Origin of the sequence: Paenibacillus solani, assembly GCF_001277345.1 — a bacterium.
GTDB lineage: Bacteria > Bacillota > Bacilli > Paenibacillales > Paenibacillaceae > Paenibacillus_AQ > Paenibacillus_AQ solani.
In genome coordinates this window covers 1,087,895-1,203,237 of sequence record NZ_LIUT01000001.1, presented here as the reverse complement: position 1 = coordinate 1,203,237, position 115,343 = coordinate 1,087,895, and the positions used below count along the sequence as shown (strand labels likewise).

Genomic DNA, 115,343 nt, shown 5'->3' with positions numbered 1-115,343 from the left:
TTATCTCTTCCTCGGATATACCTATAATTTCTTACATTTTAATCAAACGGACAGCGGTGTGTCAAGCTGTGCGCTGGCCCATCTGCTTCATTCTAATTCCTCAGTCAGCGAAGTGTGCGTTTCTCCCTTTCGCGGCGGAACCATATCAATGCCTCCCGGATGAAATGGATGGCATCTTGCGATACGTTTGGCCGCTAACCACGACCCCTTCCATGCACCATGTACCTCAATGGCTTCCAGCGCGTAGGCTGAGCAGGTTGGGTAGAATCTGCAGGTCGCCGGCTTTAAGGGGGAAATGAACTTTCGATAAAAGTGTATGGGTGCCTTGACGATCCTGCGTGGCGAGCTCATACCCGGCCGTCCCTCTTCCCTCCTATGGATGGTGAGGATTCCTTCTCGCCTTGATCTTTGCCGCACTCCCCGCAATAACCGAACACTTCGAATTTATGTTGAACCACCTGAAAATCCTCAGGCGCGTCGGTCAGCTGCATAGGGCAAAACATAATGGGATAGGTCTTCTGGCATTGCAGACAAATCATGTGATGATGATGATGATCTTCGCTGCAGCGTCCGCGAAATTTGATTCCTTCCTCAAACACAACCTGCTCCAATACACCAAGCTCATACATTACCCGAAGATTACGATACACCGTATCGAAGCTCAAACCGCTGTATTTCTGGCCCATATATTCGTATACATCCTTAGCTGTCAAATATCCAGGATGTTCTCCAAACAATTTGGCAAGCGTCTTGCGCTGATCGGTAATGCGCAGCCCGTGTTCCGACATCGTATTAATAATCTGTTCCGTCGTAAGCATACGCAATAACCCCCTCTTCATGAAGATACTCTTCTCCTATAATGCCTGAAAAATAAGGCAGCGTCAATGAAGGCGATCACGCACACGTGTCAAGCAAGCCATGTTCCTTCAAATAAAAAGAAACACTTCATTACAGGGGCACCGCCACTTCAGAAGTATCAAAAAAGGCAGTCCCAACCATGAAAATGGCGATCAGGACTGCCTCTTTGCCTATAATATAATCAATTATTAGTGCTTAACCTGCGGAAGCGGCTGCAGCAGCAGATTGATCGGTAAACTGCTTCCAGGCGCGGCCGTAAACAGAATCTCCACGGTTTGTTCATAATCTCCTGTGCGATACAGCACAGCGGCTTCATTCGGAGCGGAAACAGCGCCTCCGCTGGTGTTCGGCGTCTGAATGATGTTTCCGTTCACCATCATCACGCCCATATATTTGCCACCGCGCGGATTCAATGTAATCAGCGTCCGCGGTGCTACACGGTGCAGCTTGATTTTGTACAGCACACCAAAATTCCCGGCATTCGATTGATAAGAACCGTTAATGCCGTCATACCCTTCCAAGTTTGGATCATTCGTTTTGTCGCCAATCGGAAGTCGGGTAGGTGTGTTGCCTACGAGATCGTACGATTCAATGATCCTGGTCGAATCCGGATAAGTTCCGCGGTTATGCACACCGTCTCTAGCGAGCAGTTTCAGATAAGGAAGCTTCTGAATCGGATCCTTCACTTCATCAATCATGATGACATCATAACGGATCGGGGAATCTGAATACAGATCAGCAAACATCGAAAGAACCTGTTGATTTTTCAAGGTTTGTGAACTCAGATCCTGCAAAATGATCCGGCTTTCGCCAGGTGCAAGAGAGATCGTCTTGAAAGAGTCCGCTGATTGCATAGATTCCAGATATCGCTCGACAGCTGCTTTACCCGTAGCGGTTGGAATATTGATCGGTCCACCTACGCCGGTATACTCGGTTGTCAATCTTGCCGTCATCGAGTTGATGTTCGTTGCAACAACGTACATTTTCATATTTCTGCCGGTCGCGTTCAAGTGGTGGATCATAAACCGTGTGCTGGCATTACCTACTTCACGGTACAGGATTCCCTCTTGATAAACAGTTTCCGGTGAGTTACTGCGAATAAGCAGGGATGGTTCAGAACTTCGAGTCATCGGGATGACATTCCATGTCGGCACCTCTGTCCCGTTAAACGTATATTTATCCCCGATATTCGTAAATAAATGGTTAAATTGATCACGCGTGTACAATACTTCAGTGGTTACATTAATGATCTTCTCATAAGAGCTTGTAGCGCCATGCTTATCCGTAACAATTAATAATACTTTATGAGGTCCTGGCGTAAAAAACGCCTGATCATTATTTTCCCACTTCGATGTAATCGTATCGCCGGGATCATTGTCATAGCTTTGGTTGATGTACGTGATTTTCTCACCGATTTTGTACTCCTGTTTGTCCGTATCAAACATGGCAACTGGAGGAGTATTCGGCGCGGAAACATGAATGCTCAGGCTGTATGGGTCGCTCCACTCCCCGCTCGAATCTTGTACGGAATAGGTAACTGTATGAATACCAGGCTCGTCAAAAATTTCTTCGCGACCTTCCCAATACTCATCTACAATATCCAGTCCCGTCGGCGAATAAGCATTCGTTTTATACGTAACGGTTGTTTGTCCAGCCAATATTTCACCAGGCTGAACCGTAAAGGAGGCCACCGGCTTGGAGCTTAGGCTAAGGATAACCCGCTTATTAGGCTGGTCCACACGATAATTAATATCAAGCGCCTGCGTAATGCTGGTCAGCGGCACCATAAACGTATTGTTGGATTGGTATGCAGGCCCCTTCATTGTTTTCTTGACGCCATTCACCGTGTAAACGCTGCTGTTCGTTTTAAAACGAAGCTCATCATTACCCCGAATGATAATTGTTTCCTTCGTTTTTCCGTCATAGGTCAGCTTTAACCCGACACGATTGACGAGGGAGCGGATCGCAACATAGGATACGCCATTTTTCACGGCCATTGGCTGCCCTGCCGTATACTCTTTCCCGTTCTGATACATTTTGTTGCTGTTCATCATCAGGATAAGGTCATTCGGACCAAGATTCGGTATGTTAGGAACCCCACTGCCGGATCCCCCGCCGGTATTGCCACCTGGCTGCTGAGAGCCGCTGCCCATACCGGATAAATCGAGGATAACCTTCTTCTCGGATTGGTTAACCTTATATGGAATGTCAAGCGCTTGCGTGATCGAGGTTAATGGCACCATAAATACGTTATTATTCTGGTAGGCAGGACCTTTCATCTGGCGCACTTGTCCATTGACTTTATATTGACTGCTTCCTGTCGTAAACCGAAGCTCGTTACCATCCTTGAAGATGATCGTTTCCTTCGTCTTGTTATCGTAAGAAAGCTTCAATCCTGCGCGCTCCACCATGGCACGAATAGCCACATAAGAAACCCCTTGCTTTACAGCCATCGGCTGTCCCGCCTTGTACTGTTTACCGTTATGGTACATGACATTGCTGTTCATCAGGAGCACAAGCTCATTAGTAGAGGCATTGGAAGCGCTGGCCTTGGGTTCATCCGTGGTCTGGCTGCCTGTCTCGTTCTCTGGTGCCGTATTACCGGAAGGCACGCTGTCTAATTCTTCCTTCTCCTCGTGTGATACAGAAGAATCGATTTGGGAATCAGTTACCGTTCCCTCCACTACATCGGATGATATTTTTGTGGAGTCTGCCGGTGGCGTTTCCGCTTTGTCAACCGATGGTGTTGTCGCCGGTTCTTTCGATGGTGTTTCCACCGGGTCTATCGACGTCTCCTCTGCTTGCTGCAAGTCCGTTTGCTGTTCTATTCTTTGCTGGCTTTGTCCTTCCACCGGGGACTGCAGCGCTGATGGACTAGATAGCGCCGGAGCTGTAATATCCGGTGATTCAGCTGCCACGGGAAAGGCCATTGATACCTGTGCCGCAGCAAGGACTGTAATCATCGAGATTCTTTTGAAATTCATTCTCTACTCCTTTAAAACTCTCAGTATAGTCTGTCTACTCTATAGGTTACAGTAATTAGACGCGCACTTTGCCGAAAAGTTGCTCAAGCATGGCCGGAAAATAGGAAAACCGGAGTTTTCCTGTTCAGGAAGACTCCGGTTCCAATAAGCATTATTTAATTATTAACATAATCCTGGTTAGCACTCCAGCCCATCGGATAAGCTTCACTGATACTTACCGGGAGCTGTCCTCCCGGTGTAACTCTACCTATCAAAGCACCAGCTACCGCATTCATATAATAAGGCGTGTTCTCGTAGCTGCACAGATACGTAGGGATGGAAGGAAGATCATTCAAGTCATATGGATTTCGAGTAGCAACAACTACAAGCGATACGTCCTGAAGCTCTGCCAACTTGCTTACAAGCTTCTGTTGGCCAGCCGGAAGACGACTCTCGGAGGTATAGGTTGCTACCACAATCTGTTTGTACCCTTCCGCCGCCTTCACGGCTTGCTCCACTTCTTCATCAGACATGTCTGTACCGACACGCAAATCATCTGCTTGAACACCATAAGATTTCAATGCATCGCCTAGGGTGTAGCTTTTGCTCCAAGCTTCGTCTACCTGTGTGGCTTGAAGAAGCTCTGGCCAGATCACCGCAATCGCCTTCTCCGGTTGAAGAGGCAGCTGCTGCCCTTCGTCCTTCACCAGCGTGATGCCTCTGCCAGCGAGATCAGCCAGATATTGTTGGGTTTCATCTGTAACCTCGCCAATCGGATAGACCGGAAGGTCTTCCACGAGCTTTGCATTGCGCTCCTTGAGCGCCAATATCCGCTCAACAGCCGCATCGATCAAGTCCATGGACAGTCTTCCACTCTTCACAGCCTCGATAACTGCCGTAATTGCCGCCGTCTGTTCCGATAGCCTGTGGCTGACCAATACGCAGTCTGCCCCCGCTTCTATGGCACGAATAGCTCCCTCAGGAATGCCATATTCTTTGGAAATCGCATGCATCTCGAGACAGTCCGTTACGATCAGTCCTTCGAATCCCATTTCTTCTCTCAACAGACCTGTCAATACGGAACGAGACAAGGTGGCAGGTAAATCACTAGGTTCAATCGCTGGAAAACTGACATGCGCTGTCATAATCGCATCTACGCCATCCTTGATCGCTTGTGTGAACGGATACAGCTCCACGCTGCGAAGCCGCTCGATATCATGCGGGACAGAAGCTCGTCCCAGATGGGAGTCAACGCTGGTGTCTCCATGTCCAGGGAAGTGCTTAGCGGTAGCGGATACGCCTTCTTCCTGATATCCCTTAATGGCAGCTGTTCCAAGCGCTGCCACAACCTTTGGATCTTCAGCGAAGGACCGCACGCCGATTACCGGGTTACGCGAATTGTTATTCACATCGAGACAAGGGGCAAAGTTCATATTGACGCCAAGCGAGCGTAATTCACGTGCCCCAATTTGAGCTACCTTGTAGGAATCCTCTTCGCTGCTTGCGGCTCCTAGCGCCATATTGCCCGGGATCCGGCTGATGCCTTCATGGTCGATCCGGGCAACCATGCCACCCTCTTGGTCAATCGAGATGAGAAGCGGAATCTTCTGGCTGCCGGATGCAAGCTCTTGCAGCGACTCTGAAAGCTCGGCAAGCTGAGGCAGTGTCTTCACGTTACGACGAAAGTAACAAACGCCTCCTACCTGATATTGCTCGATCAGTATTTTGGCATGTTCATCCGGCGTAAGTGCATTAAAACCGCATATAAACATTTGCCCAACCTTTTGTTCTAATGTTAAATCTGCTGCTGTCCATTTCATGGATTTACTTACCTCTTTCCATCAATTTGTGGACTCTGCATAGTCAGATGAAATTACTCTAATGATGACTGAACAGCCTAGCATACATCCCATACCTAATCTATACCGTTGCTTCCCCGGATAATTCCCTAAATTCAGACGGGGTCATACCCGTAGCCTTCTGAAATACCTTGGTAAAATATCGTCGTTCATGATACCCCACAAACGATCCGATCTGGGCAATATTTTTATCGCTGTTCACCAGCAGGAATTTGGCTGCTTCCATTCGCTGTCTCGTCAAGTACTCTACAAATGTAAGGCCGACATGGTTCTTGAATAATAGACAGAAGTAGCTTGAGCTGATTCCCAGATGCTCGGAGAGTTCTTCAATCCCCAGATCCTGCCCCATATGTGTATTGATATACTCCAAGGCAGACTGCACCAATTGTTCAGGCGTTTTCTTAACGGCCTCAGGATTCGGAGCCTCATCCATTAGCGAAACGGTATTATAATACTTCTCTTTCGCCCTCTTCTTGCGGATCTCCTCCCCAATCTCCCGAATCTTTTCCTCCAATTCACCATAATGGATCGGTTTGCTGATATAATCCTTTACGCCTAGCTTAATCGCTTCCCGCGCATACTCAAACTCCTGATAACCAGTCAACAGGAAAATCTCCGCCTGGCTTCCTCTTTCGCGCATCTTCGCGATGAAGGTCAGTCCGTCCATGACCGGCATCCGGATATCACACAGGATCAGATCCGGAGGATACTCATCGGCTACTTCGAGCGCTTCCATTCCGCTGCGGGCTAATCCAACGACCTTCATGCCCATATCCTCCCAAGGCAGAACCTTGCTGAGATTATTCAAAATAGGCGCCTCATCATCAACTAATAATACTTTCAACATGCTGCCCTTCCCCCCTGTCATAATTGGGTATGACACATTGTATTACAGTGCCGCCGGGGCGACTGGAGCATATGAACAGACCGTAATAACTTCCGTATTGAATTCGAATCCGGTCAGCCACGCTCCGCAGTCCAAGTCCACGACGTTCCTGATTCAGTTTTAGATTCAGCTTAGTCGACCGCTCAGCTGGATTATCCTCGGACATCATATATTCAAACATGGAGAGCTGCTCGGAAGTCATGCCGAGTCCATTATCCTCCACCCGAATGATAACATTACCAAGATCTTTCCAGGCGGAAATGCGAATCCATCCCGTGTAGGAAATCCCTTCAAATCCATGTTGAATACTGTTCTCAACCAGCGGCTGCAGTGTCAGCTTAAGAATACGACTATGCATGAGCTCTTTAGGAATATCAATTTCATACTCAAATACATCCTCAAACCGGAATTTCTGTATTTCAAGATAACTCTGCAAATGCCTGATTTCTTCTTCAAGCGTTATTTCTTCCTTGTCCTGTATACTGATTCTCAATATGCTCGCAAGCCGATATACCATCTCGCTAACCTTGCGGCCTTCATTCTGGACGGCGAGTACATTGATAGATTCAAGGGTATTAAATAGAAAATGCGGTTTAATCTGCGCCTGCAGCACGCGCATCTCTGCATCGGTCTTCTGCCTCTGCTCCTTCTTGATCTGGGCAAACAAATCATTGATGCGATTCATCAGATTGTTAAATCCTTTTGACAGCAGCAATAACTCGTCCTCCCCCTTCTCCTCGACCCTTGCATTCAAATCCCCATCTTCGACGCGGCGCATGAACCGCACAATGACAGCAATGGTGCCAGTAATCCGGTTCATGAACAGCCGATTGAACACGATGGCTGTGACGATGCATAATCCCATGATGACAAAAAACCATTTAGCAAAAGATGTAACCTCTTGGGATAATGAGTTCCAATCCGTCACCGAGACGAGATTCCAGCCGTATTCGTTCAGATGATAGATGGACACAATGTTCTCTTTGCCGTTAAACTTGGCCTTAAAACTTTGATACCCTTGTTTGTACTCAACCTCTTGCTTCATGTACTGATTGATGTTTTGGCCGTCCATATCATTCTTCGGGTCAAACAGAATCAAGCCCTCATTGTTGACCACCATGAATGAAGTGTTTTGCAGATTGTTGGGGAGTGTAAGATTACGGAATATCTCCTCAAACTCCCATTTCTTGATCTGGACGACAAGAAAACCAAGCTTACGCAAGGTTGTGACATCTTTAATTAATCGGATCTGCGTAAACAACGGTTCCTCTCCCGTCAATTCGGGAAATTCATGCGGAGCCAGCCATTTAGCCATCCCGTTAAGCTGTATAACTTCCTCATAGAGAGGACTGTTCTTGAACTGCTCGTATGGCAAGGTTCTAAAATTCTCTTTGCTGAAAATCGATATTGGTCGGGACTCCTTGTCAAAATGATACAAAAATGCATAACTGATAGCAGGATGATTATATAGAAGATTTCGAAAGCTGCGCTGTCTATCATTCAATTTCAATTGGTCGGCATTGGATTCCTTGATCAGATTCTGCGAATTAGGATCTTTGGCATTCAGCGCCATGGCGAAGACGGAGGTGGCAATACCATTATCGGTAACGTACTCCATCTCCTTAAATACATTGAGAATGCTGTAGCTGATCGCTTTAAGCGAGTATTCGGCCTGCTGGCTGTACTTTTTTTCAATCGAATTATAGGTAATAAAGAATGTAAACAGGCCTAGTACAAATAACGGAATAATAATGAGTCCCAAAAAGGCGGTGAAAAGCTTGTTACGCAAATTCATTAGCATGCTCCTGCTCCTCGTATTACCCCTTGACACTTCCTGCGGTCACACCTTCAATGATCTTCTCTTGTAAAATGGCGTATATGATAAGGACTGGCAGCACGCTGAATATGATACCCGCTGACATCTGTGCGTAGTTCGTATTGTAAGCGTCTCTGAAACCAACCATACCCACTGGCAGCGTTCTCAGTTCATCATTGGAGAGGAAATAGTTAGCAAGCAGGAACTCGTTCCAGTTACCCAGGAAGTTGATAATGAATACAGTAACGATAGCCGGAACAGTTAGAGGTAAGATAATTCTAGCAAACAACCCGCCAGACCTCAATCCATCAATTACCGCGGCTTCCTCAATTTCACTAGGCAGCGAACGCATAAATGCGGCCAGAATGATCACCGAGAATGGTATCGCGTTAGCAACATATGGCAGAATAAGTGCAATATGCGTATTTAAGATATCCAATTTTCTCATGATTCCGTATATCGGCAGCAAAAGAGAGTTGTTCGGTATCAGCATGCCTATCAGAATCAGTTGAAAAACAATCGCGCTTATGCGGTTATAACGCATACGAGTGACGGCGAATGCCAGCATAGCCGCAAACAGGATGGACAAGCACGCGGACAATACGCCGATATACAAGCTGTTCCAGAAATAGGTGCTGATCTTGGCGTTCACCCAAGCATTTACGTAGTTATCTAATATAATGGTGCTTGGCATACCGAATGGGTTCGTGGCGATCGACTGGTTATCCGTCTTCACTGAAGAGAACAGAACGAACAGAAAGGGGTATAAAATAACGAGCAAATAAGCCATCAGGAATATGTGCGGGACTAGCTTCTTTATCGCTCTCATCAGTATTCAATCCTTTCGTTCCGTCTTGCAATCAGCACCTGGTAAAGTACAGTTACGACTAATGTAAAGAGGAATATGAGCACGGCAATCGAATTCCCGAAGCCATGTTTGAAGCTTGTAATCGCATATCGAATCATATATGTCGCCATGACATCGGTGGAGCCGGCCGGCCCGCCTTTGGTCATAACCAGAATAATATCCGCTGCCTTCATGGCTCCCGCGATCGAGAGCATGATTACAACAGAGATAATTGGCATAATTAACGGAAGCGTGATTTTGGTTGCTCTCTGAATCCCCGTAGCACCATCAATCGCCGCAGCCTCATCAAGCTCCTTGGGAATGGACAGTATCGCTGCAAGCACCATCACGATGTAAAAGCCGGTCCATTGCCAAGCGTTCGTAATTAAAATCGAAATCATGGCCCACTTTCTATCGGATAACCAATAGATGGACTCAACGCCAAACAGCCCCAGCACCTTGTTAAACAGTCCAAAGTCCGGATTGTATATAAATCCCCATAGAATACCGATTACAGCCGTTGACATAATGGAGGGTGCGAAAACAGCCGTTTTATAAAGTCCCTTTAAACGCTTAACATTTGCTATTAGCAGAGAAAACAAGATAATAATCGGAACCTGAATGAAACAGGAGAAGAGAATAAAATAGAGGTTATTTCGAACTGACTTCCAAAATGCAGCGTCATGTAGTGCGGTTGCATAATTATCAAATCCGATATAATTCACATCTTTGGAAATGCCGTTCCAGCTTGTAAAGCTGTTATCGATTGCCGTAAAGATGGGATAAATGAAGAATGCCAGAAACAGCAGGAATGCCGGCAGTACAAAAACAATGTAAATCAGAGGATTTCTCAGCGCTTTGTTCATGGTAACCTCCGTGGTTATATCTGTCATAATCGAGGCAAAAGGGCACCCCCATGCGTTACAGCGGGTAGCGCCCTTTCGTCTACGATTTTATTTATTTCTCTGCAGCATTCGCTGCTTCTTGCACGGCTTGAATATTCTCCAGCATCTTCGCCGCATCGAGCTCGCCGCCGATGACCTGTTGAATCCCCAGGCTCACTGCGGTGTTTACGTCTGCTTGAACAAGTGCATCAAAGGCAGGGTAGGATTTGTCGATCTCACTAACCCCTTTGAATATGTCTTGCATAAGCGGATCATCTGATGTAGAGTTCATCTTTGCCAAATCTATGGTCATGGCCGGCAATACACCGTCTTCCTTCAAGCCACGAAGCTGCATTTCATCTGTCCACATATTTTTGATAAATTCTTTAACAGCTTGTAGTTTTCGAGGATCTTCTGCTACCGCTGCGGAGAAACCATAACCGTTGTTAGCATCCGACATGACGATGACCGGGTCGCCTTCCTTAACTGGAGGCAGATTAAAATATCCGACCTTGCCTACCATATCACCCGCTTGCTCAGGATCTCTAAATACGGAGTTTGCCCATGATCCGTCCATCATCATCATGGCTTCGCCCGAAATAATCTGGTTTCTCATATCTGCATATTCGAAACCGAGTTCGCCTTTTTTGAAGTAACCCTTCTCGACCCACTCCTGATGCTTCTTCACACCTTCAACAACTTTGGGATCGGTCCATTTGCTTTCGCCGGTCTTGAAGCCGTAAGTGACCTCAGGTCCTGCGTAATAGCTCCACAAGTTGTTTGTAGTCATGAGCGGAATCCAGGCATCCTTGGAGGATTGGGCGAACGGAATCTTGCCGTCAGCTTTGATGGTTTCCGCAATTTGCTCCAGTTCCGTTAATGATTTAGGAACGCTCAGGCCTTTTTGGGAGAAATACTCCTTGTTATAGAAAATACCCTCGATGGAAATTCCAATCGGCAATCCGTAGATCTTACCATCATACGTAAACGGGTCCAGTGTTGAAAACTTGTCTTTGATGCCTAGCTCTTCTAAAATTGGGGTCAGATCGAGCATTAAGCCTTCTTTGGAAAATACGCCTGCATCCGGGCTACCGAACACGTCGAACACTTCAGGCGGCTTACCTGCTGCCATCTCACCTCTCAGTTTCTCTTTCCGGTTTACTTCGGAGTCTACAGCGTCCAGCTTAATTTTCAGCCCTGGTACTGCTGCTTCGGTTTTGCTGACTACGTCGTTTAACAATGCTAATCGAAACTTCTTGGCCTCGCCTACCTGCGTATGACGAATCGTGATTTCGAACGGTTCATTACCCCCCGCACCATCTGAACCGCCAGACGGTTTGTCAGCTGTCTTCCCGCCGCATGCAGACAAAAGTGTAGATGAGACGAACAGAAGCGTCATTAATAACGCTAGACCCTTTTTCTTCATTGATTTGACCTCCCGAAGAATTATAATTTGATAGGCATAACCCTTACATCTTCATTATAGAAAGCGATTGCATTTTACGATAGGTCGTTATTAATCTTGACAAGGGATAAAATCCTCCAAAGAAAATAGAAGCTCTTCCATTATTAGGAAAATTCGCTGTTATGTATATTAACTTTAGGTGTTAATTAAATTCTAAAGGATGGGTTGTCGAACTTGAATTAAATCAAGCACTTTTCGACAAAACTGCTCCATAAAAAACAACAACCCCTCCCGTCTTAGAGAAAGGTTGCTGTTCTTATAGGATCTTATTTATTATGGCTGTAATGATGTAGTATCCCTTGTTTCGCCAATCAAGCGGTACGCGCGAGCCACTTCTTCCTCGGACGGTGACGGAACGCCTTCCAGCGGATAGGCCATGCCGAGTTCCTTCCATTTGTACACGCCCATCTGATGATAGGGCAATATCTCGAATTTCTCCACGCCATCCAATGTGCGAATATATTGACCGAGCGCGACTAAATCCTCTTCGCTGTCATGAATACCCGGAACATACACGTGCCGGATCCACATTTTTCGATGATGATCAGACAGCCAGCGGGCCATCTTCAGTGTTCTTTCATTGGATTTACCCGTCAGTTTGATATGCTTCTCGTCATTAATATGCTTCAGGTCGAGCAGCACCAAGTCGGTATATTCCAGCAATTCCGCTATTTTCTCCGGTTCATTATAACCGTTGCTGTCCAGTGTCGTATGCAGATTCCAGCGGCGTTTCACTTCCTTAAACAATTCCGTCACAAAAGGATACTGCAATGTGGGTTCGCCGCCGGAGACAGTCAATCCCCCACCAGAGGAACGATAGTAATTTAAATAAGGTTCAATTTCTGCCAGCACGTCCTCCACGGTCATTTCGCGTCCTTCATGGAGTCCCCAGGTATCCGGATTATGGCAGTACTGGCACTTCAGCAGACAGCCCTGCATGAAGAGCACAAAGCGGATACCTGGACCGTCCACCGTTCCAAACGTTTCTATGGAGTGTATATGACCTTTTAACATGGAGCGTCATCCTTTCTGTATCCGCGATTGCCCGGCTTGTATCAATTACATCGATCCGTGGAAGGTACGATTGATGACATCCAACTGTTGTTCGCGTGTCAGCTTGACGAAGTTAACCGCATAGCCGGATACCCGCACCGTCAATTGTGGATAATCTTCCGGATGTTCCATTGCATCGATCAGCTGTTCCCGATTGAATACGTTCACGTTCAAGTGATGAGCTTTGCTGCCAAAATAACCGTCCAGCATGGCCACCAGGTTGTTCTCGCGGATATCACTTTCTTTTCCAAGCGCTTTAGGCACGATCGAGAACGTATTCGAGATGCCATCCAGACTATCCTCGTACGGCAGCTTGGCGACGGAAGCCAGCGAAGCAAGAGCTCCCTTCTTATCGCGTCCGTGCATAGGGTTAGCCCCCGGTGCGAACGGCTCACCTGCTTTACGTCCATCCGGCGTAGTGCCCGTCTTCTTACCATATACCACGTTTGAAGTGATCGTTAACACCGACTGAGTCGGCATGGCATCCCGATAAGCCTTGTGCTTGCGAATCATCGACATGAAGGTTTCTACCAACTCAATGGCGATACCGTCAACGCGGTCGTCGTTATTGCCATAGCATGGGAAGTCGCCTTCGATTTCAAAGTCCACAGCAATCCCTTGTTCATTGCGCACTGGCTTAACCTTGGCGAATTTGATCGCGCTCAGTGAATCAGCTGCAACCGACAGGCCGGCAATCCCGCATGCCATTGTACGCAGGATATCCCTGTCGTGAAGAGCCATTTCAATCCGCTCATAACTGTACTTATCATGCATATAGTGAATAACATTGAGCGTATTCATGTAGAGCTTCGCAAGCCATTCCATCATTGGTTTGAAACGCTTCATAACTTCATCATAACTCAGCACTTCAGCGGTGATGGCTGGATATTCCGGTCCAACCTGGTCGCCGGATTTCTCATCCTTACCGCCATTGATCGCATACAGAAGCGCTTTGGCAAGATTCGCTCTAGCTCCGAAGAACTGCATTTGTTTACCGATACGCATAGCCGATACGCAGCAGGCAATGCCATAATCGTCTCCATAAATCGGACGCATGAGATCATCGTTCTCATATTGAATGGAGCTGGTTTCGATCGAAACCTTCGAACAGTATTTCTTGAAGCCTTCCGGAAGCTTCTCCGACCAGAGAACCGTCAAGTTCGGTTCCGGAGCCGGTCCCAAATTGTACAGGGTATGCAGGAATCGGAAGCTGTTCTTAGTCACTCTTGTCTCACCGTTTACCGACATGCCTCCGATGGATTCCGTCACCCACGTTGGATCACCGCTGAACAGCTCATTGTAATCTGGTGTACGCAGGAATTTCACGATCCGAAGTTTCATCACAAAATGGTCAACTAGCTCTTGAGCTGCCTCTTCAGTCAGTGCACCTTCAGCCAGATCCCGCTGGATATATATATCAAGGAACGAGGATACGCGACCAAGCGACATCGCAGCGCCGTTCTGTTCTTTGATCGCTGCCAAATAACCGAAGTACAACCATTGAAATGCTTCCTTCGCCGTATTCGCAGGCTTGGAAATATCAAAGCCGTGCATGGCTGCCATTTCTTTCAGTTCCTGGAGCGCGCGAATTTGTTCAGACAATTCTTCACGCAGTCTAATCACAGACTCTACCATTGCGTCTACTTCGAGCTCGCTAAGTTCTCTCAATTTATCCTGGATCAACGCATCCACACCATAGAGCGATACGCGGCGGTAGTCACCAATAATCCGTCCGCGGCCATACGCATCAGGAAGTCCCGTGATTATCCCGGCCTTACGCACGGCTCTCATCTCTGGTGTATAGGCATCAAATACGCCTTGGTTATGCGTTTTACGAATGCCGCTAAAGATGTCCACAACTGCCTGCGGCATTTCAAAGCCATATGCGTTACATGCATCAATCATCATGCGGATCCCGCCAAAAGGCTGTATGGAACGCTTGAACGGCTCATCGGTCTGAACACCGACAATCTGCTCTTTTTCCTTATCCAAATAGCCAGGCTTATGAGAAGTGATCGTGGAAGGCGTATTAACATCCACATCCAGCACGCCGCCATTATTCCGTTCTTTCTTTGTTAAATCCGAAACAATATCCCACAGTGCCTTCGTATTATCCGTGGCTCCTGCCAAAAATTCATCAGAGCCATAATAAGGTGTAATATTCTCTGCAATAAAATCATTAACATCAACGTGCTTTGTCCATTTGCCTGAAGTAAAACCTCTCCAGCCTTTTTCTTTTTCAATCACCGACATGTTGAATCCCTCCTAGATTATGCTACAGCCTGCAAAGAACAAGGGGGAGCATCTGGATCTATCTCAGATCTTCTTGTGATCATTTTCACGATCCAAGATGCTTTCACCCCACCCTGTACCTCCAACTTCTATATACAAAGATCTGAGATTCGGTTTCTCTCTACAATTTAATTGTATGCCTGATGTCATTTCACATCTGTGATAATAATCACAAAGTTGTATATTTTCGTGATTTTTATCACTCCATAATTGGGATCGCATGGTTTATTCCATAATATCACAAAATTTCATAGCCTGCATTCGATTTAAAAGCGTCCGTAAAATGCATTGCGGTACACTTCTGCAAGTTCTGTTACCAGCGGCAGCTTCGGATTGCTCGTGGTACACTGGTCTTCGAAAGCCCGGTCAGCAAGGCGTTCCACGTTCTGCTCAAAATCCTGAGGATTAATACCAAGCTGCTGAAACGACTCTTCGATGCCAAGCTTAGCATTCAGCTCCCGAATAGCGTTAATGAGACTGTCCACTCCCTCTTCTGTCGTTCTGGCCGGAAGCCCCAAGATCCGGGCAATTTCAGCATATCTTTCATGAGCTACGAAGTGGGTGTATTTGGGCCATGCTGCGAACTTCGTTGGCTTCTTGGCGTTGTATCTGATAACGTGAGGCATCAGAATCGCATTGGTGCGGCCATGTGCTGTATGGTACTGTCCGCCCCACTTATGCGCAAGGCTGTGGTTGATGCCCAGGAATGCATTGGCAAAAGCCATGCCTGCCAGCGTCGAAGCATTATGCATTTTTTCACGGGCGATTTTATCTCCTGTGAGCGCCGATTGTTCCAGATACTGGAACACCAGCTGTATAGCCTTGATCGCAAGCCCATCCGTATAATCGCTAGCTAATACCGATACATAAGCTTCAATAGCATGGGTAAGGACGTCCATTCCTGTGTCAGCTACCGCTGTTTTAGGCAATGTGTATACATATTCAGGATCAATAATCGCCACATCCGGTGTCAACTCATAATCCGCCAGCGGATACTTGGTATTACCCTGTACTTTATCCGTTATAACAGCAAACGACGTCACTTCCGAGCCTGTTCCCGATGTTGTTGGAATGGCAACAAATTTTGCCTTTCTTCCAAGCTTCGGATATTTATAGACCCGTTTACGAATATCCATGAATTTCTGCTTTAAGCTGTGGAAGTCTGTATCCGGATATTCGTAGAACAGCCACATAGCTTTGGCAGCATCCATCGGCGACCCCCCACCAAGCGCAATGATGCAGTCCGGCTGGAATCGCTCCAGCATCTCCGTTCCTCGTTCTACGGTCGTTGTCGATGGATCCGGCTCAACCTCCGAGAACACCTCGATGGCTACCGGCAGTCTGCGCTGACGCAAATAATGTTCTACCCGTTCCACATAACCCAGCTTCACCATCATCGGGTCGGTAACGATAGCCACTCGCGTTATATCCGGCATTTTGGCGAGGTACTGCGTAGCTCCTTTTTCAAAATAGATTTTGTCAGGTACTTTAAACCATTGCATATTCACGGTTCTTCGATTCACCCTCTTCACGTTAATGAGATTGACGCCCGACACGTTCGACGACGTAGCATTGCGTCCATACGAACCGCAGCCGAGTGTCAACGATGGCAGGTTTGTATTGTAAATGTCCCCGATACCGCCTTGCGAAGAAGGCTGATTCACCAGAATGCGGCAAGTCTTCATCCGATCCGAGAATTTCATAATGATATCTTCATTGTACGAGTGAATCACGGACGAGTGACCCATGCCACCAAAAGCAACCATCTCTTCAGCCCGTGTAATACCTTCTTCCGCATCTTTCACCTTGTAGCAAGCCAACACCGGACTCAGCTTCTCAGCCGACAACGGATACGCAGGACCGACTCCCTCCAGCTCGGCGATCAGGATCTTCGTGCTTTCCGGTACTTCAAAGCCGCACGCTTCGGCAATCTTGGCGGCCGGCTGTCCTACGATGGAAGGATTCACCGCGCATTTCTCCGATACCATCGCATGTGCAGTCAGCTTAGTCAGCTCTTCTTTGTTGACGAAATAACATCCGCTGGCGATCAATTTTTTCTTCACTATATTATAAATCGGCTCTTCAATGATGACGGCCTGCTCCGAAGCGCAGATCATTCCGTTATCAAAGGTCTTGGATAAGATCAGGTCGTTCACCGCTTGGTCCAGATCCGCACTCTGTTCGATAAAGCACGGTACGTTGCCCGGTCCAACACCAAGAGCTGGCTTGCCGCAGCTGTAGGCTGCCTTGACCATGGCCGAACCGCCTGTAGCTAGTATGCAGGCAACATCCGGATGGTTCATAAGTGTATTGGTTTTCTCCATGGAAGGAGCCTCGATCCATTGGATGCAATCGGCTGGAGCTCCTTGTTTCACAGCGGCATCCCGCAGAACCCGAGCGGCTTCCCTGCTACATGCCTGCGCGGATGGATGGAATCCGAAGATGATCGGATTTCTTGTTTTTATGGAGATGAGCGCCTTGAAGATTGTCGTGGAGGTCGGATTGGTTACAGGGGTAATCCCCATGATGATCCCGATCGGCTCTGCTATTTTTTGAAAGCTGTCATATTCGTTATCTTCTATGATGCCGACAGTCTTGTCATATTTAATGCTGTTGTGGATATACTCGGTTGCAAACATATTCTTGATGATCTTATCTTCATACACACCACGTCCAGTCTCCTCGACGGCCATCTTAGCCAGCTGCATGTGCTTCTCCAGACCGGCCAGAGCCATCGCCTGTACAATTCCATCAACTTGCTCCTGATTGAGATCCATGAATTGCTGTTGTGCTCGATTCGCCCTGTCAATCAACGCTTGAATGTACTCAGCAGCCGTTTGTCCCTTCACTTCTACCTTTTCTTTACTCACAGCCATAACTCTCATCCTCCCATGATTTATGTTTCTGTCTTTATCTACGATTTGATCGTACCATAGTCGTTTCTTATTTTATGTGAATTATTTCACAATGTATATTATTTTCCTTTTCTGTGTTATTTTTATACACTGGCCAGGGGCTTTAAGTGAAAAAAATCACACTGTTTGAAAATTCGCCATATATTCCCTCCCTAACCTCCCCAAAAGTGAATGTTTTCACGTTATAATGTATTTAAAGATTGAACAGATCAAATTTGAGGATGTTAGGGGATATCACCATGACCATGAAAACTGTAGACCACGTATTGGAACTTGAAAATTTGGGAAACACTCAGTGCTTCTCGGAACAAAACCGCAACCGTCTGCTGATCACCATGAAAGAAAGGGTACTCCCTGAAGGATCCCATTTGTTCTGGGAGGGCGACTTCGCCGACAAGCTTTACTTCGTTAAACAAGGAAGAATTAAATTAACCAAATCGACTGATGAAGGCAAAGAGCTTATTCTATATATGTATCATCCTGGGGATATGGTCGGTCAAGCTGATCCTTTCTTCAGCACCAACCACAGTTATTCGGCAGAAGTGCTGGAAGACAGCGTGGTGGGGGTGATTGAGCATAAAGACCTGGAAATGCTGATCTGTCAGCATTGCGAATTTGCCATTGATTTTATGAAATGGATGGGCATTCATCACCGCATCACCCAGACAAAATTCCGTGACCTTATGATGTACGGCAAACCGGGTGCTTTAACGTCGACACTGATCCGTCTGAGCAATACTTACGGACAGCACCAAGCAGATGGAACCATTCTAATCAACAAGAAGATTACTCACACTGACCTCTCGAACATGATTGGAGCTACCCGTGAAAGTGTGAACCGGATGCTGAGCGATCTTCGCAAAAAAGATGCCATCGAATATGCCGGCGGAATGATTGTCATTAAGGATCTTCCGATGCTGCAGGAAGTATGCCATTGTGAGATGTGTCCGGTTGAAATCTGCCGCATCTGACCTATCACGAATCCTATCGCATAATATATAGCGATTTGTTTACAATAACCTTGTCTACCAAATCCAAACTTAAGGGAGTGTTCAGCATGCGTGAAGGTTTGATTCCTGCTGTTCTTGGAACTGTGGTTTCTGCTTCTGGTGCCGCTCTGCTTGGCAGCAAGTATAAGCTTGCCGCAACCGGTATTCTCGGCTTTGGAATAGCTCATATTGTCCTGGGCGCCATTGACCTGGTGGAACACCGGTAAACGATTTGGAAGACAAGCCAAACAGCTGTCCTGTTCAGTCTATCGACTGTAGGGACAGCTTATTTTTCTGTTAATTTCCATATAAAAAAAGCGGACTTTGCAGTTATAAACCACGTAAAGTCCGCTCGTTCCTCCATCCTTTTAAGAGGATTTTTGCTGTTTGCTCCTTTTTTCCGAAGAGATGAACCAATAAGCCATTCCCACAAATACGGCTCCGCCAATGATATTCCCCAGCGTGACAGGCACCATATTGCTGATCCAACCACTTATGGAAATAGTCTCGGGGTGCCCCGGGATAATCGTGGCGAGCGTCAAGAGCGTCATATTCGCTACGCTATGTTCATAACCTGTCGCAATGAAGGCAAACAGACACCACCATATTAAGATCAGCTTTGTGGTTTCACTTTTGGCACGACTACCCATCCACAAGGCCAAACATACAAGCCAGTTACACAATATACCTCTGAAAAATAGCTCCATGAACGGATCGTTCATTTTTTTGGCAGCAGCCGTAAAGATGAGATGATCGGGCGGCAGGCCTTTGAACAAACCTGTGGCATACACCAGATAACTAAGCAATATCGCTCCTGCCAGGTTGCCGATGAACACCAGCACCCAATTTTTCAGCGTATCGCCTACCGTCGTACGGCCGGATAATGTTCCAATCGTAAAAAACATATGATTGCCCGTAAACAGCTCAGAACCTGCAAACACGACCAAGGTCAGGGCGATGCCAAATGCAGCTCCCATCACCAGCGTTTGAAAAGGCGAACCCGCAGCTGCGAGCGGTGCGCCCAGCTTAAAGATCAACACAATTCCAATGCCGACATACGCCCCGGCGAGCATGGTAGATACCATATACCGTAGCAAGTTCCCATTCATCTGTTCTTTTTTCGCAACAGCAGCATTGGCGACGGCTTCTACATCAACCTTGAACATGGGACACCACCTCTTGAATTCGTTATATTTGGCTGTTGTGTATATTCCGTTACCTTGCCTTAGGCACCTACCTCAACCTCTCCGTTTACGACGCGAATTGGATAGACCTGAACCTGCCCCTCATCCGGAGCTTGAACAAGCCCAGTCGAAAGTTCAATTTTCCAGTCATATAATGGATCGTAAATATAATGTCCGGATACGATGGCCTCTGATAAAGGCCCCCCTTTAGGATGCGGGCTTTTATTATCCAGGGCAAACCACAGATCATCCGAGGTCCGGAATATGGCAAGCTCCCGCTCCCCCAGTCGAATCACTTTCCCAAGCTGCAGCATGAAATCATTCTCGGATCCCACGGGAATATAATGTTTGGTTTCCATAGCATGTTACCTCCACTTCTCTTCTCTATCCATTCAATCCCAAGCGGTGTTTATTATTACTCATTGGAGACAAGAGGGAAGGATGTCCTTCCCCGCTCCTATTTGCTGCTGACTGGTCTTGCATCCTGATATAATGTACCACGAAGCTTCTCATCGTTCAGCACTTTTTTCCAAGGATCTTCCACCTGCTGCAGAGCCACTTCAATTCTCTCCACCAATTCTTTACGCTGCTTGGGATCATCAAGGATGGCCGTACGGATGGTATCCAATCCCATACGCTCTACCCATTCCGAGGTTCTCTCCAGATACTTACCCGTTTCTCGGTAATACTGCATTACAGCCCCGCAAATCTCGACCAGCTCTTCATCGGTTTTCACTTTGCAGAATGAATCGGCCAGGCGGGCTTTTGTTCCACCGTTGCCCCCGATAAAGATCTCCCAGCCACCGTCATTACCGACGATACCGATATCCTTCGTACAAGATTCGGCACAATTACGCGGACAGCCATTTACCGCCATTTTGAATTTTGCCGGAAAATCCAGTCTCTCGAATTTCTCTTCCAGGAATGCGCCCATCCCCATCGAATCCTGCGTTCCGAAACGGCAGAACTGGGAACCAACACAGGTTTTGACGGTCCGCAGCGACTTCGCATATGCATATCCCGAAGGCATATCCAGCTCTTCCCATACCTTAGGTAAATCCTCTTTCTTGACTCCAATCAGGTCCAAACGCTGTCCCCCGGTCACCTTTACCACTTTTACATCGTATTTAAGCGATACATCCGCAATTTTCTTCAAATCCTCCGGTGTCGTTACGCCACCATACATTCTCGGAACTACTGTATACGTACCGTCCTTCTGAATATTCGCGTTCATCCGTTCGTTAACAAAACGGGACTCCATCTCTTCCTGATGGGTTACCGGATTCAGCATGGCCAAGTAATAATGGATGGCTGGACGGCATTTCGAGCAGCCTTCAGGATGGCTCCAACCCAGGACGTGCATGACTTCTTTTGTCGTTGTCAGGCCCTTAGCCCGGATTTCGGCTATAATTTCATCCCGGTCAAGCGTAGTACATGCGCATATCCCTTGTTTACCAGCCGTCTTGAAGCCATCGCCCAATACGCTTTGCAGAATCTGTTCCACAACCGGCTTGCAGCCACCGCATGACCGTGTGGCTCCTGTGCATGCCTTGATCTCATCCACAGTGGTGAGACCTTGAAGCGTTACGGCGTCCACGATGGCTTTTTTGGTTACACCATTACAGCCGCAGACAATCTCATCGTCAGGCATCTGTTCCAGCGAAAATGCCTTGCCCTTTCCTTTCCCCGCACACTCGGTACCCATAATGGAATGGTAAATCTCTTCCGTCATGGCAGTTTGCTTGCGGATCATGGATTGAAGACTTGCCGAATCGCTGACGTCTCCAAATAATATCGCGCCTACAATGATATTGTCTCGCATCAAGATTTTCTTATAGGTTTTGCGCCAATCATCCTTGGCCGTAATCACGGAATGCTCAGCTTGCTCCATAAACTCGCCAGCAGAGAATACATCCACTCCGCTAATCTTCAGTTTTGTCGAAACAATGCTGCCCTCATAAGGCTGGCCTTCTACGCCGCATAAATGCTTGGCGAGCACCTGGCCTTGCTCAAATAACGGAGCAACCAATCCATAACATGCGCCGCGATGCTCGCTACATTCTCCAACTGCATAAACGCCTGGCACAGAAGTCTGAAGATAATCATTGACCACAATTCCCCGGTTCACTTCGATACCGCTTAGCTTGGCTGCTGCAACATTAGGCCGGATACCTACAGCCATAACCACCAGATCAGCCTCGAGTTCCTCTCCATCCTTAAATCTTAGGCCCGTAACCCTGGCGTCTCCCAGTATCTCCGTTGTTTGCTTACCCAATAAGAAACGAATACCTTGCCCTTCAAGCTCCCTTTGCAGCATTTCCGATGCGGTATGGTCGAGCTGACTTTCCATAATATCCTGCATGAGATGGACGACCGTTACGTCCATACCGAGGCTAACCAAGCCCTTGGCGGCTTCCAAACCCAGCAATCCTCCGCCGATAACAGCCGCTTTCTTGTAGGTTTGTGCGGCCTGCAGCATCTGTGTGCAGTCTGCAATATTGCGGAAACCGATAACCCCTTTTTTATCACTTCCAGGCACAGGCAAAATAAATGGGCTGGAACCTGTAGCCATAATAACTTTATCGTAAGGTACCGTTATTCCCTTATCCGTTTCAACGATCTTACGCTCTGCATCTATCCCCGTTACAGTAACATCCGTATGCAGGGTGATCCGATTATCTTCGTACCATTTCCAATCATTTAGCACGATATCATCTAATGTTTTGCTTCCTTCCAACACATAGGACAGCATAATCCGGTTATAGTTTGGGTGTGGTTCCTGTCCAATGACGGTTATGTCAAAACTTCCACCCAGTTTAATGATTTGTTCGACTGTACTTATTCCAGCAATACCGTTACCAATGACCACTAACTGTTCTCTCTTTATATTAGACATAACTTGATTCCTCCCCAAACACATGATCTAATGATGATTGTGTACTCCAATCCTTATATATAAATTATATAGGGTGAATGCTGATTTTATTGTGATATATTTCACATTGATAGTTAAAATTTAAATAAAATTTGAATTATCCCAGTCTTCCAAGAGCCACAAGCACCTAAACTGAAGGATACTGACTTATCCTCCGCTATCTTGCATCACGAGAAAAAAACCCTGAGATGAGAATGGTCTCATATCAGGGTTTAATCATCGACGTGCGTCATGGGATCCATCATTAATCGACCCATTGTTCAGCCCAGGAAGCAATTTGTTCCATGACCGGACGAAGCGCCTTGCCTTTTTCAGTTAATTCATACTCAATGCGTACCGGTGTTTCCGGATATACATGCCGGATCAAAATGCCTTCACATTCCAAATCTTTCATCCGTTCGGAGAGCATCTTATCACTCATGGATGGAATCAAATTCGAAATATCCTTAAAGCGCTTCGGTCCGCTCATCAAAGTTTGAATAATCAATCCGTTCCAGCGTTTCCCCAGAAACGAAAAAGCCGTTTCAAATCGGGGACACATCGTAACATTAGTAACTTCCATATCCCTTCACCTCTTTACGAAGTCACGTTGTTTATAGGTACTCCTAAATCTCAGCTTGTTTATAAAACTTACAAATTGTAAGTATGTTTCATTTTAACATATTATCGTGGAACTGAAAACCTTATAGCTCTTATTTCCCATAAAATCAAGGCTTATTTGATAGGATCCCGGCCAAAGTATCCAGATCAGACTCAATCAAACGGGATAATTTCCTATTATACATTACTGCCGCTGGATGGAACAGAGGGAATATCTTATAAATTTCCTCTGAAAACCTATACCCCGCCTCCGGATGATCCATTTGAGCCGCTTGCTGAATGGGCCCCTCCATCAGTTTACCATGCATCGACGTCACCGTTTCATGATTTCCAATTAAGCGATGCAGCGCCGTATTTCCCATCGGTGCAATGATCTGCGGTTTTACCCACCGAATCTCCTCATCGAGCAGCGGTGCATGTGCTAAAACTTCAGCCTTAGTAGGGCTGCGATTGGAACGACTGAAAATCTTCTTGCCCGAAGAACGAACGATTTCCTTGTCCTTATAGGGTCTGCTTCTCACCGCACTAGTAATATATACCTGTTCACGGGTCAAATTCAAACGTTCCAGATAAGTATTCATTACTTGCCCGGCTTGTCCTGCAAAAGGTTTGCCTTCCTCAATCTCATGAGCGCCCGGCGCTTCCCCAACAAACATGATTTTGGCCGCTTTGGCTCCTCTCCCCAGGAGAAAGCCCTCCACAGGCTGATGGGCAAGCCTGGCCCGGCATAGGGCAATGATTGCGGGATCTACGAGTGCGCTTTGTACCTCATCCATGTGTAAAGCCCCCTTTCATGTATATCATACAATACCCCATACCTACCTATATTCTATCCCTGGCTGACAAAAACATTTCCGTTCGCTTCATTCTTATGGCATAACAAAAAACGAGCCGACCAAGGTTATACCTTGGACGACTCGCCTCCCCTACTTAGGGTCTAGTATATTCTCCCTCGAAGACTAGACTAAAACGGGAAGCGCACGAACCGGCTGACTGTTGCCGAATGTTTGCTTGCCTGCTGTAGAATGAGCCCAATGTATCGCATTGGAGATCACTTTGAGCACTTCAGGGTTATAGTAGGTTGGATACGTTTCATGCCCAGGACGGAAATAGAAGATGTTCCCGTGTCCACGCTTGAATGTGCACCCGCTGCGGAATACCTCGCCACCTTCAAAATTGCTGACAAAAACCAATTCATCCGGAGCTGGAATATCAAAGAACTCCCCATACATTTCCTCATGTTCAAGGATAATTGGACCCGTAATTCCTGCCGTGATCGGATGCGTCGGATTCACGCTCCAGATCACTTCCTGTTCTCCGGCTTCACGCCATTTCAAATCGCAGCTCGTGCCCATCAAAGCTTTGAACGGCTTTGAAAAATGCCCGGAATGAAGAACGATCAATCCCATTCCATCCTGTACTCGTTTCACGACCTTGCTTACGATCTCATCACTAACCTGGTCGTGGGCCATATGTCCCCACCACAGCAGCACATCCGTCGAATCCAGCACATCTTCCGTCAAGCCGTGTTCCGGTTGTTCAAGCGTAGCCGTTCTGATGATAAAATCCGGATGCTGCAGACCCTCAGCTAAAGCAGTATGAATCCCTGTCGGGTATACACTTCGAACCTCATCATGGATTTTCTCGTGTACGAATTCATTCCATATGGTTACGTTAAGCATGTTGCTGTTCCCCCTAAATTGCTTATTCGGCTAAATTCTAAGCTGTTTAGACCCACCACATTTCTCCGAGCGGCTCTTCGATCAGCACTTGCTGAAGGTTTTGCACCGCTTTGGAGAAGCCTTCTTCAATCGACATCAATCCATCTTCATGTTCGATGCTGACGACATAATCATATCCAACCAGACGAAGGGCACTCATGATATCCGCCCATTCTTTCACATCATGCCCGTAACCTACGCTGCGGAACTGCCATGCGCGATCCAGCATGTTGGTATAAGACTGCATATCCGTAACGCCATGCTTGTTCACATTAACCGGATCAATCGTTGTATCCTTCGCGTGGAAGTGGTGAATGGCCCCTTCACGACCCAGAATATGAATCGCCTGAACCGGATCAATCCCTTGCCACCACAAGTGGCTTGGATCCAGATTGGCACCGATCACTTCGCCTGCAGCCTCACGTAAACGAAGCAGTGTGCCTGGCGTATGAACAGAGAAGCCTCCGTGCAGTTCAAGACCGATTTTGACATTGTGATCTGCGGCATATTTGCCCCATTCCGTCCAATAAGGAATAATCTTGTTGTCCCACTGCCAAGTCAGGATTTCTTGATAATCATTAGGCCAAGGCGCTACCGGCCAGTTCGGGTATTTGGCATTCTCATGATCGCCCGGGCAGCCGGAGAAGGTATTAACAACTGGGACTTCAAGTTTCTCGGCCAGCTGTACCGTTTGTACGTATATGTCATGAAACTCTTTTGCGATCGCTTTTTGCGGATGAAGCGGATTGCCGTGGCAGCTCAATGCGCTAATCATCAATCCACGGGATTCCACTGCATTTTTAAAGTTTTTCAATGCCATTTCATTTTCAAGCAGCTCTGCCGGATTACAGTGTGCATTTCCTGGATAACCGCCTGTTCCAATCTCAACTGCCTTCAGACCCTTGGATGCTACATAGTCCAAAGCATCCTCCAATTTACGACCGCTCAGCAATACCATAAATACGCCTAATTTCATTGTGTAACCTCCTGGTTTGTCTTAGTTTAGTATATTACAAGATTAGTTATCGAAATAAACCGCTTTTCCTGTCTTCGCCGATTCATAGATCGCTTCCAAGATTTGCGTTACAACAAACGCCTGCTCAGGCTTAACAACTGGATCTTTATCCTCCACAATCGCTTCAAGCCACATTCTTGCTTCACGGTCCGTATCATTTTCTTTGGAACCGGAATAGAATGCAACCCCGCCGGCATTCAGATCTACCTTGGTTTCATATAATCTGCTCATTTTCTCACCGTTAATACGCAGCCCGTCCTTCATGTCAGCACCACCTTCGGTGCCCGCCAGTACGGCTTTGGCTTCGCCAGTCTCAACGACATTAAGGGCCCAGCTGGATTCCAGAATGATCGTCGCCCCGTTCTCCATCGTGATGAACCCGAATGCTGAATCCTCCACCTTGAATTCCTTCGGATCCCACGGGCCGAATGCATTGGCCGCATTCTCGCGTTGTCCAAGTTTGTGGAACGTCGAGCCAACCACGCTCTTCGGCTTGTAGTTGTCCATCAGCCACAAGGTCAAATCCAGGGCATGAGTACCGATATCGATCAGCGGACCTCCGCCTTGCTTCTCTTCATCCAGGAATACGCCCCAGGTCGGGACAGCACGGCGACGAATAGCCAGCGCTTTACCGTAGTAGATATCGCCCAGTTCGCCTTCCTCACAGATGCCTTTCAGATACATGCTATCATCGCGGAAACGGTTATTGTAACCGATCGTGAGTTTCTTTCCTGTACGCTTAGCTGCGTCCAGCATCGCTTTTGCTTCGGCAACGGTTTTTGCCATAGGCTTCTCGCACATGACATGCTTACCCGCTTCCAAGGATGCTACGGTAATTTCAGAGTGCGAATCGTTCGGTGTACATACATGGATGACATCGATGCTGCCGTCCTGCAGCAAATCTCTGAAATCTGTATAAACTTTTGCACCTTCTATACCGTATTCAGCAGCTGCTTTCTGCGCACGTTCTTCAACAATGTCGCAAAAAGCTACCAATTCGGCTTGCGCCTGCTTCTTCAAGCTCGGCATATGCTTGCCGTTGGCGATTCCCCCACAACCGATAATTCCGATTTTTAATGTTTTTGACATGGCCATTCTCTCTCCCGTCTGCTTGTTGTCCTCTGGACAAGAGAACACACTTATACTGTTTGCAACGCTTTCAAGCAGTTATTCGGGCCGGATTCAACTCCGGCCGGGTTGCCTGAAAGCATTCTGCTGCATGATGTCCATAACCAGCCAGCAACTTACTGGTACCTTAATTCGTCGATTCCACAGCTGCAAAGGCCGGAAGTTTGCCATAGCGGTACGTGCTTTGCAGAACGATGTGTCTCCCTTCAAGCGATGATTGCTGGAAAGAATGCATAATCTCCAGCACGTGGTACGCCAGGCGTGCACTCACGCGATGATCCTTTTGCTCATGAATCGCTTGAATCATATCCTCAATCCCCAGACCCCGTTCGTTCTTCCCGCATTCAAACGCGGGCTCAAGCAATACCCATTCATCAGAGCCGTGTTTCCGGAGTTTCACTTCCCCGTTAAAGTAGTTTGGGTCACCCAAGCTTAAAGTTCCATGCGTACCATAGATTTCGATCCAAGGCAGATGTGATCCGCCAAAGATATCAAAGCTAGTAATCATGGACGCAATCGCCCCATTCTCAAAATCGATCGTTCCTGCTAAATGCGTTGGCGTCTGAACTGTAATCGGCTTCCCTTGGAGAGGTCCGGAGGCAACTACCCGATCTGGGATCTGAATGCCTGCTGATGCACTGACCCGTTTGGCAGGACCAAGGAGTTCAACCAGAGCGGATACATAATAAGGTCCCATATCCATCATCGGGCCTCCACCGCCCGAGGCATAAAAAAATTCCGGATTCGGATGCCAGGCCTCAGGCCCGGACCCCATCATAAATGCAGTAGCGGCAACAGGTCTGCCGATTTGCCCGGAATTGATGGCTGCTTTAGCCGTTTGGATACCTGATCCCAAGAATGTATCAGGTGCGCAGCCGACGCGGAGACCTTTTTGATCCGCAACATTCAGAATGCGGTGGGCTTCATCAAGGGTGATAGCCAGCGGTTTTTCACTATACACATGCTTTCCTGCTTCCAGAGAAGCAATATCGACATTAGCATGGCTGGCCGGAATCGTTAAATTAATGATCAATTCAATCTCCGACTGTGCAAGCATCTCCTCCACGGTATACGCTTTCGGGATGTTGAATTCCTCGGCCTTATTCTTCGCATTGTCCAATACAATGTCAGCACATGCCACGACTTCAACCCAAGGGCTGTTCTTCAAGTTCGTGAAGTATACGCCGCTGATCGTTCCGCAGCCAATTATACCTGCTTTCATTTTTTGCATCGCTGTCACTCCTTGAGTGTTTAGATGTGCTAGGACTAGTACAATGGTATTCTTTTATGCTTTCGTTTAAAATGAAGAATATGATTAAAACATGAACAATCTGGTCATTATTTTCTTATTCTTCAAAGGGGACTCAAGCAATGGATTCAAATCTTTCCAACCAAGTCGTCGCAGCTGATTTCTCGTTTCATCGCAAACCCTTCAAAATGTCCCTGGCGGACGGTTTTGACACCTACTTGATGCGCTGGCAGACCGATGGCAAATGCCGTGCCAAAATTGATGATCAACTATCGCTAGTTGAAGCAGGGGACCTGCTGATCTTTACGCCTGGACAGCCATATGAACTGCGAATTGATGACGAATACAACGCTTCTGGTGAATTGACCATCGAAAGCGGAGATTATCATATTTTTTTCAAGGGGCCATGGGCTGATGCCTGGTGGAACTCCAAGAAGCGGCCAACCAAGATCCGTGTACCGCTTGAAGAACGCTACCTGAGCCTGTTTCGGAAGATTCTGCTGGAGCAGCGTCGTGTATCAGATCCTTATCCGGAGATTTCGGATTATACGGTGCGGATTCTCTGTCTGGAAGTCGACCGCCTGTTATCAGAACAGCCGTCCACGACTCCCAAAACGTATCTCGCTTACCGGATGAAGAATTATATTGAAGAGAATGCTTCCTCCATGTTCAAGCTTGAGGATGTTGCCGCTCATGTCGGCATTAGCGTCTCCCGTGCCGTTCATCTGTTCAAAGAAGCATTCGGCACCACTATAATGCAATACGCCATGGAAGTGCGTCTGAGCATGGCCAAGGAACGAATCGTATTCAGCCCTCTATCCCTTGAAGATGTCGCTGAAACCTCGGGGTTTGCCAACTATACGTATTTTCACCGTGTGTTTCGCTCCCGATTCGGCGTTTCACCTAAGCAGTACCGAATGGACAGCCGAACATCTAATTAATCACATTTCCTCTATTAAAAAAGCGGGCCGACTAAGGATTTCCTTGGTCGGCCCGCTTTGCTCATGAATTACATGCAAGATTTCTCATAAGTGCACATCTACTTCTTAATTGGACCTAAGCTGGCCGCTGCCTCGGCTACAATAATCGCCAAGTCTTCATTTCCGAATAACGACAGGACTCCTAGCAGGGTCTGATCCGGTATTTCACCAGCTTCTTCTTTGGGCACCGTTAATTCCAGCACTCGCGACAGCCGCTCATTGTCTGGCTGATTTGGATATGCTTTGCGGTACAGCTCTGCTGGATCTAGTCCGTGATTCACACACCACTGGGCAAACACGAGGATCATCATATCCTCATCCTGCCGGTACGATTCCACAATCCGTTCTTCTACGGATTTATCCGCGGATTCCATGTAGTACGCCTCCTCTTACGAACAGGGCTTCTTCAGCTCTTTTTCGTTCATGAAGACATTATACCGTGTATTACGACTCAGACAAAGTCCGAAATCTAGTCAACCATTTTCACTTGAACGGCATTGCTCTTTGCTTTTTGCTCATGCTTCTTTTTCATCCAGGTTCCAAGACCGATAATGATGACAATAACGAGAATTTCAAATCCGTATTTGAGAACGCCATTTGAGAACCAGCTGTGAATCAATGGCTCTTCCACTATCATCTTTGATGACGTCCATGCAAGCACTGCAGCACCGAAGGTGATAATAATCGGAAAACGATCCGTCAGCTTCAGAATAATGGTACTGCCCCACACCATAATCGGAACAGAAATCGCAAGACCGATAATAACCAGCATAAAGCTTTCTCCAGCCGCACCAGCTACAGCCAGAACATTATCCAGTCCCATCATTGCGTCCGCGATAATAATCGTTCGGATGGCCGCCCACATTTGGTTACCAGCTGAAATTTCATGTTGTTTCTCATCAACAAGCAGCTTGTAGGCAATCCACAGCAGTGCAAGACCGCCGATCAAGCGCAGGCCCGGAATCATCAACAGCTGAACAACAAGGAGCGTCGCCACGATACGGATGACAATGGCACCAACGGTCCCCCACAGGATGACCTTCTTCTGATCCTCTTTCTGGACGTTACGGGCGGCAAGGCCGATAACAATGGCGTTGTCGCCAGCCAGCACGAGGTCAATGAGAACGATCGACAGCAGCGCCGTCCAAAATTCCATCGACAATAAATCCATACCTCTCCACCCTTTCTGCATTTTTATTAGGTTTCCACCTACCGATGTTCTCCATCCAAAAAAAACGCTGTTGCCTTATTTTATAAGGTCTACAGCGTTTTTTGGGCGCAAAAAGAGACCTCTACCTCATTAATAAACAATCAGGCAAAGGTCTCGCTAAACAACATCATCGTTGCCAATAAAGCCGGGGATGGTGAATCCCGTAATGACGACTTTACTTACGGTATAGAATACACCAGCAGAGCCCATGAAATTCTATATCGCAAGAAAACCTACCTTTGAATCGCGGTCTTATCCTTGAAAAAACCACGATAGAAGGTTTTCTTATGAAGCTACTCCCCTTTGGGAACTATTCGGTTGGACATATTATAGCATATGAAAAATCGCTTGTATATCCATTTTTTCGCATACAAAATCGAAGCATGACACCTCCAAAACGCGCACAGCACAGACAATTTCTGATATCATATGGCTATTCAGGTGAACGAGACAAAGTGAGGATACCCTGCATGAAAAAATGGATCATACCCGTATTTTACGCATCCCTTCTGGTGCTTGCTTTTACATATCGGCATGAAATCATGGACTGGCTGGGGGAGAATCCCCCATTTATACTCATGGTTCTATTAGCAACTCTGCTGGCCTTATTTCCTGTTGCCCCCTACAAGGTCGTCATTGCGATTCTTGGATATGCATACGGCACGGTTTGGGCGGCTGCCATTTCCTGGTTTGGAACGACCGCAGCTGCCATCATACTCTACATCATCGTCCGTACCTTGTATCTAGAAGCCGGGAGGCGTTTGATTGATAAATATTCCGTTCTGCGCTCCTTCACGAATGCGGTTGAACGTCGTCCCTTTCAAGCAATATTGCTCGCTCGCCTGCTGCCCGTTGTCCCTCAAATGGCGGTCAATATTTATGCAGGCGTCGCTGCCATTCCTTTCTGGACATACGCCATCGCAACCGGCATCGGTAAAACACCTGCCATTCTACTGTATGCTTGGCTTGGCAGCGGATTTGCCGATCATCCCATCATGTTCTCCCTGATCGCTGCCGGACTCATGCTGGTAACGGTTATAGGTGTCGCTATCTTCCGAAGAATTAAAGGAAAACTAATCTAAGGACGAAGGAATTTGGGTTTCTTTCATTAATATGATTATAATAATAGTAAGACTTACATTTATAATGTCATAACGATGGAGGGATAACAGATGAATAATCGTTCAAACCCAAGTGAATTGGCTACCTTCGCGGGAGGCTGCTTCTGGTGTATGGTCTCTCCTTTTGATGAGCTTCCGGGCATCCTCAAAGTCGTCTCCGGTTACACTGGCGGGCATAAGGAAAACCCGACATATGAAGAAGTATGCTCCGATACGACCGGTCATTACGAGGCCGTGCAAATTACCTATAATCCGGAGGTGTTCCCTTACGAGAAACTGCTGGAGCTCTTCTGGCAGCAAATCGATCCTACGGATGCTGGCGGACAATTCCATGACCGCGGCGACTCTTATCGTACCGCGATTTTTTACCATACGGAAGAGCAGCGCGAGCTTGCGGAGCAATCGAAACAGGAAGTAGCGGCAAGCGGAAGGTTTGACGGCCCGATCGTCACGCCGATTATTCCCGCCAGCACATTCTATCCGGCCGAAGAATACCATCAGGATTACCACAAGAAAAATCCGGGCCATTATAAGCGCTACCGCAATGGATCGGGACGCGAGGATTTCATTGAGCGGCATTGGACTGCCCCCGTGGATACACTTGAACTCAAACAAAGACTGACTCCGATCCAGTTCGAGGTCACACAGAATAATGCGACCGAGCCACCGTTTCACAATGAGTTTTGGGACCATCAGGGAGAAGGCATCTATGTAGACATCGTATCCGGCGAGCCGCTTTTCAGTTCGACAGATAAATATGATGCCGGGTGTGGATGGCCGAGCTTTACCCGTCCGATTCGTGAATATAACATCAAGGAAAAAATGGATCTTACCCATATGATGGTTCGCACCGAGGTAAGAAGCAAACAGAGCAACTCCCACTTAGGACATGTGTTCGAAGACGGCCCGGGACCAAACGGGCTTCGCTACTGCATCAACTCAGCGGCATTGCGGTTCGTGCCAAAGGACGAGATGCAACAAGAAGGCTACGGAGAATATTTACAACTTTTCGAATAAAATGAACGACTTACAGTGCACTGCCTCGAGATGGCGGTGCACTTTTTTTACCATAATAAACGGCCTATTCAAATTTACTGCACGGGGTAATATAGATTACATACCTTATTACGACTGAATGGAGGGATCGTTAACATGCCATGGAGCAAACATGATTATCCACCATCCATGAAAAACCTGGAGCCGCGGGTAAGGAATAAAGCGGTAGAAATCGCTAATGCCTTGCTGGAAGAGGATTATGATGAAGGACGTGCCATTGCGATCGCTACCGCCAAGGCAGAGGAATGGGATGAGAATCATCCCAAAGACGAGAATTAAGAAATAAACGGAAGAAGCCCGCCCTGCATGCGGGCGAGCTTCTCTTAATGGGACCGTATTATGAACGGCCGCTAACTGTATGTTGGGCAGCTTTCGGAGTAACCGGTGTGCTTGATGCACGGACCGTTTTCCGAAGCGGTTTCTTCTCTGTTTTCTCCACACCGTACGTAACTGTGATCGTGATCACTTGCCCGGCGATCGATACGGCTAAAATAGTATATAAGGTTTCCATTAGTGGCATGTAGAATAACGATAACAGCAGTACGATGGCATCCATCAGGAAAAACACCGTCCCTACTTTAAGCCCGCTCCACTCGCTGAATAGAACGGAAATCACGTCGTCACCGCCTGTTGCCCCGCCGAATCGGAGTACGATGCCGGCACCTAAGCCCGTCAGAATACCAGACACAATCGCGGCTGTAAGCAAGTGGTCGCCCAGATCTATCACAATCGTCGAATAGCGCTCGATCAATGCATAGAACAGGGTAAACATACTCGCTGCAACAACTGTGTTAAGAATAAATTTCCGACCCTTGATGAACAAAGCGATCAGCAACACGGGGATATCCATGAGGATCATGCTTAAGGCTGGCGGAATATCGAATGCATATTTCCCCAGCAAGGCCAGGCCGACAAAGCCGCCTTCGCTTAAATGATTGTAAAAATTAATATGATAATACGTAAATGCCATTAAAAACGTTCCGAACAACATGGCTGACATGGTAATAATTGTGTTTTGTCTTTTCCTCATACAGGATCCCTCTTGTCGTAGTAGATTGGTCAGACTTAGGCCAATCTCTACATAGGGGCAACCTGGAGGAGCTTATCCTTCGAACCATAGTTCCCATCCTTTCGCAGAGACCGTCCTAGTCTTTAGACGTCCGACTTTGCTCTACGAAGGAAGCTATGTGTATGAGAGATCATAACGTTTCCAAATCGTCCTTGGGGAATTCGTCCTTCGGGGACACATGGTATCCTGATCCTTTCTCTTTAAATTCTGTGCTTCTCTATATTATAACACAGTTGGCATACAAGCTAAACAGCCGGTTAGGAAATAGGCCGTTAAAGGGGCTGTTCACACATTCGCTAAATCCTCTGTGATTTGAATCACAATAGTCCATTTCTTTACTGTCTATACTTAAAACAGCACCAAATTTCGATTCAAAAATCAAGGGGGATTTTCGCATGTTAAGCCAAGAAACGATACAAATTATTAAATCCACAGTACCTGTCCTGGAAATTCACGGAACAGCGATTACGAGTGCATTTTACAAAAAATTGTTTCATAATCATCCAGAGCTTCTTAACATCTTCAACCATGCGAATCAACGAGAAGGAAAACAGCCCTTCGCTCTCGCCAATGCTGTCTACGCCGCAGCTGTCCATATTGACCAGCTTGAAGCCATCATCCCGGTTGTCAAGCAAATTGGTCAAAAGCACCGGGCATTGAATATACTGCCCGAGCACTATCCGATCGTCGGTGAAACACTGCTGGCCGCAATGAAGGAAGTGCTTGGCGATGCTGCAACTCCCGAAATTATCAACGCTTGGGCAGAAGCATATGGCGTCATAGCCGATGCGTTCATTGGTGTTGAAGCAGAAATGTATGAACAAGCTGCAAATGAACCCGGCGGCTGGAGAGGGTATCGAAATTTCGTTATCGACCGGAAGGTAGAAGAAAGCTCTGTCATCACTTCTTTCTACCTGGTTCCACAGGACGGCGGCGAGATTGCCTCTTATCAGCCTGGCCAATACATTACGCTCCGGGTAAAACCTGAGGCCGAAGAATTTTATCACAACCGTCACTACAGCCTCTCCGCTGCACCCGGACATCCTTATTACAGAATTACCGTAAAACGTGAGGACGCAGTGGACGGGAAACCTGCGGGCGTCGTATCCACTTGGCTGCACAATCATGCCGAAGTCGGCACCGCCCTTGAGGTCACTGCTCCAGCTGGCTCCTTTACTTTAGATATGGACAGCGAACAGCCGCTCGTGCTGATCAGCGGCGGTGTTGGCTTAACTCCGATGGTGTCCATGCTGGAAAGCGTTCTGATCCATCAGCCTAACCGGAAAGTCACGTTTATTCATGCAGCCAGATGCGGCAGCCAGCATGCAATGAAGCATGATATCGTTGAGCTTGCCTCCAAGCATCCACAGTTAAATTCCTACGTCATTTATGAAATTCCGGAAGAAGGAGATCAATGCCATAAAACGGGCTACATCGATCTTGAGTTCCTTCAGCAAACCGTTGATCCGAAATCTGATTTTTACTTCTGTGGTCCGGTTCCGTTCATGCGTGCCGTTAATCAACAACTGAAATCCATCGAGGTACCTTCCGACCGCGTACATTACGAGTTCTTCGGCCCAGCGGGTACACTGGATAGCTAAATCATCATACATTACAAACCGATCAAGGGATGCCTGTCTTGCAGAAGACGGACATCCCTTTTTGGTTTCGATACATGATTTTTTTCATCGCTGAGCAACTAATGCTTTGTAAGTTTGCAGCCATTGTAAGTATATGGGAAGCGTCAGTTGTTTATGCTGATATCATTAAATGACCTTATCGATTCCCCGCAGCAGCCGGTTTACGGTTTCTCGCCTTACGCCAATGAGCTGGCCAATCTCTTCCTGTGTTAAATACTCAGTCAGATGGATTCCCTGAGAATATTCATCCAGCCAGCGAATCAGCAGTTCCAAACGCTCCGCAGGTCCACCCACCGTCAAATGATCCAGCCTCATCTGCATAAACCTTACCTTTTCCTGCAGCAATCTTGCGACTTCAAGCGGCTTCTTCGGATCTTCTTCAAGCTCGCGGTACCATGTCTTGGCAGAGATGACCTCCACCTCGCTTTGAATGAGCGCAGTCGCTGTTCCATGGGTTTCCTTCGGACTAATCAGTGAATGGTGCGGCACCATCTCACCGGGATATAAAATGTTGAAAAGCACCATATTGCCATTCGGATGAAGACGTGTCACCTTGAACAGCCCGCTCCGAATATGAAACAAATGATCTCCACTATCCCCCTGTCGGAACAATATTTCTCCTTTATGAAGAATCATAACTTGTCGCCTCCTGTAAATACCCTTATCTGGAGTTTAAACGATACAGCGGCATGAATCCAATCCTATGCCAAAAATTAAGGGTTGCACGCATCTTTATAGTGACATACTATGAACAAAGACAAGAACATACGTTCCTTTTAAATATGGATTGAAATTTATACTGAAGAGGTGTCACAGTTAATGAAACCCTCCATCCCCCCTCCGCCTACCCAGGAAGACGAAGCACTCATCAAAGACTACCTGCTGCATCGCATGCTTCAGACGGTTCTTGAACGGGACATCCAAATTTTCAAAACTCTTGAGTTAACCATGACGAACCTCTATATCTTAAATCTGCAGCACATTATCAAGAGAATGTCTGATCCCTACTGGACCGTTAAGCATCAGATCAGGCAGCGCGGCATTCGGATTGAGAGCAAGAGCTGGACCCCCGAGGGAGAAATTCAGGTGTTATATCTATGCAGAGGCTATCAGCGTTCACTGCTTTGCAGCTGGCCTCCCATGAAGGAAGAGTTAAAGGATCGGATTATTTCGTATCTTGGTACGGATTTGGCGGCATACTAGCTCCAACAACGCACAAGACAGGAGTATCCATGAAAAATATCTTTCACATATATGCTGCCGATATCCATAGACTTATCCGTAACTGGGCTGCGGTTGTCATCATCTCCGGACTGGCCGTTCTTCCTTCCCTATATGCCTGGTTTAACATTGAAGCATCCTGGGATCCTTACGGACAGACCTCAGGTATATCCATTGCCGTTGCCAACCTTGATAAAGGTACTACTCTGCGCGATCAACCAATTAATCTCGGTAAAGAGATCGTCCAATCGCTGCAGCATAACGAGAAGCTCGGATGGCGATTCACGACGGATAGCGAGAATGCGATTCAGGGCGTACGACACGGCGATGATTATGCCGCCATCGTCATCCCGGAGGACTTCTCCGCCCGGATAGGAACCGTTCTGACCAATGAGCCGGTCAAGGCTCAGATCCTCTATTATACCAATGAGAAAATCAACGCGATTTCTCCGAAGGTAACTGCACAGGGTGCATCCGGTATCGTGGAGGAAATCAGCAAAAATTTCATCAAGACAGCCAACGGCACGATCTTCGAAATTTTCAATACACTCGGGATTGAGATTGAGAACCAGCTCCCTGCCATCCAGAAAATCAGAAACCTTCTGTTCCGGCTGGAGAAGAGCTTTCCTGAGCTCAACGAAGCAGTCAGCGTGGCCGAAGAGGATATTAAACTGGCTAACCAGCTGGTCAAACAAGCCAATACCGCCCTGCCTCGCTTGGAGAGTATTGCGACGGACGGCAAGGAGATCGCTGGAGCCCTGCTGGAGTTCACCAAGGAAGCTGCCAGTGCCTCCAAATCACTGGAACCCGCACTGCGTCAGGATTTGGAGGTGTTGGATGCCGCCACCGGAGCATTCTCGCAGGTACTTGACGCTTTAGGGAAGACCGATATCGATCCGAAGGAGCTGGCAGATCGCCTGAACGCTGCCCAGGAGCGGGCAAAGATAGCAGCTCAAGCCGCAGACCGGCTGGCCCGTTTGTTCAAGCGGCTGGGGTCGCTATCCCCGGCAGCGGCATCAGGGGCTGCCAGGCTCGAGGAGATTGCCAAGCGATGGACAACAGCCCAATCCGTGCTCCAGACCATCACGCAAGCCGTTGAAGAAGGGAAAGAAGCGCCCGCGGAATCGATCGATAAGCTGAAGAAGCTGAGTGATGACATAACGAGCTTGACTGGTACACTGTTAAACCGTTATGACAGCGAAATCGGTCCAGCAATCAGCAACGCCTTCGCCAAGGGATCCGACATGGCCAAGCGTGTCCAGAATGAATTGAATCAGGCACTTGCCAGCGTTCCCAACATCCAGCGATTGCTGGAAGATGCACGGAAGGGTCTCAACCTGGGCGGCAAAGAAATTCAGCTTGCCCATAGTCGACTGCCGGAGGCCGAGCTTCGAATCACAACATTGGCTAATCGGATGCGTGAGATGGAGGCGGAAGGGGATATTCAAGAGGTAATCGATTTGCTCAAAAATAACTTCGAGCTCGAAAGCCAGTTTTTTGCCGAACCTGTCACACTTCAGGAAAACCGGCTTTATCCCATCCCGAATTACGGCTCTGCGATGTCTCCTTTCTTCACGACCTTATCCCTATGGGTTGGCGCCCTGCTGCTCGTATCCCTGCTCTCTGTCGAGGTGCATGAGGAAGAGAAGGGGTTCCGGAGCATCGAGGTATACTTTGGACGTTTCCTAACCTTTCTGACGATTGCCCTGTTCCAGGCATTATTTGTTACCCTGGGCGATCTTTATTTGTTACAAGCCTATGTAGTGAATCCAGGCTGGTTTATTCTGTTCGCGCTGCTTAACGGCTCGATCTTCATGCTGATTGTCTATACGTTGGTATCGGTATTCGGCAATGTCGGAAAAGCCATGGCAATCGTGCTGCTCGTCCTGCAGCTCGCCGGCGCTGGAGGAACCTTCCCCATTCAGATGACACCTCCTTTCTTCCAGGCCCTACACCCCTATCTGCCATTCACTTATGCCATCAGCATGATGAGGGAAGCTGTCGGCGGCATCTTGTGGGATATCGTCTACCTGGATATCTTGTTCATGCTGATCTTCGCGGTGATGGCACTTGTGGTCGGGATCTTACTCAAGAAGCCGATCAACCAGGCCAGCAGCAGGCTTGTCAGCAAAGCAAAAGCATCAAAGCTCATTCATTAATTCAGCGATCGAAAAAAACCTCCAAAAGTCTCGTTTGAGACCATTGGAGGTACGTTGAATTGAATATAAGTGAATGATATCAAATGATCGCACGCTTGAGGCTTGATCTAACTGAATGACACAGGAATCAAGGTTCATCCTTGGTCATTGCGGTCCTCTTTTGTACCCAGGCCTGGTAATGGTGGACAGCCAAACCCGCAAAGGAATTATGGCTGCTGCCAAGTTTAGCCGCGCGAAGGGCCTCATCCTCCATCTCCTGCTCGCTCTTGGCATAGAAGGTCAGATGCTCACCTTCATCCGTGTCACCGAGCTCCATACCGATCCAAACGGACTTGCCGAGCGCATCCGCTTGTTCCAGTTCTTCCTTGGACAATTCGTACATCTGCTTACCACTGTCCCGATAGGCCATAACCGCAATCGCGTCCGTATTCCGGATCATCCAATTGCTGAATGATTCGGAATCTGTGCGATTTGGTCCTGGTATCGAATCCAGCCAGAAGGGAACAGCGGCACTAAACGGGAGCCCTTGGCGCTTAGCTTCCTGCATCCACACTTCCACGTTCGCGCTCCATTCTGCTACCACCTGTTCCTGTTCGTCTTCCCAACGCCGGAGGATGTACGGCTCAACGTCGAATTGCACGCCCTCGAATTTCTCCTCGGGATCAGAGGCTTGATTGTACTCTTCAAGCCAGCTAAGCAATTCCATGCCTTTTCGTCTGCCGTCCTCGTAAGCCCATTCCGGCCGGCCGTCCAAGGCATGGACACTGATGCCCTGCTGATGTGCCGCAGCCACGAAATGCCGGTACTCCTCATCTTGAACCTCATTTTGAATTTGGAGGAAGATCGTTGTTATTCCTTCACTGACGCTAAAGGAAACAATATCCTCCGTTTCACTTTGGATCAAGCTTGCATCCCACAGCCAGGTTGCCTTATTCTGATTCACCTGATGTGACGGAAGAAGAAGAAGGAGGAGGACCAGCAAAAGACAAGTGCCCGCGATCAGGGTGATCCACTTCGCTTTTGCATTCAGATGCCCCACTCTTCTCGTCCATTTCATTAGATTAAGACAGCTTCGCCCGGCTCGGACACATGCTGCACGGAATGGCCAATCTTATAAATATGAGGCTCTGCATAGGCTTTAAATGCATTCCTTGTATCGAGAATCGGTACACCGGTGGAAGCGATCGAATGATAGTCCAGATTGCTGTGGTTCGTAATCAGCACGATGCAGTCATAACGACTGAACTTCGCGAGATCGTACTCCACACTGTAAATTGTATTGCCTTGCTTATCCTCAAAACGGTGTGCGTACGGATCGTAATATTCTACATTGGCGCCATTCTCCTTGAATTGCTCGTACACTTCAAGGCCTGGCGATTCCCGCAAATCGCTGATGTCGGGCTTGTACGCCATTCCTAACAGCAGGATGTTGGAACGCTTGATCGACTTGGCATATTCATTCAGAATCGTAGCCGTTTTGCTGATAACGTAGTAAGGCATGTTGTCATTGGTGGATTGTGCCAACTCAATGAATTTACTATAGAAGCGGAAGCCTTTGGCCTTCCAGGACAAGTACATCGGATCCAGCGGGATGCAGTGACCGCCGATACCTGGGCCCGGATAGAACGGCATGAAGCCGAAAGGCTTGGTTGCTGCCGCATTGATTACTTCCCATATGTCGATGCCCATGCGATCGCACATCATGGCCATCTCGTTGACAAAGGCAATATTCACGCTGCGAAACGTATTCTCCAACAGCTTGGACATTTCCGCAACCTTCGGGTTGCTGACAGGTACAACCTTCTCCACATACTGCTTGTACAACGCTTCACCCAGCTTCAGGCAAGCACTCGTCGTTCCGCCAATGACCTTCGGCGTGTTGCGTGTATTGAAACGACTGTTGGACGGATCGACCCGTTCCGGTGAGAAGCATAGATAGAAATCTTGACCTACCTTATAGCCAAGCTTCTCAATCTGATGCTGAATCAATTCTTCCGTAGTTCCCGGGTAGGTGGTGCTCTCCAGCGTAATTAGCAGATTAGGCTTCATAAAGTGTTTGAGCTGATCAACTACCATTGTGATATAGGAAGTATCCGGGTCCTGGTTCTCGCTGAGCGGCGTCGGCACGCAGATGCTGACAGCGTCGATGACGGCAATCATGCTGTAATCCGTCGTCGGTTTGAAACGACCGGTCTCCATGCATGCCGCAAGCTCTTCGGATGAGATGTCCGTGATATAAGATTCGCCGCGATAGATACGATCGATTTTATCCGGATCTAGATCAATACCAATTACCGTAAATCCCTGTTTCACCATTTCGACAGCCAATGGCAGACCTACATAGCCCAGTCCTACGACACCCAGAACTGCTTTCTTACTCTCAATGGCACTCAATAAAGTTTCATATTCCTCATTCACAAGTATTCAACCTCCATCAGATGTATAGTCTATTTGTCTATTTCTTTTGCTCATTGGCCAAAAGACAGACCAGTGTTTTGTTGAACGCTCTCCTTGTGATTAAAGAACCTATTTCAGCTCAACTAATCACGTATCCATTTATCTATCCTCATCTTAAAATATTCCTGACGCATTTTAATGAAGGCAGCGGCGGATACGGGCATCCAGTTCCACTGGCGAGAACGGCTTGGTTACATAATCATCCACTCCGTTTTGAAAGCACTGGCTGATCGTCTGTTCGACGCGTTTCTCGGTCAGCACTACGATTTTAGGAGATTCCTTCACATCCAGCTGCTGGATATGATGGATGAAAGGCAAGCCGTCAATGCCATGCAGATTCAGCTCTGTCAGCACAAGATCCGGCTCCCATTTTGCAATGAGTTCCAGTGCTTCAAGACCATCTAGCGCTTCAAGCGTTTCATAGCCCTGCATAGCCAGGCGAATCTGTAAGAACTCCCTCACCGTGGCATCTTGATCCACAATTAGAATGCGATTGTGTTCCCGGTCTGCTTCCTCTTGCGTGAATATATGAATATCCGAAGAAGTGCTGAGCCTGGTCGATTCTGCCATCTGCTTCATCGTCTGCATGGACGGCGTTTCGGTAAGTGCTGCCAGCGTAATGCGAGGATCTGCTTCCCCCAAACGGCCCTGGAGATGCTGCTTCAGCAGCAGCGCCTGATAATGGGCCGCATCCAGCGAATAACCAGGCAGCGTAATCGCCATGACGCCGTAATTGGCGTCTTGCAGAACCTTACCGTTGTCGCCGGACAGCTGGTCCACGAAGCTCTGAACCTCCGACAGCTCGGCCTCCGATCCGGATGAATCACCTGCACAGTACAGGAACAGTAGTGCCGTTCCCTGGGAATGTTCTCTCACTTCCTCTTCCAGTCGGCCGTAAAAATCAACGGCCTGTACGCGTTGCAATGTAGCGGATTGAGACATAACTGTAAGTCCCACCTCTCTTTATTTTTTTGACCTTTCATCAGATTTGAACCGGGCCACGATTATCAAGCAGCCTCTTTCTTATCTTTCCAGCTCTGCCGGGTCATAGTGCCCCATGAATTGTTGTTTTGCAGATATTGAATATGCCCCTGTACTCTCCACAGCACACCCAGCTGGTGATAACCCACAAACTTGAGTGCGGAGAAGAGAAGCATCTTCACCTGATCGGACAATTTGGTGTACCTCCGGAAGGCGATCTCCTCAAGGATAAGAGCTCCCACGCTGAGCATGTACCCGCTCAAAAAGTTAACGAGCCCAAACACGACCAGCACTTTCCAATTTGTCATATCCAGCAATACATATCCAAGCAGAGCCAGAAGGCCCGTGATTCTGAAGTAAGGGTTTAGCGCTTCAAATATAACGTTGTAGGGCATCGTTAACAGGCCCATAATTTTGTATTTCGGATTGAATACCATATCGCGGTTCTCAATCATGTTCTTCAAGTTCCCCCGTCCCCAGCGTTTTCGCTGATTGGACAGGATGTTGTAGCTGTCTGGCGCTTGCGTCCAGCACACCGCTTCCGGGCAGAAGGCAACACGGTATTTGATTTTGTTCTCCAGCATGTAGCGGTGCAGCTTGATAATGATGTTCATATCTTCGCCCGGGTAACCTCCCCGATAACCGCCTACCGCAATGACATAATCTTTCCGGAACAAGCCGAAGGCACCCGAGACGATAATAAGACCGTTTAAATGACTCCAACCAATTCGCCCTCCCAAGAAGGCTTTCATATACTCAATGGATTGGAACATGGGCCACATGCGCCGCGGCAAGGATACATCCTTCACCTCTCCGTTTTCAATTACGCAGCCGTTAGCAATCCGCACATCTCCGCCGATCGCCACGGTTTCCTCTGGATTCTCCATATACATCCGGGCCATACGGATCAGCGCATCCTTCTCCAGCAAGGAATCCGCATCGATAGAGGAGATCAGCGGATATCGGGATAGGTTAATGCCCGCATTCAAAGAATCCGCCTTACCGCCGTTCTCCTTATCAATGACATAGAGCTGCGGATATTGAGGGTTATAATAAATCCCGCGAACCTTGTTGGTGCTGATTTTGCCGCGTATCTGAGGATTCGGCAGCAGCGTTAACCCATACTCCTCAATCAGTACCTTCAGCGTTTCATCCGAGGAGCCGTCATTGATAACGATGACCTCGTATGTTGGATAATTCAGCGTCATCAGACAGCGGACATTCTCCGCGATGGTCAGCTCTTCATTAAAAGCGGGAACCAGCAAGGATACGGATGGTACAAGCTCCGATCCTGAGAGCGTATTGTATGTGGAGTATTTCGCTCGTCTGAAAATGTCCTTAATATTTCTGAAAGAAAACAACATAATTACAAAATAGAGCACACTAACGATCATGACGTAATATATCGTCACCATACCGTAGGTGAGCAGGATATCTCTAAGCAGTGTAATCTCCTCCTACTCCTGCAACGGTGCCGATTCGTTTGCTTGTTTGAAGACCGAAATAACGATCGTACACCAACTTTCGTTTATTAAAGGCCACCATTTGTTCCACTTGCTCATGCTCGCCTTCCTTGGACATGATCTGCTCAATTCGGTACAGGGCCGTTTCCCTTGCAGGACCCTCTCCCGTCAGCGCCGCCTGACATAAGGTTTCGAAGCCTTGTTCTCCGAGCATGGCAAGACTTTCGGCACTATTGTTGCGCACATGCCAATTCTCATCCTTCAAGGCTGAAGCCAAGAGAGGAATGCTGCCTGCCGCATGAAGACTACCCAATGCTTTGGCAGCGGCTGCCCGGACTTCCCACTCATGGTCATTCATCAGCTGTGCAATGGTGTCATCCTTCAGGGAAGGGTTCGAGCTGAGATAAAGCTTGACCGCCTCCGCCCGCACATCCTTCTCCTCGGACCCGACCAGGCGGTCGAGCGTAGGAACGAAAGCCGGAATAGCTTGTCCCCACATAGCTACTAGCGAAATCTTGACCAGTCCTGGATCAGGATCGTCCAGGAGCTTGCGCATAAGGCTTGCCGAATCCAGCCGGGTCTCAAGCAAAATATCAGCCGCCATATGATGAATGGCCTTATCGTACGATAACAGCTTTGCTAACATTTCCCGAATCTGCTGTGACTGAAGCGCACTTTTGGCTATGGCCCGCGCAATAATGATGGTCATCGGACCGTACTTTGTCCGATTCATCAGTTCCTGAAGCTGGGGCACTGCCTCTTCAGCACGCATCCCCCCCAGCCGGTATACTGCTTCGATGCGGCGGTCTTTCCGTAAGCTGGATAATGCCCGAATATCCTCCTCTACAAATCCAGCATCCCGGCACAGTTGAAGGAGCTTCTCTCTTGCGTCCCCTTTGAACTGCTCGATCCACTCCATGCATTTGGCTTGGATGACCCGGCGTTCCGCCGAGGTTAGTTTACCTGGAGGAAGCTCCAGCGTAACATCGTCATGCAGATGACTCTGTACGTACATAAAATAATCATGGTGTTTCTTCGTGAAACGTTCCATGTCTCTTTGCTCCGCATTGTGCTTGATCTTCATTTGGAACAACAGGATAATGCCGGCAGCTATGAGGCCGAGGCATACATAGATAAAGACATATGCCATTTCTAAATTTGAAAACATATCCGATGGCTCCTCCTTTTATTTAGCATCTGGTTGCCGTCCGGTATCAGGTAGACGGGTAAAGATGTCCTGCATATCATAATAGCTCTGCTTCAAACGTTCACTGTATATCGTGTCTTCCCACAGCTCCCACGTATACGGCTCGATATCCTTGAGATTTATGGTCGCAAGCGATCCCGCTTCCGCTTTCCCACCGGTCTCAGATCGTTCTGCGATCCAGGGTGCCAGCCGGATGCCTTCCGTGGTTGCCGTACTGAATGAACGTTTGTCTTGAAGTGGACTGTAATCCAGTACCTGCAGCGAGCTCGGATCTCCGAACCCCAGCAGCATCCAAGGTATTCTCATCTCGATAAACCGGCCTTGATATTGCCATGCCGTAAGGGAGTTGAAATCCGGAGATTTCGGATCACTGGTTCCCCTCTTTAATAACCCTACCGTCTCATCAACAAATGGATGAGAAAAACGGGTGTCCGGCGGATTCATCAACAGGCTGATCGCCAGCTTCCATGAGTGGAACGAACCTCCAGGCACAACAGGATCATCTTTTGTTCCCTTGGCTTCCGCTCCCGGCAGCATCCAATACCCCTCTTTCCCGTACAAGCGGCTGTGAAAATCATAAGAAGGTGCAATACTGACTTGAGATTCATCCTCTTGGCCCAGTTGGATCAAAGTTTCCAATGCCCCACCAGTGAGTTTTCGCCCTGCCAACTCTTTTTCAGGGATGTCACCTCCAGGGATCGTATCCGCTCCGATGAAAAGCTTGGAGTGTTTAGGATCAAACTCCTTCTCCAGTTCCATGCCGATATACAAATACGCTTCATCATGAGTCAGTTTCATACTCTTGACACCAGGCGCCGTTCCAGACCACGTCTTAACCTCTCCCTCCGGAACCTTCTCCCAATCACTCAAATCCCCATCGATGGTAATCTGCTCTGCTTTTCCGGGCTGCATGGCCAGTACACCGAACATCTTCTCGTTGGTCAACACATTCAACCAGAATGACCTACGGTCCGCAGGTATTTCATAAGGCATCGTATTCCATGTCTTCTTGAACCATTCGTCCTGCCACATGAACAGGATTGCCCCCGAATAACCTTCGTCGTAAATATCCTGGGTCAGTGACACATTGACTGAACCTTGTCCCGCTTCATCATGTCCTCCTTGGTCCTTTCCTCCAGGGCCATAGTGTGAGACACCAATGGATGAAGGCACGCCGTATTCAGTGACCATAATCGGCATATCCTGAAACTCTGCCTTAAGCTTGCGAAGATAGGCTTTATACGTGTTGTAGCCCCCGTCTTCATCCGGGATGGTCTGCAGCGTTTTGTCTGTGCGGAAAAAATCCGGGTAGTACGGATATACATGGTATGCCGCGAAATATCCCGCATCCCAGTTCACCGGTTCTACATGCCTTGCATCCACGGACACCATGTCCTCTTCAAACAACGGTTCTCCTGGATGCTCAAGCACGTCCGTTGTGACCCAATTCGTAAAGGTCATCGGATGCTGCCAGCCGTATTTCTGCTCCTCGGCTGCCGTATAGTCCAGCATGGATGCCAGCCAATTCTCAAAAGGACTTGCATCCTTCGTTCCCGAAAAATGGTCCCCTTTATACTGAGGCACATCCTTATGGACCGTATTGGTGTTATCTACCATGCTTGGGTCCCATTCCGTCCCCACATGCCAAGCCATGAGATACTTACTTGCATTGACTTTATACTTGCCGCTCGACTGTCCATGCTTGGCCTCAACATTGATATCGCCATAGACTGCTGCAACGGCTTTGGAGATTTCCGCTTTGAACGTCTGAACGATTTCTTCATCGTACGCATCCCGGCGTTCGATCAGCTGCTCCTCCGGTGACCAGATCCCCTGCATGAAATACAGGGGGTCATCCCCCTTATCCCGGTTGTACTTTACCAGCGCGGAATAAAAAACCGGATTATGCACCGTATAGACCCTGATGACGTTCGCTCCCATATCATCAATTTGTTTAAACCAGCGGAGGTAATCCTCTTCCGTTGCCGGCAGCTCTCCGGGAAAATGTCCAGGCACCGTTGCTCCCAGATTTACCCCTTTGGCAAAAACCTCTTTCCACTCTTCGTCATTTTGATATACCAGGAAGGAGGTTCCCTCGGTTTTAAACTTCATTTTCACACCGTTCGCATCCGCATACGTTTTAAGCGACGGTCGTAGATTTCCATAAATTACAGCGGCACCGCAGAGAAGCACTATAGTGCAGAGGACTACGAGTACCCACCATTTACGTTTGCTCATCGTCTTCGTTGCTCACCTGCCCATTCATAAGTAATGTTTGATGCTGCACCGGCGTTGACGACGATTAAGCCACACTCGTCATTCTATAGCCGATGCGTTCCCGATACCATATTTCTTCTTTACCAACTTTTCCGATAGCGATTTTAGTCATAAAGAAGTAAAACACAACCTCTTCCATTTTTTCCCCCGTTGAAGCCAATCGCTATCTCTTCATCCCAGTCATTTGACAACTTAACCACCTGATGCTAAGCATGCCATGAAGGAGCGCAGACTTAACAAAGGCCCCAGCCTGCCAATATGTACGGATGAAAGAAGGATGGCATCATCACGATTATTTTCAGAAAATTTTCGTGAATTGTAATGTTAAACGCAGAAAAATTGCTAAAGTTCCGGTCATTTTTACATCATTATCCATAGTTATGACAAAATTGATACCAAAGTCGTATAAAAAAACGGCTGAGAACCGCATTCTTAAAAGGTTTGGCAAAATTACCCTCAACCTCAAAATAAGTATAGAGTCCTGTACCGGGATTGTTTAATATTGTATCGGAACGAGAACCAGGTTCAAGTGGTAAGTATCGCCTATTTTTATGGTTTTCGGTTTGAATCACGGTGAAATATGTTTAATAAATTTGTTTGGGATTTTAAAATCTGCGGGGGAACAACCTAAATCGGACCCGGAACCATGAGCATCCGAGTCTGATAAGATCATTATGCTATTGAAAAGTTACCCATCCCTGCCAATATTCTATAGAAGGAAATAATGGATTTACCGCCAAAATGTCGGGTAACTTTGCTCCTTTACCGCATTATAATTCCGCAGAACCACAAAAAAACGCCCCTGTTCTAAACAGGGGCGTTGCTCAGCTGCCTAAGCGGTTGGGTCCTAGATAATCAAGCTGCTGATGGCAAATGCAGTGCCAATGAATACCATAGCGAGCAGGACGCCGATAGCTATATTCCCTTTTTGCAGATGCTCGGAAATTCGAATACCCGGTGTTGCCAGCTCGAATACCCAATAGGCAATGATTAAACAGACATACCCGACGGCAAACCATATGATCATATGCCAAATTGATGAGTTCGTATAAGCGGATATGCCCAGAATGATGGCTGTGCCCATAAACTTGCCGCCAAAGGCAAGACCAACCGCGACATTTCCTTTCTTCAGCTCCTCCATATCGTTAAACCGGGTCATCCAGCTGAAGATCAGCATCCCCAGTAATTGAAGCAAGATAATACATACTACACTGATAGCAATATTCACGACGACCATCAATCCGCCCACCCCCGAAATTTTGCATAGGCCAAGTCGTAATCGGCGAAATCATGCACTTCCTCCAATACAACATCAACCTTTTCCTGCTTCTCCATCGCAGCATAACGCTTCTCGTCGATCGGTTGTTTGATCCGGTTCCCTGTTGGAAGCTCGACGACCGCAAAATGCCTTGTATCTTGTTTATATGTTGTCTTATAAACTCCTACCAGCTTCACGTCCGTTTTAACGATCACCTTAAGGTTGGTCAAATCCGATTCCGCCGTTTTCTGGTCCTTGAATGACTTAATCGTCGTCCATGAAGATAAGCGTATATCATTCCGTTGATTCGCATCCGTTGTTAGTTCCGCGTCCATGAACTGAAGTGTCCATATTTTATCTCCTGTCGCATAATTGTTATCGTTTGGCAGGAGCTCGTTGTCGGGCAGCACGGTCATATCCCCGCCAATCAAATCTCCAACCGTTCCTTCAACGATCCGATAGTCCCAAGGTACGCGGGTGGATGTAGAAGACACTTCATCTGAGCCGGAATTGAACACCGTTGAACTGGTACCGGAACAGGCGCTCAGCACAAGCATCAGGGACAGAATAAGCCCCGCAACAACTATCGAAGGCCTTCTCTTTCCATTCATAGCATCCTTCTGCGTTCTACGAATATGTTTCACATGCATTTATTTCACTCCCATTGCGATAAAATGACTGGAATTTCCCGTAATCAAACCGCCTGCCCGTCCCAATAAACCGCAAGGGGTTCCATTAATGACAAACATTCCGGTCAATATGTGAAATTCACCCGCTGCCGTCTCCACACGCGCCATCTCAGCCCTATGCTGATATACCGTTGGAAACAGGACACTTGTGTCATAGCCATCCTGATCCTCAATCTCAAGCTGCCCTTCCAGATCATACAATTTGACAGAACCCCCTTCACGGCCGAACATGGACTTTGATACATATTGGCCGGAGAATACCGGTTTATTGTAAGTCGGAAGCATATATTTGTTGATCGCTTCGCGCTCGTGCTCATCAAATAGAAGTCCAAGCTCATTCATTCCCCACACAGCGGCAAGCAAGCCTTTGGATTGCAGCAAAATACTGTGCGGCGAATTAAACAACTGCAGTCTTCCCGTCTCAATGGCATAGGCCAGGGCATCACCGCCGTCATCAACAGACATCCATTCCTTCGGATATAGAGCAAACATCCGCTGAATCTGCCCGCCCTGGCCGTCCTTCAATATACCTTCATCCACCCATAAATCCAAACAATTCACTAAGCGGATATCCAGCCCGCTATGCCGGACCAATGCCTCAATCGTGCCGGAGTCCTCTTTATGTTCGCCGTAAGCAATACAGGCGGCCGTATCTGGGCGTTCTACTCCCCAGGCTTCCGCCACCAGCGTCTTCATTTGTTCATTGGGAGAATAAATGCCAGCCTGAGCACACATCCAGGGAGTCGCTATGGAAGCCTCAACATACCCTGTAGGCGTGTCTGCGTTCAGTTCCAGCAGTTTGATGCTCCCATCGTGAGCGATAGCAAAGTCAAATCTGGCATACCGGCTGATGAGACCTTCTTCCGGCAGCGGACATTCATCCAGCATCGCCCACAAGATGGGAGGAATGCCGATCAGACTGTATATATGATGATTTCCATGAATATAACGAACCGTTTTGTCCAAAACCCTCCAGAGCGATGCCGCTGCTTCCTTTAGCTCAGAATAGGTCTCTTTACGCAAGGTGACAATCTGGTCAATCCAATAAGCTTCCCCATCCATATCGGCCCAGGTAAAGCCGAGCCGTTCCAGTTCTGATACCCGCCCTGCCCGGTCGGGATCAGGCTGTCCTGTCACTGTAAATACGCTCTCGCAGCTCATCCACCAAACCCGCCTGATCTTGTGCTGGATTTCGGACCTGATGAGCTAAATCCGCTGGAGTTGCCGCCAATGCCCCCGGATTTGGACGATGTCGAACGGCGAGTGATTGTACCCGAGGAAGAAGTTGAGGTTTTGGGGCGAACATTGGAGTTAACGACTGGCTTATTCTGAAATGATCCACTGGAATAAGTACGAGGTTTATACGGCTTGCCGTTGTTAGCATAATAACCACGGTGATTGTTGTACCACCCGCTGGATGAATAGTAGGAACCGTTGTTAAACAGCATGTGATACAGCAGCAGATCATCCCAGCCGAAGCCGGAATTGTACCCGTGATAGTTGTTGACCACGGTAGTTCCGCCTCCGGTACCAGCACCTGCCGCGCTTCCTTCAAGGGGTTCTTCCTGGAATTCCTCCTCGCTTGGGAACGGAATATTCCAATCCACGTTCTTATCGAAGTACTGTTTCACTTCCTCTGTTGACCATGACACCAACTGCGGCTCGTCAGCTGCGGGGACCGCTTCTGAAGCGAGGTCCTTAGCTGCTGCACCTGAAACTAAAAAAGCATTCGCCAGCAAAGCTATACCAAGTGAGCTCGATAACACACGGATCGGTTTGCCTTCCGGTGTCAGCCATTTGGAGGCTGGCAGCTCTTTTTTCTCTTTTTCATTACTCAAAGCGATTTCTCCTTTCGGACAGATTTCATTCGTTTCGCATCGGAACGAGCAGTAGTTCCAGCTTGCCCGTATCCACATTGAGTCTGCCTTCAATCGTTTCATATTCACGGCCGCCGGCAACGATATAATTCACATGCTCCAAAGCCGCGACCATATTGCTCGTCCAAGTCCGTTCTTCAATCTCTACCAGCTCTCCATCCGGTTTCTTCTCAAACAAAACGACTTTCATTCCGTTATCCAATGGTTTATTCCCCTTCCATTAATGCAGTGAATATTGATATGTGCTGTATTTGGATTCGTTCCATAAATCTGCTATAACCATCATGCAGGCATGTCAATCCGAACATAAGAGACACAACCCATATAATAACACCCTTACAGATTATTTACACGGTGGAATTTTCCATGGGAAATGAATATTTTAGCTCAAATGGTTGGGCAGCCGAATCCTAGTTTCTCCCAACAAAAAAAGCATGGACCGTTTAGCTAAGAAAGATCCATGCTCCTATATGATCATTACGTAACCCGCCGATTACTTCAGCAGCTCTCTGATTTCAGGCAAATTATCGGCAAATCCAACAAATACCTTGTCATCTATCACGATGGTGGGCACCATTTGTTTTCCTGTCAGCTGCCGGACTTCTTCTGCGTAATCCGGGTTCTGGGTGCAATCGTATTCCGTGTAAGGAACCTGCTGTTCTTTAAAGTAACGCTTGGCATGCTGGCAGTCACTGCAAGTGGGTATCGTATATATTTTCAATGATGCTGTCATATCGATCACTCCTAATCGTCTTATTATTGGATTTCAACAACAAATGGAACCGTCATTACTTCACCCTGGTGTTGAAATTGTCCCCAGATTTTGTAGATGCCGCTATGCGGGAAAACAGCAGCGAATTCCGCTTTTGGACCCCTGCTTCGCTCATCGAGAGGATGCACGTGGATGTACTGTTCAGCGTCTTCAGATAGGATGACAACATGTCCCACGGCACCGAGATAAGGCTCCAGATTATCTATTCCTTGTTTAGTCTTAAGGTCCCCAATATGATAGGTGAGCACGACCTCTTCGTTGGACAAGGTATTGCTCAAACTCAATGTAATTTCCTTCCCGTCCACTTGTTTGATCAGTTCGGAATCAGGCTCAAGCACCGATGCCGTTCCTTCATCACCCTTCACTTGAATCCATTCGCTAAGTGTAGCCCCCGATGTACCCTTCGGTACAGAATCAGCGATCAATTTGTATTTGCCGCCGACCGGGAACGTTGTATTAACCGTAAACACACCATTCTCCCTGTAATCGGGATGGATATGATTGAAGAAGGATAAATCGCGATTCACAACGATCAGATGCAGCAGCTTCTCGTGATTGGTATCAAATTGCTGAACGGCGTCGCCATTCTGATCTGTAATGTGAATCGTTAACTCTGTCTCGACGCCCGCCGTAATCGGCTCTTCCCATGTAAACGCAGCTTTGTAGCCATTAGAACCCGACTCGTGACCATGATGCCCGCTTCCGTGTTCACTATGGCCACTCTCTTCTTGGCTTGCACTCTTTCCCCCATGACCTCCGCTATGGCCGCCTGTGTCTTGAACCTCGGTGGCGTTAAAACAAGCTGTCAACAATCCAAATGAAAGAAAACTGGTCAAAGTGAGCATAGTCGCCTTCTTATTCACCATTTGATGATCACTCCATTCATTTTAGAAATCTATTCATAACTTGAAGCATCCTTATATTTAGCATACCCCCCTATCCTATAATTAAACTATAATTATGTTTCCTATGCAAAAAAACACCATGCTGTCTGCATGGTGTTTGCGGACCTATTCTCAGGATCACCTAAATGAATGGTTATATTCCCCATGGTTTAAAGCTGCAGCACCATCCATTGTTCATATCCCCATAAATTCATATATCTTCTCCAGGTCCAAATGCTGCCGAACTATTTCGGCCACACGGTCAAATTCAGCAAATTTACGTTCCTCTGCTTGAAACGTTTCCGAGATGGGAAGCAGTCCTTTCTTAACACGAAGACCGTTCAGCCAGGCTCTTCGAAACGCATCATTATCAAATAAACCGTGCAAATAGCTTCCCCATATGCGGCCATCCGAAGTACCAAGCCCTTCAAGATGCTCTTGAATATCATCGTTTGACTGTGATAATTCCAAAACATCTGCTTCAACGGAGAAAAGCGGGCGATATCTGGAGTCATCCTCTAAGGTGCTCCATTCCGTAACGCCCATATGTATTTCATAAGCATGAATCGGGAGAGTGTCGTTGGTATCTTGCAAACTCAGTCCAAATGGTACATTCTTACATAGTCGTCCACTTACCCGAACGGTTCTTTTATGGGCTAGAAAGGAAGTCCGAATCGGCAGCAGTCCTAGCCCTTTCGCTTCCCGGGCTGTTCCTTCTACGGCATGGAAGTCCGATAACCATTCGCCAAGCATCTGGTATCCCCCGCATATGCCTACCAGTTGGATATCCCGCTGCTGAGCCTGTTTGATGATCGCATCAGCCAGTCCCCGCTCCTGAAGAAATTCAAGATCACTGATCGTATCCTTGGTGCCAGGTAATATAATGACATCCGGCGTGCCAAGCTCATCCACGGACTGAACGAAACGAACAACCACATCCGGCTCCCAGCGAAGCGCATCCATATCTGTAAAATTAGAAATGCGCGGATACCTTACTACGGCAATATCAAGCTCCCGCGCTTCCTGTTTTCGATATTGAAGCTCATCAAGCACAACGGAATCTTCCGCCTCAATCCTTATGTCCTGAATATAAGGGAGAACACCTAGTACGGGAATGCCCGTCCGCTCTTCAAGCCAATCCAATCCAGGCTTAAGCAGTGCCAGATCCCCGCGGAACTTATTAATGATAAATCCTTTGATTCGAGCCGCTTCATGAGGCTCTAGCAGTTCAAGTGTGCCTACAATCGAGGCAAACACGCCTCCGCGGTCAATATCCGCGACGAGAATGACCGGCGAATCTGCCCACCCCGCCAAATTCATATTGACGATATCGCGATCCTTTAGATTGATCTCGGCGGGACTTCCGGCCCCCTCCATGACTACGATATCATAACACGCTCGGAGTCGTTCCAGCGCATCCAGTACGATGCCTTTTGCCTTAGGCAGGAAATGATTCCTGTAATCCATTGCACTCATTTGCATTTCAGGCACGCCATGAATCACAATTTGCGAATGCATGTCTTTCACAGGCTTGATCAGAATGGGATTCATATCCGTATTAGCAGCAATGCCGCAGGCCTCGGCCTGCACGCCCTGAGCTCTTCCAATTTCTTTGCCATCCAAGGTTACGTAGGAATTGAGCGCCATATTTTGCGATTTATAAGGAGCTGTCCGATAACCGTCCTGTCGAAAAATACGACAAAGAGCTGTGGTTACGATGCTTTTGCCAACATCTGAAGCCGTTCCTTGCAGCATTAGAACTGCACCTCGAGCCTGTTTTGCATTTTTCATTGTATCTGGTGGTATGTATTGCGGTTCGATCATCTGCTTCACCCTTCTTCCAGTCCTAAGCCACTTTTCTATCATTATATCAAACCTATAGAGATGGAGAATCAAATAAAAAAACCTCGATTGATCGGTTCAAAACCATCATTCATATTCTTTGAAGGGATAAATTCATAGAAATCGGGGATATATTCATCTAAGAATATACTTTTTTATCTAAAATTGTTTTATCTTGTATATAAATTCATATTTAGTTAAGGGAGGAACCTAATATATGTTATTGCAATTCTCCATTCATAACAACATCTATATTCATGTAAAGTGGTTCTCAGATAATCTTGATCGGGTTCCTCTCCCATTCTCACGTATCATAACACTGACGTTCCTGTTTTGGTTAGCGTTTACAGTCCTAGTCCTATGGTTCACAAGTGTTATACATACTCCCTTGGGAAGACAAAAGAACGTCGTCCATATCCATCGGTGGCTGGACAGAATAAAGCCCCATACCGAGATTATCATGCGGACCGGGCTCGCCCTCGGCTTGTCTATGCAGCTCCTGAGCGGATCATATCTTGCACCTGAATTCAATATCAACTCCATGTGGATCATCCTCGGACTTGTTGGTGCTGTCATCTTTCTTTTTAATAAAAGAACGCTTCCTGTAAGCGGTGCCATCCTGTTCTTGCTTTATGTCCAAGCTGCATTAACTTACGGCCTCTTTCATGCAATTGATTATTTGTTATATCTCGGCATCGTGTATTATCTGTTTGTATCTGGTACGCCTCTGAAAAAAACAGCGGTTGCCGTCATGTACATATGTACCGGTGTATCCCTTGCCTGGCTCGCCATGGAAAAGCTGACCATCCCCGAGCTTGCTTGTACTGTAATGGGAGAATACGGTCTTCCTACCTTCGGATTTAGTCTCGAAAACTTTGTCCTGATCAGCGCGTTTATAGAGATTGGGCTGGCTTGGGCCTTCATTGTAGGTATTATGAATCGGTTCACTGCTTTGCTGGTATCTGGTGTCTTTATCATGACAAGTCTTGTATTCGGTCACATTGAAATCATTGGCCACACCATCATTCATACGGTACTGATCCTGTTTCTGATCGAGGGTGTCGGAAATTTACGGACTCCCCTTCAATTTCATCGCTCGCCTCTACTCCGCGGGTTGTTTGTAAGCGTTAACTTTTGCTTGTTTATGTTCGGCTTGATGTCGCTGTACATTTGGATGGGCAAAACATTTTAGTGCTTTCTTAGTCGGATAACCTACCAAAATTGCTGTGCTGTTATTCGATAGCTTACTAGTGTCAACTAGACACAGAAACAGCTGCCTCCATCGGAAAACCACCTGCCAGAGAACAACACAAAAAAAAGCACCGCAGCCCCAAGCATAAAGCCTGAAAGACCACAGTGCTTTCTATAGAATAACCGATGAGTTCTTGTATGAAACCTTATGCAGGATAAATATCGAAATCTGTCAGAGTTTTACCCGTTCTGGCTGACTCAAACACCGCTTCGATCAAGTTCAGTACGCGCAGTACTTCCTCATTCTTTACGATCGGTTCAGCTTGCCCTTCGATGACAGCCGCAAAATTGTCGAAGAAGCTGCTGGATTGACGGTATGGTTCTGGCAAAGCACCCGTAATGGTAGCCTCTTCAGATGGAGGGGCCATCGTTTTGGTCAAACCTACCCCGGCTTGAATAGGTTTTGGTTCCACTTTCACCGCATCCTGATTGCGGGTTACAATTCTGCCGTTTAACGACCAGTCTTCAATAACTCCAGTTCCTTCAGTTCCTTTGACATACCAGCGTGGCAGTGTAATGAAATTCGTCGTTCCCACTTCAAGCAGTACGGACACACCGTTCTCAAACTGGATAACCGATTCAAAGCCGTCATCTACTTCATCGCCCAGAATGAAGCTCAAGCGGCTGCTCAGGCTGGTCATTCGGCTGTCCACCATGTGCAGGATCTGATCCAGCAAATGCACGCCCCAGTCCAGCAGCATGCCGCCGCCATGCGCTTCCAGATGGCGCCAGTCGCCCGGAATGCCGTTCGCCCCGTGTACTCTGGATTCAATGCGGAACAGATCGCCAATCGTCTTCTCGTTATACATTTGTTTAATGGTGAGGAAATCCTCGTCCCAGCGGCGGTTTTGGTGAACCATCAGTACCCGGCCAGCAGCGTCGGCCGCAGCCACCATTTCCTTGAAGTCACTAACGTTCAATGTTACCGGCTTCTCACAGATGACATGTTTGCCGGCTTTAAACGCCTCAAGCGCCAGTTCCTTGTGCACATCGTTAGGTGTTGCAATGAGAACCACATCCACTGCCTCATCATTCAGTACCTGCTCATAACTTTCGTAGGCTGGATACCCTTCCTGCAGGGATACCTTCCGACGTTCTTCCAAAATATCATAGGTTCCAGTAACCTCGAGAAATTCATTATCCTTGATCAGCTTGGCATGGTAACTGCCCATTCCGCCATAGCCTACGATCACGATTGCATGTTTGTTTTTTTCGGTCACCATAGATTTCATATCTCCTTTTCGCTTCTCAGAAGTAAACGCATACACCTTTATTATAATATATAATGCTGAAGAACGGTTCTCTTTTACGATATTGTATTCCTACTAATATCTTGTAGCTGTGAGTTTTTTCTCAAAACAGAATAAGGAATTGGGCATGATAAGCCCTTTTGTCCCCCAAAAAAGTATTTATCCAGACCTACTCATTGAAGGCAAGCCTCTGTTACCTCCCCTTATCTTACGATACTCATGCTTCAAAAATGATACTATCCTTTTGCACCATCATTAATCGTTGTCACTTTTCGACATCACTTAAATACAAGTGTAACCGGTTACAGAGTTAGCTTTATAATTTATATATTTCTTTTTAATCTATAAAGCTTCGTAGGTAAAAGATTATAGTTGTAGATTATGTAATTTCAAACCATATCTTACGGTATTCTTACAAAATCCGGTACCGGATTTAACATCCGGTCTTTATACTCAGTAACTGTAAGGCCAAGCCGGAAAGCGAGGTAATCATGATGATGGATAATGAACTCTCACTACCATCTCCGGGGCATTCCCTGTCAGCACATGCCAGCCAAAGCGGAGAATCAGCAGCAGCAGCGATGCGCATCGCAGCGAAGAAAACCAGAAGCAGGGAAATCATGCTCGCCTACGCATGTCTAGCACCTTCGCTGCTCATTTTCGGTCTGTTTCTATTCTATCCACTGCTCAAATCGGTCTATCTCAGCTTATTCCTCACCGATCCCCAAGGCCGGGTAGCAGAATTCGTAGGTCTTGATAATTTCAAGGAGATACTAGCTTCCGAGATGTTCTATACAAGCTTCTGGAATACGCTGCTGTTCATTCTGCTCACCGTCCCGACAGGCATAGCAGCTGCGATTCTCCTCGCTGCCCTGACACACAACAAACTGAGAGGCATGAAAATTTTCCGTTTCATATTTTCTCTGCCAATGGCCGTGTCCGTCGGGACCGGCTCGATGATCTGGATGATTCTATACCATCCGACCTTAGGCATACTGAATTATTTCCTGTCACTGCTTGGGTCTCAGCCAATCCAATGGCTGACCGATCCGAAATGGGCCATGATCTCTGTCGCGCTCATGACAATCTGGATGAATCTTGGATTCAACTACATTCTGATGCTGAGCGGCATGCAGGGTGTGTCTGAGGATATTTACGACAGCACCAAGATTGACGGCTCCGGACCATTAAGAACTTTTTTCCGGATTACGATGCCGCTGATCTCTCCTACATTATTCTTCACGTCGGTTGTATCTGTTATCGGGGCTTTCCAGGCATTTGGTCAGATCAACATCCTTACCAAGGGCGGTCCGATAAACAGCACCAATGTCATGGTATTCAACATTTATCAGGATGCTTTCGTCAATTTCCGCTTTGGCATCGGCAGCGCACAGGCACTCATCCTGTTTGCGATTATTCTGCTGCTGACCGTCTTTCAATTTAAATTTGTGGAGAAGAAGGTGCATTACCAATGAACATGCGTCTCATGCCCAAAAGCTTCATCTACACCGCGCTCCTTCTTTGTTCGTTGGCCGTCCTTTTTCCACTTCTCTATACCTTGTCGACATCATTGATGAGCGAAGCTGAATCAGCCGTATACCCGCCGCCCCTGCTGCCCGAGGCCATCAATCTATCCAATTTCGCCAAGGTGATCGATACGATCCCTGTCCTTACCTTTATCGGAAACAGCCTGATTGTCTCCATTGCCATCATGCTTGGTCAGATCGTAACCGCGAGTTTGGCGGCGTATGCTTTCGCCTTCCTACGGTTCCCGGGGAAAACGCTGCTGTTCAGTCTCTTTCTCGCTACCATGATGATTCCGTGGGAAGTGATCATGATTCCGAACTATCTGACGGTTAAAAGCTTGAATTGGCTTGATACCTACCAAGGACTTATCGTTCCATTCCTGGCAACGGCCTTCGGAACTTTCCTGCTTAGACAAACATTTCTGCAGCTGCCGAAAGAGCTGTTTGAAGCAGCCCGTGTAGACGGCTGCGGACATGTCCGCACATTTCTGAGCATGGTGCTGCCGTTATCCATTCCCGGAATCGCCACACTTGGCGTGTATTCGTTCCTGAACAATTGGAACATGTATCTATGGCCGCTCTTGACAACCAACCGCGTCGAGATGCGAACTGTTCAGATTGGGATTGGCATGCTGCAGTTCGAAGAGATGAACTCATGGAATCTGATACTCTCCGGCGTACTCCTGCTGCTCCTGCCTTCCCTACTGCTGCTGGCACTTGGGCTGAAACCCCTTGTCCGTGGCATTACCGCAGGTGCTTTAAAGGGCTAGTGCAATATTAAGCAAGATGATACATGATCAGCCTTGCGCGCAGGTTCTCGATAAGAAACGGGCCTCCGCAATTTCTGATAGATTAAACCATACTTTATTTTCAAAAAGGGAGAGATTAACCGATCATGAAACGTTTTGGTAAAAGGTCCTTCGCGCTGCTTCTGCTTTCCTGCTTCATGCTGATCAGCGCCGCTTGCAGCAATACGCCAGCCGCTGGAGAAACGACCGTTGCCGCAGGCAGCAAGCCAGCCCAAGATCCTGTCAAGGTTGTATGGTGGCATTCCATGAGCGGAGAGCTCGGGACCGTCGCGGACAAGCTGATCTCCGATTTTAATGCGACCCACCAGGATATTCAGGTTGAAGGCGTATTTCAAGGAACGTATGATGAGAGCTTGAACAAGCTGAAGGCATCTTTGGGATCCAAGAGTGGTCCGACCATGATTCAGGTATACGAGATCGGCAGTCGCTTCATGATGGATACCAAAGCGATCCGTCCGGTGCAGGACTTCATGGATGCTGAAGCATACGATATTTCCTCATTGGAACCCAACATCAAAAATTACTATACCTTTGACGGCAAACTGCATTCGATGCCGTTTAACTCTTCCAACCCGATCCTTTACTACAACAAAGATGCCTTTAAAGCGGCGGGACTGGATCCGGAAAATCCTCCAAAAACCTACGAAGAGGTTGCAGAAGCTGCTAAAGCATTGACAAAAGGCGGCCAGACCGGCGCATCCTTCGCAATTTACGGCTGGTTCATGGAGCAATTCCTCGCCAACCAAGGCGCGGAGCTCTTGAACAACGGTAACGGCCGTAATTCCCCGGCAACCGCTTCGCAAGTCAACAATGCCGCTGCTGTGAAGACGCTGGAATGGTGGAAAAAGATGCTGGATGATAAGGTGCTGCTGAACCTGGGACGTAAAACAGACGATACCAAAAAAGCCTTTGCGGCGGGTCAAATCGCCATGACGCTGGACTCTACAGCTTCGCTTCGCGGAATCGTCAGCGCTGCGGAAGGCAAATTCGAGGTCGGTACGGCTTTCCTGCCCAAACCGGCTGACGGCGGCGAAGGCGGCGTGATCATCGGCGGAGCAAGCCTGTGGATGATGAACAACAAGTCGGAAGAAGAGCAGCAGGCCGCTTGGGAATTCATGAAGTATCTGGCCGAGCCGCAAACGCAAGCCTACTGGCATGTTAACACGGGTTATTTCCCCGTAACGACCAAAGCTTACGACGAGCCCCTGGTGAAAGAAAACCTGGAGAAATATCCGCAATTCCAGACGGCCGTAGATCAACTGCATCAAACGAAGGCCAACCTGGCAACACAAGGCGCTGTCATGGGCGTGTTCCCTGAGGCCCGCCAGCTGACGGAAACGGCCATTGAAGAAGTGCTGAACGGACAGAAAACACCGCAAGAAGCACTGGACAAAGCCGCTCAAGAAATCAGTTCCAAGATCGAGACCTATAATAAAACGGTAAAATAAACATTCCCCGGTATATGTAACCCTCCTATACTTACAATGCAAAACATGATCATGCCTAATGATTGTACTTCCGCGCATCATGAATGGATTGTAAGAATAAACACCCTGAATGCTGTTTCGCGGACGCCTCTAACGTGTCCCTAAAAAAGCACCCAATCAGGGTGTTTTTTTAGTTGCAGCTTTGCTGTGATTTGACGGGAACTACTACTTTCGGGGAAAAATGGCCGAAACTATTGTTCGTTTCTCATCTTCCTCCTCAAGGCTTATTCAAGCATCATTGGTCGGGGCAGCAATCCATTTAGAACACATATAAGTTTAGCTGGGTCTTTTAACGGACTCATGCCGTATTTCTTGTATAATGGGGTAACAGGAATGGTATTATCTTCAACAACAACTAATGGCCTATCGGATAGAACATAAATTTAGGAGGTTGAATGAGAATATGAGAATAGCCATCTGCGGAGGTACCGGTTTCATCGGCCAAGCCTTGACCTCGCGCTGGCAGCGCGATGGACATGACGTGATTATCGTCACCAGATCCAAACCAGATACGCCTACTCATCAGGAGCAGGCCGGGCAAGTATCCTACTTGACCTGGGACCAAATGGAATCCCAACCTGAGCAGTTTGAGCAATTGGATGCTCTCGTTAACCTTGCAGGCTCTTCCCTTAGCCAGCGCTGGACACCTGAAGGCAAGAAGAGGATTCTCAAGTCCCGGGAACAAACCGTGTCCTCTTTAGCAGAACTGATGCACCGCCTTAAACATAAACCTTCGGTCATTATTCAGGCTTCAGCAATGGCGATTTACGGCACATCCGAGTCTGAGACATTTGATGAAGACAGTCCCGCGACGATCATGGATTTCCCTTCCGAGGTGGTGCAGCGATGGGAACAAGCGGCTGATCATCTACAAGTGGACCGGTTAATCAAGCTGCGCATCAGCGTTGTTCTTGGCGATCAAGGCGGGGCACTTCCCAAAATGCTGCTGCCCTATAAATTAGGCGTTGGCGGCAGGATCGGCACTGGCAAGCAGTGGCTCTCCTGGATACATATCGACGATATGGTGAGTTTGATTGATTATTGTATCCGGCATGAAGACATTTCGGGAATTGTGAATGCAGCTTCCCCGAATGCGGTCACAAACGACGAGTTCGGCAGGAGCATCGCCAAGGTCTATGGACGCCCGCACTGGCTCCCTCTGCCTGCTTTTATGCTCCAAGCGATCCTGGGCGAAATGTCGCTCATTCTGTTGAAAGGTCAACGTATCCTTCCTGCAAAAGCATTACGTCACGGGTTCGTATTTCAATATCCTGAAGTGACGGCCGCTTTGCAACAGATTAAAGAGAGCTGAAATATCCTCCTTGAGCATAAAAAACAATCGCTCTCCTGATCTCAAGAGAGCGATTGTTATATTCGATGAACTCTATTTGGCCGGAGATAGTTCACTCTCTGTCACCCATTTGTGGTTCTTGACTTCTTCGCCTGTCGTCGATGTATAATCCACCATATAGACCGTCGTTTGCTCGGCAGAGTCAATTACGGCTGTAGCCCCCTTCATCCCTTCCATATGATCCGCATTGACAACAGCTTCAGCACCGGGTTGCAAAGGTTCCTTCCCCGCATCCTTTAGCTCTTCGTGAATGACCCATTTATGATCTTTTACTTCAGGTCCTCCATTGGTTGGTGTATAGGATATGGAGTATACCGTCGTATTGTACGCTCCCACAATCGTTGCTGTGGCTCCCTTCATTCCAGGCATATGGTCAGATTCAATAATCGCTTGGGTACCGACCGCATAGGTTGGATTCTCGGCCGTCTTTAATCCTTCCGGAACCTCGCCTGAGCCATTATGGTTCATGCTGCCATGATCCATGCCATCCATACCTCCGGTGTTCTCTGTGGTTTCCGATTGATTAGCGTTATCCGCCGGATTTGCGTCTTTCGTCTTCCCGCAGGCACCCAGTACGAGGATGATACTGGCTAATACAACCAGAATGAGCGGCCTCCATCTTTTTTTTGCTGACATATAATAAACTCCTCCTTCATGTACGGAATGTAGATATCATAGCAACTACTTATGAAGAACTAATGTAGCTGTCTATGCATAACATCACTATACCCATTTTTTCTTTATCTCAATTCTTGTGATATAAAATAGAGTGATATTCTAAGATGACTCAACCTATTTTAAAGGCAGATCTCACTGCACTATTCAAGAAGGAGAACCCTCTCCCATGCAAATCGATGACGATGCTTTCATCCCGCTATTCAAGCGGGTCAATTCCATATTAAACCGAACCTTGAGCCGTATAGAACAACCGGAGCTGAGCATCCGGATCCATTATTGGGGATTCATGCCGCGCCACTACGACAATACAGAACACAAGCATTCTTTTTTTGAAGCATGCTATGTGTTAACAGGCAACGGAACCTATATCGAAGGCGAGACGGAGTTCCACCTCCATCCGGGCACGCTTTTTCTATCGCGGCCGGGCATCCAGCATCAAATACGAAGCAAGGACGGCTTGGCCTTATGCTATGTCTCCTTTGAACCGGAGGAAACGGCAAGCAGCGAGTTTTATGCGGGCGCGTTCCGGTTGTTGGCCAAACAAGGCATTCCGGTAGTTACAGAAGGTGCCCGGCAGGCGTCCGGATTATTATGGCTTTCGCTGTTATCACTGTTTCATACGGGTTCCGGTAATCAGCCCCCGCCGCAAATGCTGAACAGTTTGGCCGCGTCACTGATATTATCCTTTCTGGCCGTCCATGGCCCGGGCTTCCATCATGAGCCTTCCGGTGAAGAAGCAAACGATGAGGGAACCTCTATGTTTCATCAGGCCGAACTGTTTATCAAGGACAACCTCAACGAACCGCTCTCACTGGAGCGTGTGGCGGGACATCTCCACATCACGACCCGTCATTTAACCCGGTTGTTTCGCAAATACGGCCATCAATCCTTTGTTCATTATGTACAGGAGCAGCGCGTACAGCAGGCAAAGCATATGCTGCTCCATACGGATCGGCAGATTAAAGAAATTGCCGTCTGCTGCGGATTCGAGTCCGTGCATTACTTCACCAGGGTATTTACCTCCAAGCTTGGCGTAACCCCAGCCCGCTTCAGGCGCTCGCAGTTTTCGGAAGGACGCTACGACTCCGAGGTTTAGCACCAAGAGTCGCTGATGTCCTGATCGTACAAAAACACTTCCTCTTTTTATAAAGACGTATCCTCCCTTGCCTTCTACAATGAAGTCGTAACAGACATTTTCGGAAGGGAGGATACATCCAATCCATGAAACCTGCAACTGCCTTTCAATCACACCCGATCAATCCTGTGGATTTTCGCCACGAGTCCTCATTCATGAATCAGGGGATCGACGCCTGGTGCTCGCTCATCATATCGACCCATAACCAAAAATCGCAACTTCATCCCCCCGAGAATCGCGGCGTCTACATTACGCTTGACGGAACGCACGGTGCCGATTTCGATAAACTGCTGATCAAGCTTCAGCAAGCCTGCGAACAAGAGGGCATCGCCTTCTCTAGCGATTCGACGTCCCATTACGTAAAACCCGAAGCCGAGCTCCGGGCCGAGATGGCTCCTTACCTCACCGATAACCGGGCATTCGGCTATAAAGCCTCGGATGTCCGTCCCATTCAATATTTTCAGCCGGACGCCAAGGCTGCCTTGCAAAAAAGCGCGCTTCAAATTGACGCGATGTATGGCATTCACGTGCTGCACGGCCCGGGTGCCTCGCTGCTGGAAGGCAGAACTTCCGATCTTCGCTTCTACGCCGATTACTCCCGCGAAAACCAGCAGCGGCGCCATGACGAGTTTATGGGCAGCTTCGGCCTCGGCATCTCGAGCGATAAGGTTGAGACCTACAAGAACTGTCTGTTTCTCGAATGGCCCGTCTGGGAGACTTACCGCCGGGACTGGCTGGACCATCATCTCCAGCACTCGGTCAACCAAGCGTACTATATGGATTTAAATCGTCCGGAAGCTCCCGTGTGGCTGCCTGCAGCGAAATTGGCAACCGTGCTGCATCAAGCGGCTCGGCAGCCGTTTCGGGTCAAGCCGTTTTTTGCCCCGGGGATATGGGGCGGCCAATACCTTAAGGAATTGTGCGGCCTTCCCGAAGAATGGCCGAATTGCGCCTGGAGCTTTGAACCCATCGCTCCCGAGAACACGCTGCTGCTGCACGTGCAGAATGTCACCTTCGAGGTTCCATTCACTTTGTTGATGGAGGCAGCCCCCCAGGAAATTATGGGAACGCGTAATTTCGAGCTGTTCGGCGATTATTTTCCGATCCGGTTTGACTATCTGGATACGATGCAGGGCGGCGAGCTGTCGCTTCAGGTACATCCGCTGCAGGAATATGCGGAGGCGCAGTTCAATGAACATATGACACAGCAAGAGTCGTACTACATCATGCGCAATGTCCCGGGAGCCAAGGTGTATTTGGGACTGAAGGAAGGGGTTACCGGCGGACGGCTCCTCGAAGCCGTCGAGAATGCCCATCTTCAGGAAGAGCCGCTTGAGCTCTCCGACTACGTTAACGAGTACCACTCGCAAACAGGGGATCTCTTCCTTATTCCACCGGGTACGGTCCACTGCTCAGGCAGGGATAATCTCGTACTGGAAATCTCCTCGACCACCTGGTGGTTTACGTTCAAGATTTACGATTATCTGCGGCTGGACGCCGATGGCAAGCCACGCCCGATGAACCCTGAGCATGCGCGCCACAATATCAATGACGCCATGAATACGCCGGCGGTAGAGGACGGACTTATCGCCAGGCCATCCGTCGTAAGCCGTCAAGGCGGCAGCACGGAGGAACTGATGGGACAACGGGAAGATCTTCTGTTCCAGGTCAGCAGGCTGAATTTGCAGGATACGTGGAAAGCGGATACCCAAGGAGAGTTCGTTATGTACAATCTCGTGGAAGGCGACCTCGTCCGCCTTGTACCGGCAGCGGACGAGGGTAGGGCCGTTGAATGGGGCTATGCGGAATCCTACATCGTTCCGGCATGTATAGGCGAATACCGTTTGGAGAACCTGTCCGGGTCCCCATGCACATTGATTGCGGCCAGGGTCAATCCGGAATGGAATCTCCCGCTACTTCCGCCTTCCCGGAGAGCGGCAAGCGGAGCGTTTTCATGAACCGCCCTGATTGGGACGATCCGGGAAGCCCGTCTCCCCCTGCCCCCATCACCATAACGCTTGATGCCGGGGGAACCGCTTTGAAGGGAGCGCTGTTCGTGAGCGGGCAGCTTGTCCCCGGCTCGTTCTTCATCCGGCCTTCGGTATCGCAAGGAACGGCGGAGGAAGCGATCGCCAGCTTCGCCGGCGCCTGCCATGATTTGTTACGCTTTTACGCCTCGTCCTTCCGGCCGGTGGACTATCGCGATTCGATCCGGATCGGCTTTGCCTTTCCGGGGCCCTTCGATTATGCAAAAGGCGTTGCCCTTCTTCAAGGCATCGGCAAATATGAAGGGCTGTACAAGCTGCCCGCTCGGGATCTGCTCCGTTCGAGGTTTCAGAGCCTCAAGCCATCCTTTCCGGGTGCCATGATGAATCGTTTGACCGCTGCCGATATCCGGTTCGGAAACGACGCCTTCATGTTCGGGCTAGGCGCCTCCATCCGGTTCCCGACGGAACGTCTCCTATGCCTAACGCTCGGTACGGGCCTCGGCTCTGCCTTTGTGGAGAATGGCCGGATCGCAGCCGGCAAGGACGGTATCCCTGGCAGCGGCATGCTGTATGCGGAGCCTTACCGGGACCACATCGTGGACAGCTATTTTGGGAGAAGAGGCATTCTGAGGATGGCCTCGGAGCGAGGACTTCTGACGGACGGAATCGACGTAGCCGATCTGGCTGAAGCGGCAACCCAAGGTAATGGGCAGGCCCGCGATTTATTCCGGGAATACGGCAGCAATCTGGGAGAAATGCTGCGGCCCTACCTATCCGGATTCCGGCCGGACCGCCTGGTGCTGGGCGGACAAATCTCGGGCAGCCTTCCCTTATGGGAAAGGGATATGCAGCTGGCCTTGGGTACGCACACCGTTCCAATTGACTGTCTTAAGGACGGGACGGCCGCTGTGTTTTACGGCATTGAGAAGCTGTTTGACGATACGGCAAGTGAACGATCCGCTCCATATTATCATTAGGAGGTCCTATCATATGAACAAGAACATATCACTCCAAGGAAGCCATAGACCCGCCCGTCCCTGGACGATCTATACCATCCATCATTCTCACACGGATATCGGTTACACCGAGCGCCAGGAGCGGATCGAGCAGTACCATGTCGATTTTATCCGCCAGGCTCTGGGCATTGCGGATGCCGCACACCGCAGGGAGCGTCCGGAATGGGAATCGTTCCGCTGGACTTGCGAAACCTTCTGGGCGGTTGAGAAATTCCTCGAATCGGCCACAACGGAAGAAAAAGAGGCTTTTCAGCAAGCGGTAATCCGCGGTGATATCGAATTGTCCGGAACCTATCTCAACATGACGGAGCTTCCGGACTTCGACCTCCTTCTGCGCAATCACGGCAAGGCACAAAGATATGCGGAGACTTTCGGACATCGGATCGACAGCGCCATGACCGCCGACATCAATGGGTACAGCTGGGGTTATGCGGAAAGCCTGCTGCAAAACAACATCGAGCATCTGTTTTCCTGCATCCATACACACCACGGCATGTATCCGCTGGGCCGCAAACAAACCCCTTTCTGGTGGGAAAGCCAAAACGGCGGCAGGCTGCTCGTATGGAACGGCGAGCATTACATGTTCGGCAACGAGCTCGGGTTCTGCCCTGACGCACTTGGCAAATACATCATCAAGGATGAGCTTCAGCATAATCTGATGGAGCCCCAGGAGCGGCATAACGACATTGCTGCCCTGCGGATTAACCGGTATTTATGGAATCTCGAGCAGGAGTCCTACCCGTATTCCTTCGTTCCCGTCATGGTCTCCGGCCTGGGCACGGACAATGCGTCCCCGAATGCCGATATCGCAGAGTGGATAAGCGCGTGGAATAAACAATACGGCGACCAAATCACGATAAAAATGGCCACGCTCTCCGAATTTTTCGCGGCATTGAAGTTGGAAGACCTGTCCTCGCTCCCGGTGCACCGCGGGGATTGGCCGGACTGGTGGACCGATGGGGTCGCCTCCACGGCGATGCATACCCAGATTTACCGGGATGCCCAGCGCACGCTTCGCAAAGTCAAGCGTCTCGATCCGGGCCATGTTGCGGCAAGCCTCGCCGAGATCGAGGAGGCCTCGCAGGCGCTGACCATGTACGCCGAGCATACCTGGGGCTACCATTCCTCCGTGTATGAGCCTTGGCATCCGCAGGTGCAGATGCTGGAGGTGCGGAAGCAAGCCTATGCGGCCGAAGCCAGCAAGCTGGCCTACCGGGCACTGGACCAAGCGCTCGCGGCCCGTCATGGCGCGCTGCTTGCCCCCCATCGTCCCTTGCGCTACGAGGTGATCAACACGGAACCGGCCGCGGCGACGCTGCAGGTTGCCATACCGCTGGATGGCTGGGAACACGTGATTTTGAAGAAAACGTTCGAGCTCATCGACGAATCGACCGGGCAGCGGCTTCCGTACCAATTGACACATACGGGGGCGCTTGTCACGCAGCTCTCACTTGAACCGGATGAGTCCCGGATCCTGTACATCCATCCGCACGAAACGCCAGATGCATTCTCTGCTTCCGGGAACATGGCGACCGCGCGGAATACTGAACCGATCGCATGCGAAGGCATTGCCGACATTTGGACCCAGCCCTTGACGCCCTATCCGATCGTGGTGGGCAAGAGTTCGCTCGAATCCGACTTTTTCCGGATCGAATGGGAAATGAACAAAGGCATTACGGCCTGGATCGATAAGACACGCTCGGCGGACCTGCTGGACGGCAAACGCGAGCACGGGGCATTCACTCCTGTCTACGAGGTGACGCCGGCACAGGATGAGCATAATCCATCCGAAATATGCTCGACCCGCCGCCGCATGGGACGCAACCGGAAGGGCACCAACGTCCAGCGGGATGCCGGGCGCTTAACCCGCGCGACCGTGCTGGACAACGGACCGCTGTTTGCCCTGGTCGAGCTGGTGTTCGACGTGATGGGACTCAGCTACTATGCTCTCCACATCAAAATGTTTGCGAACAAGTCTCGTGTCGAGGTGTCCGTCCGCTTCCACAAGGACAGCGTTTGGCTGCCGGAAAATGTCTATGTGGCACTGCCGTTCTCGCTGGGTACGGAAGCCGAGTTATACGCCGAAAAAGCCGGATGCCATATCCGGCCTTGGAAGGATCAGATTCCCGGAAGCTGCCTCGATTACACCAGCGTGCAGGAGGGAATATTCTGGCACTTGGCTAAAGACCGCGAAGCGCTGACCCTGTCCATGACTGACACGCCGCTCGTCCAGCTCGGAACGCTGGAGCACGGGCCGCGCCAGCTTCACACCATGCAGCCGCCGGACAGCCGTCCCTCCACGTATGCCTGGATATTGACGAACTATTGGGAGACTAATTTCAAGGCTACGCTCGGCGGCTTCTATGAATTCCGCTATGCGGTAGAACGCCATCGCCAGCTGGACTCCCAGCAAACGGCGATGACGCTACACGCTTCAACCGGACAATTCACGGTCCATCGGATCAAATAAGTCAATATACAAAACAGCTGCCCCATAAATAAGTAGGGTTGCTCACTTGACGGATGGTTCGTCAGATTAAAAAATGTGTCAAATGAAGAAATGGCGGTGCTCAGGATATTATCCTTGCGCCGCCATTTCTTGCTTTTCAGTTCGAGAGGAATAGATCCGTCGTGAGTAGGCATAAATGATGAGTAACACTTCCATTTTACCAAGAGACGATTTCTTTTCGTATGTCTAATTAAAGTTGGGAATCTGCACAACATAGCGGAGAGGACGAAACGATTCCGGACAAGCGTGAGCGGTTGCCTTTGTCCCCGAATTTCATCCTTGTTTAGAACCGTTCCAAGAAATTTGGGGGCAACAGCGATGGGAGGAACGATTCGTACATGGAGCGTCTCCTAACAGAAAAAGAGGGCATCCCGCCAGATCTAAGATCTTTTGGGACACCCTCGTTCTCATTGATATAAGGAGGCGGCCTGTCGATCCGGCCTCTCCTGTCTTTTGATTATTCGGTTATGGCGGGATTACGTCCAAGCCCACATGAATCCATCACGATCCCAGGCAATCCGCCCGCCATGCAGTTTGCGGAATGCTTTTTTCACGTCCTTGGACAGCGAAGCATTTCCATTCTCGTTAACGAAAACAAACTCTTCGCCAAAGTTCTCACGTACATAGCGAATAGCCTCCGTCTGATACAGATTACCTGTAAAGCGGATTTCCTCCACCATCCATTCGGCCACCTGCTGTGCTGTATATGTCATATTTACATCTGTCCCTTCTGTTCAAGCACCCACGATAACTGGTTCTTAATTTAATACACTAAGGCCCTATTATTCCCCAATCTTCACAGGCACACCCGTTTCGGCTGATTGTAAAGCGGCGCAGGTAATTTCCAGCGTTTTGTAAGCATCCTCATAGGTAGATAAGATTCCCGAGGCGTCGCCTGTACGAACTGCATGGATGAAAGCTTCATTCTCTCGAAGATAAGGATTAGTGGTATTTCGGTATTCCGTTGTCTTTCCTTTCTCCTTCACCAGGAGTTTATCGGAATGAATCTCAATGACTCCCTGCTCCGTATAGATGGCAAGTCCTATCTTCTCCGCTTCCGGCAATAGGCAGGTATTGGAGATTGTTGCCACTGCACCGCTCTTTAACTTCAACGTAGCAGTACCCACATCATGTACCGTCACGCCTTCATGCAGGTCCTTCATGGCTCTATGAGCAAAAGCCGCATACACCTCATCCACTTCACCCAGCAGGCAGCGAAGCAAGTCGACTATATGGGTTGTCTGCTCAATAAATTGTCCACCGGAGCCTGCCTGCTGCCTCCACCAGTACACTTGCGGCATGTCTCCCATCCAGTAGCCAAGTGCCATTCCAATCCTCCGGCCTTCTAATATCTCGGCTGCCTTGATGGCTGCATCCGTATAACGAAAATGATACCCGGCCGATGTTATTAAACCGGACTTCTTGATCTCAAGCATAATCTGCCTTGGTTTGTCCAGATTCGTGCCTAGCGGTTTCTCTACCAAAAAAGGAATACCTCTTTGCACAAGCTGAGATTCAATTTCCCCATGCGCAAATGGTGGAACACAGACATAGACCGCATCAGGCTTGGTTTCATCCAGCATCTGCTCCACATTGCTATATGCCCTGGCGGCGCCATATCCCTGAACCGCTTGCTCCGCTTTCTCCTGACTGGTTCCAACAAAGGCCGCAATCTGCACTCCGTCCATGCTGGATAGTAAGTCTGCATGGACTTTGCTAAACCAGCCTGTGCCTATGATTCCGATTCGTAATGTCATGTGCTCTTAAGAACCTCCCCTCCAATTAGAGAAGCTGTAGTTAACAGTTTCTGTCATAGATACATAGATACATAGATACATAGATACATAGATACATAGATACATAAACGTATAATCTCCACGAACCCATTCTCATCAGCTTCCAGTATGATCTCATTATCCAACGAACGAACTGGTGACTCCAGAATACACCATACCGGCTTATCGTTCCAATCATAAGCCACCTTATTCATAATAAATAGGGCTGCTTACCGGTCATTCTGCCGGGAAGCAGCCCTTGTCGTTATTTAAACATCATCCATATGACAACAAACGCAATTAAAGAAACCAAGTAAATGACAAGCAGCTTCGTGAGATTGGTTTTCGTTTTCCGCTCATAATTCGGGTTTGCCTTCTTATTCTCCTGGGATAATCCTACGAGAAGCGTAGAGACCCCTCCAATCAATGCTAATGCGATGACGATAATATACATAACCAACCACAAACAACCCCATTCGATTATTCATTATATATTCTATTATAGAACCTGAGGCTTCAGGATCAATCCATACTTATCATGAATTTGTTATTTCTGCCTCATTATAATGAACAATCTGCCAATGCACACCATCCAATTGAGCGGTTGTTGAGACCATCCAATTGGCTGCTTCACCACCATCCAATTGTTGCACATCTAATCACGCGTTATCCATTGATGCAGCCGCTTCAAGGCGTCTTCGGCTTCAGGCATCGGAAAAAGAGGCCACACATGCATCATGTTTTCGCACTCCCAATACTCGGTGTCGACGCCTTCGCTGATCAACTTATCGCGCAGCAAACGGGCGTCCGGCAGCAGACAATCATCGGTTCCAATGAGAATGACCGTACGGGGCAGGTTCTTCATTTCGCCAAATAAGGGGCTGACCGCAGGATCGTCCATCGGAAGGCTGCCTGCATACATTTTACCAACCTCACTGAGCCCGGCTGGCTGCAGAAAGACGTCGCGCTGCGGTATCCCGAGCTCGCTAATAACCGGATTATTTGTAGCTACATCCACCCAGGGCGAGAGGAGAATCAAGCGCTTTGGCTGCTGCGGTGTTCCCTTGACCGACTGGGCCATATCGAGAGCCAGCGCACCACCGGCTGAATCGCCCATCAGAAATACCGGTCCCCGTGCCTGAGGGCATACGAACTTGTAAAATTCACGCATCAGACCTGTCAGATCCTTCGCATCTGTGGCTGGCACGGTGGGATAATTAGGCAGGATTACCGTTTGTCCGGTTTGCTTCGTCCATTGTTTGGCAAAGGCGAAATGCGGCGGAAGAATCTCTTCGATGTAGGCTCCGCCGTGCAAATATATGACGGTTCCCTTTTCTATCGCGCCATACGAGATATAGTAATTCATACGCAAGCCCGAGCCGCTCTGAAAGCAGCGGGTTTCAAATCCTTCCTGTTCCTCCGAAAGCGCTGGGTAAGGAGGCAGTGTCTCGATATATTGCCTGATCGTTTGAAGACTTTCCCATTTTTGGTGGAACTCCTCAGCGGTCAACAGCTCTTTAATAGCCAAACTCTCTTTGCTCGGCATAGGTATTCTCCCCTTTGTCGGACGTTATAAATGAATGAATAAGTTAGCGTGTCCGAGTTCAATATAGCACGTATTGTCGTATTCTCACTGTGGCAATTGATACAGATAGGGGAAATAAAAATATGAAAAGCCTAAAGCAACTCAAAATGATATGATTAAGATAATAGACGAAATACAACCCTGAATGAATAGGCTACGAAAGGATGAAGAAGGTGTGGAAACCGGATCGCAACAGCACAGATCCACTATATCAGCAAATTGCTAATGATCTGGAACAAAGAATATCTTACGGTGAGTTTCCGCCAGGCAGCCTGCTCCCATCCGAACGAAAGCTGGCGGAGCAGTTAGGAGTTAATCGAAGCACGGTGGTTCTGGCTTATTCGGAACTTCGGGCACTTGGCATTATAGAGAGCCGCTCCGGAAGCGGCACACGAGTTAGCAGCTCCAAGTGGGGAGCTACGCCAAAGCACACGCCGAATTGGCACCGGTATGCGAAAGGAGGCAGCTTCCTGCCGAACCCCCCTTTTCTAAGACGGATTCGGGAAGCCTTGGCACAGGACCCCAACCTCATTGATTTTGCCAGTGGAGAGCTAGCCAGTGATTTGGTGCCTGTCCAGGAAATGAATGCTTTGATGAGCCAGAACCCCAGTATGACTTACTTCGGATATGTCAATCCGCAAGGATATGGTCCCCTTAGACAGGCGTTGGTTCGATATCTCGCACAGTATCGCGGAATCCATACAACGGAGTCGTCTATTCTGATCACGTCAGGATCCCAGCAATCGTTATATCTTATTACGCAATGCCTGCTGTCACCAGGTGATGCCGTGGCAATCGAAGATCCTTCTTATTGTTATTCACTGCCGATGTTTCAATCTGCCGGTCTTCGATTGTTCAGGCTTCCTGTCGATGAACGTGGAGTTCAGCCGGAAGATATCCGCTCCCTGTACAAGAAACACCGGATCAAGATGATCTTCATTAATCCAAATTTCCAGAACCCGACAGGTACGCTCATGGATCAGGAGAGGAGAGCCCAACTGCTGAATACGGCAAGTGAACTGGGGCTTCCGATCGTAGAGGATGATCCCTACAGTTTAACAGCCTACCAATGTGAGCCACCTGCCCCCTTAAAATCTGCAGATACGCTGGGATCTGTGCTGTACATTGGATCTTTCTCGAAAATGGCTGCTTCCGGCCTTCGTGTAGGCTGGATGGTTGCCCCGAATTCTGTGGTAGAGCGGCTCGCAGATGCCAGGCAGCAGATGGATTTCGGATTGAGTGTGGTTCCGCAAAGTCTGGCCGGACAGTTTCTTGCCTCTTCCTATTTTGCGCCTCACCTCGATAGGCTGAGGATGAACCTGCTGTACAAACGAGATTTGCTGATTGAGGCTCTTCGGAAAGAGCTGCAGGATCTCGTCGAATTCCATGTGCCTGAAGGCGGCCATCATCTCTGGTGCCGAATCGTACCCGAGGTTAACGACAGCAAGCTGCTGGAGGCTTCCATTCAGAACGGTGTCATTGTTGCACCGGGAAGCGTATACGGTTCAACAACGGGGTATGTGCGATTCACATTTGCTCGTGCAAGAGCCGAGGATATTCCAATCGGAATATCCAAATTCGCTCAAGCGCTGGGCGCTACAATTAAATAGGTCGGTAAAAGAAGTCTGTACCAGTCATAAGCGATACCAACCTCCACAACAATTTACACTCACAGCAGTCCATCAGCAGCACACTCAATTCGATCCAAAATCATTGGTACATAATAGGGTCTTGAGCTGCTGTTGACGGCTGCTCGAGTAGGGTTCAACCAAACTTCTTCTAACGGTACTCCCCATACATAAACCAATGCTTGCCTCATCTATCGTAATATAATTTTATCCATATATATTAACGGCGTTCTCACCCGGCACCCTATACCTCATGCTTGTCATGGCAGATTGCCCAGTAATTGCAGAGACGATTCATTTCCTATTTAATAAATTCTGTATATCCTAAAAACTTGGAATCTCATTAATACCACATCGTATTTTGACATATCCGATACATGCAATGAATAATGACATCAACTTAATTTCTATTCATGTCTCAATCCTACCCTCGATCCCAAGACGATACTCATTCGGTGTCACGCCTACCCACTTGGCAAATACTTTATTAAAGTACCTTCGATCCAAGTAACCTACAGTTTTACTAATGGTCGAAATGCTCTGTCCTGTGTTAAGAAGCATCGATTTAGCCCATTCGATTCTTATACCTGTTAGGTGCTCAACAAAAGTCTCGTTAAAGTGTTGTTTAAACAGGACGCAGAAATGACTGGAACTTAAACCCAGATAACTAGCCACTTCTTCAACGCTTAGATCGCTTGAAGCGTTCTTTGCAATGTAATCTTTGGCCGCATCCATTAGCATTTGATTCGATTTATGACTTACTTTCATCTTCGCGGCGACATTAATCATTCGGTTCAGCATAGCGATCAATTCCTTCACCGACGAGGGTGATTCCAGACAGGCCCAAACCGCCCGTTCTTCAGCCTGATCAGTTCTATTCATTTCCTTCAGTTCACGCAGTAAATGAAGGACCAGAAAATGCAGAATCTTCTCCAGCTTTGCTGAAGACACACTCTTGAATTCACGAACAAGCATCGTGTGCGCCTGAGCAACTTTTTTAGAATCACACCGTTTCAAGGCCACTATAATATCCTCAATAAGTTCCCAAAACGATAAGGCAGCAACTTCCTTTTCAAGTTCTGATGAGAAGGAAACGATCTGTATTTGTTCAGTGGATAATTGGATTTCTCTCTGAAGGCCCTTATAGACTCGGCCTAACTCTCCAACCGGCACGTAATCGGGATAATACCCCACTCGAATAGACAGTCCCGTCTCTTGCACTACGCTTTCAATACATTGATGTGCCATATTCAGGGCCTCATCCATTTTAAATGCTGAGCTTGGACCCGAACCGCGAATGAGGATGCACCACTCACCCTCTCTGGTTTGCACAACCGAATAATCCGGATAATGACCGGACAGGACCTGCTGAAGCACGTTCCTGACGTCCTTTTGCTTCTGCTGTTCTTGCTGCCCCCCATGTTCCTCATGGGAAACGAATCTTTCCTGGTCGGCCAGTAAAAAAATGTAGGATGACTCCTCCCAATTTACATCGATATGAGAATATTCAGGCCGCAGATGTGATGTTGTATCCTCAAATAAAATATCCGTAATTATCTTTTCATAGATCATGCCCTGCATGTACTTGAATTGCTTTTCCTTCTGCGTATGTTCCTCCTTAATCTCACGGATCCGGCTGCCTGTCTCCGCAATGACTTTGTTAAGTTCATTGTAATTAATCGGCTTTAACAGAAGATCCTTCGCTCCGAACTGAAGCGCCTTTCTCGCATATTCAAATTCAGCAAACCCTGTCAGCATAATAACAGAGGACTCAATCTCAAGTTCATTTAACTTTTGAAGGAAGGTCAGTCCATCCATTTTCGGCATCCGGATATCACACAGGATCAAATCAGGATTGTACTCTTTTACCATATCCAAAGCGATCAGACCATTTTGAGCAGAACCAACGAGCTCAAATTGATGCTGCTGCCACGGTATGATCGCCGAAAGATTTTCCACAATTAAAGGTTCGTCATCGATGAGCAATGCTCGAAGCATTATAGCAAGTCCCCTCTTCTTTTAGGAATCAAACATTGAATTACTGTCCCTTGTCCTTCAAGACTGCATATGAACATGCCGTATCCTTTCCCATAATGCAAACGCAATCGATCAGCCACATTCATGACGCCAACTCCTCCACGGAGGGTGTCAGGCTGCTTCAGACCATTATGCTCAGTTGCAGACTTTCGGAAGTGGAAGGATTGCAGTGTTGCATTGCTTATGCCTGTACCGTTATCCTCGACCCATATTCGTAAGCATGCCCCGTGTTCTTCTATCCGGACGGTAATGTATCCCCTATGCTCAATATCCTCTAAACCATGCTGAATACTGTTCTCCACCAAGGGTTGAAGGGTAAACTTCAAAATAGAATATTGGCCTAATTCAGGCGGCATTTGGACCTCATAATCAAACAGATGACCAAATCTGACTTTTTGGATTTCAAAATAATTGAGTAAATACCCGATCTCCTGTTCCAGGGTTATTTCCACTTGCTCCTGAAAGCTTAGATGTAAATTCTCGCCCAAGCGATAAACCATCTGGCTTACCTTTTCCTTCTCCCCGCGCATATTCAAAGCATTGATCGATTCGAGCGTATTCATAATAAAATGCGGTTTGATCTGTGCTTGAAGCAGCATAAGCTCAGCCTTGTTCTTTCTTGACTGCTCTTGCTTGACTTCCTCAATCAGCACGCCGACCCTCTCCGCGAGCCGATTCAAGCTTCGGGCCAGCGATCCGGTTTCATCCCGGTTATCCAGCTTCACTCTTGCGCTGAGGTCACCGATCTCGATCAGCTTCATCGTATTCATCATTCGAATAATAAACCGGATGTAGCGATTTACAAAAGCGATATTAAAAAATAAAGACAACAGCAGAATAATCGTAATCACGAGCCCAACTAACCGGATAATCGAGCCGGTTTCACCGGTCACATACTCCATTGGAATGACCGTCACAAGGGATAGATGCTCAATTCCCAGATCCTTCATTTCCAGCGGCTGAACCGTAAGCAGACTCTCCGTGCCTGCGAACTCCAGCGGAGTGCCGCGGATCTCCCTGCCAATATCAAACCTCCCCGTCATACTCTCATAAATGTTCGAACCCTCCAGCAGCTCCTGGTTATCATAAACGATAAGTCCTTCTGAATTTACAAGCAGAAAATGATTCGGAATGTCCATTTGATTCGAGTAGAAGCTGAACAGATTGTTCAGTTCTTTGAAATCATATTGAAGGCTCACATAACCAATCGGTTCCTGCCGGTTAAGATCGTTAATAACTCTTAATTGTGTGAAAAATCGTGAAGATCTTGTTATCTCTCCATGTTCATAAGGGGCCAGCCATTTGGAAATGCCGCGCCGGGAGTTGATTTCAGAGCCTATCCCGGATTGTTCCAGCTCATCCATCGAAATCGGATATGCATCCGATTTCGAACGGCTAAAAGCTGCTCCATCAAGTGTGTAGAGGGTTACGGTATCAAGCGGGCCATACATAAGAAATGTCTGGTTTAGTATGCTGGGCACAACGGCAATATCCCGCTCTTCCGGAAAAGTATTCAGAAAATCCTGAACTCGGCTGTTCAGCATAGACTGATCCGAGGACGCCGTAGCATCTTTGAATATGGTCGCAATGTTTCTCGAGACGGATGAATTGACCAGCTGCGACTGTTCAGTATACTTTTTCTGCAGCACGGTTTGCAGCATGACAGAACCAACGACCCCAATCACGATAATCGGGATGATGATCAGAGTAACGTAACCAAGCAGTACTTTATTGCGTATGCTCATGCCATATAACGCGCCCCTTTCGCTGCACTAAGAATCAGCCTTTCAAACTCCCGGCGGTCAAGCCATCAATAATTTTATCCTGCAAAATCACATAGACGACAACGACAGGTATAACGCTGTACATCGTAGCAGCGAATAATCCGCCATAGTTGGTGTTCAGCATATCTTTAAAAGCGGCTACGCCAACGGCAAGCGTTCGCAAGCTCTCTTTAGAAAGCAGCAGATTCGCCATGATGAACTCATTCCAATTATTCAGATAGTTTACGATAAATACAGATACGAGCGCGGGAAGACAGATCGGGAACACGATCCGGAAGAACAAGCCGAATATGTTCAACCCGTCCATAACCGCCGCTTCTTCAAGCTCCTTGGACATTGCACTCATGAATGCCTTAATGATCATGACAGAGATCGCCAGACCAAATGTGGCATACGGAAAAATCAATGATAAGTAAGTATCGTAGATCTGAAATCCGAAATAGTTCTCGAAGTTTCGCACGAATGCGTATAATGGTACCAATATCGTAGCACCAGGAACCATAATCGCCAAGAGTAACACGGTCATGATCGCCTGATTGATTCGTTTGTACGGGATGCGGACCAAGGCGTAAGCCGTCATCGCAGCCATAACGACCGTCGCTGCGCTCGCAATGATACTGACGATAAAGCTGTTGGCCAGATAAACATTTACATTCGATGTATTCCACGCATCAATATAATTCTGAATGGTAAAATTTTTGATCGGTGCAAACGGATACGAAATAATATCAACATGGCGTTTGAATGAGTTCTGGAACGCCCACAGTAAAGGATATAAGGAAATAAGTACGTAGCCCATCAACACAATATGAATCCATGGACTGTCTTTTTGCTTCCGCTCTCTTCCCGTCATCAACTTCATTCTCAGACCTCCTCCAGCTTCTTCGTTATAAAACTGGTGATGCCTGTCAGAATCACTGTGAATATAACCATGATGAAAGCAATGGTATTGGCATAACCGGATTCCAGATACTGAAAGCCCACTCGGTACATGTACGTAGCCATGACATCCGTTAACCCTGCGGGACCTCCTCCTGTCATGACCATGACAATATCGAGTGTTTTTAGAGAGCCGGCAACTTTTAGCAATACAATCACGGAAATAATCGGCTTAATCATCGGTAATGTGATGTGGATCGCCCTCTGAAAGAAGTTTGCTCCATCCACTTGTGCCGCTTCTTGAATCTCCTTGGAAATTCCATATATAGCTGCAAGCGCAAGCACGATATAGAAGCCGACGTTAGCCCAAGCATTCGCCACCAGTATGGACAAGAGGGCGGTGTGATCATCCGCAAGCCAGGCTTTGACCCAATGATCGAATCCGATCCCTCGAAGAATCAGATTAAGCAAACCGATCTCAGGATGAAACACAACGAATGACCATAACACCGCAACGACGGGTGTCGAGAGAATGGCAGGCATGAAAAATGTCGTTTTGTAGAATCCCGAGAATCGTCTTACCTCCGATATCAAAATTGCAGAACCCAATATAATAGGGAGCTGTACCAGGAGGGCAAACCCTGTAAAAGCCAGGTTATTTAACAACGATCGGTACAACTGCTCATCGGCCAAGGCTCTCTTGAAATTGTCTAATCCGTTGAACACGGGGGCCGATAGACCATCCCACTCCGAAAACGCATACATAACCGTGGACGACAGTGGATAGAGATAGAATACACTATACAATAAGAGCGTCGGAATGATAAATACTAAAAAGGCTGCAGGATTTCTGAACGTTCGATTCATTGTACTCCCCTCCGATCCTGTAATCAGCAAGGGCATCACCGCTAAGCCTTAGTGATGCCCGCTTGAATTATCAGATGATCTAATCCTTCTTATTTTCCTTCTCTTGATTCTGCTGCATGGTCTCAAGCATTTGCTGAACCGTTATTTTATTTCCTACCACCTGCTGCATTCCTGACTCCAGATCACTCTTGATCTTCGGCTGAACGAGCGCATCATATGCCGGGAAGGTTGCCATCCCTTGAGCTGCGTCGCTGATTTCTTTAATAATCGGCTTAACATCCTCCGTGTCCGTAAGTACCATGGAAGGAAAGCGGTTCGAATCAATCAACTGCCTCTTCTGCCACTTCTCCTGATAATATTCCTTGATGAACGCCTTAACCGCCTTCATCTCATTCTCATCCAGATGGGAAGAGAACGCGTAACCAGTTGAAAAGCTGGCATTAATGGTGTTATCTCCTTTCTCTCCAAAGTTCGGTACTTTGAAGAAACCAAGGTCATTGGCAACAACCGACCGATCTTCATTGGCATAAGTATTAAGCCCCCATGTTCCGTCAAAAATGATCGCGGCTTTACCGCTGGAGAATTGCGCTTGTGCTTCAGAATGTTTATAGCCGAGCGTATTCTCTGTATAGTAGCCTTTGTCCATAAGCTCCTTAACCTTCTCGAAAGCCTTGACCATTTCCGGATCGGTCCATCGGGTCTCTCCCGTTCTCAAATTCCGAAACATGTCGATTCCACCCAAAGTAGCTGCAAAGTTGGTCGGGATCATGTTGATCGACCATGCTTCCGCTGCTCCTAATGCCAAAGGTGTGTACCCTGCTGATTTCAAGGTTTCACACATCGCCAGGAATTGGTCCCATGTCGTTGGAGGAGTCAGACCCAGCTCATTAAATATCTTTTTGTTATAAAAGAATCCTTCAATATATCCGTTATCAGGAATTCCATAGATTTTACCGTCAACCGTAAACTCGGAGAAATCCTGAATTTTATCCTTGAGGCCCAATTCCTCAACAATAGGTGTAAGATCGAGCAAATGGCCGGTTTTCGCAAAACTTTCCGTATCACTGCCCCCAAAATTATAGAAAATTTTAGGCGGGCTGCCTGCGGCGAATTCTGCTTTAAGCTTGGTTGAACGATTAACGACAACATCTACCCCTTCGGTTACAATTTTCAACCCGGGTATCTGATTTTCAACTTCCTTGATCACATCATTAAGCATGGCCACTCGGGATTGATCCGCTTCATTAATGAAGGTGTGACGAAGCGACATTTCAAATTCCTTCACCGCTCCTTCGCTTCTCTCTCCGCTCGAAGCACCCTCATTCTTGGAGCCGCATCCCGTCAACAAGAGCAATGAAAGCATCAGCATCGTCATGGAACCTGCGATTAGCCTCTTCATCAATTTGCTTCCCCTCTTTCAAAGTTTATAAGATTGCCGCTTATACTAACACGGAGCAAGATTTCGAGTTATTCACTGTCTCTTCTGCGCTAACCTCGTACCCTAACTGATCGGACAAGTACATTCCTTCGCTGATCAGCATCGTATTAAGAGCAATTTTAGCGGTAGGGAGCAAAGGAACACGCCCCGCCAGAGCAGCAATCCAGTGATGCTGCGAAGAGTCATAAGCCGACTCATTCTCCCGAAGACGATGCCACCTCAGATCCATCTTGGCCAGGTCCACCGTGCTGTCCATATCGATATCACAAACCGTGCTGTGAAAACTGAATGGCTGGCTGATCTGGTCCGTTAAAGCAGATGGGAACCGAATCCCTCCCTGTGAACCGAGAATGCTTCCTCCTTCGAAGCCCCCCATATGTACCGACCAGGCTTCCATGATATCCAGCGTAATATTATGATCGAATTTCACCATGCCGACTGCAAATTCCTCAACATTAAATCCGCTGTGCTGTTTCCGGTCTTCCTCCATTTCCATCTCTTGATACACCTTACCGGAGATACGCCGGACATCAGGATTACCTAGCAAATAGAGCATTTGAGCGATATGATAAACTCCCATATCAAGCAGGGCTCCACCAGCTGCGGTTTCCTTTCGGGTAAAATATGTGGTTCCATAACCATCCACATAAGGCCGCCCCCTGCGACGAAAGCCGGTAGAACGCGCGTGGTATAGCTTCCCGAGCTTTCCGCCATCAATCAGTGTTTTAGCTGCCTTGGTTTCGGGACGATAGAGGGTGCTCATCTGGATATGCAGCATTCGCTGTTCAGAATCAGCCATGTCGCACATCGTCTTTCCATCGGCATAAGAGCCGGCAATGGGTTTTTCACAATACACATGTTTACCTGATTGCAGAGCAGCCACCGTAACCGGAGCATGAAAATTGTTGTGGAGGCATACATCAACCGCCATAATATCATCACGAGCCAACATCTCACGATAGTTCGTATATACATGAGGAATTCCAAACTGCTCCGCTACTTTGCGGGCTTCTGCTTCATTAACGTCACAGACGGCAACAATTTCAGCATCGGAAATCATCTGATACCGCTCAATGTGCATTTTACCGATCTGTCCTGTTCCGATAATGCCGATTCTAACCTTAGCTTCCATCTATCTCTCCCTCTCGCAATGGCTTGTAACCTGCATTTATACAGCGTCACTCAAAATTCGTTTTACGGCCGCAATAATCCATTCCATTTCCACATACTGATTGCCGGGTGCATTATATTCTACGCCCCAGTACCCTTCATAACCGGCTGTTAGCAAGCTCCGGATTTTCTCCACAGCAAGAGGGTCTACAGCAGTCTTCGCATCAAAATGAGTATGGAAAGTCCAAGGAGCAACCAAGTCGTCACCCTGCATTTCATCTGCTTTCCATCTGCCGATATGAAGCAAAAATCCGAATGCCTGATGATTCACGGCTTCAGCAAGCCGTTTCATCTCCCGCGGAAGCAGCGAGGCGCCCATATGATTCTCTGGACCGATCTTATAGCCCCCATCAGCCGCGCGCTTTGCATATTCTTGATATCGCGTGACCATGTATTCAAATTGCTCCTCCGTCATCGGTTCCGATTCCTTGTAGCTGCCTCCCGTATCAATCCGAACAGTCTCTGCGCCCAGTATTTCTGCGGCTTCCAGATGAACCAGCGCGTTCTCATACAGCTTTTGTCTGACTTCGGGGTCCGGGTCCCATAAATGAGCACCGTCTATCGCGAAATTGACGACGTTCATCTCTTTTTCATCAAGCGCTTCTTTGATTTTGCGAATATAACTTTTATCCGCAAGCTGATAGATTGGGGTACTACGGTCGATAAAAAATCCGTTCCACAAATCCACTGAATCCATACGGTATCTGTACTTTACCGTTTCCAAATATCCGAATACGTCCATCTTCCCTTCCATAAAGGTGTTATGGAATGAATAGCCTCCGATTGATATTTTCATATAGCATTTCCCCCTTCATATTCATTTAATAATTCATGGGTCTATATGGCAGTCCAGAAGCTGCTTCCTCGTCTGTAATGACAGTAAGCGCTGGGTGTAACTGTAATACCGAGGCCGGGATATCCTGCGTAATCGGTCCACATAATGCCTTTTCCAGCATCGCGGCTTTGTTCACTCCTTTTGCAAAAAGAAAGATCTGCCTCGAATTCATGATCGTCTTGATTCCCATGGTCACACCCGTCTTCGGAACGTCCTCTCTGGACCCGAACATCTCAGCACGGGCATGAATCGTATCCTCCCCAATCGGTACGACACGTGTCGTTGAATGAAAGGGGCTTCCCGGCTCGTTAAAACCGATATGTCCATTCGTCCCGATACCAAGCAGCATCAGATCGATGCCACCAGCCTGACCAATGTGCTGTTCAAACTCTTTACTGATTTGATGCAAATCTTTCGAAGTGGAGGCTATGGCGGAAATATTGGATTTCTTTATATTGACCCGGTCAAATAATTGGTCGTTTAATCTTGCCAGGCAGCTGGCCGGATTGTCTGCGGAAGCGCCTTCATATTCATCCAGTACAAATGCAGTCACCTGTGAAAAATCCAATCCTTCGTGACGATGCAATTCTGCCAGTTCATGATAAATGCCTTTTGTTGTCTCTCCAGTAGCGAAGCATATGCGAATATCTGCTTTTTGCTTAATAAGTTCAGCTATTTCTAAAGCGCTTCTTCGGTTAAATGCTGTCTCATCCGTTTCAACGATGTGTTTCATTTATACCGCCTCCCCATACTAAAGATGCTGCGCCTACTAGTCCAACTCTTCCAACCTCAAGCTTGGACTGCTCAATACATACCAATGCGTTTGCCGCCGGCGGAAGAGCGGTTGTTCGCAAATGGGCTTCAAGGTCATCTACGATGCTCTTATCCCGAGATACGCCTCCTCCAACAATAATCGCTTCCGGGTTCAATAGATTAACGACATTGGTCAATGAGATTTGAAGCGCTCCCAAAGCTTCGTTACGAATACGGGCTGCTAACAGGTCTCCTTGAAGTGCCTCGATAAATATTCGATCCGTCTGTAAACGAGAAGCATATTGATTCAGCGTAGATTGCGGATATGAGCTCAGCAGGTCCATGGCACGGAGTATCATTCCCCCACCTGATGCCATGGTCTCCATACAACCAATCCTTCCGCAGCTGCAGCGCGGCCCGACCGTATTGACTGACATATGCCCAAGCTCTCCTGCATAATTCGCTGCTCCGCGAACCAAGCGGCCATCCGATACAATCCCCATCGATATTCCGGTACCCAAATTCAGATATATAAAATGTTTGAATTCTTGTCCCGCTCCATACAGCAGCTCTGCCCGTGTAGCACAGCGTACATCATTATCCAGAGTGACTGGCAGTCCATATCGCTTCTCCATCTTCTCTGATAGATGTATCGGTTCATGAATAGGAATGTTGATCGCATGCTTCCATACTCCGGCTTCAGGATCAATATGACCAACAAGTCCGATGCCAATTCCTTCAGCAGGTGGTCCATCCCCGAATAATTGCAAGAAGTGATCAATCGCTTCATCAATTGAACGCAGTGCAGATAACTGCGAGGTTCGATCCATCGAATACTGCCGCGATTCCAGGACATGCCCATCTTCGGTAACATAGCCGACTAGGATCTTGGTACCGCCGACATCGACACCGATCGCAACCTTTTGATCTTTGGAGCATTGCCCTCGCGCTGAAGTTATCATCATTTCACTTCAACTGCCCTGCCGGTTCTGGCTGATTCATACATGGCTTCCACTACGGCTAAAGCTCTTAATCCATCCTCTAAGGTGCTGGAAGGTGTATCAATTCCACGTACACAATCGATAAAATGCTTAACCTCAAACGCATGCCCCTGTTGTATGACATCCTTGGGTGCAGGGAAACTCCAGCCTTTTGTAGGAACGACATGCGGCTTGAGGCTTGCTTCCTCTTCATATGATTTGCCGTATCCATTATTACTGAAAATTCGCAATCCCCCCGCTTCATGCGTGGTGCTTACATATGCTGTCCCTTGATCACCAAACACTTCGAGTCGTACATCCATGCCGCCGGATATGGCCCAGCTAATCACAACTTCGGCCAGTCCACCATTTTCAAAACGAAGTACAGCAATCGCGGTGTCTTCTGCCCCATTCTTGCAATAATCCTTCCATTTGAGAACTTCCGTCTCCGCATAAACCCGTTTAATCTTGGAGCCCATAATCCATTCCAATGTATTTACGCCGTGAATTCCCATATCAATAGCTGCCCCACCTCCTGTCAGGTTAGCATCCCAGAACCAGGGACTGTGAAAGGGACCATTATGGATCTCGTTCGACCGAAGCATTAACACCTTACCGAATGCTCCCTGATCCACAAGCTCTTTGGTCCGCATGAGTGCCGGCTTAAAGCGCATGTTCTCGGCGTATACAGCGACGATTCCTTTTTCCTTAGCTTTCCTGACGATTTCCTCTGCTTCTTTAGTATTACAAGCCAGCGGCTTCTCGATCAGAAACGGCTTATTGGCTTCGATGCAAGCCATCGCCATCGCGTAGTGGAGGTAATTAGGAACGGTAATATCCACACAATCGATATCCGGATCATGAATTAATTCCAGCCACTGATCCGTCCATCGTTCCACGCCGAACTGTTCTGCCGTCGCTTTAGCTTTTTCAGCTGTCCGAGATGCAAACATACCGATTTCGATATTAAACATTTGATACCCTTCGGCATGTGCTTTACCCATAAATCCAGTCCCAATAATACCTACCTTTACTCCTTTGTCCGCCATTTCACTCCTCCGTTCGTTTGAAAGATCATGATTTCTGCGTATACATGTGACGGTAACTGTTCACATTTCTATCATAATTCATCACTTGAATGGGATTGCAGGTGTACTTTTCTTCGATAGGGGGGTAACATCCTTCGATTTTTTTGTTCAACAAGCGTGACAAGTCATTAGCAGCACCCATAGCTGGGCAAATAGCCAGAATGTTTTTTTAAAAGGCAAATACAAAAAGCCCCCTCTGACCAACGAATTGATCAGAGGAGGGCACTGCCAAATTATAAGGAAGTAAATATGAATATTGCTGCTAATGAATTCCTTGTAAAAATTGATAGAAGGTTTTTTTAGGTACAATGAACGAATGATCCCGCGCAGATCAGTATGCGCATAAAGGGAACGACTGAATCCACTTTGAGCTACGCAGTTATCAAGTCTTCTTTAATCACCGCCGCCGCCACCGCCACCGTCACCACCACCATCACCGCCACTGTCACTGCTGTCTCCGAAGAATCCGCCGTCTCCATCGCCGCTATCTCCGCCGCTGCTCCAAGTAGATGAATTGCGCGTGATTCCTTTCCATGATTGATTGAAGACATAATCCAAGGCGGTAATCGAAGCCGGGTCCCATAACGGTAGAGTCGATATTCGGTCATGATCCGGCTGTTTATTCCTTACCCTGATCACGAACCGCCGCCCAATTCCAAGCAGAATCGCAGTCTCGATCATTCGTTCGAGAGCTTCAGGCTCGCGGCTTCCATAATCCCCGCCTCTAGCCAGCATCCTGCGATATCGCTTCACAGCGCTTCGTTTAGCTGCCGAGCTTCGATTTAATACTTTTCCTGGCATAAGACCGACCATAACCATAGACAGCAGAACGAAATTCAAGTATGTATCTACAACTGGAGCGTATTGGATTTGAGCAGCCGCGATGAAGCATACGACCAAGAATCCAATGATGTATTTTTTCTTACGCCAACGAATCGAGGCTAATGTCGCGCTTCCTCCCACGATGAGAAATAATAATCCTACCCATCCCCAAGCTGTGACATCCGCGATATACAGATAGACCAGCATGGCTAGATGCAGGAGTGCAAGCACAGGAAAGATTTCTTTTCTTGGTGCATACACTCCTGCCTTGATCGTTTGGCGATTCTCATCTTCCACAAGCTCCCGCCACCGAATGAACCCTCTCTGCAAGCCCCTCAAACGATTCATATACATATCCTCGGAAATTTTCTGCTTGCGTTCTGTTTTTGTGGGTCCGGATAGGCTATCCAGTTTTAGAATACCTGTTCCCCGGAACAGCCAATTCAACAGGTAGCGCTCTGACTTCGCTAAGCCGGAACGCTTGCCGATAAATGTGAACTGAGGACCCTGTTTCGGGGCTTTGGCATCTTCCTGAAACCGCGTCCCCAACAGCTCAATAGAGGTATCGAGCATGCCTTTGCGACGCAGCTTAAACAAATCAGCAAGCACGTCAACACGTCGAAGCGCACCTTTGCGATAAAGATAGACCAGACTGCCGGGATCCATATCCTCGATCTCTTCGAAGGATATTCGCTTCCCGCCAAACCAGGCTGCAAGCCTGCGAAGGGATAGTGCATAATACACAACACCCGCCACTGCAACATAAGTAAGCCAGCGGATCAGCTGAATTCCTGCTTCCATAAGTCGTTCCCGCTCCGCAAATTTCTGCGAAAGCGCCGTCTCTCGTTTCAGCTGTTGTGAGAGAAGAGTTGAAGACGCTGTGGTTTCAAGATCCGAAAGTGCCTCTGTAGGAACATATGCTTTTAATCTCGCATGGTCCCCACTCGGAAGCAGCTTGTTCTCGTATCGTAATAATTCATTCGTATTCTCCGTAACGGCGCCGCCGGATCGGTCGTACACATAAGCGATAACAGGTTCTTGTATAGACTGTCTCATACGCAGACTTACCGATACGTTATGATGGTCTTTGTCGTTATCCTTCAGGATGGTCCAATCCAGTTCCCCTCGATCATCGTATTTTACGGCCTCCTTATCGAGCCTATAGCGATAATACACCTGTCTGGTTTCATCCTTTGCCAGTACCTTGATATAGTAGGAGCCGCTCTTTTCTCTTAGCGAGGCAGGGTAGCGCTCTAATTGGATGTATCCGAAATTGCCAAGCTTCCGATCACTGGGCGGAACATACGCTTCAAAAAATTCAATATTCGCATCCCCGAAATTATCCATGGGTCGCGTAATCCACTCGTATTCACCACTCACTGTATAAGTATACAGTTCCTCAACATAGAGGTCCCCGTCCGGCAGCAGTTCCGCTATAATATCCACTTTATCAACCGTCAATGTGTTGCTTCCGCCGCAGCTGGAGAGAATAATGGCAGCCATAAATGCCGTGACAAGCAGCATAACAGGTCTCAAACCCTTATTCATGATGTTACCCTCCCATTTCCTAAAAAGCCAATTATAGCATATTCGGGAAGAACGTCTAGCCATTTCAGAAGCGTGGCTTCAAAGTTGATAGGTTGCTTCTTCATGCTCCATACCCCCATCATACTAACAATGAATCATATACATGATTTCGCCCCTAACAAGAACAGTCGTTTCTTTCTGTGCAAATTCATGGGATATCCTTAGACAACTTAAAACTTCCTGACACAGCCGTGCGGCATGATCCCCAAGGGCGTACTTTTTACCAGTTGCATAACGAACGTACGTTCGTTATATAATAATTAAGAAATATATGATGAACGACAAGGAGGCATGAGCGAATGACATCTGCGTCTCCGATCCAAACAGAGGAAGAATTGCTGTCCGTGAAGGATTGTGTTCTTCTGCCGATTTTGCTGGATGTGCTGGAACGGGATATTCGCAGCATGAAGCATGCGGGGGTAAGCGATTATTATGTGTTTCATCTACAGACGGTACAGCAAATAACATTTGCCAAGCTTGCCGAGCTCAAACGAAGCTGCCGTGCACGCGGCATCGCCATTCTGGAAACTCGGCGCCAGAAGCACTCCATTCTCATCCACTATCGCTGCCGTAGTTACCAGCATGACATGGAGCTCATGTGGGATTATGTGAGAGCCGATATCCAGATCCGTTTAGCCGAAATGTTACAGGTTCAGCTTTGAATAGACGAGGTTCTGCATACATGCAAAAAATCACCAAGGTATTCAGAAAGATGCGATAAATCTAGCTCAAACTCACATCCTGCGCTAATACTCTGAGCGTTTCAAGCGGATCAGCCCTAGAATGCTCTAAAACCACCCATCGTACCCACAGAGAGCAGTATGCAAACCGGCTGGCATAATTGAATTTTTCACCACAAAAAAATCCCCAGCAGGGTCTACTCGGACCATGCTGGGGATTTTACACTTACGATTAATGCGGGACAAAGACAAGCTGGAGTACAAACAGCACCGCAAAGATATACATCAACGGATGAACCGCCTTCCAGTTACCCTTCACAATTTTCATGAGCGGGTAGGAAATAAAGCCGAGTGCGATCCCTGTCGCAATACTGGACGTGAGCGGCATGGTCAAAATCACGAGAAACGCAGGGAACGCCTCATCGAAGTCATTCCATTGGATATGACGAACATTGCTCAGCATAAGGCACCCCACTACGATCAAGGAAGGTGCCGTGATGGCAGACAGTCCGGCAACCGCACCGATCAGCGGGCTGAAGAAGGCAGCAACCACGAACAGCCCGGCAACGACAACCGATGTCAAGCCTGTCCGGCCTCCGGCACCGACACCAGCCGCGGATTCTACATATGCAGTAGTCGGGCTTGTCCCGACCATGGCTCCAGCCACTGTTGCAACTGAATCGGACAGCATGGCCCGCTCCGCGCGGGGTAGCTTGTTATCCTTCATCAGCCCTGCCTGCTCAGCCACGCCAACGACTGTACCCGTCGTATCGAAGAGTGTCACCAGCAGGAACGAGAACACAACAGCATAGAGACTATGGCCGATCACATCGGAGGCTGCTGTAATCGGATTCCATACCAGAATGCCTTCAGGTAGCGTCGGAACCGACATAACTCCGTTTGAAAAGGACAGCATGTCGGCAAAGTATGCGATAATTCCGGTAATGATCATGCCGATGAACAAGGCACCTTTCACATCGCGGGATAGGAGGACAAGCGTAACAGCCAGACCCACTAATGCAAGCACAGCCGATGGCTGGTGAAGATCGCCGAGCGCTACCAGATTATCAGGATGTGCTGTGATAATACCGCTCATCCGCAGACCGATAAAAGCAATAAACAGGCCGATTCCCACGGTGATTGCATGCTTCAGATTCGCTGGAATCATCTCGATCAGCCTTCGCCGCAGCGAAGTCATCGATAACACCAGAAACAGAATGCCCGCTATAAAGACAGCCGAAAAGGCTTCAATGTACCCGAGCCCCTCATGACCTTGTACAACAGAATAAGTGAAGTAGGCGTTCAAGCCCATCCCCGGCGCTACCGCGATCGGGTAACGAGCTACGAGCCCCATCAGAAGCGTACCAATTACAGCGGCAATGATTGTGGCCGTAAAGCTCTGCTCAAAAGGCACGCCCGCTTGTGATAGAATAAGCGGATTCACGACAGTTACATAAGCCATCGTAAAAAATGTCGTGGTCCCGGCAACAACTTCAGTTTTGACTGAAGTACCGTTAGCTTTTAAATCAAACACGAATAATCCTCCAATCCAATTGCTTGGCTCAGCGTTTAACGCTGAACCTTTTGGTAAGTTGTGCAATATTTGATATACTCAAACACAAATAATCTGTAAACCTTCAATGGACCATTCTTGCTTGAACCAGTACATCATTATGAAGCAGATGAACGATTCAACAAATGACATCATAACAATATCAACACAGGAGGCGTAAACCATGTGCGGACGTTTTACACTTACGGTTACTTGGGAAGAGCTCATGACTAGGTATTTGATCGACCCCGAGTCAGTCTCTCCGTTTCACATCCCTCGTTACAATATCGCACCTACCCAGATGGTAACAGCGGTTATCCATGATGGGAGCACGAACCGGATCGGGCAGCTCCAATGGGGGCTTGTCCCATCCTGGGCCAAGGATTCTTCCGCGGGAGCCAAGATGATTAATGCCCGCAGTGAAACACTGGAAGACAAGCCTGCCTTTAGGATACCCTTTTATCGAAAAAGATGCCTCATTCCTGCCGACGGTTTTTACGAATGGCAAAAAAACGGCACTAGCAAGCAGCCCTTTCGCATTGGTTTGATAAGTGGCGAAATATTCAGCATGGCAGGTCTGTATGACACGTGGATCACGCCAAGCGGCGAGAAGATCAGCACCTGCACTATTATTACCACGGAGCCCAATGCACTCATGGCGCCTATTCATAACCGGATGCCGGTTATTCTAAGACCCGCTGATGAAGCGCTCTGGCTTGAACGGCAGACGTCTTCGGGTTCCCATCAGAGCAGTTCTTCCCATCTGCAATCCCTTAAGGAGCTGCTGAAGCCTTACCCAGTAGAAGACATGCAGGCGGTGCCCGTGAGTACAATCGTAAATTCCGTTAAACATGACACAGAAGATTGCATCCGCTCCATTACAAGCAATAATTAAAGCTTTCGCATCCATATAAAAAGCCCCTGCTCACAAGGAAAAACGCTCCGGAGAGGGGCTTCTTCTATGCTTGTATTCCATCTAGCTGTCATCCCATGTTAACGGAACATTCCCCACAGCTTGATCAAATGAAAGGTATTGTTCGGATCAATACGCTGTGCCAGCACGAATTGAACCATCTGCTGCTCCTGGGTGGAGCTCAGCTTCTCATTCAGTATGCCACTCGCCGTTCGGATCAACTGGTGCACTTTTGTGCTGTTTTGAAGATCCGCTTTGGTCAACCCCTGAGTCAGCCCCTTGATTCTATCCTTGATTACCGGATTTTTCATTTTTAGCTTGATGCGCTCCACAAGCTGCGGACTAATTCCGTATTGCTGATAACCCAATTCTAAAGCACCTCCAGTCATAATGGCTCCTGCCCTTTTTGAGTATATGACGAAGGTCTGTCCATTGTGCTAACCATTTACTTGGTCGGCCTTAATCCATTATATCGCCCTGGAATATCTTCTCCTGCTGCAAATAATCACGCAGCGGTTGATACTCCGGCGATGTCCAGAAGGAGCTGTCGCTGACTAGAGCTGCAGCATCGCCTCTGGCCTCTTCCACTACTTTGAAGTCGGCGACCATATCGGCCAGCCGAAACTCTGGCAGGCCGCTCTGCTTCGTGCCGAAGAAGTCGCCAGGTCCCCGCAGTTCCAAATCCCGCCGTGACACCTCAAAACCATCCTCAGTATCCGTCATGACCTGCATCCGCTCCTGGCCTACCTCCGATTTTGGATCGGCTACGAGCACACAATAGGAAGCGTGCTGTCCCCGGCCTACCCGGCCTCGCAGCTGGTGCAGCTGCGAGAGACCAAAACGGTCGGCGTCCATAATTATCATCAAAGTTGCATTCGGCACGTCTACACCGACCTCAACAACCGTGGTGGATATCAGCAGCTGAACTTCATTATTATAAAATTTCCGCATCACTTCATCCTTCTCGGCAGGCGTCATACGGCCGTGCAGGAGCCCGACAGCATACTTAGGAAAAGCCTGCTGCATTTGGACATGCAGATCAATGGCATTCTGTACATCTAATTTATCCGACTCTTCAATCAATGGAGCGATCAGATATGCCTGCCGCCCCTGATCCACTTCCCGAGATATAAACCCAAGCACACGGTCCATAAGCTCATGTTTAACCCAATAGGTCGTAATGGGAATGCGCCCTTTAGGACGCTCCGACAGCGTAGATACGTCCATATCACCGAAAGCGGTAATGGCGAGCGTCCGTGGGATCGGCGTTGCTGTCATCGTGAGCACGTCCGGGTTATAGCCCTTGCGTCGGAGTACGCTCCGCTGATTCACACCGAAGCGGTGCTGTTCATCCGTCACGACCAGCCCCAGCTCCCTGAAGTACACATCATCCTGAATCAGGGCATGGGTGCCGACGACTACGTCCGTCAGTCCCATCTGTAAGGAAGCCAGCAGTTCTTTTCTCCTCTTTCCTGTTACACTCCCTGTCAAGAGCCCAACTGTAATGCCGAAGGGCTCAAACAGCTTCTGCAAGGAACGCATATGCTGCTCTGCAAGAATTTCTGTCGGCACCATCAGTGCCCCCTGAAATCCCGACCGCACGGTTGTAAACAGAGCTATGGCGGCAACAATCGTTTTCCCCGAACCGACATCACCCTGGAGCAAACGATTCATGCAGTAAGGAGAACGCATATCATGCAAGATCTCAAGCTCTACTCGCTTCTGCGCATCGGTTAACTCAAACGGAAAGCTGCGCACAAACTCCCGGATCGTTGTATTATCCGCTGTATGGACAACACCGTCCATCCGCCCCCGGTTCAGTGCCCTAAATGCCTGCATTTTCAGTTGGAACAAGAATAGCTCCTCATATACCATTCGGCGCCGTCCTTCTTGACCCTCTCTGGAATCGACAGGCTGGTGGATCGTCATGATTGCTGCCTTTCGTGGCATCAGATCATACTTCCGTAAGAGGGATTGCGGAAGTATTTCCGGGATCATCTCCCCGTATTGTTCCAGTGCTTGTCCCATCGTTTTTCGAATCCAGGATTGCGTAATCTTTCCGCCGATGGAATACACCGGCTGCAGTGTACCGCTGCGAAAGGCTCCCTTATCCGGGAATTCGGATTCGGACACCGTAAGCTGCATTCTGCGCTGATCCCACTTGCCTGTCAGCACGATCTCCCGGCCAGCTGTAAGCTGGTCTTTAAGAAAATGCCGGTTAAACCAGGTTGCAGTGAACATCCAAGTTTCCGCCAGCATTTTGCAGGTTAAGCGGGATTTGCGCCCATAACGCTGCAGTACAGGGACACTGGCGATCTTGGCTTGAATGGTGATTCTGTCCCCATCCTTGACTTCGCTTAAGGAACGAAGCCGGTAATCCTCATATCGGAAGGGGTAATATTCCAAAAGATCCTTGACCGTAGAGACGCCAAAGGCGTGAAGCTCCCCCTCTTTCAGGGCGCTCACGCCGTTGATCTGTCTGACGGATATTTGATCGAGTTTGAGACTCATATCATCTACCTCACTTAAGCAGGCCATATATATGCTGCAATGGTTCCCGGTCCCACATGTGTACCGATAACCGGACCGATCTCGGAGTACACTGTCTCCTCGATCGTAAACACAGCGGACAGCTGCTGCAGAAAATCCTCAACCTGAGCAGGATCGGCTGTATGACCCACAGCTACTTTAATTTTATTCACACCGGACAAGTCCTGTCGAAACAGCTCTATCATTTTGGCTGTCGCTTTCTTGCGACCCCGGACCTTATCTACCGGAAATATGATTCCTTCATCGTCAATGGACAGGATCGGCTTAATGTTTAACAGCGTACCCAGCGCAGCCGAAGCCTTGCCGATCCGGCCGCCTTTTTGCAAATATTCCAGCGTATCAACCAGGAAGTACAAGCGACGCTTGGAACGCAGCTCCTCTAGTGACGAGATAATATCGGAGGAAGCGGCTCCTTCCTGTGCCAGCTTGGCTGCATGGACAACGAACAGCCCGAAACCGTAGGAAGCTGACTTGGAGTCCCATACGGTAATATCCGCTTCGCCTTCGATAAGAGAGGTGGCTAGCAGTGCGGACTGATATGTCCCGCTCATCCCTGATGAGATGTGAATGGACACAATGGAGCATCCTGGATGCTGCTGCAGAATGGTCTCATACACAGCTACAAAATCTGCAGGTGAAGGCTGGGACGTTGTCGGAAGCTGGGGTGATTGCACCAGCTTCTTATAGAACTCTCCCGGAGTGATTTCGACTCCGTCCAAATACGTATCTTCCCCAAACATAAGTCTCAGCGGCACAATATGAATGTTGTGTTGCTTCACCAGGTCTGCCGGAATATCCGCTGTGCTGTCTGTCACAATAACGGTCTTATTCACCGGAACTCCTCCTAATAAACGAACCCTAGTTAATATGCAAGCATTATACAAATACTTTCACAGTACTTAGATCACCTATACCGGAAGTCCACTCTATATCTAGATCAAGCTTCAACAGAGAACAAATAGGAATAAATCGGCTGACCTCCGTAGTGCACTTCAACCTCAGCATTAGGGTATTGCTCGCCAAGCCACTCCGTAAGGGCTTTGGTTGAATCTTCGGTTGCATCCGCTCCGGTAAGCAGTGTCACGATTTCATCGCCGGACTCCAGCATTTTACCGAGCAGATCTTGTGAAGTCGTGATCAGATCCGCATTCGCTGCAACAATATTGGAGTTCCGAATGCCAATGAACTGACCAGCCTTGATCTCCAGATCATCAATCGTTGTATCGCGGACAGCGTAGGTCACCTGACCCGATTGAACACGCGTGATAGCATCCAGCATGTTGTCGGTATTCACGTCCGTGCTCTCGTCTTCCTGGAACGCAAACGCCGCTGCGATCCCTTGAGGAATCGTCTTGCTCGGAATGACCATTACACTGCGTTCACCCTCGAGCAGCTCTCTAGCTTGCTGGGCAGCCAGCACAATGTTGGAGTTATTCGGCAAAATGTATATCTGCTGGGCCGAGATTGAAGAGATTGCGTTAACAAAGTCCTCGGTGCTCGGATTCATCGTCTGACCTCCGGAGAGAACGACATCGACGCCCAGGCTTTTGAATATATCAGAAATTCCTTCCCCCGACGATACCGCGATAAAGCCGTATGCGGCGATTTCGTCTGCCGGAGGAACAGCTGGTGCTTCCGGTGTCACGGTCTCTGCCGGGATATCCGCAAACAACTCAGGCATCGGAGCGATATCCATTCCGGTTGTAAGCAGATCGCGGTGCTGCTCACGCATATTCAAGATATGAATTTGCGTAATCTCTCCATACAACAAGGCCAAGTTCAATACTTCGCCTGGAGCCTTGGAGTGAACATGCACCTTGATGGTCTCATCGTCCGAAATGACGATGATGGAATCACCATTTACTGCAAGCGCTTTCCGGAACTTATCTTCATCAAAATCCGTACCGGCTCCCCCACCAAGCTGCCTGTTGATAAAGAATTCCATATCATATAAGAATTCGATGTCTTCCGTAGACAGTCTGGATTGAGCAGACGCCGGAGCTTGAACCGCTGAGAAGTCAGGGACGGTATGGGAGGCAACGGCTGTAGTGCTAGGTTCGGCTTGTCCTTCCACAACCGTAATCGATCCGGACGGAGCATCTGTTCTTAATGCCTGCAAGAAACCTTCATAAATATATACCAATCCTTGACCACCGGAGTCTACGACACCAACCTGCTTGAGGACTGGAAGCATATCCGGTGTTTGGGACAGCGTCTCCTTCGCTTTGGCTAATACCTGTTCCATCAGCTCTACGATATCGTTGCTGCGTCGGGAATAATAAACAGCATGCTTGGCCGCTTCTTTGGCCACAGTAAGAATTGTACCCTCCACAGGTTTGACGACAGCTTTATAAGCAGCTTCCACGCCCGTCTGCAAGGCTGCGGCAAATTGATGTGAATTAAGTTCTGTATAAGGTGCCGCATATCGGCTAAAACCACGAAACAACTGGGATAGAATAACCCCGGAGTTCCCTCTGGCTCCCATTAGAAGTCCTTTGGACAGCACACCTGCACTGTGCCCGATCGACTCCGTAAACTTATTCTTCAGTTCTGCCACTCCTGCAGTCATCGTCAAATTCATGTTAGTCCCCGTGTCGCCGTCCGGCACCGGGAATACATTAAGGGAATTGACGTGTTCTGCATGCTTCTGCAGCTGCTCCGCTCCGGCTAGAACCATAGCGGTAAATTCTGTTCCATTCAAAGAACGCTTACTCAATGAGAATTCCCCTTCCTGGCTTGATACCCATAACACTTCTTGTTACACATAATTATATATTTATTTTCATAGCTAGTAGCTGACGAAATGCCCAAACGATAAACAATAGATTTGCCATGATGAAATGGATCATGCATGATGATGGGCTATCCTCTCGTCTACTGCGCTTTTCGGCCGTTCCCAAAGCACATTGAGAGCCATGCCGACAAGCCCTCAATATATTTCTATGGAAATATTATGGACTAATCAACATTGTACTATAAGAAGAAAGAGAAATAAATGTTTTTAGGACAGTTGACGGAGCAATTTTTACTGTGATATTATATTTAAGTATTGTTTCATGCAGGGTTAGGAACAAGGAGGTGTAATGAATGGCTCGCAAATGTTATGTAACTGGCAAGAAACCAAGCACTGGAAACCATGTTTCCCACGCTAATAACCACAACAAACGTTCTTGGGGTGTCAACGTTCAGAAGGTTCGCATTTTGGTGGATGGCAAGCCAAAACGTGTATACGTAAGCACTCGCGCTTTGAAATCCGGTAAAGTGACACGCGCATAATTATCACGTGTTATATGAAGAAAAACTTCTTAATCTCCAGCACCATTTATGGGCTATCCGGGACAAGGAAGTTTTTCTTGCGTTTAGATACATATTCTTCTCCTAAACAAAAAGCACCCTGAGCGGATTACAGGTGCTTTTTTTATTTAGATATAAGAAAAATGAAAGGGCAGCACTTTTCGCTTTCTTATATCGCAAGAAAAACTTCCGGACGAGCACGGTCTATCTTCGATAAGTACGCCCTTAGCCACTATTCCAGTGATCTAAGAAAACCAGAGGCCAAGCGTGCCGGGGCTTTCTTAAACCGCAAGAAAAACTTCCACGCAATGGATGTGGTATGTCCTCCATGCATCGATCGGATTATTCTTGCCTCTTCCCCTAGAACCAGCAAGGCGGAGCGAGTCCCAGGCGGAGGTTTTGTTACGCCGGGACAAGCTGTCAGCTCTTGTGAAACGTATTTAGGATCGCCTTCACAAAACCTCCCAAAAATTTCGGCAGCTTGAACGTATAGAATTTCATGTCTCACCCTCCCCATCATTCTCATGCCTTCCTAGAATATGTTATGCACCAAGCCCTTAGATGTGAACACAGACAAAAAAGGCTACATGAGAACCCAGCTCATGTAACCATATTTATGCGGGAAATTCCCCGCCTATGCATCATCTCGTGCTTACGTTCTGGTCAAGATGTTACGCTGTCACGGATTTTGGTAATGGCTGCCGCCCGATCCGGCTTGCCGAATACGGCGCTTCCCGCAACCAGGACATCCGCTCCTGCTGCCGTCACAAGGGGAGCTGTCTCAGCGGTAATGCCGCCATCTACTTCAATATGGACATTCGAAAGGTCCTGCTCCTTAATCCATTCGCGCAGCTGCGAGACTTTGTTTACGGTCCGTTCGATAAAGGCCTGTCCGCCAAATCCCGGATTCACCGTCATGACGAGCACCAAATCCAAGTCAGGCAGCACTTCCTGCAGGACGTTGGCTGGTGTAGCCGGATTGATCGCAACGCCGGCCTTCACACCATGCTCTTTGATCAGATGGATAACGCGGTGAAGATGTGGGCAGGTCTCGGCATGAACGGTGATGTAATCCGCTCCTGCCTTAGCGAAGTCCGCAATATACAGTTCTGGTTGTTCAATCATCAAATGCACGTCAAGCGTCAGAGTCGTGTGCGGTCTGATCGCCTGGACGATCGGTGGTCCAAGCGTAATATTCGGTACGAAGTGCCCGTCCATGACGTCCACATGTATCCAATCAGCTCCCGCAGCCTCCACTTCCCTAATCTCTTCTCCCAGCTTCGCAAAGTCAGCCGACAATATGGATGGCGCAATTTTTATCATTATTCAGTACCTCCGCTTCTTGTCTTTCATCTCGGTGTAAAACCCCACGTAATGCTCATACCGGCTCGGCAGTATGATTCCTTCTTCTTTGGCTTGGATCACCCGACAACCCGGCTCCTGTAGATGGCTGCAGCCTCTGAATTTACATTCAGCAGCATAAGGAGCGAACTCCCTGAAACAGGGCGATAATTCCTCGACACCCAGCTCCAGAAAATCCAACTGGCTAAAGCCTGGTGTATCCGCCACATATCCCCCATTATCCAGCTCTATCAGCTCCACATGGCGTGTCGTATGCCGACCGCGGCCTAGACGTAAGCTGATTTCACTGGTATCAAGTGAAAGACCCGGCATTAAAGCATTCAGCAGGGAAGACTTCCCGACCCCGGATTGACCGGAGAACACGCTGATTCGACCAGCCAGATGATCCTTCACCTGCTGGGTACCGATACCCTGCAGAGAGCTGGTGATCAGCACTTTGTAACCAATCTTCTCGTATTGGCGTTTCACCTGCTCCAGCAAATCGTCTGAGGCGTTCGCAAGATCCTGCTTCGTCAGACAGATCAAAGCTTCAAGACCAGCATGCTCAATATGTACGAGAAACTTGTCCAGCAAATGCAGGCTTAAATCCGGCTCTTTGACCGAAAAGAGCAGCACCGCCAGGTCGACATTGGCGACAGGGGGACGTATTAATTGGGAAGACCGTGGAAGAATTTCGTCCACGGTCCCTTCCCCATTCTCCGTCAATGAGTACATCACGCGATCTCCAACGAGAGGAGAGATGCCTTTCTTCTTAAATATGCCGCGGGCTCTGCATTGAACCGAAGGGTCCTCCCCGGATATAATGTTGCCGTCGTACAGTGGTTTGACATAGTAATATCCGCTTAGCGCCTTCACGATCAGTCCCTCTAGCATAGAATAGGCCTCACCTTTCTTGTTTTAGATTTAGTGGTCTCAGGAATTCTTCTAATCGTTATCCTTGTCTTTGCCATGGCCCTTGCCATTTCCGTTATTTCCATTATTCCCGTGATTCCAATTGTAGGCAGCATCATCTTCCTCATTGAAATCCTCTTCTCCGTTGCCTTCGTCCGGATTGATATCGACAGGCACATCTGGTTCAACAGGCGGCTGTTCAAACGTTGGCTGCGGCACAGTACCGTTCTTGACGTCGGTGTAACTCACGCTGTACGTGTCCACTTGTCGGCCGTCACGGAATATCATGACCGTTGCATGCTTCTCTGGAGCAAGCGTCAGCTTGACGGGCACCATTTCGGAATTCGTGATGGTTTTGTTCACAGCTTCCTGGTTATCTCCCAGTGCATCGGAGAAGACCACCCGAATCTTGCTCTCCTGCCCTTCCACGCTTGGTGATACAGGCACGCTGTAGTTATATTCAAGAGCATCCGCAGGATAGCCGGAGCTAACGAACAAGGTAATCACGGCATTAGGCTCTACAGCTTGGTTAGGATCATGAGGCCATTGTTCCATGACTTCCCCCTTCTTCACTTCGAAGCTGGATTTCTCCTTTATTGGTCCAACCTTAAGGCCGACAGATTCAATCAGGGCAACTGCCTTGTCTTTGTCCATACCGATCAGGCTCGGCATATTGATTGTTTCCTTGCCTTTGCTGATCGTGACCCGGACTTCTACCTGGTTTGGATCAATAGGGGATTCCGCAGAAGGACTCTGATCAAAGATCTGCCCCACAGGCACGTCATCATTGTTCACGGTTGACTGCTTGATGGCTTTTTCGTTAACCCCAAGGTCTGTCAATATAGCAACAGCTTCCTTAAATGTCTTACCATTCAAATCTGGCATCTTTTCAAGCGGCTTCTCGTCCCCGACCGACAATTGAACAGGTGAACCCTTCTTCAGCATGGAATCGGGATCCTTGCTCTGCGCGTACACAATGCCCGGTTCTACTTCGGGTTTGTATTTCCGAATGACTTCCTCATCCACTGTCAAGCCGCTGTCTTCCAGCTCACGAATCGCTTGCTCTTCCGTCATGCCAACAACTTGAGGAACCTTAACCTCCGGAACCTCCAGCATCTTATTGACATACATGACGACACCAACCATGATGCCCAGAAACAGAAGCACCGAAACGATGATGATCGTCGGCTTAACCCATTTTTTCTTCGGTTTACCGGTGTGCTTTTCCACAAGCTCCTCCTCTTCCGAATCATCCTCCTGGTCTATATGATGCTGACTGCTGCGCTGCATTGTTTTGAGCGCCGGCATGACCAAGGTAGAATCGGCATCGTCCTCAAACTCCATCTTCGGTTCGTTGAGTCGCATCGGAAGCAGGCAGGTTTCCAGATCATCCATCATTTCTTCCGCAGATTGATAACGCTCCTCCGGATTTTTGCGCATGGACTTCAGGATGATGTTCTCCACACTTTGAGGAATGAGCGGATTCACTTCCCTAGGCTCGTCAAATTCCTCCTGGAGATGCTTCAGAGCTACACTAATTGGACTCTCGCCCAAAAATGGAAGACGGGCTGTAAGCATTTGATACAGCACAATACCAAGTGAGTATAAGTCCGATTTCTCGCCCGTAACGACGCCTTTGGCATGCTCTGGCGAGAAATAATGCACTGAGCCCACAACGGAGCCTGTCTGCGTGATCGTTGTCGACGTGACCGCTCTGGCGATGCCGAAGTCGGTTACTTTAACTCTGCCATTACGACCAATCAGAATATTATGCGGTTTAATGTCCCGATGAATAATTTGGTTATGATGGGCGTGTCCCAGCGCATCGCAAATCTGGATTGCAATTCGTACCGCTTCTTCCACTTGCAGCGGCGCACGTTCTTTAATGATTTCATTCAGATTCTGGCCTTCAATATATTCCATGACAATGTAGTGTACATCTTCCTCTTGGCCTACATCATAGATGCTGACCACATTGGAATGCGATAACGAAGCCGCTGATTGCGCCTCACGCCTGAAACGGCGAATAAATTCCTCGTCGTGTACAAATTGCTGACGCAGCACTTTGATTGCTACATTCCGGTTCAGCAAAATATCCTGAGCCTTGTAGACAAGCGCCATGCCGCCCCCGCCAATGCGTTCAATTATTTTATACCGACCAGCCAATTCATGTCCGATCATGAATCCCACCCCTTTATACGTTGCCCGACAACCTCTTCTTGATGTTCAAACATGGCGACCGTGATGTTGTCCTCACCGCCAGCGAGAAGTGCCAGTTGAAGCAGGCGATCCGCTCTATCTTCCAGAGGAAGGTCAAGTGAACCGGATATCTGTCCGATCAGCTCACGGCTGACCCGATTACTCAGCCCGTCGCTGCATAGCAACAAGACTTCGCCTTCTCCGATCGTGACCGGTGTAAGCTCAACCGTCACATCTACATCTGTACCAAGCGCCCGGCTTAAAACATTTTTCCGGGGATGGGTCTCCAGTTGATCTTCTGTAATCTGACCACTCTTAAAAAGCTCATTAACCAATGTGTGATCATCTGTGAGACGAATCACTTGTCCAGGAACGACTTTGTAAGCCCTGCTGTCCCCGATATGTCCGATATAGCCTTCGGAACCTCGCAGCAGCACGGCCACAATCGTCGTGCCCATATTGTGAAGTCGCTCATCAGCCGAGGCTTCCCGGTAAATAACCGCATTGGCATGCAAAATAGCATCTCCTAGTGCAGCCCGAATGCTGTCCATCGACATGTCCTGCTCCAAAGAGGACAGATCCTCAGCAACGGTATCTACCGCAAGCCTGCTGGCAGTATCACCTGCAAGGTGACCTCCCATGCCGTCGGCAACCACACCTAAGGTATAGCCATGCTCAAGTGTGTTAACATATACGGAATCTTCATTAACAGGACGAACACGTCCCACATGGCTTACATGAACCGTCTTGATCAAAATCTTCTCACCTCAACTCCATATGCTTGGCCCGAAGCTGTCCGCAAGCAGCAGCGATATCATGGCCTTGTTCACGACGGATGGTCACATTGACCCCCTTGTCTGCTAACGCACGTTGAAATTTGAAAATATCGTTACGCGATGTGCGAACATATTTCCGTTCCGGTACATGGTTAACCGGAATCAGATTGACGAAGCAGTTCATATCCTTGATGACGTCTGCCAACTCTTCGGCATGCTCAACCTGATCATTCATTCCGCCAATCAACGCGTATTCAAATGTAATACGTCGTCCGGTTTTGGCCTGATAATAGCGAAGCGACTCAATCACGTCATCAAACGGGAAGCGGCGGTTAACCGGCATCAGCTTGGAGCGCAGCTTATCGTTCGGTGCATGAATCGAGATAGCCAGATTAATCTGAGTGTCTTCTTCTGTGAATTTATAGATATTGGGCACAATGCCGCTCGTCGAAACAGTAATATGACGCTGGCCGATATTCAATCCCTTTTCATGGATCATCGTGCGCAGAAACTTCATCGTCGCCTCATAGTTCTCAAACGGTTCGCCTGAGCCCATAATGACGATGCTGCTGACACGCTCGCCCGTTTTATCGAGGATTTTCTGCGCCTGGACCACTTGGGCAACAATTTCGCCGGAGGTCAGGTTTCGCTTCAATCCACCCAGAGTGGACGCACAGAATGTACATCCGATGCGGCAGCCCACCTGTGTCGTAACGCAGATGCTGTTGCCATAGTTATGTTTCATAATAACGGTTTCGATCGCATGGTCATCGTGCAGACCGAACAGGAACTTAACGGTTCCGTCCTTGGATTCCAGCTTGGTGATTTCCGTCAAGGTTACGAAACTGAACTCCTGCTCCAGCTTGGCCCGAAGGTCCTTGGAGAGGTTCGTCATTTCCGCAAAATCGTTCACCCGCTTCACATACAGCCAGTCATAGATCTGGGTTCCGCGAAATGCCGGTTCACCCTTCTCCTGGGCCCATGCTTGAAGTTCTTCCAGTGAATAATCGTATATAAAAGGTTTCATTCTCACCACACCTGTCTATTGTAAAGGATGTTCGAGAAGCATTCTTCTGAACGCTCCCTATATCAATCATATGCATCTCTTTTTTCATTCTTCCTATTCTAACATAAATAAAAGAGACGGTAAAAGAGGAAAACCCGCCAGCATAGGCGGGATACGACTATAGTCATGGCGGCAGCGCCCTTAAGAAGGACGTCGGCCGATTCTTGCAATGAAGAAGCCGTCGCTGTGATAGTCTTGGGGCAGAATCTGGATGCCGCCTCCACGCCGAAGCGATTTCTCACTGAGCCTGCTTAGGGCACCGAGCCCATCTTCAGCGATCGCAAATTCGGGATGGCTGTCCACAAAAGCAGATACCACGCCCTCGTTCTCCAGGGGTTCGATCGTACATGTGCTGTACACCAAAATTCCTCCCGGACGAAGCAAGGTGGAGACCGACTCCAGCAGCCTTAATTGCAGAGCTGCAATCTGCTGGATATCCTCCTGTGATTTTCCCCATTTCAAGTCGGGCTTGCGCCGAATCACGCCAAGTCCCGAGCAGGGGGCGTCAAGCAAAATTCGGTCAAAAGACGCAGGCTCGAAGCGGTCTGCCAAATCCAATGCGTCCCCGGTCACGATGGAAATGCTGTCCAGTCCCAAGCGGCTCGCCTGATCTGATATAAGTTTGCCTTTATGGGAATGAATGTCGTTGGCGATGATCGTACCGTCATCCTTCATCATCTCACCCATATGGGCAGTCTTCCCGCCAGGAGCGGCACAGCAGTCCAGCACCCGCATGCCCGGCTCAGGCTGAACTGCCTCGGCAACCAGCATCGAGCTTTCATCTTGGATCGAGATCATCCCGTCGCGGTACCAATCGGTCAGTGCCATATTCCCGGCACCGCTCACAATGATCCCATAGGGACTGAGCGCTGAAGGAACGGCATCCACGCCCTGACTGCTCATTAACTTCAACATATCCTCACGGCTGATCATCGTACTATTCACCCTCACGCTAACTGCTGGCGGTTCATTGTTGGCCGCACAAATCGCTTCTGCCGTCTCGATCCCATATTGGGAAATCCAGCGTTCCACCAGCCATTCCGGATGAGAATGAAGTAAAGCTATGCGCTTCGCGGCTGAAATATCCTCGGGGATCACCAGGCTGTCCTTCTGACGCAGTATATTTCGAAGCACCCCGTTCACCATACCCGATATCCCTTGATGCCCGCGGCGCTTCGCCAGATTTACGGCCTCGCTGACAACCGCATGATCCGGTATCCGGTCCAGATACATGATCTGATACAAGCTGATTCGAAGCAGAGCTCTTACCCAAGGCTGAAGCTTATGGACTCCTTTATTGACAAACTTGTCCAAAAAAAAATCGATCGTGTTCAGCCTCGCAATCGTGCCATAGATCAGCTCTGTGGCAAGTCCTGCATCGTTTCTGCCAAGCGAAGACTTCTGCAAAGCGGCATTGAGCAGGAGATTGCTGTACGCCCCCTCCTGCTCCACCTGTGTCAATACATTCATCGCCAGTTCTCGCGGAGAATCCTGGCGCCCCTTCGGACTGCGATTACCGCTCACGATAGCACCGTCCCGACCGTCAGGCTCGTCCCGCGCACGAATTGCGCCGCATCCATCGCCTTCTTGCCGCTGGGCTGAACTGTCAGCAGCGTCAGTGTACCGTCACCTGTTCCCACAACAATACCCTTGTCGTCAAGCTTCAGCACAGTTCCAGGCTGCTCATCGTTAGATGATACCTGAACGCTGCCCGGATTAGCCGCTGCCCATACTTTAAACACATCTCCGTTCCACAGCGTAAAACCTCCTGAATACGGAACCAGGCCGCGGATCTGGTTATAAATTTCACGGGAAGTGCGACTCCAGTCAATCTTCTCGTCGTCCCTTGTCAGATTCGGAGCGTATGTCGCCTTCGACTCTTCCTGGGGCTCGGCCTCTACCTTGCCCTGCAAAAGCCGCGGAAGCTCCCGCAGCAGCAGCTCTGCACCCACCGTGCTCAGCTTCTCGAACATGGTTCCAGCCGTATCGTCATCTTGTATGGGAACCTCGGCCTTGGCGATCATATCACCCGTATCGAGCCCCTCAGCCATATACATCAGCGTGATGCCTGTAACGGACTCTCCGTTGATGATGCTTCGCTGAATCGGTGCTCCTCCCCGATAAGCGGGGAGCAGCGAACCGTGCACGTTCAGACAGCCAAGCGCTGGCATATCCAGCACCGATTTGGGCAGAATTTGGCCATAGGCAGCCGTGATGATCAGATCGGGCTTATATTCTGCCAATTCAGCCACGGCTTCCGGGCTCCGCAAGCGCTGAGGCTGCAGAACAGGGATGCCGTGACGTAGAGCCGCTTCCTTGACCGGGGTAGGGGTCAGCACTTTTTTACGTCCCTGCGGACGATCGGGCTGGGTTACGACGGCAGCTATGGAATAACCTTCGGCAAGCAGCATCTCCAAACTGGGTACTGCAAAGGCCGGGGTGCCCATAAATACGATATTCATCGGTTCTCCAGCTCATTTCTCGGCTGTTCCGGGACATATTCATACACCCGGTCAGCGATTTCCGTAAACAGCACCCCGTTCAGATGATCAATTTCATGTTGAAAAGCTCGTGCAAGCAGCCCGGTCCCCGTAACAATAAGTTCATTGCCTTCACGATCCAGCCCCTTCACGGTTACTTTCTCCGCACGACGTACATCCCCGTTCCATCCCGGAATACTCAGGCAGCCCTCAGGTCCGAATTGCTCGCCCTCGCTCTCCAGGATCTCCGGATTGATCATCTTGATCAAACCGTGCTCATCACCAGCATCGATAACAATCAGACGCTTCAGAATGCCAACCTGCGGCGCGGCCAGTCCAACGCCTTCCGCATCGTACATCGTATCGGCCATATCATCCAACAGCTTTTGAACGTTTGGCGTAATTTTGGTAACCTCTTTTGCTTTTTTATGAAGAACCTCATCCGGTTCTTTAACGATTATACGAATCGCCATTTCTACGACACCATCCTTGTGCTTTTCATCATTATATGCTCTATTACATTAACATTTGCGGGTCCACGTCAATACTGATCTGAAGCTTGCTGTCCCGCGCTGAATCCTGAAGCTTCTCGGCAACCGAGCGCACAAGCGAGACAGCATCCATCGTTCCCCGCCATTTTATCATACATTGAAATCTGTATCTATTTTTTAACCGCGGAATAGGAGATGCGACCGGACCCAGTATATCAAGCGCACTTGCATCGAATCGGTCCAGGCTTCCAAACCACCCCCGGCGGTCGGATTCATATTTAATGGTCGCGGCAAAATTCTCGGCCGTTCGTACCAGCAGCGGCAGCTGTTCATGGGACAGTGTCACCAGAATCAGCCTGCAATACGGCGGATAATGAAGCGCCTTGCGGTGCTTCAGCTCATCCTTGACAAAGGATAGATAATCATGGCTGCTTGCATGAATAATGGAATAATGCTCAGGTGTATAGGATTGAATGACCACTTCACCGGGCAGGTGATGACGTCCGGCTCTTCCGGCAACTTGGGTAAGCAACTGGAATGTCTTCTCAGCCGCCCGAAAATCGGGCAGGTTGAGTGCCGAGTCGGCCGTGATAACGCCAACCAGGGTGACATCGGGAAAATCAAGACCCTTGGCGACCATCTGGGTGCCAAGCAGCACATCTCCCTTTTTGTCCCGAAACTGCTTCAGCAGCTTCTCATGAGATCCCTTCTCGGTCGTGGTATCCACATCCATCCGAATGACGCGAATGCCAGGAAACAGCTTGGCCAATTCTTCCTCGACACGCTGCGTGCCCGTACCGAAATAACGGATATGTTCGCTCCCGCAATCCGGACATACCTCCGGCGCCTGTTCGGCATAACCACAATAATGGCAGCGCAGATTGTTCGATTTCTGATGATAGGTCAGCGAGATGTCGCATTCCGGACATCCTGCAACGTATCCACAGCTCCGGCACATCACAAACGTAGAATACCCCCGTCGATTGAGCAGCAATACCGTCTGTTCCCCTCGTTCCAGGCGTGAGGAGATGGCCGTATGCAGGGAGCGACTGAACATGGATCGATTCCCTTCCCGAAGCTCTTCCCGCATGTCCACAACATGGACCTCAGGCAGCTTGTTGCCCAACGCACGGCTTGGCATCTCCAGCAACTGGGGCGCAAAGTCATCCTGAGACTGCGATTTAGCTGCATGATAGCTTTCAAGAGAAGGCGTTGCCGAGCCGAGGATAACGGCTGCGCCGGTCATTGAAGCACGGTGAACCGCGACGTCTCTGGCATGGTACTTTGGTGTTTCTTCCTGCTTGTACGAACTTTCATGCTCTTCATCCATGATAATCAGACCCAGACGATCAAACGGAGCAAATACCGCCGATCGCGCACCCACGACAACCGACGCCCGACCTTCCCTTATTTTGCGCCATTCATCGTAGCGTTCACCGTCCGAAAGCCGGCTGTGCATGACGGCCACCCGGTCGCCAAAGCGGGCTTTGAACCGCTCCACCATTTGAGGCGTGAGCGCGATTTCAGGCACCAGGACAATCGCCTGACGATCCTGATCCATGCAGCGCTGAATGGTCTGCAGATAGATTTCCGTCTTGCCGCTGCCCGTGACTCCGTGCAGGAGAAACACGCCGTGCTCGCGTTCATCGAGCTTGCGCACGATGCTCCGGTACACCGCCTGCTGCTCAAGGGTGAGCGCGAGCGGTTCACTGGGTGTAAAATGGCGCCCTCGATAAGGATCGCGGAACACCTCTATATCTTCAATAGTAATGAGCCCTTTGTCAGCCAATCCCTTCACGGTGCCTGCAGAGACGCCCAGCGTTTGCAGCAGCTCCTTCTGTGATATGGGAAGAAAGTCTTCCATCTCCAATATATATTGGAGAACTTCCTTCTGGCGCTGGGCTTTAGTCGGGAACGAAGCCAGCGAAAGACGGGCTTCCTCGCTCGAAACCGCAAGCTCGACCGCTTTCATCGTTTTTTTCTGCAGCTTGTCCTTAATTTGCTGATGTTCTCTCAGCTTTCCTCGGCCGATCAGCGCTTTAATGGCAGCAGCCGCATCTGGGAACGCTCTGGTTAACTGCTGGAGTGACACTTCACCTCTCTGACCGACAAACCCGAGAATATCCCGCTCCAACTCGCTCTCCGGCAGGATTGCAAATAATCCATCACTTTCATCCATGGAACTCGCTTCTGGATCGCCAAGAGAAATATACCGCTCGGCTTTCCCTTTCAGTGCCGTTGGCAGCATGGATTGCAGCGCAGAGATATAACGACACGCGTAACGCTCCTTCATCCACTCTCCAAGCTCGATCAATTCAGGCGACAGAGGCGGCATCACATCGAGCACTTCCTGAATCGGTTTCATTTTGGCCGTGTCCATCTCCGGGCGGGGATGCAGAGACACCACAAAACCCTGAAGCGTACGATGACCAAACGGCACGCCGACCCGGCTGCCTACCTCGACCCAGGGCCGCAGCTCTTCGGGGATCAGATAATCAAAAGGCCGATCTGTATCCTTGGACGGCACGTCCACAATTACCCGGGCCATTTCCATTATGATGACCTCCCGGATAACCTATCCGCCGCCAGCGTTAACAGCCTTAGGGCTACTTCCTCCTTGGATATCACAGGCAGCTGCAAGACCAGCCCCTCTTTATCAAAAATCTGAACGCTATTCGTGTCCGTACCGAATCCTGCGCCCTCCTGTGTAACATCATTTGCAACGATCAGGTCGCAATTTTTGCGTTTCAGCTTATCTTTGGCGAAATACTCTACCGTATCGGTCTCAGCCGCAAATCCGATTAAAAACTGGGAAGTTTTTTGACGGCCCAGACTCTCCAGTATATCCGTGGTCTTGACAAGCTCCAGCGTCATGGTTTCTCCGCGCTTCTTAATTTTGGACGTGGCTGTCTCCACAGGGCGGTAATCGGCGACGGCCGCTGCCTTAACCACGATATCACTCGTCTCGAACACACGCTGGACTGCTTCGTACATGTCCTGCGCCGAGTTCACTTTTTCCGTCCGAATTCCTTCTGGAGGAGCTTCATCGGTATGAGCGGCAATCAGATGTACATCTGCTCCAAGCTGTTTCGCCGCTTTTGCGACCGCAAACCCCATTTTTCCGGATGAGTCATTGGTTATATACCGCACAGGGTCAATGCGCTCGATGGTGCCGCCTGCTGTGACAACTACCTTTTTGCCATGCAATATGCCTGTAGAGCTGTTTGCCATTTCCTCATTTTGCAGAACGGATGGTGCTGCACCATCCCAAAAAAACCGTTCAACCACATCAACGATGGTTTCAGGCTCCTCCATCCGTCCCTTCCCGACATATCCGCAAGCCAGAAGCCCCTCCCCGGGTTCAATCATGGACACCCCGCGGGAGACCAGCGTCTGCATATTCGCCATAACGGCCGGGTGGGTGTACATATGCACATTCATTGCCGGAGAGATCATGACGGGAGCCGTAGTTGCAAGCAGCGTAGTACTCAGCATATCATCGGCAAGGCCATGGGCCATTTTTCCGATAATATTCGCTGTCGCCGGAGCAATTAAGAACAAGTCTGCGAGATCGGCCAAGTGTATATGCGAGACAACCGATGGGTCTCTTTCGTCAAAGGTATCACTATAAACCGGGTTTTTGGTCAGCGTCTGCAGCGTTAATTCCGGAATGAACTGCTTCGCCGATTCCGTCATAATGACATGCACATCTGCTCCCCTCTGGACAAGCCTGCTGCATAAAGTCGCTGCTTTATACGCGGCAATGCCACCTGTAACGCCAAGCACGATGACTTTTCCGTTCAACATGACAATCCCCCGCTTTCGATTGGTATGAAGACTAAACGATGATATCTTTTCAAAAAAATAACAACCTTACGGTTGTCACATTTTTGCGTGCTAACGCACGCTTATTTAAAATTTTTATTAAAAGTCTAGTCTTGTCCCCGTTCAACCTTCAGGTAATCACCATAGATCTCTTCCAGAGCGACGCCGACAAATTTATGAGACTTCGGATGTTTCAACTCGCTGACTTCTCCTTCACGCAATTGGCGTGCACGGCGGGAGGCCGCAACTACCAAAGAATACTTACTGTCTACTTTGTTCATCATTTCATCAATAGAAGGATATAACATAGTTGAAGCACCTCTTCTTCATATACTTGAAAGTCTGCATGTCTGTTAGCAGACAGCTTACTTTCTCACCTTACAATGTTCGGCTATAATGATAGATTCTATTCTCTCACAAGCGAGATTGATTTCATCATTCACTACAGCATAATCATAATGCTTCAGCAGATTGATTTCGTCAACCGCTACGGACATGCGGTGGTCGATGGTAGCCTGATTCTCCGTACCCCGGCCTTGGATTCGGTCTTTCAATTCATCTAATGACGGCGGCATCAGGAACACAAAGATACCCTCCGGAAATTTCTCCTTGACCTTTAGTGCTCCCTGCACCTCGATCTCAAGAATAATATCCTTGCCGCTGGCTAGTGTCTCCTCTACAAAATCACGAGGGGTCCCGTAATAGTTCCCAACGTATTCCGCATATTCCAGAAGCTGATCGTTCTCAATCATATCCATGAATTGATCGCGGCTTTTGAAAAAATAGTTCACGCCATGCACTTCACCGAGCCGCGGCGAGCGTGTCGTAGCAGACACGGAATACACCAAGGCCGGAATCCGGCTGCGAAGCGCCGTACAGACGGTACCCTTCCCCACTCCGGAAGGACCAGACAATACAATTAATAATCCTCTAGACATAGTACTCCTCATCTTATTCGTCGTTGTCGTCGTCTTTGCTGGACAGACGGTGAGCCACCGTTTCAGGCTGCACAGCCGATAAAATCACATGGTCACTATCGGTAATGATAACAGCCCGTGTCCTTCGGCCATATGTAGCATCAATCAGCATATGACGATCCCTTGCTTCTTGAATGATCCTTTTAATCGGAGCTGATTCAGGGCTCACGATCGAAATGATCCGATTGGCCGATACGATGTTTCCGAAGCCAATATTAATAAGTTTGATTGCCATAGTGCGGTTGCTCCCCCTATACATTTGACTCTTATTTGCCGATGAAGCTGCGGTCATTCCACATTAGCTGCTTGTTCACGAATCTTCTCCAGTTCCGCTTTCATTTCGACAACACGGTTTACCAGAGTCAGATGATTGGCTTTCGATCCAATCGTATTGACTTCCCTGTTCATTTCCTGAATCAGAAAATCCAGTTTGCGGCCGACAGGGCCTTCTTGGTGAAGCAGCCCCCTGCACTGTTCAAAATGACTGCGTAGACGAATCAATTCCTCTTCCACGTTCGAACGTTCCGCAAATAAAGCAACTTCCAATCCGAATATATGTTCATCAACAGCAAGCGATCCGTCATCAAGGGATTCGATCCGCTGCCGCAGACGCTTCCGGTACTCATTGGGCACTTCTGGGGCAAGTTCGGTCATTTCTTGATGAAGCAGCTCTAATCGGCCAAGTCTCTGCTCTATATCCCTAGCTAGGAAAGCTCCTTCCCGACTACGCATTTGCAATAGACCATCCAGCGCTTGTTCAAGACCTTGAAGAAGCGCATCATTCCATATCTTCTGCTGCGCTTCATCCATGGAAAATCCGCTCGGACTAACGAGAACATCTGGCAGCGACAAAATATCCCGCACCGCCAGATCCCCCTTAATTCCGTATGACTTCAAGTCTTCGGCTGCTTGCAAGTATGCCTGAACCATAGCATGGTTCAAAACAGCACTCGTAGACTCGCCGTTGTTTTCCTTGTTAATGTATACATCAATCCGTCCGCGTCCGATTCGGCTCTGCACAGCTTTCCGCAGTGAATCTTCGAAACACGCCCATTCACGTGGCATGCGAATAGCAATCTCACAATACCGGTGATTGACCGATTTCACTTCGAAAGAGATATTGTACCCTTGCAAATCGACTGCGGATTGCCCATATCCGGTCATGCTTAATGACATCGGAATCACATCCATTATACTATTGTAATTGATAATTATTAATGAAACAAGGGGGTCAGGCGGCGGCCTGATTTATCCCAGACATACTCCATTAACTGTACGCTCATTTCATAGAACATGAACGGAGTTATTAAGTATATACCGTTAAAATGCTCTGTTGCAACGTCCAATAATTCCTTGCCGATCTTGACGCCCATCGCCCGGCCGGCTTCGCCTTCAAGCCCGGCCATGCGGCTGCGGACATCATCTGACAGCTGAATGCCCGGCACCTCATTGTGCAAGTATTCAGCATTTCGGCCGCTTGCCAGCGGCATGATGCCGATAAAGATCGGAATATCTAAATGCGCTGTCGCTTCTCTCAGTCTAACCATCAGCTCAGGATCATACACAGGCTGTGTCATCACATAATCCGCACCAGAAGCAATTTTCTTCTCCAACCGCGCAACCGCCTTATCAAGATGCTTCACATTGGGATTGAAAGCAGCGCCGACCACGAACTTGGCTTTTTGCTTAAGCGGCTTGCCGGAAAATGCTATACCTTCGTTCAGCTGTTTGATCATACGAATAATTTCAAATGAAGTCATGTCATATACCGAGCTTGAATCCGGCAGATCACCGAACCGTGCAGGATCCCCCGTCACCGCAAGCACATGATCGATGTCTAGAGCATCAAAGCCCATCATATGCGACTGTGTACCGATCAGGTTTCGGTCACGGCAAGCGATGTGGATCAATGGCCGAAGCCCTGTGCGTGCCTGCACCAAATGTCCTAGTGCCATATTGCTCATACGCGTCACGGCAAGGGAATTATCCGCAAGGGTCAAAGCGTCAGCACCGGCTTTTTTCAAAGCTTCCGCGCCCTTCATGAACTTCCCAATGTCCAAGTCTCTTGGAGGGTCCAGCTCCACAATAACCGTATGACGTTCTTTTACAATATCCACAATCGTGGGTTCGCCACTCCGTTCGTAAAATTGCTCCTCGGCCGTCTCGTGAACCACAATTCGATTGATCTCAGCCTCATCGACGTTTGGCAGCGGCGATGGCGTGTAATTAGACAGTGAAGAGGCAATCTCGGCAATATGTTCTGGTGTCGTCCCGCAGCAGCCGCCAATGATCCGAGCGCCCCGATCCGCAAACTCCAGGGCAGTTTTGCCAAAATACTCAGGACTCGCGCCATACCGTATTTCCCCATCCACATAATCGGCTATACCTGCATTAGGATAAACCGAAGCCGGAAGATTCATAATCCCATTTAAGGTTTCCAAAGCACGCATGATGCCGTTAGGACCCGTCCTGCAGTTAAAACCGATCACATCCGCACCTTCATGACTCAAAATGCGGTACGCATCCGGCATACTGAAGCCATCCAGCGTACGGGCTACGTCCTCTACCGCAAACTGACAGATTACGGGCAAGTCGCTGAGCATCCGGGCCTGCGCCAAAGCCAATTGCATTTCATCCACGTCATAGAATGTTTCGAGCAGGATGCCGTCAACGCCCTCCGATATAAGTTCCGACAACTGCTCCTCAAAGTAACGTTTAAGCTCGCTTGTCGAGATATTGCTTCTTTTTCCAGCCCGAATGGAGCCCACTGCTCCCACAACATATCCTCTGTCACCGGCAGCTTCACGCGCAATTCTCACACCTGCGCGATTAATCTCCCCTACCTTCGTCTCCAAACCGTATTTGGACAGTTTGTCATAATTGGCTGAGAACGTGTTTGTCTCAATGACCTGAGCACCAGCTTCCACATACTGGCGATGAACGTTTCCGATGACCTCCGGTGAGGTTAGATTCAATTCCTCGTATGATATACCTACCGGAAATCCCTTTTGATATAAATAAGTACCCATTGCGCCGTCACCGACCAGTACCTGATTCTCCAACGCCTGTCGAAGGCTCGGTTTCATCGCGTTTCCCCTCCACCCGATGTTTATTTTCAACTAATGTATCATAAAACCTCTCATAAGATAAAGAGACAAAAGGGCTGTCCCAAAAGATCTTAGATCTTGCGGTAGGCCCCCTTCTTGCTGTTAGAAGACGCTCCATGTACGAATCGTT

Annotated in this window: 100 protein-coding genes; 22 read left to right on the top strand and 78 right to left on the bottom strand. The window is 48.5% G+C overall.

Features of this window, described 5'->3' with window-relative positions:
- Positions 1-87 precede the first annotated feature (87 nt).
- From yidD to adhE, 12 genes are all read right to left on the bottom strand, one after another.
- Positions 88-351, bottom strand: a complete 264-nt coding sequence (yidD, locus tag AM231_RS05275; RefSeq protein WP_054401595.1) for a membrane protein insertion efficiency factor YidD — start codon at positions 349-351, stop codon at positions 88-90.
- Entirely contained in the window at positions 348-818 is a 471-nt protein-coding gene (locus AM231_RS05270) for a Fur family transcriptional regulator (protein WP_054401594.1), read from the bottom strand. Before AM231_RS05270 ends, yidD begins: the two co-directional genes overlap by 4 nt.
- Positions 819-1,046: 228 nt before the next feature.
- Positions 1,047-3,842 (bottom strand): stalk domain-containing protein, encoded by a 2,796-nt coding sequence (locus AM231_RS05265; RefSeq protein WP_054401593.1) that lies wholly within the window; start codon positions 3,840-3,842, stop codon positions 1,047-1,049.
- 155 nt (positions 3,843-3,997) lie between these two features.
- Positions 3,998-5,641 (bottom strand): beta-N-acetylhexosaminidase, encoded by a 1,644-nt coding sequence (gene nagZ / locus AM231_RS05260; protein ID WP_054401592.1) that lies wholly within the window; start codon positions 5,639-5,641, stop codon positions 3,998-4,000.
- Positions 5,642-5,741: 100 nt separating this feature from the next.
- Positions 5,742-6,527, bottom strand: a complete 786-nt coding sequence (locus AM231_RS05255) for a response regulator transcription factor (protein ID WP_054401591.1) — start codon at positions 6,525-6,527, stop codon at positions 5,742-5,744.
- Positions 6,505-8,361, bottom strand: coding sequence for a cache domain-containing sensor histidine kinase (locus tag AM231_RS05250; protein WP_054401590.1), 1,857 nt, complete (start codon positions 8,359-8,361; stop codon positions 6,505-6,507). Before AM231_RS05250 ends, AM231_RS05255 begins: the two co-directional genes overlap by 23 nt.
- A 22-nt stretch (positions 8,362-8,383) precedes the next feature.
- Positions 8,384-9,211 carry a carbohydrate ABC transporter permease gene (locus tag AM231_RS05245; protein WP_054401589.1) on the bottom strand — a complete coding sequence of 276 codons (828 nt, stop codon included), beginning with the start codon at positions 9,209-9,211 and terminating at the stop codon, positions 8,384-8,386.
- Entirely contained in the window at positions 9,211-10,095 is an 885-nt protein-coding gene (locus AM231_RS05240; RefSeq protein ID WP_054401588.1) for a carbohydrate ABC transporter permease, read from the bottom strand. The genes AM231_RS05245 and AM231_RS05240 overlap by 1 nt, the downstream gene beginning before the upstream one ends.
- Positions 10,096-10,186: 91 nt before the next feature.
- Positions 10,187-11,539, bottom strand: coding sequence for an ABC transporter substrate-binding protein (locus tag AM231_RS05235; protein WP_054401587.1), 1,353 nt, complete (start codon positions 11,537-11,539; stop codon positions 10,187-10,189).
- A 312-nt stretch (positions 11,540-11,851) separates the two neighbouring features.
- Positions 11,852-12,592: a pyruvate formate-lyase-activating protein gene (gene pflA, locus AM231_RS05230; protein ID WP_054401586.1), complete on the bottom strand. Its 741-nt coding sequence runs from the start codon at positions 12,590-12,592 to the stop codon at positions 11,852-11,854.
- A gap of 45 nt (positions 12,593-12,637) precedes the next feature.
- Positions 12,638-14,884 (bottom strand): formate C-acetyltransferase, encoded by a 2,247-nt coding sequence (gene pflB, locus AM231_RS05225; RefSeq protein ID WP_054401585.1) that lies wholly within the window; start codon positions 14,882-14,884, stop codon positions 12,638-12,640.
- Between the two features lie 305 nt (positions 14,885-15,189).
- Complete coding sequence (adhE, locus tag AM231_RS05220; RefSeq protein WP_054401584.1) at positions 15,190-17,799, bottom strand: bifunctional acetaldehyde-CoA/alcohol dehydrogenase; 2,610 nt, start codon at positions 17,797-17,799, stop codon at positions 15,190-15,192.
- Positions 17,800-18,083: 284 nt separating this feature from the next.
- Here adhE and AM231_RS05215 point away from each other — a divergent pair, with 284 nt between their 5' ends.
- Together AM231_RS05215 and AM231_RS05210 are read left to right on the top strand one after the other, a co-directional pair.
- On the top strand, positions 18,084-18,809 hold the full coding sequence (locus AM231_RS05215) for a Crp/Fnr family transcriptional regulator (RefSeq protein ID WP_054403539.1): 726 nt from the start codon (positions 18,084-18,086) through the stop codon (positions 18,807-18,809).
- An 86-nt stretch (positions 18,810-18,895) separates the two neighbouring features.
- On the top strand, positions 18,896-19,054 hold the full coding sequence (locus tag AM231_RS05210; protein WP_053488894.1) for a hypothetical protein: 159 nt from the start codon (positions 18,896-18,898) through the stop codon (positions 19,052-19,054).
- A 141-nt stretch (positions 19,055-19,195) separates the two neighbouring features.
- Here the strand turns inward: AM231_RS05210 and AM231_RS05205 are convergent, their stop codons facing one another.
- The 9 genes from AM231_RS05205 to AM231_RS05165 form a co-directional block, all read right to left on the bottom strand.
- The gene (locus AM231_RS05205) at positions 19,196-19,993 is read right to left on the bottom strand and encodes a formate/nitrite transporter family protein (RefSeq protein WP_054401583.1); all 798 of its coding nucleotides are present in this window, start codon (positions 19,991-19,993) and stop codon (positions 19,196-19,198) included.
- 59 nt (positions 19,994-20,052) lie between these two features.
- On the bottom strand, positions 20,053-20,370 hold the full coding sequence (gene nirD, locus AM231_RS05200) for a nitrite reductase small subunit NirD (protein WP_054401582.1): 318 nt from the start codon (positions 20,368-20,370) through the stop codon (positions 20,053-20,055).
- A gap of 98 nt (positions 20,371-20,468) precedes the next feature.
- Positions 20,469-22,907 (bottom strand): nitrite reductase large subunit NirB, encoded by a 2,439-nt coding sequence (gene nirB, locus AM231_RS05195; protein ID WP_054401581.1) that lies wholly within the window; start codon positions 22,905-22,907, stop codon positions 20,469-20,471.
- Positions 22,908-23,190: 283 nt separating this feature from the next.
- Entirely contained in the window at positions 23,191-23,508 is a 318-nt protein-coding gene (locus AM231_RS05190; RefSeq protein ID WP_053488898.1) for a winged helix-turn-helix transcriptional regulator, read from the bottom strand.
- Between the two features lie 145 nt (positions 23,509-23,653).
- Positions 23,654-24,322: a uracil-DNA glycosylase gene (locus tag AM231_RS05185; RefSeq protein ID WP_054401580.1), complete on the bottom strand. Its 669-nt coding sequence runs from the start codon at positions 24,320-24,322 to the stop codon at positions 23,654-23,656.
- 183 nt (positions 24,323-24,505) lie between these two features.
- The gene (locus tag AM231_RS05180; protein ID WP_053488900.1) at positions 24,506-25,228 is read right to left on the bottom strand and encodes a ThuA domain-containing protein; all 723 of its coding nucleotides are present in this window, start codon (positions 25,226-25,228) and stop codon (positions 24,506-24,508) included.
- A 46-nt stretch (positions 25,229-25,274) separates the two neighbouring features.
- Entirely contained in the window at positions 25,275-26,243 is a 969-nt protein-coding gene (locus AM231_RS05175; protein WP_053488901.1) for a sugar phosphate isomerase/epimerase family protein, read from the bottom strand.
- Between the two features lie 42 nt (positions 26,244-26,285).
- Positions 26,286-27,371: a Gfo/Idh/MocA family protein gene (locus AM231_RS05170; protein WP_053488902.1), complete on the bottom strand. Its 1,086-nt coding sequence runs from the start codon at positions 27,369-27,371 to the stop codon at positions 26,286-26,288.
- A gap of 166 nt (positions 27,372-27,537) precedes the next feature.
- Positions 27,538-28,641: a Gfo/Idh/MocA family protein gene (locus AM231_RS05165; RefSeq protein WP_054401579.1), complete on the bottom strand. Its 1,104-nt coding sequence runs from the start codon at positions 28,639-28,641 to the stop codon at positions 27,538-27,540.
- Between the two features lie 140 nt (positions 28,642-28,781).
- Between AM231_RS05165 and AM231_RS05160 the strand changes: the two genes are divergently transcribed.
- The gene (locus AM231_RS05160; RefSeq protein WP_054401578.1) at positions 28,782-29,600 is read left to right on the top strand and encodes an AraC family transcriptional regulator; all 819 of its coding nucleotides are present in this window, start codon (positions 28,782-28,784) and stop codon (positions 29,598-29,600) included.
- Between the two features lie 98 nt (positions 29,601-29,698).
- On the opposite strand, the gene AM231_RS05155 is transcribed toward AM231_RS05160, so the two are convergent.
- Positions 29,699-30,013 (bottom strand): hypothetical protein, encoded by a 315-nt coding sequence (locus AM231_RS05155; protein WP_053488905.1) that lies wholly within the window; start codon positions 30,011-30,013, stop codon positions 29,699-29,701.
- Positions 30,014-30,108: 95 nt separating this feature from the next.
- Complete coding sequence (locus AM231_RS05150; protein WP_054403538.1) at positions 30,109-30,810, bottom strand: TerC family protein; 702 nt, start codon at positions 30,808-30,810, stop codon at positions 30,109-30,111.
- Positions 30,811-31,319: 509 nt separating this feature from the next.
- Between AM231_RS05150 and AM231_RS05145 the strand changes: the two genes are divergently transcribed.
- The 3 genes from AM231_RS05145 to AM231_RS05135 all read left to right on the top strand — a co-directional run bounded on the left by AM231_RS05145 (position 31,320) and on the right by AM231_RS05135 (position 33,305).
- Positions 31,320-31,931, top strand: a complete 612-nt coding sequence (locus AM231_RS05145; RefSeq protein ID WP_054401577.1) for a TVP38/TMEM64 family protein — start codon at positions 31,320-31,322, stop codon at positions 31,929-31,931.
- Between the two features lie 90 nt (positions 31,932-32,021).
- Complete coding sequence (gene msrA, locus AM231_RS05140) at positions 32,022-32,987, top strand: peptide-methionine (S)-S-oxide reductase MsrA (RefSeq protein WP_054401576.1); 966 nt, start codon at positions 32,022-32,024, stop codon at positions 32,985-32,987.
- Positions 32,988-33,122: 135 nt separating this feature from the next.
- On the top strand, positions 33,123-33,305 hold the full coding sequence (locus AM231_RS05135; protein WP_054401575.1) for a DUF2188 domain-containing protein: 183 nt from the start codon (positions 33,123-33,125) through the stop codon (positions 33,303-33,305).
- Between the two features lie 58 nt (positions 33,306-33,363).
- Here the strand turns inward: AM231_RS05135 and AM231_RS05130 are convergent, their stop codons facing one another.
- Entirely contained in the window at positions 33,364-34,056 is a 693-nt protein-coding gene (locus AM231_RS05130) for a YitT family protein (protein WP_054401574.1), read from the bottom strand.
- Between the two features lie 434 nt (positions 34,057-34,490).
- On the opposite strand from AM231_RS05130, the gene hmpA reads away from it, so the two are divergent.
- The gene (gene hmpA / locus AM231_RS05125; protein ID WP_054401573.1) at positions 34,491-35,696 is read left to right on the top strand and encodes an NO-inducible flavohemoprotein; all 1,206 of its coding nucleotides are present in this window, start codon (positions 34,491-34,493) and stop codon (positions 35,694-35,696) included.
- A gap of 165 nt (positions 35,697-35,861) precedes the next feature.
- On the opposite strand, the gene AM231_RS05120 is transcribed toward hmpA, so the two are convergent.
- Complete coding sequence (locus AM231_RS05120; protein WP_053488910.1) at positions 35,862-36,371, bottom strand: Crp/Fnr family transcriptional regulator; 510 nt, start codon at positions 36,369-36,371, stop codon at positions 35,862-35,864.
- Positions 36,372-36,554: 183 nt separating this feature from the next.
- On the opposite strand from AM231_RS05120, the gene AM231_RS05115 reads away from it, so the two are divergent.
- On the top strand, positions 36,555-36,938 hold the full coding sequence (locus tag AM231_RS05115; RefSeq protein WP_054401572.1) for a YhjD family protein: 384 nt from the start codon (positions 36,555-36,557) through the stop codon (positions 36,936-36,938).
- Positions 36,939-36,967: 29 nt separating this feature from the next.
- Positions 36,968-39,115, top strand: coding sequence for a YhgE/Pip domain-containing protein (locus AM231_RS05110; RefSeq protein ID WP_054401571.1), 2,148 nt, complete (start codon positions 36,968-36,970; stop codon positions 39,113-39,115).
- A 127-nt stretch (positions 39,116-39,242) separates the two neighbouring features.
- Here AM231_RS05110 and AM231_RS05105 read toward each other — a convergent pair whose 3' ends face one another.
- The 15 genes from AM231_RS05105 to AM231_RS05040 form a co-directional block, all read right to left on the bottom strand.
- Positions 39,243-40,172 (bottom strand): hypothetical protein, encoded by a 930-nt coding sequence (locus AM231_RS05105; RefSeq protein ID WP_054401570.1) that lies wholly within the window; start codon positions 40,170-40,172, stop codon positions 39,243-39,245.
- Positions 40,172-41,533, bottom strand: coding sequence for a nucleotide sugar dehydrogenase (locus tag AM231_RS05100; RefSeq protein WP_054401569.1), 1,362 nt, complete (start codon positions 41,531-41,533; stop codon positions 40,172-40,174). The genes AM231_RS05105 and AM231_RS05100 overlap by 1 nt, the downstream gene beginning before the upstream one ends.
- Before the next feature lie 174 nt (positions 41,534-41,707).
- A complete protein-coding gene (locus AM231_RS05095) occupies positions 41,708-42,514 on the bottom strand; it encodes a response regulator transcription factor (RefSeq protein WP_054401568.1) in 807 nt (268 codons plus the stop codon).
- A 65-nt stretch (positions 42,515-42,579) separates the two neighbouring features.
- Complete coding sequence (locus tag AM231_RS05090; protein WP_207383528.1) at positions 42,580-43,968, bottom strand: glycosyltransferase family 2 protein; 1,389 nt, start codon at positions 43,966-43,968, stop codon at positions 42,580-42,582.
- Positions 43,969-43,990: 22 nt separating this feature from the next.
- On the bottom strand, positions 43,991-45,184 hold the full coding sequence (locus AM231_RS05085) for a HEAT repeat domain-containing protein (RefSeq protein ID WP_053488916.1): 1,194 nt from the start codon (positions 45,182-45,184) through the stop codon (positions 43,991-43,993).
- An 18-nt stretch (positions 45,185-45,202) separates the two neighbouring features.
- On the bottom strand, positions 45,203-47,461 hold the full coding sequence (locus AM231_RS05080; RefSeq protein WP_054401567.1) for a hypothetical protein: 2,259 nt from the start codon (positions 47,459-47,461) through the stop codon (positions 45,203-45,205).
- Positions 47,462-47,525: 64 nt separating this feature from the next.
- Positions 47,526-47,660, bottom strand: coding sequence for a hypothetical protein (locus AM231_RS30170; protein WP_278044606.1), 135 nt, complete (start codon positions 47,658-47,660; stop codon positions 47,526-47,528).
- 687 nt (positions 47,661-48,347) lie between these two features.
- On the bottom strand, positions 48,348-48,740 hold the full coding sequence (locus tag AM231_RS05075) for a DUF350 domain-containing protein (protein WP_053488918.1): 393 nt from the start codon (positions 48,738-48,740) through the stop codon (positions 48,348-48,350).
- Complete coding sequence (locus AM231_RS05070; RefSeq protein ID WP_054401566.1) at positions 48,737-49,408, bottom strand: hypothetical protein; 672 nt, start codon at positions 49,406-49,408, stop codon at positions 48,737-48,739. Before AM231_RS05070 ends, AM231_RS05075 begins: the two co-directional genes overlap by 4 nt.
- Positions 49,409-50,608: a glutathionylspermidine synthase family protein gene (locus tag AM231_RS05065; protein WP_054401565.1), complete on the bottom strand. Its 1,200-nt coding sequence runs from the start codon at positions 50,606-50,608 to the stop codon at positions 49,409-49,411. It abuts the gene before it with no gap.
- Positions 50,605-51,285, bottom strand: coding sequence for a hypothetical protein (locus tag AM231_RS05060; protein WP_054401564.1), 681 nt, complete (start codon positions 51,283-51,285; stop codon positions 50,605-50,607). Before AM231_RS05060 ends, AM231_RS05065 begins: the two co-directional genes overlap by 4 nt.
- Before the next feature lie 25 nt (positions 51,286-51,310).
- Positions 51,311-51,526, bottom strand: coding sequence for a hypothetical protein (locus AM231_RS05055; RefSeq protein WP_106406048.1), 216 nt, complete (start codon positions 51,524-51,526; stop codon positions 51,311-51,313).
- 291 nt (positions 51,527-51,817) lie between these two features.
- Complete coding sequence (locus AM231_RS05050; protein ID WP_053488922.1) at positions 51,818-52,057, bottom strand: glutaredoxin family protein; 240 nt, start codon at positions 52,055-52,057, stop codon at positions 51,818-51,820.
- A gap of 23 nt (positions 52,058-52,080) precedes the next feature.
- Complete coding sequence (locus AM231_RS05045; RefSeq protein WP_054401563.1) at positions 52,081-52,962, bottom strand: hypothetical protein; 882 nt, start codon at positions 52,960-52,962, stop codon at positions 52,081-52,083.
- A 213-nt stretch (positions 52,963-53,175) separates the two neighbouring features.
- Positions 53,176-54,771: a cobyric acid synthase gene (locus AM231_RS05040; protein ID WP_054403537.1), complete on the bottom strand. Its 1,596-nt coding sequence runs from the start codon at positions 54,769-54,771 to the stop codon at positions 53,176-53,178.
- Between the two features lie 268 nt (positions 54,772-55,039).
- Between AM231_RS05040 and AM231_RS05035 the strand changes: the two genes are divergently transcribed.
- A complete protein-coding gene (locus tag AM231_RS05035) occupies positions 55,040-56,014 on the top strand; it encodes a hypothetical protein (protein WP_054401562.1) in 975 nt (324 codons plus the stop codon).
- Positions 56,015-56,219: 205 nt separating this feature from the next.
- Here AM231_RS05035 and AM231_RS05030 read toward each other — a convergent pair whose 3' ends face one another.
- Positions 56,220-57,296, bottom strand: coding sequence for a Gfo/Idh/MocA family protein (locus AM231_RS05030; protein ID WP_054401561.1), 1,077 nt, complete (start codon positions 57,294-57,296; stop codon positions 56,220-56,222).
- Between the two features lie 518 nt (positions 57,297-57,814).
- Between AM231_RS05030 and AM231_RS05025 the strand changes: the two genes are divergently transcribed.
- From AM231_RS05025 to AM231_RS05010, 4 genes are all read left to right on the top strand, one after another.
- On the top strand, positions 57,815-58,798 hold the full coding sequence (locus tag AM231_RS05025; RefSeq protein WP_054401560.1) for a carbohydrate ABC transporter permease: 984 nt from the start codon (positions 57,815-57,817) through the stop codon (positions 58,796-58,798).
- Positions 58,795-59,619, top strand: coding sequence for a carbohydrate ABC transporter permease (locus AM231_RS05020; RefSeq protein WP_054401559.1), 825 nt, complete (start codon positions 58,795-58,797; stop codon positions 59,617-59,619). The genes AM231_RS05025 and AM231_RS05020 overlap by 4 nt, the downstream gene beginning before the upstream one ends.
- 125 nt (positions 59,620-59,744) lie before the next feature.
- Positions 59,745-61,106 (top strand): ABC transporter substrate-binding protein, encoded by a 1,362-nt coding sequence (locus AM231_RS05015; RefSeq protein WP_054401558.1) that lies wholly within the window; start codon positions 59,745-59,747, stop codon positions 61,104-61,106.
- A gap of 442 nt (positions 61,107-61,548) precedes the next feature.
- Positions 61,549-62,457: a TIGR01777 family oxidoreductase gene (locus tag AM231_RS05010; protein ID WP_054401557.1), complete on the top strand. Its 909-nt coding sequence runs from the start codon at positions 61,549-61,551 to the stop codon at positions 62,455-62,457.
- A 72-nt stretch (positions 62,458-62,529) separates the two neighbouring features.
- Here AM231_RS05010 and AM231_RS05005 read toward each other — a convergent pair whose 3' ends face one another.
- The gene (locus AM231_RS05005; protein ID WP_054401556.1) at positions 62,530-63,132 is read right to left on the bottom strand and encodes a YdhK family protein; all 603 of its coding nucleotides are present in this window, start codon (positions 63,130-63,132) and stop codon (positions 62,530-62,532) included.
- A 208-nt stretch (positions 63,133-63,340) separates the two neighbouring features.
- Here AM231_RS05005 and AM231_RS05000 point away from each other — a divergent pair, with 208 nt between their 5' ends.
- The 4 genes from AM231_RS05000 to AM231_RS04985 all read left to right on the top strand — a co-directional run bounded on the left by AM231_RS05000 (position 63,341) and on the right by AM231_RS04985 (position 69,783).
- Positions 63,341-64,270: an AraC family transcriptional regulator gene (locus AM231_RS05000; protein WP_054401555.1), complete on the top strand. Its 930-nt coding sequence runs from the start codon at positions 63,341-63,343 to the stop codon at positions 64,268-64,270.
- A gap of 125 nt (positions 64,271-64,395) precedes the next feature.
- Entirely contained in the window at positions 64,396-66,267 is a 1,872-nt protein-coding gene (locus AM231_RS04995; protein WP_054401554.1) for a class I mannose-6-phosphate isomerase, read from the top strand.
- On the top strand, positions 66,264-67,274 hold the full coding sequence (locus AM231_RS04990) for an ROK family protein (RefSeq protein ID WP_054401553.1): 1,011 nt from the start codon (positions 66,264-66,266) through the stop codon (positions 67,272-67,274). The genes AM231_RS04995 and AM231_RS04990 overlap by 4 nt, the downstream gene beginning before the upstream one ends.
- A 13-nt stretch (positions 67,275-67,287) precedes the next feature.
- The gene (locus tag AM231_RS04985) at positions 67,288-69,783 is read left to right on the top strand and encodes a glycoside hydrolase family 38 N-terminal domain-containing protein (RefSeq protein WP_054401552.1); all 2,496 of its coding nucleotides are present in this window, start codon (positions 67,288-67,290) and stop codon (positions 69,781-69,783) included.
- 515 nt (positions 69,784-70,298) lie between these two features.
- Here the strand turns inward: AM231_RS04985 and AM231_RS04980 are convergent.
- The 4 genes from AM231_RS04980 to AM231_RS04965 all read right to left on the bottom strand — a co-directional run bounded on the left by AM231_RS04980 (position 70,299) and on the right by AM231_RS04965 (position 73,143).
- Positions 70,299-70,535: a DUF6953 family protein gene (locus tag AM231_RS04980; RefSeq protein ID WP_041621962.1), complete on the bottom strand. Its 237-nt coding sequence runs from the start codon at positions 70,533-70,535 to the stop codon at positions 70,299-70,301.
- Positions 70,536-70,604: 69 nt separating this feature from the next.
- Positions 70,605-71,579 (bottom strand): Gfo/Idh/MocA family protein, encoded by a 975-nt coding sequence (locus tag AM231_RS04975; RefSeq protein WP_053488936.1) that lies wholly within the window; start codon positions 71,577-71,579, stop codon positions 70,605-70,607.
- Between the two features lie 283 nt (positions 71,580-71,862).
- On the bottom strand, positions 71,863-72,051 hold the full coding sequence (locus AM231_RS04970; RefSeq protein ID WP_054403536.1) for a hypothetical protein: 189 nt from the start codon (positions 72,049-72,051) through the stop codon (positions 71,863-71,865).
- A gap of 201 nt (positions 72,052-72,252) precedes the next feature.
- Complete coding sequence (locus AM231_RS04965) at positions 72,253-73,143, bottom strand: alpha/beta hydrolase (RefSeq protein WP_054401551.1); 891 nt, start codon at positions 73,141-73,143, stop codon at positions 72,253-72,255.
- A 212-nt stretch (positions 73,144-73,355) separates the two neighbouring features.
- Here AM231_RS04965 and pdxR point away from each other — a divergent pair, with 212 nt between their 5' ends.
- Positions 73,356-74,792 carry a MocR-like pyridoxine biosynthesis transcription factor PdxR gene (gene pdxR / locus AM231_RS04960; protein WP_054401550.1) on the top strand — a complete coding sequence of 479 codons (1,437 nt, stop codon included), beginning with the start codon at positions 73,356-73,358 and terminating at the stop codon, positions 74,790-74,792.
- A gap of 429 nt (positions 74,793-75,221) precedes the next feature.
- Here pdxR and AM231_RS04955 read toward each other — a convergent pair whose 3' ends face one another.
- The 11 genes from AM231_RS04955 to AM231_RS04905 all read right to left on the bottom strand — a co-directional run bounded on the left by AM231_RS04955 (position 75,222) and on the right by AM231_RS04905 (position 89,011).
- A complete protein-coding gene (locus tag AM231_RS04955; protein ID WP_054401549.1) occupies positions 75,222-76,808 on the bottom strand; it encodes a response regulator in 1,587 nt (528 codons plus the stop codon).
- Positions 76,808-78,592 (bottom strand): cache domain-containing sensor histidine kinase, encoded by a 1,785-nt coding sequence (locus tag AM231_RS04950; RefSeq protein WP_054401548.1) that lies wholly within the window; start codon positions 78,590-78,592, stop codon positions 76,808-76,810. The genes AM231_RS04955 and AM231_RS04950 overlap by 1 nt, the downstream gene beginning before the upstream one ends.
- Positions 78,593-78,626: 34 nt before the next feature.
- A complete protein-coding gene (locus AM231_RS04945) occupies positions 78,627-79,493 on the bottom strand; it encodes a carbohydrate ABC transporter permease (RefSeq protein WP_242615071.1) in 867 nt (288 codons plus the stop codon).
- A 2-nt stretch (positions 79,494-79,495) separates the two neighbouring features.
- Positions 79,496-80,377, bottom strand: a complete 882-nt coding sequence (locus AM231_RS04940; protein WP_054401547.1) for a carbohydrate ABC transporter permease — start codon at positions 80,375-80,377, stop codon at positions 79,496-79,498.
- Positions 80,378-80,456: 79 nt separating this feature from the next.
- Entirely contained in the window at positions 80,457-81,776 is a 1,320-nt protein-coding gene (locus AM231_RS04935; RefSeq protein ID WP_054401546.1) for an ABC transporter substrate-binding protein, read from the bottom strand.
- A gap of 40 nt (positions 81,777-81,816) precedes the next feature.
- Positions 81,817-82,947, bottom strand: a complete 1,131-nt coding sequence (locus AM231_RS04930; protein WP_054401545.1) for a Gfo/Idh/MocA family protein — start codon at positions 82,945-82,947, stop codon at positions 81,817-81,819.
- Positions 82,948-82,983: 36 nt separating this feature from the next.
- Positions 82,984-83,781: a sugar phosphate isomerase/epimerase family protein gene (locus tag AM231_RS04925; protein ID WP_054401544.1), complete on the bottom strand. Its 798-nt coding sequence runs from the start codon at positions 83,779-83,781 to the stop codon at positions 82,984-82,986.
- 25 nt (positions 83,782-83,806) lie between these two features.
- Complete coding sequence (locus tag AM231_RS04920; protein WP_054401543.1) at positions 83,807-84,553, bottom strand: glucosamine-6-phosphate deaminase; 747 nt, start codon at positions 84,551-84,553, stop codon at positions 83,807-83,809.
- Positions 84,537-85,538, bottom strand: coding sequence for an ROK family protein (locus AM231_RS04915; RefSeq protein WP_082341540.1), 1,002 nt, complete (start codon positions 85,536-85,538; stop codon positions 84,537-84,539). The genes AM231_RS04920 and AM231_RS04915 overlap by 17 nt, the downstream gene beginning before the upstream one ends.
- Positions 85,535-86,602 (bottom strand): Gfo/Idh/MocA family protein, encoded by a 1,068-nt coding sequence (locus AM231_RS04910; RefSeq protein WP_054401541.1) that lies wholly within the window; start codon positions 86,600-86,602, stop codon positions 85,535-85,537. The genes AM231_RS04915 and AM231_RS04910 overlap by 4 nt, the downstream gene beginning before the upstream one ends.
- Before the next feature lie 432 nt (positions 86,603-87,034).
- Entirely contained in the window at positions 87,035-89,011 is a 1,977-nt protein-coding gene (locus tag AM231_RS04905; protein ID WP_054401540.1) for a DUF2207 domain-containing protein, read from the bottom strand.
- A gap of 338 nt (positions 89,012-89,349) precedes the next feature.
- Between AM231_RS04905 and AM231_RS04900 the strand changes: the two genes are divergently transcribed.
- Positions 89,350-89,712, top strand: coding sequence for a YhjD family protein (locus AM231_RS04900; RefSeq protein WP_054401539.1), 363 nt, complete (start codon positions 89,350-89,352; stop codon positions 89,710-89,712).
- Between the two features lie 250 nt (positions 89,713-89,962).
- Here the strand turns inward: AM231_RS04900 and AM231_RS04895 are convergent, their stop codons facing one another.
- Positions 89,963-91,264: an NCS2 family permease gene (locus AM231_RS04895; protein ID WP_054401538.1), complete on the bottom strand. Its 1,302-nt coding sequence runs from the start codon at positions 91,262-91,264 to the stop codon at positions 89,963-89,965.
- Between the two features lie 202 nt (positions 91,265-91,466).
- On the opposite strand from AM231_RS04895, the gene AM231_RS04890 reads away from it, so the two are divergent.
- Entirely contained in the window at positions 91,467-92,177 is a 711-nt protein-coding gene (locus tag AM231_RS04890) for an SOS response-associated peptidase (protein WP_054401537.1), read from the top strand.
- Between the two features lie 98 nt (positions 92,178-92,275).
- On the opposite strand, the gene AM231_RS04885 is transcribed toward AM231_RS04890, so the two are convergent.
- The 4 genes from AM231_RS04885 to AM231_RS04870 all read right to left on the bottom strand — a co-directional run bounded on the left by AM231_RS04885 (position 92,276) and on the right by AM231_RS04870 (position 97,461).
- Positions 92,276-92,563 carry a stage VI sporulation protein F gene (locus AM231_RS04885; protein ID WP_054401536.1) on the bottom strand — a complete coding sequence of 96 codons (288 nt, stop codon included), beginning with the start codon at positions 92,561-92,563 and terminating at the stop codon, positions 92,276-92,278.
- A gap of 91 nt (positions 92,564-92,654) precedes the next feature.
- Positions 92,655-94,706 carry an ATP-dependent DNA helicase RecG gene (gene recG, locus AM231_RS04880; protein WP_054401535.1) on the bottom strand — a complete coding sequence of 684 codons (2,052 nt, stop codon included), beginning with the start codon at positions 94,704-94,706 and terminating at the stop codon, positions 92,655-92,657.
- A gap of 14 nt (positions 94,707-94,720) precedes the next feature.
- On the bottom strand, positions 94,721-95,578 hold the full coding sequence (locus AM231_RS04875) for a DegV family protein (protein WP_054401534.1): 858 nt from the start codon (positions 95,576-95,578) through the stop codon (positions 94,721-94,723).
- A gap of 104 nt (positions 95,579-95,682) precedes the next feature.
- Positions 95,683-97,461 carry a DAK2 domain-containing protein gene (locus tag AM231_RS04870; protein ID WP_054401533.1) on the bottom strand — a complete coding sequence of 593 codons (1,779 nt, stop codon included), beginning with the start codon at positions 97,459-97,461 and terminating at the stop codon, positions 95,683-95,685.
- Positions 97,462-97,832: 371 nt separating this feature from the next.
- Here AM231_RS04870 and rpmB point away from each other — a divergent pair, with 371 nt between their 5' ends.
- Entirely contained in the window at positions 97,833-98,021 is a 189-nt protein-coding gene (gene rpmB / locus AM231_RS04865) for a 50S ribosomal protein L28 (protein WP_054401532.1), read from the top strand.
- Positions 98,022-98,459: 438 nt separating this feature from the next.
- Here rpmB and spoVM read toward each other — a convergent pair whose 3' ends face one another.
- The 16 genes from spoVM to AM231_RS04785 all read right to left on the bottom strand — a co-directional run bounded on the left by spoVM (position 98,460) and on the right by AM231_RS04785 (position 115,192).
- On the bottom strand, positions 98,460-98,540 hold the full coding sequence (gene spoVM / locus AM231_RS27980) for a stage V sporulation protein SpoVM (RefSeq protein WP_034273235.1): 81 nt from the start codon (positions 98,538-98,540) through the stop codon (positions 98,460-98,462).
- A 162-nt stretch (positions 98,541-98,702) separates the two neighbouring features.
- Positions 98,703-99,362 carry a ribulose-phosphate 3-epimerase gene (gene rpe / locus AM231_RS04855; RefSeq protein ID WP_054401530.1) on the bottom strand — a complete coding sequence of 220 codons (660 nt, stop codon included), beginning with the start codon at positions 99,360-99,362 and terminating at the stop codon, positions 98,703-98,705.
- 3 nt (positions 99,363-99,365) lie between these two features.
- Positions 99,366-100,274, bottom strand: coding sequence for a ribosome small subunit-dependent GTPase A (gene rsgA / locus AM231_RS04850; protein ID WP_054401529.1), 909 nt, complete (start codon positions 100,272-100,274; stop codon positions 99,366-99,368).
- A gap of 51 nt (positions 100,275-100,325) precedes the next feature.
- A complete protein-coding gene (gene pknB, locus AM231_RS04845) occupies positions 100,326-102,473 on the bottom strand; it encodes a Stk1 family PASTA domain-containing Ser/Thr kinase (protein WP_054401528.1) in 2,148 nt (715 codons plus the stop codon).
- Entirely contained in the window at positions 102,470-103,246 is a 777-nt protein-coding gene (locus AM231_RS04840; protein WP_053488961.1) for a Stp1/IreP family PP2C-type Ser/Thr phosphatase, read from the bottom strand. Before AM231_RS04840 ends, pknB begins: the two co-directional genes overlap by 4 nt.
- A 7-nt stretch (positions 103,247-103,253) precedes the next feature.
- On the bottom strand, positions 103,254-104,294 hold the full coding sequence (gene rlmN / locus AM231_RS04835) for a dual-specificity RNA methyltransferase RlmN (protein WP_053488962.1): 1,041 nt from the start codon (positions 104,292-104,294) through the stop codon (positions 103,254-103,256).
- A 180-nt stretch (positions 104,295-104,474) separates the two neighbouring features.
- Positions 104,475-105,857 carry a 16S rRNA (cytosine(967)-C(5))-methyltransferase RsmB gene (rsmB, locus tag AM231_RS04830; RefSeq protein ID WP_082341539.1) on the bottom strand — a complete coding sequence of 461 codons (1,383 nt, stop codon included), beginning with the start codon at positions 105,855-105,857 and terminating at the stop codon, positions 104,475-104,477.
- On the bottom strand, positions 105,854-106,795 hold the full coding sequence (fmt, locus tag AM231_RS04825; RefSeq protein ID WP_054401527.1) for a methionyl-tRNA formyltransferase: 942 nt from the start codon (positions 106,793-106,795) through the stop codon (positions 105,854-105,856). The genes rsmB and fmt overlap by 4 nt, the downstream gene beginning before the upstream one ends.
- On the bottom strand, positions 106,792-107,286 hold the full coding sequence (gene def, locus AM231_RS04820; RefSeq protein WP_053488965.1) for a peptide deformylase: 495 nt from the start codon (positions 107,284-107,286) through the stop codon (positions 106,792-106,794). The genes fmt and def overlap by 4 nt, the downstream gene beginning before the upstream one ends.
- 43 nt (positions 107,287-107,329) lie before the next feature.
- Complete coding sequence (priA, locus tag AM231_RS04815) at positions 107,330-109,858, bottom strand: primosomal protein N' (protein WP_054401526.1); 2,529 nt, start codon at positions 109,856-109,858, stop codon at positions 107,330-107,332.
- Positions 109,858-111,111 carry a bifunctional phosphopantothenoylcysteine decarboxylase/phosphopantothenate--cysteine ligase CoaBC gene (gene coaBC, locus AM231_RS04810; protein ID WP_054401525.1) on the bottom strand — a complete coding sequence of 418 codons (1,254 nt, stop codon included), beginning with the start codon at positions 111,109-111,111 and terminating at the stop codon, positions 109,858-109,860. Before coaBC ends, priA begins: the two co-directional genes overlap by 1 nt.
- A gap of 125 nt (positions 111,112-111,236) precedes the next feature.
- Entirely contained in the window at positions 111,237-111,437 is a 201-nt protein-coding gene (gene rpoZ / locus AM231_RS04805) for a DNA-directed RNA polymerase subunit omega (RefSeq protein ID WP_054401524.1), read from the bottom strand.
- Positions 111,438-111,494: 57 nt separating this feature from the next.
- Entirely contained in the window at positions 111,495-112,067 is a 573-nt protein-coding gene (gene gmk, locus AM231_RS04800; protein WP_053488969.1) for a guanylate kinase, read from the bottom strand.
- A gap of 13 nt (positions 112,068-112,080) precedes the next feature.
- Positions 112,081-112,341, bottom strand: a complete 261-nt coding sequence (gene remA / locus AM231_RS04795) for an extracellular matrix/biofilm regulator RemA (protein WP_006209218.1) — start codon at positions 112,339-112,341, stop codon at positions 112,081-112,083.
- Positions 112,342-112,394: 53 nt separating this feature from the next.
- Positions 112,395-113,282, bottom strand: coding sequence for a YicC/YloC family endoribonuclease (locus AM231_RS04790; RefSeq protein WP_053488970.1), 888 nt, complete (start codon positions 113,280-113,282; stop codon positions 112,395-112,397).
- A gap of 38 nt (positions 113,283-113,320) precedes the next feature.
- Entirely contained in the window at positions 113,321-115,192 is a 1,872-nt protein-coding gene (locus AM231_RS04785) for a bifunctional homocysteine S-methyltransferase/methylenetetrahydrofolate reductase (RefSeq protein WP_054401523.1), read from the bottom strand.
- Positions 115,193-115,343: the final 151 nt, after the last annotated feature.

What these genes read in the sequence shown, in the direction of transcription:
- yidD (WP_054401595.1), bottom strand. Translation starts at nt 351, where the DNA reads ATGAGCTCGCCACGCAGGATCGTCAAGGCACCCATACACTTTTATCGA.
- AM231_RS05270 (WP_054401594.1), bottom strand. Translation starts at nt 818, where the DNA reads ATGCTTACGACGGAACAGATTATTAATACGATGTCGGAACACGGGCTG.
- AM231_RS05265 (WP_054401593.1), bottom strand. Translation starts at nt 3,842, where the DNA reads ATGAATTTCAAAAGAATCTCGATGATTACAGTCCTTGCTGCGGCACAG.
- nagZ (WP_054401592.1), bottom strand. Translation starts at nt 5,641, where the DNA reads ATGAAATGGACAGCAGCAGATTTAACATTAGAACAAAAGGTTGGGCAA.
- AM231_RS05255 (WP_054401591.1), bottom strand. Translation starts at nt 6,527, where the DNA reads ATGTTGAAAGTATTATTAGTTGATGATGAGGCGCCTATTTTGAATAAT.
- AM231_RS05250 (WP_054401590.1), bottom strand. Translation starts at nt 8,361, where the DNA reads ATGAATTTGCGTAACAAGCTTTTCACCGCCTTTTTGGGACTCATTATT.
- AM231_RS05245 (WP_054401589.1), bottom strand. Translation starts at nt 9,211, where the DNA reads ATGAGAGCGATAAAGAAGCTAGTCCCGCACATATTCCTGATGGCTTAT.
- AM231_RS05240 (WP_054401588.1), bottom strand. Translation starts at nt 10,095, where the DNA reads ATGAACAAAGCGCTGAGAAATCCTCTGATTTACATTGTTTTTGTACTG.
- AM231_RS05235 (WP_054401587.1), bottom strand. Translation starts at nt 11,539, where the DNA reads ATGAAGAAAAAGGGTCTAGCGTTATTAATGACGCTTCTGTTCGTCTCA.
- pflA (WP_054401586.1), bottom strand. Translation starts at nt 12,592, where the DNA reads ATGTTAAAAGGTCATATACACTCCATAGAAACGTTTGGAACGGTGGAC.
- pflB (WP_054401585.1), bottom strand. Translation starts at nt 14,884, where the DNA reads ATGTCGGTGATTGAAAAAGAAAAAGGCTGGAGAGGTTTTACTTCAGGC.
- adhE (WP_054401584.1), bottom strand. Translation starts at nt 17,799, where the DNA reads ATGGCTGTGAGTAAAGAAAAGGTAGAAGTGAAGGGACAAACGGCTGCT.
- AM231_RS05215 (WP_054403539.1), top strand. Translation starts at nt 18,084, where the DNA reads ATGAAAACTGTAGACCACGTATTGGAACTTGAAAATTTGGGAAACACT.
- AM231_RS05210 (WP_053488894.1), top strand. Translation starts at nt 18,896, where the DNA reads ATGCGTGAAGGTTTGATTCCTGCTGTTCTTGGAACTGTGGTTTCTGCT.
- AM231_RS05205 (WP_054401583.1), bottom strand. Translation starts at nt 19,993, where the DNA reads ATGTTCAAGGTTGATGTAGAAGCCGTCGCCAATGCTGCTGTTGCGAAA.
- nirD (WP_054401582.1), bottom strand. Translation starts at nt 20,370, where the DNA reads ATGGAAACCAAACATTATATTCCCGTGGGATCCGAGAATGATTTCATG.
- nirB (WP_054401581.1), bottom strand. Translation starts at nt 22,907, where the DNA reads ATGTCTAATATAAAGAGAGAACAGTTAGTGGTCATTGGTAACGGTATT.
- AM231_RS05190 (WP_053488898.1), bottom strand. Translation starts at nt 23,508, where the DNA reads ATGGAAGTTACTAATGTTACGATGTGTCCCCGATTTGAAACGGCTTTT.
- AM231_RS05185 (WP_054401580.1), bottom strand. Translation starts at nt 24,322, where the DNA reads ATGGATGAGGTACAAAGCGCACTCGTAGATCCCGCAATCATTGCCCTA.
- AM231_RS05180 (WP_053488900.1), bottom strand. Translation starts at nt 25,228, where the DNA reads ATGCTTAACGTAACCATATGGAATGAATTCGTACACGAGAAAATCCAT.
- AM231_RS05175 (WP_053488901.1), bottom strand. Translation starts at nt 26,243, where the DNA reads ATGAAATTAGGCGTATTTATGGTATTGCTGAGCGGTCGTAAATTGGAG.
- AM231_RS05170 (WP_053488902.1), bottom strand. Translation starts at nt 27,371, where the DNA reads ATGTCAAAAACATTAAAAATCGGAATTATCGGTTGTGGGGGAATCGCC.
- AM231_RS05165 (WP_054401579.1), bottom strand. Translation starts at nt 28,641, where the DNA reads ATGCAAAAAATGAAAGCAGGTATAATTGGCTGCGGAACGATCAGCGGC.
- AM231_RS05160 (WP_054401578.1), top strand. Translation starts at nt 28,782, where the DNA reads ATGGATTCAAATCTTTCCAACCAAGTCGTCGCAGCTGATTTCTCGTTT.
- AM231_RS05155 (WP_053488905.1), bottom strand. Translation starts at nt 30,013, where the DNA reads ATGGAATCCGCGGATAAATCCGTAGAAGAACGGATTGTGGAATCGTAC.
- AM231_RS05150 (WP_054403538.1), bottom strand. Translation starts at nt 30,810, where the DNA reads ATGGATTTATTGTCGATGGAATTTTGGACGGCGCTGCTGTCGATCGTT.
- AM231_RS05145 (WP_054401577.1), top strand. Translation starts at nt 31,320, where the DNA reads ATGAAAAAATGGATCATACCCGTATTTTACGCATCCCTTCTGGTGCTT.
- msrA (WP_054401576.1), top strand. Translation starts at nt 32,022, where the DNA reads ATGAATAATCGTTCAAACCCAAGTGAATTGGCTACCTTCGCGGGAGGC.
- AM231_RS05135 (WP_054401575.1), top strand. Translation starts at nt 33,123, where the DNA reads ATGCCATGGAGCAAACATGATTATCCACCATCCATGAAAAACCTGGAG.
- AM231_RS05130 (WP_054401574.1), bottom strand. Translation starts at nt 34,056, where the DNA reads ATGAGGAAAAGACAAAACACAATTATTACCATGTCAGCCATGTTGTTC.
- hmpA (WP_054401573.1), top strand. Translation starts at nt 34,491, where the DNA reads ATGTTAAGCCAAGAAACGATACAAATTATTAAATCCACAGTACCTGTC.
- AM231_RS05120 (WP_053488910.1), bottom strand. Translation starts at nt 36,371, where the DNA reads ATGATTCTTCATAAAGGAGAAATATTGTTCCGACAGGGGGATAGTGGA.
- AM231_RS05115 (WP_054401572.1), top strand. Translation starts at nt 36,555, where the DNA reads ATGAAACCCTCCATCCCCCCTCCGCCTACCCAGGAAGACGAAGCACTC.
- AM231_RS05110 (WP_054401571.1), top strand. Translation starts at nt 36,968, where the DNA reads ATGAAAAATATCTTTCACATATATGCTGCCGATATCCATAGACTTATC.
- AM231_RS05105 (WP_054401570.1), bottom strand. Translation starts at nt 40,172, where the DNA reads ATGAAATGGACGAGAAGAGTGGGGCATCTGAATGCAAAAGCGAAGTGG.
- AM231_RS05095 (WP_054401568.1), bottom strand. Translation starts at nt 42,514, where the DNA reads ATGTCTCAATCCGCTACATTGCAACGCGTACAGGCCGTTGATTTTTAC.
- AM231_RS05090 (WP_207383528.1), bottom strand. Translation starts at nt 43,968, where the DNA reads ATGGTGACGATATATTACGTCATGATCGTTAGTGTGCTCTATTTTGTA.
- AM231_RS05085 (WP_053488916.1), bottom strand. Translation starts at nt 45,184, where the DNA reads ATGTTTTCAAATTTAGAAATGGCATATGTCTTTATCTATGTATGCCTC.
- AM231_RS05080 (WP_054401567.1), bottom strand. Translation starts at nt 47,461, where the DNA reads ATGAGCAAACGTAAATGGTGGGTACTCGTAGTCCTCTGCACTATAGTG.
- AM231_RS05070 (WP_054401566.1), bottom strand. Translation starts at nt 49,408, where the DNA reads ATGCATGTGAAACATATTCGTAGAACGCAGAAGGATGCTATGAATGGA.
- AM231_RS05065 (WP_054401565.1), bottom strand. Translation starts at nt 50,608, where the DNA reads ATGAGCTGCGAGAGCGTATTTACAGTGACAGGACAGCCTGATCCCGAC.
- AM231_RS05050 (WP_053488922.1), bottom strand. Translation starts at nt 52,057, where the DNA reads ATGACAGCATCATTGAAAATATATACGATACCCACTTGCAGTGACTGC.
- AM231_RS05045 (WP_054401563.1), bottom strand. Translation starts at nt 52,962, where the DNA reads ATGGTGAATAAGAAGGCGACTATGCTCACTTTGACCAGTTTTCTTTCA.
- AM231_RS05040 (WP_054403537.1), bottom strand. Translation starts at nt 54,771, where the DNA reads ATGAAAAATGCAAAACAGGCTCGAGGTGCAGTTCTAATGCTGCAAGGA.
- AM231_RS05035 (WP_054401562.1), top strand. Translation starts at nt 55,040, where the DNA reads ATGTTATTGCAATTCTCCATTCATAACAACATCTATATTCATGTAAAG.
- AM231_RS05030 (WP_054401561.1), bottom strand. Translation starts at nt 57,296, where the DNA reads ATGGTGACCGAAAAAAACAAACATGCAATCGTGATCGTAGGCTATGGC.
- AM231_RS05025 (WP_054401560.1), top strand. Translation starts at nt 57,815, where the DNA reads ATGATGATGGATAATGAACTCTCACTACCATCTCCGGGGCATTCCCTG.
- AM231_RS05020 (WP_054401559.1), top strand. Translation starts at nt 58,795, where the DNA reads ATGAACATGCGTCTCATGCCCAAAAGCTTCATCTACACCGCGCTCCTT.
- AM231_RS05015 (WP_054401558.1), top strand. Translation starts at nt 59,745, where the DNA reads ATGAAACGTTTTGGTAAAAGGTCCTTCGCGCTGCTTCTGCTTTCCTGC.
- AM231_RS05010 (WP_054401557.1), top strand. Translation starts at nt 61,549, where the DNA reads ATGAGAATAGCCATCTGCGGAGGTACCGGTTTCATCGGCCAAGCCTTG.
- AM231_RS05005 (WP_054401556.1), bottom strand. Translation starts at nt 63,132, where the DNA reads ATGTCAGCAAAAAAAAGATGGAGGCCGCTCATTCTGGTTGTATTAGCC.
- AM231_RS05000 (WP_054401555.1), top strand. Translation starts at nt 63,341, where the DNA reads ATGCAAATCGATGACGATGCTTTCATCCCGCTATTCAAGCGGGTCAAT.
- AM231_RS04995 (WP_054401554.1), top strand. Translation starts at nt 64,396, where the DNA reads ATGAAACCTGCAACTGCCTTTCAATCACACCCGATCAATCCTGTGGAT.
- AM231_RS04990 (WP_054401553.1), top strand. Translation starts at nt 66,264, where the DNA reads ATGAACCGCCCTGATTGGGACGATCCGGGAAGCCCGTCTCCCCCTGCC.
- AM231_RS04985 (WP_054401552.1), top strand. Translation starts at nt 67,288, where the DNA reads ATGAACAAGAACATATCACTCCAAGGAAGCCATAGACCCGCCCGTCCC.
- AM231_RS04980 (WP_041621962.1), bottom strand. Translation starts at nt 70,535, where the DNA reads ATGACATATACAGCACAGCAGGTGGCCGAATGGATGGTGGAGGAAATC.
- AM231_RS04975 (WP_053488936.1), bottom strand. Translation starts at nt 71,579, where the DNA reads ATGACATTACGAATCGGAATCATAGGCACAGGCTGGTTTAGCAAAGTC.
- AM231_RS04970 (WP_054403536.1), bottom strand. Translation starts at nt 72,051, where the DNA reads ATGTATATTATCGTCATCGCATTAGCATTGATTGGAGGGGTCTCTACG.
- AM231_RS04965 (WP_054401551.1), bottom strand. Translation starts at nt 73,143, where the DNA reads ATGCCGAGCAAAGAGAGTTTGGCTATTAAAGAGCTGTTGACCGCTGAG.
- AM231_RS04955 (WP_054401549.1), bottom strand. Translation starts at nt 76,808, where the DNA reads ATGCTTCGAGCATTGCTCATCGATGACGAACCTTTAATTGTGGAAAAT.
- AM231_RS04950 (WP_054401548.1), bottom strand. Translation starts at nt 78,592, where the DNA reads ATGAGCATACGCAATAAAGTACTGCTTGGTTACGTTACTCTGATCATC.
- AM231_RS04945 (WP_242615071.1), bottom strand. Translation starts at nt 79,493, where the DNA reads ATGAAGTTGATGACGGGAAGAGAGCGGAAGCAAAAAGACAGTCCATGG.
- AM231_RS04940 (WP_054401547.1), bottom strand. Translation starts at nt 80,377, where the DNA reads ATGAATCGAACGTTCAGAAATCCTGCAGCCTTTTTAGTATTTATCATT.
- AM231_RS04935 (WP_054401546.1), bottom strand. Translation starts at nt 81,776, where the DNA reads ATGAAGAGGCTAATCGCAGGTTCCATGACGATGCTGATGCTTTCATTG.
- AM231_RS04930 (WP_054401545.1), bottom strand. Translation starts at nt 82,947, where the DNA reads ATGGAAGCTAAGGTTAGAATCGGCATTATCGGAACAGGACAGATCGGT.
- AM231_RS04925 (WP_054401544.1), bottom strand. Translation starts at nt 83,781, where the DNA reads ATGAAAATATCAATCGGAGGCTATTCATTCCATAACACCTTTATGGAA.
- AM231_RS04920 (WP_054401543.1), bottom strand. Translation starts at nt 84,553, where the DNA reads ATGAAACACATCGTTGAAACGGATGAGACAGCATTTAACCGAAGAAGC.
- AM231_RS04915 (WP_082341540.1), bottom strand. Translation starts at nt 85,538, where the DNA reads ATGATGATAACTTCAGCGCGAGGGCAATGCTCCAAAGATCAAAAGGTT.
- AM231_RS04910 (WP_054401541.1), bottom strand. Translation starts at nt 86,602, where the DNA reads ATGGCGGACAAAGGAGTAAAGGTAGGTATTATTGGGACTGGATTTATG.
- AM231_RS04905 (WP_054401540.1), bottom strand. Translation starts at nt 89,011, where the DNA reads ATGAATAAGGGTTTGAGACCTGTTATGCTGCTTGTCACGGCATTTATG.
- AM231_RS04900 (WP_054401539.1), top strand. Translation starts at nt 89,350, where the DNA reads ATGACATCTGCGTCTCCGATCCAAACAGAGGAAGAATTGCTGTCCGTG.
- AM231_RS04890 (WP_054401537.1), top strand. Translation starts at nt 91,467, where the DNA reads ATGTGCGGACGTTTTACACTTACGGTTACTTGGGAAGAGCTCATGACT.
- recG (WP_054401535.1), bottom strand. Translation starts at nt 94,706, where the DNA reads ATGAGTCTCAAACTCGATCAAATATCCGTCAGACAGATCAACGGCGTG.
- rpmB (WP_054401532.1), top strand. Translation starts at nt 97,833, where the DNA reads ATGGCTCGCAAATGTTATGTAACTGGCAAGAAACCAAGCACTGGAAAC.
- spoVM (WP_034273235.1), bottom strand. Translation starts at nt 98,540, where the DNA reads ATGAAATTCTATACGTTCAAGCTGCCGAAATTTTTGGGAGGTTTTGTG.
- rpe (WP_054401530.1), bottom strand. Translation starts at nt 99,362, where the DNA reads ATGATAAAAATTGCGCCATCCATATTGTCGGCTGACTTTGCGAAGCTG.
- rsgA (WP_054401529.1), bottom strand. Translation starts at nt 100,274, where the DNA reads ATGCTAGAGGGACTGATCGTGAAGGCGCTAAGCGGATATTACTATGTC.
- pknB (WP_054401528.1), bottom strand. Translation starts at nt 102,473, where the DNA reads ATGATCGGACATGAATTGGCTGGTCGGTATAAAATAATTGAACGCATT.
- rlmN (WP_053488962.1), bottom strand. Translation starts at nt 104,294, where the DNA reads ATGAAACCTTTTATATACGATTATTCACTGGAAGAACTTCAAGCATGG.
- fmt (WP_054401527.1), bottom strand. Translation starts at nt 106,795, where the DNA reads ATGAATATCGTATTTATGGGCACCCCGGCCTTTGCAGTACCCAGTTTG.
- def (WP_053488965.1), bottom strand. Translation starts at nt 107,286, where the DNA reads ATGGCGATTCGTATAATCGTTAAAGAACCGGATGAGGTTCTTCATAAA.
- priA (WP_054401526.1), bottom strand. Translation starts at nt 109,858, where the DNA reads ATGGAAATGGCCCGGGTAATTGTGGACGTGCCGTCCAAGGATACAGAT.
- coaBC (WP_054401525.1), bottom strand. Translation starts at nt 111,111, where the DNA reads ATGTTGAACGGAAAAGTCATCGTGCTTGGCGTTACAGGTGGCATTGCC.
- rpoZ (WP_054401524.1), bottom strand. Translation starts at nt 111,437, where the DNA reads ATGTTATATCCTTCTATTGATGAAATGATGAACAAAGTAGACAGTAAG.
- gmk (WP_053488969.1), bottom strand. Translation starts at nt 112,067, where the DNA reads ATGTCTAGAGGATTATTAATTGTATTGTCTGGTCCTTCCGGAGTGGGG.
- remA (WP_006209218.1), bottom strand. Translation starts at nt 112,341, where the DNA reads ATGGCAATCAAACTTATTAATATTGGCTTCGGAAACATCGTATCGGCC.
- AM231_RS04790 (WP_053488970.1), bottom strand. Translation starts at nt 113,282, where the DNA reads ATGTCATTAAGCATGACCGGATATGGGCAATCCGCAGTCGATTTGCAA.
- AM231_RS04785 (WP_054401523.1), bottom strand. Translation starts at nt 115,192, where the DNA reads ATGAAACCGAGCCTTCGACAGGCGTTGGAGAATCAGGTACTGGTCGGT.